103 protein-coding genes (2 of these 103 cut by a window edge) are annotated in these 115343 nt (G+C 40.0%); 57 read left to right on the top strand and 46 right to left on the bottom strand.

Features of this window, described 5'->3' with window-relative positions; all coding sequences use genetic code 11:
• Positions 1–701, bottom strand: partial view of a ribulokinase gene (locus LXL81_RS15745; RefSeq protein ID WP_234647756.1) — the start only. The gene continues 970 nt to the left of window position 1, outside the view; only the first 701 of its 1671 coding nucleotides appear in the window; it begins with the start codon at positions 699–701; the stop codon falls past the left edge of the window.
• A 207-nt stretch (positions 702–908) separates the two neighbouring features.
• Positions 909–1619 (bottom strand): NrtR DNA-binding winged helix domain-containing protein, encoded by a 711-nt coding sequence (locus LXL81_RS15750; protein ID WP_234647757.1) that lies wholly within the window; start codon positions 1617–1619, stop codon positions 909–911.
• Positions 1620–1825: 206 nt separating this feature from the next.
• On the opposite strand from LXL81_RS15750, the gene LXL81_RS15755 reads away from it, so the two are divergent.
• From LXL81_RS15755 to LXL81_RS15770, 4 genes are all read left to right on the top strand, one after another.
• Positions 1826–2431 carry an RNA polymerase sigma factor gene (locus tag LXL81_RS15755; RefSeq protein ID WP_234647758.1) on the top strand — a complete coding sequence of 202 codons (606 nt, stop codon included), beginning with the start codon at positions 1826–1828 and terminating at the stop codon, positions 2429–2431.
• A gap of 90 nt (positions 2432–2521) precedes the next feature.
• Positions 2522–4360, top strand: a complete 1839-nt coding sequence (locus LXL81_RS15760) for an alkaline phosphatase (protein ID WP_234647759.1) — start codon at positions 2522–2524, stop codon at positions 4358–4360.
• Between the two features lie 99 nt (positions 4361–4459).
• Positions 4460–4696, top strand: coding sequence for a hypothetical protein (locus tag LXL81_RS15765; RefSeq protein WP_234647760.1), 237 nt, complete (start codon positions 4460–4462; stop codon positions 4694–4696).
• Entirely contained in the window at positions 4693–5097 is a 405-nt protein-coding gene (locus LXL81_RS15770) for a type II toxin-antitoxin system VapC family toxin (protein ID WP_234647761.1), read from the top strand. Before LXL81_RS15765 ends, LXL81_RS15770 begins: the two co-directional genes overlap by 4 nt.
• A 61-nt stretch (positions 5098–5158) precedes the next feature.
• Here LXL81_RS15770 and LXL81_RS15775 read toward each other — a convergent pair whose 3' ends face one another.
• The gene (locus LXL81_RS15775; protein WP_234647762.1) at positions 5159–6439 is read right to left on the bottom strand and encodes an amidohydrolase family protein; all 1281 of its coding nucleotides are present in this window, start codon (positions 6437–6439) and stop codon (positions 5159–5161) included.
• A 198-nt stretch (positions 6440–6637) separates the two neighbouring features.
• Here LXL81_RS15775 and LXL81_RS15780 point away from each other — a divergent pair, with 198 nt between their 5' ends.
• The 9 genes from LXL81_RS15780 to LXL81_RS15820 all read left to right on the top strand — a co-directional run bounded on the left by LXL81_RS15780 (position 6638) and on the right by LXL81_RS15820 (position 22761).
• Entirely contained in the window at positions 6638–7657 is a 1020-nt protein-coding gene (locus LXL81_RS15780) for a FecR family protein (protein WP_234647763.1), read from the top strand.
• Positions 7658–7867: 210 nt separating this feature from the next.
• Entirely contained in the window at positions 7868–11308 is a 3441-nt protein-coding gene (locus LXL81_RS15785; RefSeq protein WP_234647764.1) for a SusC/RagA family TonB-linked outer membrane protein, read from the top strand.
• Positions 11309–11321: 13 nt separating this feature from the next.
• Positions 11322–12920, top strand: a complete 1599-nt coding sequence (locus LXL81_RS15790) for a RagB/SusD family nutrient uptake outer membrane protein (RefSeq protein ID WP_234647765.1) — start codon at positions 11322–11324, stop codon at positions 12918–12920.
• Between the two features lie 486 nt (positions 12921–13406).
• Complete coding sequence (locus tag LXL81_RS15795) at positions 13407–13979, top strand: RNA polymerase sigma-70 factor (RefSeq protein WP_234647766.1); 573 nt, start codon at positions 13407–13409, stop codon at positions 13977–13979.
• Between the two features lie 176 nt (positions 13980–14155).
• Entirely contained in the window at positions 14156–15337 is a 1182-nt protein-coding gene (locus LXL81_RS15800; RefSeq protein ID WP_234647767.1) for a FecR family protein, read from the top strand.
• Positions 15338–15521: 184 nt separating this feature from the next.
• Entirely contained in the window at positions 15522–19037 is a 3516-nt protein-coding gene (locus tag LXL81_RS15805) for a TonB-dependent receptor (RefSeq protein ID WP_234647768.1), read from the top strand.
• Positions 19038–19081: 44 nt separating this feature from the next.
• Positions 19082–20857 carry a RagB/SusD family nutrient uptake outer membrane protein gene (locus LXL81_RS15810; RefSeq protein ID WP_234647769.1) on the top strand — a complete coding sequence of 592 codons (1776 nt, stop codon included), beginning with the start codon at positions 19082–19084 and terminating at the stop codon, positions 20855–20857.
• Between the two features lie 208 nt (positions 20858–21065).
• Positions 21066–21908 carry an endonuclease/exonuclease/phosphatase family protein gene (locus LXL81_RS15815; protein WP_234647770.1) on the top strand — a complete coding sequence of 281 codons (843 nt, stop codon included), beginning with the start codon at positions 21066–21068 and terminating at the stop codon, positions 21906–21908.
• 85 nt (positions 21909–21993) lie between these two features.
• Positions 21994–22761 (top strand): SGNH/GDSL hydrolase family protein, encoded by a 768-nt coding sequence (locus LXL81_RS15820; protein WP_234647771.1) that lies wholly within the window; start codon positions 21994–21996, stop codon positions 22759–22761.
• Between the two features lie 65 nt (positions 22762–22826).
• Here LXL81_RS15820 and LXL81_RS15825 read toward each other — a convergent pair whose 3' ends face one another.
• Positions 22827–23813, bottom strand: a complete 987-nt coding sequence (locus LXL81_RS15825) for an acyl-ACP desaturase (RefSeq protein WP_234647772.1) — start codon at positions 23811–23813, stop codon at positions 22827–22829.
• A 139-nt stretch (positions 23814–23952) separates the two neighbouring features.
• On the opposite strand from LXL81_RS15825, the gene LXL81_RS15830 reads away from it, so the two are divergent.
• From LXL81_RS15830 to LXL81_RS15845, 4 genes are all read left to right on the top strand, one after another.
• Positions 23953–24684: a 1-acyl-sn-glycerol-3-phosphate acyltransferase gene (locus LXL81_RS15830; protein ID WP_234647773.1), complete on the top strand. Its 732-nt coding sequence runs from the start codon at positions 23953–23955 to the stop codon at positions 24682–24684.
• Positions 24685–24808: 124 nt separating this feature from the next.
• A complete protein-coding gene (locus LXL81_RS15835) occupies positions 24809–24982 on the top strand; it encodes a hypothetical protein (protein ID WP_234647774.1) in 174 nt (57 codons plus the stop codon).
• A 127-nt stretch (positions 24983–25109) separates the two neighbouring features.
• Positions 25110–25475: a DUF6169 family protein gene (locus LXL81_RS15840; RefSeq protein WP_234647775.1), complete on the top strand. Its 366-nt coding sequence runs from the start codon at positions 25110–25112 to the stop codon at positions 25473–25475.
• A gap of 353 nt (positions 25476–25828) precedes the next feature.
• Positions 25829–26239: a hypothetical protein gene (locus LXL81_RS15845; RefSeq protein ID WP_234647776.1), complete on the top strand. Its 411-nt coding sequence runs from the start codon at positions 25829–25831 to the stop codon at positions 26237–26239.
• Between the two features lie 78 nt (positions 26240–26317).
• Here the strand turns inward: LXL81_RS15845 and LXL81_RS15850 are convergent, their stop codons facing one another.
• Both LXL81_RS15850 and LXL81_RS15855 read right to left on the bottom strand, forming a co-directional pair.
• On the bottom strand, positions 26318–26758 hold the full coding sequence (locus tag LXL81_RS15850; protein WP_234647777.1) for a GNAT family N-acetyltransferase: 441 nt from the start codon (positions 26756–26758) through the stop codon (positions 26318–26320).
• A 1-nt stretch (position 26759) separates the two neighbouring features.
• Positions 26760–27422 (bottom strand): oxidoreductase, encoded by a 663-nt coding sequence (locus tag LXL81_RS15855; RefSeq protein WP_234647778.1) that lies wholly within the window; start codon positions 27420–27422, stop codon positions 26760–26762.
• 229 nt (positions 27423–27651) lie between these two features.
• Between LXL81_RS15855 and LXL81_RS15860 the strand changes: the two genes are divergently transcribed.
• Complete coding sequence (locus tag LXL81_RS15860) at positions 27652–27876, top strand: hypothetical protein (protein WP_234647779.1); 225 nt, start codon at positions 27652–27654, stop codon at positions 27874–27876.
• Positions 27877–28055: 179 nt separating this feature from the next.
• Here the strand turns inward: LXL81_RS15860 and LXL81_RS15865 are convergent, their stop codons facing one another.
• The 5 genes from LXL81_RS15865 to LXL81_RS15885 form a co-directional block, all read right to left on the bottom strand.
• Positions 28056–29747, bottom strand: coding sequence for a glycoside hydrolase family 9 protein (locus tag LXL81_RS15865; protein ID WP_234647780.1), 1692 nt, complete (start codon positions 29745–29747; stop codon positions 28056–28058).
• 221 nt (positions 29748–29968) lie between these two features.
• Positions 29969–30382: a Dabb family protein gene (locus LXL81_RS15870; protein ID WP_234647781.1), complete on the bottom strand. Its 414-nt coding sequence runs from the start codon at positions 30380–30382 to the stop codon at positions 29969–29971.
• A 27-nt stretch (positions 30383–30409) separates the two neighbouring features.
• Entirely contained in the window at positions 30410–30832 is a 423-nt protein-coding gene (locus tag LXL81_RS15875; RefSeq protein ID WP_234647782.1) for a PIN domain-containing protein, read from the bottom strand.
• Position 30833: 1 nt separating this feature from the next.
• Positions 30834–31082 (bottom strand): DUF6364 family protein, encoded by a 249-nt coding sequence (locus tag LXL81_RS15880; protein ID WP_234647783.1) that lies wholly within the window; start codon positions 31080–31082, stop codon positions 30834–30836.
• 79 nt (positions 31083–31161) lie between these two features.
• Entirely contained in the window at positions 31162–31707 is a 546-nt protein-coding gene (locus tag LXL81_RS15885; protein ID WP_234647784.1) for a DUF1697 domain-containing protein, read from the bottom strand.
• Between the two features lie 111 nt (positions 31708–31818).
• Between LXL81_RS15885 and LXL81_RS15890 the strand changes: the two genes are divergently transcribed.
• Positions 31819–32259: a cupin domain-containing protein gene (locus tag LXL81_RS15890; RefSeq protein WP_234647785.1), complete on the top strand. Its 441-nt coding sequence runs from the start codon at positions 31819–31821 to the stop codon at positions 32257–32259.
• A 17-nt stretch (positions 32260–32276) separates the two neighbouring features.
• Here LXL81_RS15890 and LXL81_RS15895 read toward each other — a convergent pair whose 3' ends face one another.
• Positions 32277–33104, bottom strand: coding sequence for a hypothetical protein (locus LXL81_RS15895; protein WP_234647786.1), 828 nt, complete (start codon positions 33102–33104; stop codon positions 32277–32279).
• 186 nt (positions 33105–33290) lie between these two features.
• Between LXL81_RS15895 and LXL81_RS15900 the strand changes: the two genes are divergently transcribed.
• Positions 33291–34433 (top strand): DEAD/DEAH box helicase, encoded by a 1143-nt coding sequence (locus LXL81_RS15900; protein WP_310589586.1) that lies wholly within the window; start codon positions 33291–33293, stop codon positions 34431–34433.
• A gap of 18 nt (positions 34434–34451) precedes the next feature.
• Positions 34452–34757, top strand: a complete 306-nt coding sequence (locus LXL81_RS15905; protein WP_234647787.1) for a rhodanese-like domain-containing protein — start codon at positions 34452–34454, stop codon at positions 34755–34757.
• A gap of 7 nt (positions 34758–34764) precedes the next feature.
• On the opposite strand, the gene dapF is transcribed toward LXL81_RS15905, so the two are convergent.
• On the bottom strand, positions 34765–35544 hold the full coding sequence (gene dapF, locus LXL81_RS15910) for a diaminopimelate epimerase (RefSeq protein WP_234647788.1): 780 nt from the start codon (positions 35542–35544) through the stop codon (positions 34765–34767).
• A gap of 176 nt (positions 35545–35720) precedes the next feature.
• Positions 35721–36086 carry a 50S ribosomal protein L19 gene (rplS, locus tag LXL81_RS15915; RefSeq protein ID WP_137340618.1) on the bottom strand — a complete coding sequence of 122 codons (366 nt, stop codon included), beginning with the start codon at positions 36084–36086 and terminating at the stop codon, positions 35721–35723.
• 244 nt (positions 36087–36330) lie between these two features.
• Between rplS and LXL81_RS15920 the strand changes: the two genes are divergently transcribed.
• The gene (locus LXL81_RS15920) at positions 36331–37812 is read left to right on the top strand and encodes an NAD(P)H-hydrate dehydratase (RefSeq protein WP_234647789.1); all 1482 of its coding nucleotides are present in this window, start codon (positions 36331–36333) and stop codon (positions 37810–37812) included.
• Between the two features lie 177 nt (positions 37813–37989).
• Here LXL81_RS15920 and feoB read toward each other — a convergent pair whose 3' ends face one another.
• Positions 37990–40122: a ferrous iron transport protein B gene (gene feoB, locus LXL81_RS15925; protein WP_234647790.1), complete on the bottom strand. Its 2133-nt coding sequence runs from the start codon at positions 40120–40122 to the stop codon at positions 37990–37992.
• Between the two features lie 29 nt (positions 40123–40151).
• Complete coding sequence (locus LXL81_RS15930) at positions 40152–40379, bottom strand: FeoA family protein (RefSeq protein ID WP_234647791.1); 228 nt, start codon at positions 40377–40379, stop codon at positions 40152–40154.
• Positions 40380–40623: 244 nt separating this feature from the next.
• On the opposite strand from LXL81_RS15930, the gene LXL81_RS15935 reads away from it, so the two are divergent.
• From LXL81_RS15935 to ccsA (LXL81_RS15955), 5 genes are all read left to right on the top strand, one after another.
• Complete coding sequence (locus LXL81_RS15935) at positions 40624–41286, top strand: heme exporter protein CcmB (protein WP_234647792.1); 663 nt, start codon at positions 40624–40626, stop codon at positions 41284–41286.
• A 63-nt stretch (positions 41287–41349) separates the two neighbouring features.
• Positions 41350–42033 carry a cytochrome c biogenesis protein CcsA gene (gene ccsA, locus LXL81_RS15940; RefSeq protein WP_234647793.1) on the top strand — a complete coding sequence of 228 codons (684 nt, stop codon included), beginning with the start codon at positions 41350–41352 and terminating at the stop codon, positions 42031–42033.
• A 77-nt stretch (positions 42034–42110) separates the two neighbouring features.
• Positions 42111–42341: a CcmD family protein gene (locus LXL81_RS15945; RefSeq protein ID WP_234647794.1), complete on the top strand. Its 231-nt coding sequence runs from the start codon at positions 42111–42113 to the stop codon at positions 42339–42341.
• 5 nt (positions 42342–42346) lie between these two features.
• A complete protein-coding gene (locus tag LXL81_RS15950) occupies positions 42347–42781 on the top strand; it encodes a cytochrome c maturation protein CcmE (RefSeq protein ID WP_137340625.1) in 435 nt (144 codons plus the stop codon).
• On the top strand, positions 42778–45372 hold the full coding sequence (ccsA, locus tag LXL81_RS15955) for a cytochrome c biogenesis protein CcsA (RefSeq protein ID WP_234647795.1): 2595 nt from the start codon (positions 42778–42780) through the stop codon (positions 45370–45372). The genes LXL81_RS15950 and ccsA (LXL81_RS15955) overlap by 4 nt, the downstream gene beginning before the upstream one ends.
• 69 nt (positions 45373–45441) lie before the next feature.
• Here the strand turns inward: ccsA (LXL81_RS15955) and LXL81_RS15960 are convergent, their stop codons facing one another.
• Positions 45442–45861, bottom strand: a complete 420-nt coding sequence (locus LXL81_RS15960; RefSeq protein WP_234647796.1) for a hypothetical protein — start codon at positions 45859–45861, stop codon at positions 45442–45444.
• Entirely contained in the window at positions 45862–48456 is a 2595-nt protein-coding gene (locus tag LXL81_RS15965) for a TonB-dependent receptor domain-containing protein (protein ID WP_234647797.1), read from the bottom strand.
• Between the two features lie 283 nt (positions 48457–48739).
• On the opposite strand from LXL81_RS15965, the gene LXL81_RS15970 reads away from it, so the two are divergent.
• Positions 48740–49045 carry a DUF3817 domain-containing protein gene (locus LXL81_RS15970; protein ID WP_234647798.1) on the top strand — a complete coding sequence of 102 codons (306 nt, stop codon included), beginning with the start codon at positions 48740–48742 and terminating at the stop codon, positions 49043–49045.
• Positions 49046–49100: 55 nt separating this feature from the next.
• Positions 49101–51275 (top strand): DUF5916 domain-containing protein, encoded by a 2175-nt coding sequence (locus LXL81_RS15975; RefSeq protein WP_234647799.1) that lies wholly within the window; start codon positions 49101–49103, stop codon positions 51273–51275.
• Positions 51276–51355: 80 nt separating this feature from the next.
• Here LXL81_RS15975 and LXL81_RS15980 read toward each other — a convergent pair whose 3' ends face one another.
• From LXL81_RS15980 to LXL81_RS15990, 3 genes are all read right to left on the bottom strand, one after another.
• A complete protein-coding gene (locus LXL81_RS15980) occupies positions 51356–52282 on the bottom strand; it encodes a hypothetical protein (RefSeq protein ID WP_234647800.1) in 927 nt (308 codons plus the stop codon).
• Between the two features lie 75 nt (positions 52283–52357).
• Positions 52358–53722 carry a leucine-rich repeat domain-containing protein gene (locus tag LXL81_RS15985; RefSeq protein ID WP_234647801.1) on the bottom strand — a complete coding sequence of 455 codons (1365 nt, stop codon included), beginning with the start codon at positions 53720–53722 and terminating at the stop codon, positions 52358–52360.
• Positions 53723–53887: 165 nt separating this feature from the next.
• Entirely contained in the window at positions 53888–54862 is a 975-nt protein-coding gene (locus LXL81_RS15990) for a polyprenyl synthetase family protein (protein WP_234647802.1), read from the bottom strand.
• A 314-nt stretch (positions 54863–55176) separates the two neighbouring features.
• On the opposite strand from LXL81_RS15990, the gene LXL81_RS15995 reads away from it, so the two are divergent.
• Together LXL81_RS15995 and LXL81_RS16000 are read left to right on the top strand one after the other, a co-directional pair.
• Positions 55177–56088, top strand: a complete 912-nt coding sequence (locus LXL81_RS15995) for a patatin-like phospholipase family protein (protein ID WP_234647803.1) — start codon at positions 55177–55179, stop codon at positions 56086–56088.
• Positions 56089–56120: 32 nt separating this feature from the next.
• On the top strand, positions 56121–57020 hold the full coding sequence (locus LXL81_RS16000) for a glycerophosphodiester phosphodiesterase family protein (RefSeq protein ID WP_234647804.1): 900 nt from the start codon (positions 56121–56123) through the stop codon (positions 57018–57020).
• Positions 57021–57194: 174 nt separating this feature from the next.
• Here the strand turns inward: LXL81_RS16000 and LXL81_RS16005 are convergent, their stop codons facing one another.
• Positions 57195–60578, bottom strand: coding sequence for a carboxypeptidase regulatory-like domain-containing protein (locus LXL81_RS16005; protein ID WP_234647805.1), 3384 nt, complete (start codon positions 60576–60578; stop codon positions 57195–57197).
• A gap of 745 nt (positions 60579–61323) precedes the next feature.
• On the opposite strand from LXL81_RS16005, the gene LXL81_RS16010 reads away from it, so the two are divergent.
• Positions 61324–62094: an alpha/beta fold hydrolase gene (locus LXL81_RS16010; protein ID WP_234647806.1), complete on the top strand. Its 771-nt coding sequence runs from the start codon at positions 61324–61326 to the stop codon at positions 62092–62094.
• Here the strand turns inward: LXL81_RS16010 and LXL81_RS16015 are convergent, their stop codons facing one another.
• From LXL81_RS16015 to LXL81_RS16030, 4 genes are read right to left on the bottom strand one after another with little or no spacing between them, the layout of a single operon-like run.
• Complete coding sequence (locus LXL81_RS16015; protein ID WP_234647807.1) at positions 62095–62532, bottom strand: hypothetical protein; 438 nt, start codon at positions 62530–62532, stop codon at positions 62095–62097.
• A 5-nt stretch (positions 62533–62537) separates the two neighbouring features.
• The gene (locus LXL81_RS16020; protein WP_234647808.1) at positions 62538–62963 is read right to left on the bottom strand and encodes a hypothetical protein; all 426 of its coding nucleotides are present in this window, start codon (positions 62961–62963) and stop codon (positions 62538–62540) included.
• A 4-nt stretch (positions 62964–62967) separates the two neighbouring features.
• Positions 62968–63396, bottom strand: a complete 429-nt coding sequence (locus LXL81_RS16025) for a hypothetical protein (protein ID WP_234647809.1) — start codon at positions 63394–63396, stop codon at positions 62968–62970.
• A 5-nt stretch (positions 63397–63401) separates the two neighbouring features.
• Positions 63402–63836, bottom strand: a complete 435-nt coding sequence (locus LXL81_RS16030) for a hypothetical protein (RefSeq protein ID WP_234647810.1) — start codon at positions 63834–63836, stop codon at positions 63402–63404.
• A gap of 66 nt (positions 63837–63902) precedes the next feature.
• Here LXL81_RS16030 and LXL81_RS16035 point away from each other — a divergent pair, with 66 nt between their 5' ends.
• The 7 genes from LXL81_RS16035 (at position 63903) to LXL81_RS16065 (ending at position 69591) form a co-directional block, all read left to right on the top strand.
• Positions 63903–64607 carry an SAM-dependent methyltransferase gene (locus tag LXL81_RS16035; RefSeq protein WP_234647811.1) on the top strand — a complete coding sequence of 235 codons (705 nt, stop codon included), beginning with the start codon at positions 63903–63905 and terminating at the stop codon, positions 64605–64607.
• 142 nt (positions 64608–64749) lie between these two features.
• Positions 64750–65472, top strand: a complete 723-nt coding sequence (locus tag LXL81_RS16040) for a hypothetical protein (protein ID WP_234647812.1) — start codon at positions 64750–64752, stop codon at positions 65470–65472.
• Positions 65473–65526: 54 nt separating this feature from the next.
• Complete coding sequence (locus LXL81_RS16045) at positions 65527–66225, top strand: hypothetical protein (protein ID WP_234647813.1); 699 nt, start codon at positions 65527–65529, stop codon at positions 66223–66225.
• A 30-nt stretch (positions 66226–66255) separates the two neighbouring features.
• On the top strand, positions 66256–66954 hold the full coding sequence (locus LXL81_RS16050; RefSeq protein WP_234647814.1) for a hypothetical protein: 699 nt from the start codon (positions 66256–66258) through the stop codon (positions 66952–66954).
• A gap of 70 nt (positions 66955–67024) precedes the next feature.
• Positions 67025–67663 carry an MBL fold metallo-hydrolase gene (locus LXL81_RS16055; RefSeq protein ID WP_234647815.1) on the top strand — a complete coding sequence of 213 codons (639 nt, stop codon included), beginning with the start codon at positions 67025–67027 and terminating at the stop codon, positions 67661–67663.
• A 94-nt stretch (positions 67664–67757) separates the two neighbouring features.
• Positions 67758–68459, top strand: a complete 702-nt coding sequence (gene pssA / locus LXL81_RS16060) for a CDP-diacylglycerol--serine O-phosphatidyltransferase (protein ID WP_234647816.1) — start codon at positions 67758–67760, stop codon at positions 68457–68459.
• Positions 68460–68589: 130 nt separating this feature from the next.
• On the top strand, positions 68590–69591 hold the full coding sequence (locus LXL81_RS16065; protein WP_234647817.1) for a 3-oxoacyl-ACP synthase III family protein: 1002 nt from the start codon (positions 68590–68592) through the stop codon (positions 69589–69591).
• 103 nt (positions 69592–69694) lie between these two features.
• Here LXL81_RS16065 and LXL81_RS16070 read toward each other — a convergent pair whose 3' ends face one another.
• Positions 69695–70054, bottom strand: a complete 360-nt coding sequence (locus LXL81_RS16070; protein WP_234647818.1) for a CoA-binding protein — start codon at positions 70052–70054, stop codon at positions 69695–69697.
• Positions 70055–70187: 133 nt separating this feature from the next.
• Between LXL81_RS16070 and LXL81_RS16075 the strand changes: the two genes are divergently transcribed.
• The gene (locus tag LXL81_RS16075; protein WP_234647819.1) at positions 70188–70766 is read left to right on the top strand and encodes an NUMOD4 domain-containing protein; all 579 of its coding nucleotides are present in this window, start codon (positions 70188–70190) and stop codon (positions 70764–70766) included.
• Between the two features lie 24 nt (positions 70767–70790).
• On the opposite strand, the gene LXL81_RS16080 is transcribed toward LXL81_RS16075, so the two are convergent.
• Positions 70791–71087 (bottom strand): iron-sulfur cluster biosynthesis family protein, encoded by a 297-nt coding sequence (locus tag LXL81_RS16080; protein WP_234647820.1) that lies wholly within the window; start codon positions 71085–71087, stop codon positions 70791–70793.
• A 248-nt stretch (positions 71088–71335) separates the two neighbouring features.
• On the opposite strand from LXL81_RS16080, the gene LXL81_RS16085 reads away from it, so the two are divergent.
• Both LXL81_RS16085 and LXL81_RS16090 read left to right on the top strand, forming a co-directional pair.
• Positions 71336–71854 carry a hypothetical protein gene (locus LXL81_RS16085; RefSeq protein WP_234647821.1) on the top strand — a complete coding sequence of 173 codons (519 nt, stop codon included), beginning with the start codon at positions 71336–71338 and terminating at the stop codon, positions 71852–71854.
• A 67-nt stretch (positions 71855–71921) separates the two neighbouring features.
• Entirely contained in the window at positions 71922–74330 is a 2409-nt protein-coding gene (locus LXL81_RS16090) for an endonuclease MutS2 (RefSeq protein ID WP_234647822.1), read from the top strand.
• Positions 74331–74556: 226 nt separating this feature from the next.
• Here LXL81_RS16090 and LXL81_RS16095 read toward each other — a convergent pair whose 3' ends face one another.
• Positions 74557–75801, bottom strand: a complete 1245-nt coding sequence (locus tag LXL81_RS16095; protein WP_234647823.1) for a sugar MFS transporter — start codon at positions 75799–75801, stop codon at positions 74557–74559.
• 258 nt (positions 75802–76059) lie between these two features.
• On the opposite strand from LXL81_RS16095, the gene LXL81_RS16100 reads away from it, so the two are divergent.
• The 5 genes from LXL81_RS16100 (at position 76060) to LXL81_RS16120 (ending at position 83849) form a co-directional block, all read left to right on the top strand.
• Positions 76060–77190, top strand: a complete 1131-nt coding sequence (locus LXL81_RS16100) for a Gfo/Idh/MocA family protein (protein ID WP_234647921.1) — start codon at positions 76060–76062, stop codon at positions 77188–77190.
• 108 nt (positions 77191–77298) lie between these two features.
• Positions 77299–78444, top strand: coding sequence for a Gfo/Idh/MocA family protein (locus LXL81_RS16105; protein WP_234647824.1), 1146 nt, complete (start codon positions 77299–77301; stop codon positions 78442–78444).
• 220 nt (positions 78445–78664) lie between these two features.
• Positions 78665–79033, top strand: a complete 369-nt coding sequence (locus LXL81_RS16110) for a four helix bundle protein (protein ID WP_234647825.1) — start codon at positions 78665–78667, stop codon at positions 79031–79033.
• 179 nt (positions 79034–79212) lie between these two features.
• A complete protein-coding gene (locus LXL81_RS16115) occupies positions 79213–80265 on the top strand; it encodes a sugar phosphate isomerase/epimerase (protein ID WP_194119460.1) in 1053 nt (350 codons plus the stop codon).
• Positions 80266–80456: 191 nt separating this feature from the next.
• Positions 80457–83849, top strand: a complete 3393-nt coding sequence (locus LXL81_RS16120) for a ThuA domain-containing protein (protein ID WP_409013915.1) — start codon at positions 80457–80459, stop codon at positions 83847–83849.
• 936 nt (positions 83850–84785) lie between these two features.
• Here the strand turns inward: LXL81_RS16120 and LXL81_RS16125 are convergent.
• The 3 genes from LXL81_RS16125 to LXL81_RS16135 all read right to left on the bottom strand — a co-directional run bounded on the left by LXL81_RS16125 (position 84786) and on the right by LXL81_RS16135 (position 87677).
• Positions 84786–85622, bottom strand: a complete 837-nt coding sequence (locus LXL81_RS16125; protein ID WP_409013910.1) for a TIGR02757 family protein — start codon at positions 85620–85622, stop codon at positions 84786–84788.
• 273 nt (positions 85623–85895) lie between these two features.
• Entirely contained in the window at positions 85896–86885 is a 990-nt protein-coding gene (locus LXL81_RS16130) for a LysM peptidoglycan-binding domain-containing protein (protein ID WP_234647827.1), read from the bottom strand.
• The gene (locus LXL81_RS16135; RefSeq protein ID WP_234647828.1) at positions 86886–87677 is read right to left on the bottom strand and encodes a DUF4905 domain-containing protein; all 792 of its coding nucleotides are present in this window, start codon (positions 87675–87677) and stop codon (positions 86886–86888) included. It abuts the gene before it with no gap.
• 57 nt (positions 87678–87734) lie between these two features.
• Between LXL81_RS16135 and kdsB the strand changes: the two genes are divergently transcribed.
• Together kdsB and LXL81_RS16145 are read left to right on the top strand one after the other, a co-directional pair.
• The gene (kdsB, locus tag LXL81_RS16140) at positions 87735–88475 is read left to right on the top strand and encodes a 3-deoxy-manno-octulosonate cytidylyltransferase (protein ID WP_234647829.1); all 741 of its coding nucleotides are present in this window, start codon (positions 87735–87737) and stop codon (positions 88473–88475) included.
• Positions 88476–88634: 159 nt separating this feature from the next.
• Positions 88635–90200: a response regulator gene (locus LXL81_RS16145; RefSeq protein ID WP_234647830.1), complete on the top strand. Its 1566-nt coding sequence runs from the start codon at positions 88635–88637 to the stop codon at positions 90198–90200.
• A gap of 80 nt (positions 90201–90280) precedes the next feature.
• Here LXL81_RS16145 and LXL81_RS16150 read toward each other — a convergent pair whose 3' ends face one another.
• Positions 90281–90958 carry a cell division ATP-binding protein FtsE gene (locus LXL81_RS16150; protein ID WP_234647831.1) on the bottom strand — a complete coding sequence of 226 codons (678 nt, stop codon included), beginning with the start codon at positions 90956–90958 and terminating at the stop codon, positions 90281–90283.
• An 82-nt stretch (positions 90959–91040) separates the two neighbouring features.
• Positions 91041–91697, bottom strand: coding sequence for a fructose-6-phosphate aldolase (gene fsa / locus LXL81_RS16155; RefSeq protein WP_234647832.1), 657 nt, complete (start codon positions 91695–91697; stop codon positions 91041–91043).
• A gap of 281 nt (positions 91698–91978) precedes the next feature.
• Between fsa and LXL81_RS16160 the strand changes: the two genes are divergently transcribed.
• On the top strand, positions 91979–92680 hold the full coding sequence (locus tag LXL81_RS16160) for a tetratricopeptide repeat protein (RefSeq protein WP_234647833.1): 702 nt from the start codon (positions 91979–91981) through the stop codon (positions 92678–92680).
• 81 nt (positions 92681–92761) lie between these two features.
• Complete coding sequence (locus tag LXL81_RS16165) at positions 92762–93109, top strand: transmembrane 220 family protein (protein ID WP_234647834.1); 348 nt, start codon at positions 92762–92764, stop codon at positions 93107–93109.
• Here LXL81_RS16165 and LXL81_RS16170 read toward each other — a convergent pair.
• The gene (locus tag LXL81_RS16170; RefSeq protein ID WP_234647835.1) at positions 93106–93873 is read right to left on the bottom strand and encodes a biotin--[acetyl-CoA-carboxylase] ligase; all 768 of its coding nucleotides are present in this window, start codon (positions 93871–93873) and stop codon (positions 93106–93108) included. The genes LXL81_RS16165 and LXL81_RS16170 overlap by 4 nt on opposite strands.
• Before the next feature lie 47 nt (positions 93874–93920).
• On the opposite strand from LXL81_RS16170, the gene rsfS reads away from it, so the two are divergent.
• The 3 genes from rsfS to LXL81_RS16185 all read left to right on the top strand — a co-directional run bounded on the left by rsfS (position 93921) and on the right by LXL81_RS16185 (position 97484).
• On the top strand, positions 93921–94304 hold the full coding sequence (gene rsfS, locus LXL81_RS16175; protein ID WP_234647836.1) for a ribosome silencing factor: 384 nt from the start codon (positions 93921–93923) through the stop codon (positions 94302–94304).
• Positions 94305–94376: 72 nt separating this feature from the next.
• A complete protein-coding gene (ftsH, locus tag LXL81_RS16180; RefSeq protein ID WP_234647837.1) occupies positions 94377–96434 on the top strand; it encodes an ATP-dependent zinc metalloprotease FtsH in 2058 nt (685 codons plus the stop codon).
• A 105-nt stretch (positions 96435–96539) separates the two neighbouring features.
• Positions 96540–97484, top strand: coding sequence for an aldose 1-epimerase (locus tag LXL81_RS16185; protein WP_234647838.1), 945 nt, complete (start codon positions 96540–96542; stop codon positions 97482–97484).
• Here LXL81_RS16185 and LXL81_RS16190 read toward each other — a convergent pair.
• The 6 genes from LXL81_RS16190 to LXL81_RS16215 all read right to left on the bottom strand — a co-directional run bounded on the left by LXL81_RS16190 (position 97465) and on the right by LXL81_RS16215 (position 102930).
• A complete protein-coding gene (locus LXL81_RS16190) occupies positions 97465–98577 on the bottom strand; it encodes a nucleotidyltransferase family protein (protein ID WP_234647839.1) in 1113 nt (370 codons plus the stop codon). The two genes, LXL81_RS16185 and LXL81_RS16190, sit on opposite strands and share 20 nt — an antisense overlap.
• The gene (locus LXL81_RS16195; RefSeq protein WP_234647840.1) at positions 98577–99491 is read right to left on the bottom strand and encodes a serine kinase; all 915 of its coding nucleotides are present in this window, start codon (positions 99489–99491) and stop codon (positions 98577–98579) included. Before LXL81_RS16195 ends, LXL81_RS16190 begins: the two co-directional genes overlap by 1 nt.
• A gap of 15 nt (positions 99492–99506) precedes the next feature.
• Positions 99507–99938, bottom strand: coding sequence for a lasso peptide biosynthesis B2 protein (locus LXL81_RS16200; protein WP_234647841.1), 432 nt, complete (start codon positions 99936–99938; stop codon positions 99507–99509).
• Positions 99939–99950: 12 nt separating this feature from the next.
• Positions 99951–100217, bottom strand: coding sequence for a PqqD family protein (locus LXL81_RS16205; protein WP_234647842.1), 267 nt, complete (start codon positions 100215–100217; stop codon positions 99951–99953).
• Positions 100218–100283: 66 nt separating this feature from the next.
• Entirely contained in the window at positions 100284–101822 is a 1539-nt protein-coding gene (locus LXL81_RS16210; RefSeq protein WP_234647843.1) for an aldehyde dehydrogenase family protein, read from the bottom strand.
• 55 nt (positions 101823–101877) lie between these two features.
• On the bottom strand, positions 101878–102930 hold the full coding sequence (locus tag LXL81_RS16215; protein ID WP_234647844.1) for a saccharopine dehydrogenase family protein: 1053 nt from the start codon (positions 102928–102930) through the stop codon (positions 101878–101880).
• A 166-nt stretch (positions 102931–103096) separates the two neighbouring features.
• On the opposite strand from LXL81_RS16215, the gene LXL81_RS16220 reads away from it, so the two are divergent.
• Together LXL81_RS16220 and LXL81_RS16225 are read left to right on the top strand one after the other, a co-directional pair.
• Positions 103097–104329 carry an NAD(P)/FAD-dependent oxidoreductase gene (locus LXL81_RS16220; RefSeq protein WP_234647845.1) on the top strand — a complete coding sequence of 411 codons (1233 nt, stop codon included), beginning with the start codon at positions 103097–103099 and terminating at the stop codon, positions 104327–104329.
• 48 nt (positions 104330–104377) lie between these two features.
• Positions 104378–105217 (top strand): polysaccharide deacetylase family protein, encoded by an 840-nt coding sequence (locus LXL81_RS16225; protein WP_234647846.1) that lies wholly within the window; start codon positions 104378–104380, stop codon positions 105215–105217.
• Here LXL81_RS16225 and uvrC read toward each other — a convergent pair whose 3' ends face one another.
• From uvrC to LXL81_RS29170, 5 genes are all read right to left on the bottom strand, one after another.
• Positions 105218–107029 (bottom strand): excinuclease ABC subunit UvrC, encoded by a 1812-nt coding sequence (uvrC, locus tag LXL81_RS16230; RefSeq protein WP_234647847.1) that lies wholly within the window; start codon positions 107027–107029, stop codon positions 105218–105220. It lies immediately after the preceding gene.
• A gap of 59 nt (positions 107030–107088) precedes the next feature.
• Positions 107089–108228: a glycerate kinase gene (locus LXL81_RS16235; protein WP_234647848.1), complete on the bottom strand. Its 1140-nt coding sequence runs from the start codon at positions 108226–108228 to the stop codon at positions 107089–107091.
• Between the two features lie 95 nt (positions 108229–108323).
• The gene (locus LXL81_RS16240; protein WP_234647849.1) at positions 108324–110600 is read right to left on the bottom strand and encodes a penicillin-binding protein 1A; all 2277 of its coding nucleotides are present in this window, start codon (positions 110598–110600) and stop codon (positions 108324–108326) included.
• Between the two features lie 27 nt (positions 110601–110627).
• Positions 110628–112925 (bottom strand): transglycosylase domain-containing protein, encoded by a 2298-nt coding sequence (locus LXL81_RS16245; RefSeq protein WP_234647850.1) that lies wholly within the window; start codon positions 112923–112925, stop codon positions 110628–110630.
• A gap of 73 nt (positions 112926–112998) precedes the next feature.
• Positions 112999–115221 carry a tetratricopeptide repeat protein gene (locus LXL81_RS29170; protein ID WP_234647851.1) on the bottom strand — a complete coding sequence of 741 codons (2223 nt, stop codon included), beginning with the start codon at positions 115219–115221 and terminating at the stop codon, positions 112999–113001.
• An 81-nt stretch (positions 115222–115302) separates the two neighbouring features.
• Here LXL81_RS29170 and LXL81_RS16255 point away from each other — a divergent pair, with 81 nt between their 5' ends.
• A protein-coding gene (locus LXL81_RS16255) for an AtpZ/AtpI family protein (protein WP_234647852.1) crosses the window boundary here: on the top strand, positions 115303–115343 show its 5' portion. Its footprint extends 280 nt past the window's final position; the window shows 41 of its 321 coding nt (coding positions 1–41); its start codon is at positions 115303–115305; the stop codon falls past the right edge of the window.

Below are 115343 nucleotides of genomic sequence, written 5' to 3' on the forward strand. Positions count from 1 at the left end.
ATTCCTGCTAAAAGCGGATCCAGCGCAACGAAAAACTCTTCCGACGGAAGTCCGTCAAATTCATTATGCCATAACGCTTTATGCCCTGCCGCACAGCGCGACCGGTGCATGGTTAACGGATCAGTATTCCCAGTTAGTTCCGCTGAAATCCAGTCGCAGTGCTCAACCCATGAAAATGCTGCATCACGTACCTTTTCATCGATCCTTAACGTTTTTAATATTTTTGACCAAAACCATTCGGATGAATAAATTCCTCCCACGTATTTGGTATAATCTGTATCCCAGTGATGCGCAAGATGATTAATTTCTTCTGCCTCAGCGTTCGCAGTATGATCTTTCCAAAGAATAAACATCCCATTCGGATTCTCAGCAAATTCAGGCAGAAGTGATAGCGGCGTACCATTTCTATCTACCGCCACAGGAGTGGATCCTGTTGTATCTATTGAAATTCCGGTCACGTTTTCACGAACCTCCGCACCGGCATTTTTTAATGCATCAGTTACGCAAGATTCCAGTCCTTCGAGATAATCCAGCGGATGCTGCCTGAATCGGGAAATGGCTGGATCGCAATATCTTCCTTCTTTCCATCTTTTGTATTCATGCACAGCCGTGCCCGCTGTTTCTCCGGTATGCGCATTTACAACCAACGCCCGAACCGAATCGGTACCATAATCAATACCTATAACGTACTTATTTTTCATATGCAAGACTGCTGAAATACTTTAAAGTTCAGGATAAATATATTTTCAAATAGGGATGATCTTGAAAGTTCTGCCTGCAAACAGTAGAATCGTTCAACAACTATGATTAATCGGTTTGTAAATGTAATATATTTTATTTATAGTGTATATGTGACACAATTAAAATTACATTTATTGCGTCTTTCAATTTCAAAATTCACCCTTCAATTAAATTTTAACAGGTTTCATTGAATCCGGCATGAAGTTCCAGAAAGCGTGAAATTTCTCTTTATAACGAATGGTATCAAGCTTATACAATGTCGCTTTTTTGGTGGTAGAATTACTGTTCTTACAACCAGTATCGATCAGCAAACCTGTTGAAAGCAGTTTTCTACTGAAATTCCGCCGGTCGAGCGGTGTGTTATAAATCGCTTCGTATAACTTTTGCAACTGTGGAATTGTAAAAAGCTCCGGTAATAGTTCAAACCCTATCGGATGCAGTGCCGCCTTATAACGCAGGTGCTCAATAGCCCGGCTGACCATATCATCATGGTCAAAAATCAATCCTGGAAGCTGATCAAGACTGATCCAGGAAGCATTGTGACTTTTTACAGCTTCGGAATCATGTTCTTCAATTTGTATCAAAGCAAAAAAAACGACCGATACGGTTCTTTCTGCCGGATCGCGCTTTACCTTCCCGAATGTTTCAAGCTGCTCAACATAAATGTTTTTTAATCCGGTGAGATCGTAAATAATTCTGCCCGCCCCTACTTCAAGATCTTCATCCTCTCTGAGAAAACCGCCCATGAGTGACCATTTCCCCATTTCCGGTTCCAGATTTCGCTTTACGAGGAGTAGTTTTATATCCTTTCCGTCAAAACCAAAAATGATACAATCAATAGCAAGCAGAATGCGCGAAGTGACGGGATACCTGTACATAAAAAATTAAACGTAATACTTCTGATAGATTGGGTGGGCAAAATACAACTTCTCACTTGGTTAGTACTAAATTGTGTAAAATTTTTAACTTTATTAACTTTTTGTTATCAAAAAACAAAAAATCAAAGTGATTACTTAACTTTCAAGTGAAGTGTTTGAGCAAATTTAGGCTGATTTTTGTTAAAAGTTTCTTACCTTAATTTACAATGATTAAGGCCTTGAAAATCATGAGCCAGTTGTACCTTACCTATTCTGATGAAAATATTCTCGAACTGATTGGTCAGGACGACGAACTTGCATTTGGTGAGCTCTACGAACGGTATTTCAAGGTTTTGTTCAATTATGTTTATTCCAAAGTTGGTGATCAGTTTTCAGCGCAGGAAATTGTTCAGGAATTGTTTGTAAATATCTGGCAGCAGCGTCAAAAAAATCAGATCCAGACTTGCCGTCCCTTTCTTTTTGCTGTCGCAAAGAAATCCATAATCAATTTTTACAGGAAGGAATTTACCAGAAAACATCATTACAACCAGTGGGAAATTCAGGCATCCACCATTTCCGAATTGACAGACCAGACCGTTCTTACGGCAGATCTTCAAAATAAATATGAACGTGCACTTGATATGTTACCTGCCAAATGCCGGGAAGTTTTCGTCAGAAGTCGCCAGGGACTGACCAATCGTGAAATTGCAGCTGAACTGATTATTTCTGAAAAAACTGTTGAACAGCATATTACAAAGGCTCTCCGCATTTTAAGACAACATTTGAAAGAACATCTTGCTTACCTGATAATTTTTTATCAATTATTTTTATAACCCGGCTAAGGGTAATTTCTCTCACACACGACTTTTATTCGAAACTAATATTTATCCAATTTTCGTTCAGACAGAACGTCTTTCCCTTTTATGAAGTTTATAATTCCAGCAATCCTTTCCGCTTTTCTTTTTGTTAATCAGGCTGATGCACAAAGTCCCGTACATTATACCACCGCACAAGCCCATTCACACAACGACTACGAGCAGAACATCCCCTTTTTCAGAGCTTATTATCAGCAATTTGGTTCAATTGAAGCAGATATTTTTCTAAAAAATGACAGCATTTTTGTGGCGCATGATCAAAAATATATTACTTCAAAAAATACGTTTGACGCTCTGTATTTAAAACCAATCCTTGATCAGATCGAGAAAAATAAAGGAAGTATTTATCCCGATAAAAGTCTTGGCCTGCAGTTACTGATCGATTTGAAGACGCCTGGCAAAGAAACCATTCCGGCCCTGATAAAAATACTCAAACCGCATACCAATATTTTTTATCCAAAAGGTCCCGTAAAACTTGTTTTAAGCGGTGATGTGCCACCTCCACAGGAATTTGATCAATACCCTGATTATCTGTTTTTTGACGGACGACCAGAAGTTCAGTATACCAAAGCACAACTGGAAAAAGTTGGGCTGATCAGTCAGGATTTTGCAAAATATACGCATTGGAACGGTAAAGGTGTTTTGGTAAAAAGTGAGAAAGACGCCATTCAGGCTGTTATAAAAAAGGTGCATGACCAGGGTAAAAAAGTGCGTCTATGGGCAACGCCGGACAATGTGAATGCCTGGAAAATGCTGATGAATCTGGGGCTGGATTATCTTAACACGGATAAGGTTGAAGAATTGGGTCCTTATTTGAGAAACCGTCCGGATGCAGAATTTACCGCTGACAAAATACAGCCGCTCTACAAACCGACTTATCGTAATAATGATAAGCAGTCAAAAGTCAAAAATGTAATTTTACTTATTGGTGATGGTATGGGGCTGACACAGATTTATTCCGGGGTAACAGCTAACCGCGGAGAACTCAATCTAACCAGATTTCTAAATATCGGTTTTTCCAAAACCAGTGCTGCTGATAGTTACATAACAGATTCTGCGGCTGGCGCAACAGCGATGGCCACCGGGAAAAAGACAAGAAACAGAGCGATTGGCGTTGACACAAATAACGTTGCGCTGCCAACTTTGCCCGACAGAATCAAACCACTTGGTATTAAAACCGGACTCATCTCAGCCGGAAATATTGTTGACGCTACACCAGCTGCCTTTTTCGCACACCGTTCCGACAGGAGTATGGAAGCGTTAATAGCCCATGATTATCTGAGATCACCTGTCGAGGTTCTGATTGGAGGCGGAGCACCACTTTTTGACAAAGAAAAGATTTCTGATTCACTTCGCATAAAGGGAATTCAGTATTCAAATAAATGGCAGGATTTGAATACCTTGAAAACTCCGTTTGTACTATTAGATGATTCCAAAACAGTATCCATTCTGAATGGTCGTGGTAATTTCCTTACCGAAGCTTTCACAAAAGCGCAGCAATCGCTGTCCAAAAACGAAAAAGGATTTTTCATGATGGCCGAAGGCGCACAGATTGACTACGGCGGACACGCCAATAAGGTCCCATACGTTGTGACGGAAATGCTTGATTTCGACCAGCTGATCGGAGAAGCCTTGCGTTTTGCCGATAGTAACGGTGAAACACTTGTGATCGTAACAGCGGATCATGAAACCGGCGGATTGACTTTACTGGACGGTGATTTGAAAAAAGGATATGTCGACGGCCATTTCAGCACCAATGATCATACCTCTGTCATGGTTCCCGTCTTTGCGTATGGTCCGCATTCTATGGATTTTAGAGGAGTATATGAAAACACAGAAATTTATGAGAAGATATTGAAGGTTTTTAATAGGTATGGGAAGAAGTAGTTATTTTATTTAAATTATTCAAATTCAGAATATTCCGCATTTAAAATTTTAAAGTTTTCAAAATACAGCTAACTTTAATAATTATCAAACCATAAGACCATGCAACACACATTTAGAGTAAATACGGAAAATTTGAATCAGGAATTTATCAAAAATATCCAATTGATCTTTGGTAAAAAAGAGATCTTAATCAATGTCACAGACCTGGAAAATGACAAAATAATTGATCAGAGGGAGATCTATAAAAAGTCACTTGAAATAAGGGAAAGATTCAAGAACATGAAGATAGACCCCAATCTGGATCTTTCCTCTATGGCAAATGATGTTAACCTGTGATTTATTTTGACGCTGATGTTCTGATTCACTTTCTTCTGCCCCAGGATGTAGTGAAACATAAACAGGCTAATCATCTATATCAATCGGCTACGGAAAAGAATCAATTTTTCATTTCTCTTTTATGTCTTCAGGAAATTGCTTTTGTTCTTCATAAATTAGGACAGAAATCGGAGGATATTGAAGCTATGCTTTACAATTTTTTATCTTCTCGGCCAGTATCATATGAAGTTTCCGATTTGCTCAGGGCGATTGAGTTGGGTAAACAAATTGGTTTCAATAATACCAACGATTGTATTCATCTTGCTATTGCAGAAGCCTATTGTAATGAAATTTACACTTTTAATAAATCTGATTTTAAGCGCCTCCAAAACCTGACGAAATTAAAAATCACCATACTATAAATTTAAAAAGAGACAACCAGCCAGTTGATAACTTGTCTGGTTGTCTCCGTTTAAATTCCTCTTACTTCAACTTATAAACCACCCCGTCCTTCATCACAAAAGTAACATTCATCATCACCGTCGGATCTGTTATCGGATCTGCATCAACGGCAATAATATCTGCCAGTTTTCCAACTTCAACAGAACCAATCTGATCTTTCATGCTTAATATTTCAGAATTGGTACGTGTTGCCGCAAGCAGCGCTTCTGCCATCGGCATTCCGGCTTCGGTCATGTAAACAAATTCTTTGGCATTTTTTCCGTGTACATATACACCAGCGTCCGTTCCGAATCCAATCTTCACACCAGCTTTGTATGCTTTTGCGAAGGATTCCTGGATCATTTTCCCGGTTTCCAAAGCTTTTGGAACAACAAGCGGATGATAGTATCCCGGAATTTTGGCAGAATCCGAAGCTGTTTTTCCGGCAATAATGGTCGGAACCAGATATGCCCCTTTTTCCTTAAAAAGTTTGATACACTCGTCATCCAGAAATGAACCGTGTTCGATTGTCGTAACACCAGCGCGCAGTGCACGTTTCATACCTTCCGCTCCGTGTGCATGCGCCGCCACTTTCAGTCCATAATCATTAGCTGTTTCAATAAGTGCCTTTAATTCGTCCGGTTGAAACTGGGGACCTTTTCCATTTTTGGCTATACTCAAAACACCGCCGGTCGCTGTGATTTTGATCCAGTCAACACCATCTTTGTAACGTTGACGAATGGCCTGACGCGCCTCATCGGGACTATTGATCACACCATCCAAAGCAGCTGGCGGGAGTTGCAGTTCCGGTTTGATACCGTTTGACGGATCTCCATGTCCACCCGTAGTTGCAATGGTTTTTCCTGATGTAAGAATCCTTGGACCAGCAACCACTCCTCTGTTAATTGCATTCCGCAAAGCGATATTGGCACCGCTTCCACCCAGATCCCGAACTGTTGTGAATCCCGCCATCAAGGTTGTAACACCATTTTTTTGTGCATCAAAAGCGACGTCCGCCATATTCTGCTGAATTCGTTTTTGAAACTGATCTTTGCTCGTTTCACCTTCCAGATGTACATGCATATCAATCAGTCCGGGTAGCACGGTTTTATTTTTCAGGTCAATCACTTTATCTGCTGAAAGTGCTGGCGAGTATCCGTTTTCAATGGAAACAATTTTATTTTTTTCAACAATCACAGTAACCGTGGGTCTGATCGCACCATTGGTACCATCAAACAAATTGCCGCAATAAATAACCGTTCGTTGCGCGAATACACTGCTTACAGAAAAAACGGTAAGAAAAGTTAGGTAGATAAATTTCATAATAAGATGTTTTTGAGAAGAAATAGGGCTTTCCGTTGACAGTAAGTCACTGAACGTAAGTATTATAAACATACCGATTGACAAGGTAGAATCAAAATTTAAATTGGCTGTAAACCTTTATAAAAAATATTTTCAGAGCGACTAAGGGTAAGCCTGTTTTCATACGACTTGGTTTTAAAATAATAACTAAAACCCTGTATGAATCAACCTGTCCCTTCTGCCTTCCTGTTGGAGAAATACCTTAATGATCAATGCACAGCTCAGGAAAAAGAACTGGTGGATAAATGGTATGCATCAATAAATGGCAAAACGGATTATCTGGATACCCTTTCTGATTCAGAACAGTCTCATTTACAGGAAGAAACATTCGAATATATACAAACGCAAATCCATAAAAGGGAAGTCAAAATAAAAACAATATCTCCAAATCTGATCTGGTTAAGCGGTATAGCAGCTTCACTGCTGATCGGAATAGGATTTTATTTTTTTAGCCAGCGCGCTGAAATTACGACTCAAATTGCCTCTACTGATACAAAAGAACAGAGCATCACAGACACAATTTATTTCCAAAATAATGAGCCGCGGATGGTCATGCATAAGCTCCCTGACGGAAGTTCGGTCTGGATGCATGCTGATGCCGCGATTTCCTACCCGAAGAATTTCCGGAAAGATAGAAGAAATGTGACGTTTAGCGGTGAAGGTTTTTTTGATATTGCTCACGATAAAACACGCCCTTTTCTGATTCAAAGTGGTGAGGTAAGAATAAGGGTATTAGGAACGCGATTCAATGTAAAGGCACGTGAAAATCAAAAAATGTTTGAGGTTTCAGTTGTTTCAGGAAGCGTGTCCGTCACAGCACCTGGTGAAAAACAGTCGCAGGAAATCGTACTGAAACCACAGCAAAAGGCATTTTTCGAGCCAAAAATGAAACGGCTTACATTTGTCGAGATACCGCTGATTCAAACTAAAAAAGAGATTTTCGAACCTGTGACCATTGTGTTTGAGGAAACACCGCTTGCTTCGGTCATTTCTCAGCTCGAACAACGTTTTGAAACACATATCCACCTGGTTAACCCGGCAATGCTCAGCTGCAAATTAACAGCAGATTTTGAGCAGCAGCCTTTGCCGGTTATTCTGGAAATGCTTTGTACCTCATTGGAAGCGAGTTATACCATGTCGGAAAACACCATATTGATTGATGGAAAATCTTGTAAATAAATTTCATAACGTGCTTACTTAACCCAAACCACCAAACCGATGAAAAAAGATTTTACTATTCCGCCCTGACCTTGCGAGCAAAAAAAGCCGGATGTGTACCACCACACCCGGCCCAGAATTGCTATTTCCCCAATGATTTCTCATTTCACGTACCACCGTGGGAAGGGAAATAAATGTCCAACAGTGCTTAACAATCAGACAATCAAAATTATGCAAAAATCAGTACGTAACAAGCCGATCAACTGGCAAAAACTTATGCGCATCGGATTGCTTCAATGGATCATGGTCGCTTTACTGGCAAGCTCTGGCTATGCAAAGGAAAGTTCGGCGCAGTCTATCCTGAGTAAGGATATGACGCTGCGGTTAGACAACGTTACGCTCAAAGAGGCGTTAGGACAAATTCAGAAAAAAACGGATGTAAAATTTGTATACAGCAGCCGGGTTTCTCTTCAAAGTAAAATTAAAATCGACGTTGAACATCAGAAACTTTCGAATGTTCTGGATCAATTGCTGATACCACGCGGGATCAGTTATAAAGTGATCAATGAACAAATTGTCCTGGCCAGTACCCAGCCAAACCAAATCCTGACGGTTCCTGATATCGATGTAAAAATGCGTCAGCTGGCTGCTCCTGCGGAAATTAATATTAAAGGAACCGTACTTTCCGCCGACAACAAAGAACCGCTTCCCGGAGTAAGCGTGGTGGTGAAAGGAACGCAGCGCGGTACTACGACCGATTCAAAAGGTGGTTTTGAAATTGATGTACCCAATACGGAGGCTTTGCTGATTTTCAGCTTTGTAGGCTATCAAAGTCAGGAAATTCTGGTTGGAAATAAATCTTCCGTCAACATTTCATTAGCCGTTGATACCAAGTCGCTGGAAGAGCTTGTGGTGATCGGGTATGGAACTGCAAAGAAAAGCGACTTATCGGCCGCTGTTGCCTCTGTACCGGATATGGCGCAGATCAAAAACCGGCCCGTATTGGATGTGGCTAACATGATCCAGGGAAAAGTACCTGGCGTTACGGCTGTAAGTAATGGAGGTCACCCTGATCAAACACCAAGTATTACGATTCGTGGAACGGGGTCACGTAGCGGTGAAAGTGTGCTTTATGTTGTAGACGGTGTACCAAATGCGCCATACAATCCCTCGGACATCGAATCAATCACTGTATTAAAAGATGCGGCTTCTGCGGCCATATATGGTGCGTTCTCGGGTTCTGCCGGTGTTATCCTGATCACGACAAGACAAGCTTCGGCAGGTAAACCCAGCATTGAATATTCAGGATTCCGTGGGATTAAACAAGCCTGGAAACTTCCAAATTCTTTAACAGCGGACAAGGAAGCTTACGTTTCAAATCTTGCTTTTACCAATGCAGGGCTGACGCCACTTGATGGATGGGATGCAACCAAAAACCCATATGCACAGGTTACCCGTACAAACTGGATCAACGAAATTTTCAGAACCGGAATCATTCAGCGACATAACATCAGCATCAATGCAGGTACTGATAAATTCTCTACACTTTTTCAGGGTCGTTATGAAAAAAATGAGGGTACGCTGTTAAACACTTACAGCCAGAACATTTCTCTTCGTTTCAACACGGTTTACAAATTCACCGATAATCTAAAATTCCGTCAGGAAGTATTTTGGAATAACAGCGATAGCCGCGGAACAGAAACCAGCAGCGGATACAGCGGAACAATACTTTCGGCTATGTATATGCCTCGCTCGGCTACGGTATATTATGATGACGGCAGCTTTGGCGGCGTTGGTCCGCGGGATTCCAAGTACCTTGGTATTCATGGTGATGCTATAAACCCGGTTGCAACTTTATTAAGAAATAAACCTTATAACAAAGGAAACGACCTTCAGTCTGTTTCCGAATTTTCATATGCCAACATTATTCCCGGGTTATCCTTTCTGACCAGATTTTCATACCGACAGCATGGCTCACTTTATAAAAATTTCACCCCAAAGAGAACAGAACCGGGTAAGCCAAATAACCAGAACACTTTGACTTATTCAACAGACAAATCGTATAACTGGATATGGGAAAATACGGCTAATTATGCCAGAGTTTTCGGCAAACATAACATGGGTGCGATGCTTTCTACTACCTCTCAGGAAAGCGGAGCAAAAGGCTTTGGTGCTACCGCCAGAGATCTTAGTGATGAAGAAAACTGGGCTCAGTTTTTCATCAACGCCAGTACTTTTACTTCGGACAGACCAACGGATTACGACTGGAAAGACCGCAATGTTTCTTATGTAGGAAGACTTTCTTACAGCTGGGCTGACCGCTATTTCCTTACAGGAAGTTACCGCTATGATATCGCCGGACGTTTGGCAGAGGGTTACCGAGGAAAAGGTTTTCCTGCCGCTACTGCCGCCTGGAAAATCAGTTCAGAACCTTTCTTCAATATTCCTGCGGTTGATCTGTTAAAAATCAGAGCAAGCTGGGGACGTATCGGAAATATCGGGTCTGTTGGCCGCTACTATGGTTACTCTACGCTGACTTCGGATAATACATACCAGATTGGAGATGGCGGAGTTTATTCCAGAGCTCTTTACGTATCAGCACTAAAAAATCCGAAACTTTCATGGGAAACATCACAGCAGACAGACATTGGTCTCGACATCTCTCTTTTGAAAGAAAAATTGACACTTTCTGCTGATTATTTTGATAAGCTGACTTACAACCTGATTAAACAACAGGATACCGACTGGACCAACACCTATGGATACGGTGCTCCATATATCAACCAGGGAAAGATCAGCAACAAAGGTTTTGAATTTGTCGCTTCCTGGAAGGACAAGGCGGGTGAACTGGGATATGAAATCAGCGGCAATATTGCAACGCTAAAAAACAGGGTAAAATATATTGATGATAACCCAAATTCAGTCTGGGTGCATTCTGATGCATGGCGGGGGACGATCACTCCATATCGCTCAACTGTGGGGCAGCCTTATTATTCATACTGGCTTGTTAAAACAGACGGCATATTTCAATCGGATGAAGCAGCAAACAGCTATACTTTAAACGGAACGAAGATTCAGCCAAACGCAAAAGCAGGTGATTTGAAATTTGTTGATTTGAACGGTGACGGAAAAATTGATGATAATGACAGATCTTACATGGGCAACGCATTTCCGAAAATTACATATGGCTTTACCACTAATTTAAACTGGAAATCTTTTGATCTGAGTATGTTCTGGCAAGGGGTTGGTGGTGTTAAAATATTCAATGCCTTCAAAGAATCAACCTTAAATGCATCGGAACAGGGTTATAACCGCTGGGACAAAATTCTTGATGCATGGTCGCCAACAAATACTGGTTCGACAATTCCCAAAATCAACGCCAGTGATGCCAACAAAAATTTCCAGACGGCTTCCGACTGGTATTTGGAAAGTGGGAACTATGTGCGTTTGAAAAGCTTAATTATCGGCTACACAGTTCCTAAATTTATTAAAGGCGCAAGTCTGAGAGTTTATTTAAGTGGAGATAATTTATTGACATTCACGAAATACTCCGGAATGGATCCGGAAGTAGGAAGCACGCTAGTGAATGGAACCTATACCGCACCAGGTATGGATGGCGGCCAATTCCCGGTTTCCCGTGTATATTCAGCAGGTTTGAAGCTTAAATTTTAAAAATACGGAAATCATGAAATTATATATAAAACATTCAATTTTATCAGGTATGGCACTCATGCTCAGCCTGACTGCATGTAATGAAAAGTGGGTGGATACCAAACCAAACGGAGAATCCACAACGGCTTATTTCTGGGACAGCGAGGATGATGTGATTAAAGGTGTAGCTGCCATGTATGTCGCCATGAAAGACGAAGCAACCTGGGGCCGTGATCTTTTTTGGGTTCAAAACGCAAGCGACGACTTAATCGTAGGAAGATCAAAAGCGGATGGTGAGAACATCAAAAACTTTATCCCGTCGGGTAATGAAGGTTATCTGACAGGTGGCTGGAATGATTTGTATTCAATGATGAACAGGGCAAATCAAACCATTCAGGGTGTGCAAAAAGCAACAAATGTGAGTGATGCAGTTAGAAACCGTTCTTTGGGTGAAGCTTATTTTGTCCGTGCTTTTTCTCATTTCTGGATTGCTTATTTGTGGGGGCATAAAGATCAGGGTGTTCCTTATGATGGCGTGGAAAATCCTGAATTCGGATCAAGAATCCCGCCACAGCTTCCTTCGGTAACTGATAATTATGCACAGATAATCAGCGATCTGCAAAAAGCTGCCGATTTACTTCCCTTGTTCCAGACTTATGGCGCGGCCGATCAGGGAAGAGCGCACAAGGCGGCTGCCTGGGGATATATGGTTAAAACGTATGCTTATTGGGCTCAATACGACAATACCAAATGGGCTGCCATTCCTGAAATTGCAGACAAAATCAAAAATGAAGGCGGACGTGCTTTATTGACAGGACAAGGCAGCAACCTTGCCAATTACAAAGCGGTTTTTAAAGCGGCAAACAACTGGAGTAGTGAATATATCTGGTCGGTAACTTCCGGTGTGCAGGGCGGTTCCGAATTTCCAGGGGTTATTCTGGAAAACAAAGGCTGGGGAATATACAATGGCTGGGGTTACTTCCAACCTACCGCAGAACTTTATGATGAATATGAAGCAAACGACCCGCGCCGTGAAGCAACCATTCTTAAATTTGGAGACAAGTTCACGTTCTTCGGTGTAGAGCGTGCATACTTTTCAACCAACAGTCTTTCTGGTTTTCAGATCAACAAATATATGGATCCGTATAGCAACGGTACCAACCAGGATCCCGGAACCAATACCCAAATCAATCAAAATGGCGACTACCCTACTACCACGCTGAATTTGCCTTTGATGCGTTATGCCGAAATTCTTCTTTTCAAAGCCGAAGCGCTTATCCAGCAAGGTAAAAACAGCGAAGCAGCAGCTCCTTTAAATGAAATTCGTGCCCGTGTAGGTTTGGCTCCTGTAACTGCGCCAACACTTGCCGACCTGAAACATGAACGCCGTGTGGAACTGGGTTGCGAATGGACGGATCGTTTGGCGGACCTGAAACGCTGGGGTGATTACGACAAAATCAACGCGCCGCTTCATGGCCGAATCCATACCAATAAAACTGATCCAGCTTCCACTTTTACAGTTCAGCAGGTATGGCCGGCGAGAAAATTTACCGCAGCTAAATTGGCTTGGCCGATTAGTCCTAATGAAATTGCGAGAAGTAATGGTGCTTACAAACAGACACCGGGCTGGTAAATAGTGACTGGCAAAGAGTAAAGATAAGGGCACCGGATCTATTTCCGTTGCCCTTATTTTTTTACCAAAACAGAATAAATTATAATTGCCAAGGTTGTCAAAAATTCATTTTAAAACTAATTATAGTCTAAATTGTAATTTAAAACGATTTAGCTTTCGAAAGCAAGGTATCACTAGATCAATCGCGTTTCTTAATAAATTCATAACATAGTAAACAACACAATAACGCCTGTGTAAGATACCTTTGATCTGTAATTTGACGTGGAGGTCGGGTTGAAACGAATTATCGTTTTACTTTTTCTCCATTTTTTCAAGTATTTGTTATGACACAAAATGATAAAGATTAAGATAAAAAACTCCCTCACCTATTTCTCACTAAAAAACAATTTTAGTTTTATTTAAAGAAAAATTAATACTTTTATCGGTTTTGTACTTCTGAATACTCTCAGAAATAAATTTGAGCCGATTACTTTTGTCTAACAGCATATGGAATTTTTATATACCAAACCTGACTCAGCACACGACAAAAGTGAAGATAAAATTGCTTTTGAAATGCTGTTTAATAGAAACTATTCCAATCTGGTTTATTTTTCATTCAACATAGTAAAAGATAAACGGGAAGCGGAAGACATTGCCCAGGATGCTTTCATTACCTATTGGAACCGGAAAGAGGAAGTTGCCGAAGATGAGGATTCAGTGAAAAGTTTCCTGTATACAACGGTTAAAAATGCGAGTCTGAATTTATTGAGGCATCAGAAGGTAATTGAAAAATTTGCGTTACAAATTCCTGAACTTGTTGAAGATAAAAACATAGTCAATTCGATTATACAAGCCGAAGTTTTTTCAAAAATTCATCAGGCAGTTGAATCCCTTCCAAAGGCATGCCGTCAGATTGTAAAAATGAGTTATCTGGACGACAAAAAGAATAATGAAATAGCAGAAGAACTTGGCATTTCTGTAAATACCGTAAAAACGCAAAAACAGCGGGCGATGCAGCTTCTTCGTCCACAATTTATAGCTGAAATATTCGGCGTCGTCTCCTTTATCTTTTTCTTTTAGAGAAAACACATTTTCGCTTCAACATTAAAAGTTTTTAAAATAGCAATAATTCAGTTGCTATCAGAGAGTTACGCTTAGTTAAATCTAAATTTTTCTTCAAATTAAAATATTTTTCAAAAACCTTTCACCCTAAAATTCATTCTGCGTGTCTTACTACCAAAGAACAAAAGCCAGGAATGAAAGCACCCTTTGAAATCGCAGAATTAATTTTCAAATATCTTAATGGAAACCTTTCCGGGGTAGAAAGCAAGGTCTTGCAGGATTGGCTGGACGAAGATATTGCGAATCAGATCTTGCTGAATGAATTGCAGAATAAAGAAAAAATGGAAGAAGGGTTGAAATTTTTCGAATCCATTGATCATCAGACAGCCTGGGAAAATATCAATCAACAAATAGACAATCCTGTTATTCATCACTCATTCTGGTCTTTAAACAATATCTTCAAATATGCCGCGGCGATATTGATTACCGGTATCATCGGTTATGGATTTATACATAAAAAAAACAATGCGAATACAACAATCACTAAAATCAAAAAACCTCAAATTCTAAAAAATGATGTGCTTCCGGGAGGAAATAAAGCTACGCTGACTTTGGGAGACGGTAGTGTGATTTCATTGGAAGATATGGCCAACGGAACCTTCAAAAATGAAAACGGGGTAAAGATCAGTAAAAAGGAAGGACAGCTTGTTTACGAAATTCTGCCATCTGAAAAGAATAAGACCATCACTTTCAACACAATTAACACACCGACGGGCGGCCAGTATGAAATATTACTTCCGGATGGCAGCAAGGTATGGCTCAACTCAAAATCGTCATTACACTTTCCGACCGCATTCACTGGTAAGGAGCGTAAAGTTGAACTGACCGGAGAAGGATATTTCGAAATCAGTAAAAATAAGGAAATGCCTTTTGTCGTAGAATCCGGAAAAACGCATGTTGAGGTATTAGGAACACACTTTAATGTAATGGCTTACGACAACGAAGCTGTTTCGAAAACCACCTTACTCGAAGGCTCTGTAAGGATAGGAATTGGTGAAAACAGAAAAATACTGAATCCCGGCCAGCAAGCCCTGGTCGGATCACAAATAAGTATACGCACCGCAGATGTTGAAGAAGCTGTTGCGTGGAAAGAAGGTTATTTCCAGTTTGATAACGAAGATCTGACGACGATCATGCGTCAGTTGCAAAGATGGTATGACGTGGATGTTGTGAACGAAAAGCAGATACCGGATAAACATTTTACGGCGATGATCTCACGAAATACCACTTTGTCAAAAGTGCTTAAAATGCTTGAAATGTCAGGGGAATTAAAATTTGAGATTGAAGACAAAAAAATAACAATCAGGGAAAAATAATCAGAAGAAATAGTAATACTGGAAAACCGATAGCCGGCCAGGGCTACCGGTACGAAGGATTATTAAACAAGTGTACAGTGCGAACCATAAACTTTCAAAATCCAAACATCGTAAAACTATGAAATTAAAGCTACTCTTCAAAAGTAGTAGACACATCAGCCTTATTCCATCCAAAATCCTGTTCATGATGAAATTAAGCGCTTTTCTACTAGCCGTTGCCTGCATGCAGGTGAGTGCGGCCGCCATTTCTCAAAAAATTTCCGTTTCGGTGGAGAATGCACCGTTGGAACATGTGATCAAAATCATCCAGAAACGCAGTGGTTATCAGTTCATTTTCAATAATGAATTGTTGAAAAAGGCCAGGCCTGTAACGATGAAAATTTCTGACGGCTCATTGGAACAGGTTCTGGAACAATGTTTCAATAATCAGCCGCTTACATATAGTTTGATGGAAAGAACTATCGTGGTAAAGCCAAAAACTCCTGAAGTAAAAACCCAGATAGTTCCTGTTCAGGCTCCATTGATTGATATCAGCGGGAAGGTTTCTGACGAAAAAGGAGGTGGATTACCCGGTGTCAGCATCATTGTAAAAGGTACGCAGCGCGGAACAACTACTGACGGCGACGGACAATTTAAACTGGATCTGACCGAGGCCGACAAAGATGGTGTTCTGATTTTCAGCTTCGTCGGCTATATCACAAAAGAGCTTCCGATAGGAACGCGCACCACTTTCAACATTTCGCTTGATACTGATACAAAAGCGTTGGAAGAACTGGTTGTGGTTGGTTATGGTACACAGAAGAAAATGAACCTTACCGGTGCGGTGGATCAGGTAACGAGCAAAGTATTGGAAAACCGTTCACTTCCCAATCTTGCGCAAGGTTTGCAAGGCGTTATTCCAAACTTAAACCTGACGATGGGTGACGGAAAGCCGACACAATCCCCGTCTTACAACATTCGTGGGGCAACTTCCATCGGCCAGGGTGGAAATGCGCTGGTTTTGATTGATGGTGTTGAAGGCGATCCAAGCCGTATTAACCCGAATGATGTTGCCAGTGTTTCTGTTTTAAAGGATGCGGCATCGGCTGCGATTTATGGAGCAAGAGGTGCTTTTGGTGTTGTTTTAATCACAACAAAATCGCCTCAGAAAGATAAGACGACGATAAGTTATTCTTTGAATCATTCAATCAAAAGTCCTATTGCAGTTCCGGATCTGGTAACAGACGGCTATACTTTTGCCAAAATGTTTAACGAAGGATGGAGTGCCTGGAATGATTATTCACAAACACCTCAAAACGTAAACAAAACGGTTAAATTCTCACCGGCATACCTGGCGGAATTTGAAAAAAGATCAAAAGATCCGAGCTTGCCAAAAACGGTTGTTGATCCGGTTACAGGCGAATATGTTTATTACGAAAATACAGATTGGTACAAAGAATTGTACAAAAAAACGACAAGTGCAACGGAACACAATTTATCAGTTTCAGGTGGAAGTGGTAAGGCAGATTTCCTGGTGACGGGTCGTTATTTTGGTCAGGATGGACTTTTCAAGTATAATTCTGATGATTATAAAATCATGAGTTTACGTGTTAAAGGTTCTGTTCAGCTTTACAAATGGCTTAATGTATCAAACAACGCCGATTTCTCTTCCATGAAATATCACAATCCGCTAAACGTGGGAGAAGGTGGTTCTATATGGAGAAATATTTCGGATGAAGGCCATACGATGGCGCCGATGTTCAACCCGGACGGAACGCTTACTTATTCGGCAGCTTACACGGTTGGTGATTTTTATTATGGCAAAAATGGTATCAATACAAACAAACGTGTATTCAGAAACACGACCAGTTTCGCTTCGCAGTTTTTCAATGATGTGTTGAGAATCAAAGGAAATTTCACTTATCAAAATACAGATAATAACGATTATCGTACACGCGTACCTGTTCCTTACAGCCGCAAACCGGGGGTTATTGAATATGTCGGAACGAATTATAACGACCTTCAAAACCTGCTTCGGAATACGCAATATACTGCGACCAACATCTATGGTGAATTTGAACCGAAAGTTGGTGCTAACCATTATTTTAAAGTTCTGGCAGGTTTCAACCAGGAACAATCACTTTACAAAGAACTTCAGGTGGTTCGTAACGGATTGATTTATGAAGGCGCGAGCGATATCAACCTTGCACTTGGACAATCAATTACGACGGGCGGTGGATATGACAAATGGGCAATTGCCGGTGGTTTTTACCGTATCAATTATTCATTTAAAGAAAGATATCTTCTGGAATTAAACGGTCGTTATGACGGATCTTCCAAATTCCCGTCCAGCCAGCGTTTTGCATTTTTCCCGTCTGTTTCAGCAGGATGGAGAATTTCTAATGAATCATTCTGGAAAGTATCGCCGAAAGTGATTTCTGAATTGAAGTTGAGAGGATCTTACGGTTCACTTGGAAACGGGAATATCAATTCTTACAGCTTTCAGGAAAAATTCACAATCCAGCAATCGGGTAGAATCCTGAATGGCGCTCGTCCGCAACAAACAGGTCAACCAACAGTTTTGCCAAATGGACTTACCTGGGAAACTTCAAGCACGGCAGATTTCGGTGTGGATGTATCCATGCTTGCCAATCGTCTGACATTGAATGCTGACGCTTATCAAAGAAAAACGACCGGCATGTTCACAACCGGTATGACTTTGCCAGCCGTTTTCGGTACGGATGTTCCAAAGGGAAACTATGCTGATTTAACAACAAAAGGATGGGAAGCAGCCATTACCTGGCGTGACCAGTTTACAGTTGGTTCCAAACCGCTGAATTATTCAGTTCGTCTGACGGTGTCAGATTATACGGCCAAAATAGACAAATACAATAATCCTGACAAAAGATTATCGGATTACTACGCAGGCCAGAAACTGGGTGAAATCTGGGGATTTGTGAACGACGGTTATTTCAAATCGGCTGATGACATTACCAATTCTCCAAAACAGATTCTTTACAAAGCCTCTACAACCGGGAAATTGTTACCAGGTGATATTAAATTCAAGGATTTAAATGGCGACGGCGTTATCGATGACGGTAACAAAACGGTTGGTCAGCCTGGCGACAAAAAGATAATCGGAAACTCTCTGCCTCGTTATACCTATGGTGTTACTTTGGGTGGCGACTGGAACAATTTCTTCATCTCTGCATTTTTCCAGGGTGTAGCCAAGCAAGACTGGTATCCTGGTTCGGAAGCGGCACTTTTCTGGGGACAGTATAATCGTCCATACAACAAGATCCCGAAATGGCAGCTTGGCAATATCTGGTCTGAGGATAATCCGGATGCTTATCTGCCACGTTACCGAGGATATACCGCGCAAAACAGCTCAGGTGAACTGGCTACGGCACAAACTAAATATTTGCAAAATGTAGCTTATATCCGTTTGAAAAATATTCAGATCGGCTACAACCTTCCGCATACTTTGACAAATAAACTGAAAATGGCGAGTGCCCGTGTTTACTTGTCGGGTGATAATATTTTCACTTATTCTCCTCTGTACAAAATCACAAAAGACATTGATGTGGAAAATATCGGAAGATCGGATGTTGCTTTAACTCCTTCTGACGATCCTTCGAATCCAAATAAAAACAACAGCGGTAACGGGAATAATTATCCGATACTGAAAGGCTTCACGATGGGATTGTCTGTTACTTTCTAAAATGTGAAATCTAAATTTTTAGAAGAATATTAAATCAAATACTCATGAAATTCAAATTTATAGGACTGTTATTTCTGGTTGGCCTCCTGGCTGGCGGATGTCAGGAACTGGATCAGGTTCCGCAGTCTACTGCTGATAATAATGCCGTTTTTAACAGCGAAAAAGGACTGGATCTTTACACCAATTCTTTTTATGATATCCTTCCAACAGGAAATGCTATCATCCGTTCCGATGAAATGAGCGATTTCGGAGCGCGTTCATCTGTCCCTGATTTTTTGCGTGACGGTGCTTACGGCCCACGCCAAAGTGACGGCTGGGACTGGAAACCCCTTCGGAATATTAATTATTTTATCGAAAACAATAACCGTCAGGCTGTTTCGGCTGATACCCGGAAACATTACACGGCCCTTGCCCGTTTTTTCAGAGCCATATTTTATTTTGAAAAAGTAAAACGTTTTGGAGATGTACCCTGGATCAACAAAGCGGCTACGGTTGACGATCCTTCTCTTTTCAACGGCCGTGATCCGCGCACCATGGTGATGGATTCCGTGTTGGCAGATTTAAATTACGCCTGCGAAAATATCCGCACAACAACTGATAACAGCAGAAGTCTGATCACCAAATCAGTTGCTTACGGATACAAATCAAGAATCTGTCTTTTTGAAGGTACATTCAGAAAATACCAGACAACTTACAACTTGCAGTCGACGGTAGAAAAATGGCTGAATGAATCTATTTCAGCATCTGAAAAAGTGATCAAGGAAGGTGGATTTTCATTAAATGAAACAGGCGGTAACGAAAAATCATATCGCCAGGTTTTCACCAACAATACTCCGGTAACGAATGAGGTGATGTTATCATATGTTTGTGATCCTGCGTTGAGTGTTTATAACGATGCAAACTGGTGGTGGACAAGTTCAACTTATGGAGCACGATTGAGCTTTACCCGCACGTTTGTGAATACCTATCTAAATATCGACGGAACACCTTTCACAAACAAAGCAGGACATGAAACGATGACTTTCCCACAGGAAGTTAAAGGCCGCGACAAAAGATTGCAGCAAACAATCCGTATGGGAAATTACAAACGTATCAATGGTGGAAAAGAAGAAGCCGCGCCTCCTGTTTTCTCTTATACTTACACAGGATATCAGCCAATCAAATGGACCCTGGACGATACTTACTATGATGGCGGAACAAGAAATATCAATTCAATTTCTACGATGCGTTATGCTGAAATTTTGCTGAATTATGCAGAAGCAAAAGCGGAATTAAACAAATTGACTGATACGGACTGGGCATTAACGGTAGGTGCGATTCGTAAGAGAGCAGGTATCACTGGCGGACTAACTGCTGTTCCGGCAATAGTTGATCCATACTTGCAGGCAAATTATTTCCCTGGTATTTCTGATGCTGCTATTCTGGAAATCCGTCGTGAAAGAGGAACGGAATTATGCCTTGAAGGTTTCCGTTTTTATGACATCGTTCGCTGGAAACGTGGTTCGTTGATGGAACAAAAATGGAACGGATTTTACGTTCCGGCTTTAAATACACCATTGGATCTTAATGAAGACGGTGTGCTTGATGTGGCTTTTGTAAAAGGAACGCCAGCTTCTCCGGTTGCTGGGGTAACTTATGTCAATGTGGCTGAAACGATCAGCGCGGGTGCAAATCCACAACGCCTTTCCAATGATACTTCAGGAGAAATTACCTGGCTGAATACAGTTCCACGCAAATGGGAAGAGAAACATTACCTATACCCTATCCCTGAAACAGACAGGTTGTTCAATCCTAAACTGGGACAAAATCCGGGATGGTAGTTGGCTGTCAGCTTTCGGCGGTCGGCCGTCAGACCCGGGATGGATATAGATTTTATCCTTTTCATAGTATTTCTGATATTCAGGATCTGAAAGCCGATTGCCGAAAGCCGAAGTAAATTCAATACATAGAGTAAGGAGCAGGTTGTTTTTCTCTTTACTCTATGTTTCTTTCAACAAAATTCTATTTTAAATCCTTAATTCTTGTCAAATGAAAAAATCACTTCTGGTATTGGCAGCTGTTTTGATGCTGTCGGCAGCAGGTTTTGCACAAAAAACTTCAACGATCAATATTGCTTCATACAACCTTCGTTATGACAATAAAGGCGATGGCATTAACGCCTGGCCAAACCGTAAGGAAATGGTAAAAGGTTTGATTCGCTTTCACGAATTTGATATTTTCGGAACCCAGGAAGTTTTGATCAACCAGTTGCATGACGTTGCAGAACTCACCGAATTTGCATTTTTGGGAAAAGGCCGTGATGATGGAAAAGAAGGCGGTGAACATTCTGCTATTTTTTACAAAAAAGACCGTTTCAAAGTTTTAAAAAATGGTGATTTCTGGTTGAGCGAAACACCGGACAAACCGGGAAAAGGCTGGGATGCTACCTGCTGTAACCGGATCTGTTCATGGGCAAAATTCCAGGACCTTAATACAAAAAAAGAATTTTATTTTTTCAACGTTCACTTTGATCATCAGGGCGTAGAAGCACGTCGCCAGTCAGGAATTCTGATGGTGAAAAAGATGAAGGAAATCGCCGGAAATTCACCAACGATCTTAACGGGTGATTTCAATTCAACACCTGAAACAGAGCAGATCAAAGAAATCCAGACCCTGTTAAGCGATTCGCATGAAATAACGGAACAACCTAAATACGGTCCGGAGGGCACTTTTAACAGTTTCAAATTTGACGCATCGATGCAAAATCGTATTGATTATATTTTTGTAAGCAAACCTATCAAAGTTTTAAAATACGGTGTTTTGACAGATGCAAAAGAGCAGCGTTATCCATCCGATCACCAGCCGGTGGTTATTAAGGCGGTGATTAATTAGTAGAATTCACGTTGCTGATCAGTAGATCAAAGAAGAAAATCCTTGTGATTATTGAAATAAATCTCAATCATCACAAGGATTTTTCATGTCATTACGAAGAGAATTTTTGAGACAGGCAGCCGTTGGAGGTGCTGCAACGATACTTTCGCCGGCATTTTCATCAGCAGAAGTTTTACCCGCAACGGATGCATCAGCAATTGGAAAAACCGGTTACACCTTTTTATTCCAGGGCGATTCTATTACTGACGGAAACCGGACAAGAAATACGGATTGGAATCACGTTATGGGCCACGGCTTTGCTTATCTAATTTCAAGCAGATTATGGTTTGATCATCCGGAAAAGGAATTTCATTTTTTCAACCGTGGAGTCAGTGGAAATAAAATCACTGACCTTGCGGCCCGATGGCAAACGGATACACTGGATTTAAAACCAAATCTTATTAATATCCTGGTTGGCGTGAATGATACGGAAGCAGCTGTCAAAGGAAAGAAAGAAAATACGCCATTATCATTCGAAACAGACTATCGTTCTGTTTTAGAAAAAACAAAACTGGCTTTACCAGATGTGCAGTTAGTTCTTGGCATTCCGTTTCTTTTTCCTGTCGGGAGAGTTAAAGACAAATGGGAAGAATATCAAAATGAATTAAGGCCAAGGCAGGAAATTGTTCGAAAACTGGCTAATGAATTTAATGCTATTGAAATCGATTTTCAGTCAGAATTTGATAAAGCGATAAAAAAGGCACCGGCTGATTACTGGATCTGGGACGGGATTCACCCCATGCCTGCCGGACACGAATTAATGGCTAGATTCTGGATTAAGGAAGTCCAGAAAAAGATAAAGTTCGTAAAATAGATATTAGAGAAACAAAAAGCCGGGCAAATGTCCGGCTTTCTGTTTCTCAATACTTTCTAAAATGCTTATCTGCTAATCCAGCTGAATTCATATTGCAATTCCGGAATTCTTGTCCGATCAGCAATACGGCGTAAACGAGTAGGCAAAGCCATCAAATAGTCCCGGGCTTTTTCGGCACCGGAATTCAGATCTCTTATTGTTTCGATCTCCCATTCTACCAGTAAAGATTCAAGGATTTCGATATAATCCATGGTCGTATAAACACCCAGACGCTGTGCCGCATCGGAGAAATGAGAGAAGGTATCTCCCATTTTTACGCCAGATTCGCGCAGGAAATGGGCAGGCATAACAATCTTTTTCCTCATCATATCTTCCAGAGCTAACATCAGCTCGGACGGATCAACCGCAAGAATACGGCTTACAAAAGTTTTATACGCTTTCGCATGACGCATTTCATCAGAAGCAATCACACCACAAATTTTTGAAAGGTGTGGATTACCAAATTGTTTTGAAAGTGTTGCAGTACGACGGTGTGAAACGTTCGTTGCAAGCTCCTGGAAAGAAGTGTAGATAAAGTTTCGATAAGGATCGCGGTCTGTTCCGATATCAAATCCATCGGCAATCAGATATTGGGTAGATACCTCCATAGCGCGCATATTAACGCGTCCGGACAGATACAAATACTTATTAAGAAGATCGCCATGACGGTTTTCCTCGGCAGTCCAGGCTCTCACCCATCTTGACCATCCGGAAGGATTATCGACCTGATCGACTCCGATCACATCCATTAACCAGGATTCGTATGTTGGAAGTGCTTCCTCTGTGATTGTATCACCAATCAATACTGCGATATAATCATATGGCAAATCCCGGCAGCTTTCCTGCAATAATTTAACTTCACTAAAAAAGTTCTCATTACTGGAATCCGGTAAAAAATCTGTCGGCTGCCAATTTTGATCGATTGGTTTCAAGTATTCTGCCATCAGGGCATCGAGGTCCTTTCCCACATGTTGCATGACCTCTAGTCGTGCTGCTGAAAGTTCGGTTTCCATTGTTGATTCAATTTAACTTACAATATAATTTCACAAAGTACGGGAATTTAATGAAAGTTATACATGACAAATCTCATTTACTGCTTTACAAATTTTCACAATCGGTGTACATTTGGAATATTTTAGTTTAAAAGTTGGAATGAAAAAAATTACAGACTACCTCCTAAGTACCATTTACCTTCTTCACTTCGGGCTTTCACTGCTGGTTTTTCATATTGCACAGGTCGTGGCACTCAACGTTTTCGGAAAAAAGGCGCACGAAAAAATAGTCGATTATCTTAATTTCTCATTAACCTATGGCCTGTATCTTACAGGGTCCACCGTCACCTACAAAAATCTTGCCTCAATTCCTGATGACCGCCCAATTATTTTTGTAGCGAACCATCAAAGCACATTTGATATACCTTCTATTATCTGGTTTTTACGAAAACGCCACCCGCTTTTTGTTTCAAAAATTGAACTGGCAAAAGGAGTTCCGAGTATTTCCTACAACCTACGAAAAAGTGGGGCAGCCCTTATAAACCGTAAAGACGGAAAGCAGGCAATTGCCGAAATTTCCAGATTGGGAAAACTTATTTATGATACGACAGGATCTGCCATTATTTTCCCGGAAGGAACCAGAACAGCCAGTGGGGTGATGAAACCGTTTGTTCCGGGCGGTGTTGCCATGTTGTTAAAACGTGCTCCAAATGCATTGGTTATTCCAATAGCAGTGAACGGGACCGGTCGGTTTAACCCGAAAGGCATTTTCCCTTTGACATCCTTTTCAAAACTTTCGTGGACCGCTTTGCCTGCGATTGAGCCGGCGGGAAGAAAAGCTGAGGAGATTTTGTTGGAGGCACGGGAGGCGATTCAACGGGAGTTAATTTAAAATTAATCCTTACCTGAAAATATAAGTTTGCTATCGTGACTCTTTGTCTCAAATTACATACTTTGTTATAAATCAAAAAGTTAATATCTTTGTGTACACACACTGCAACGCAAACTCTTAAATCATGACACATCCAGCAGAAAATAAAAGTAATGGAGATGTTAAAAAGCTTTCACCAAAAGAAGGTTTGATTAAAAGAATTTTGGATGACAAAAAAGTCATTAATAAATTCTTAAAGGGTGATGCTTCAATTAATGATTTAGATGCCAGAGGAATCAAATTCGTTAAACCCTTATAAGTACTCGCTTCACAAGCTTTCTTCCAGAACTTACACCTTCTTTTCCGAGTCAGGAAGTGAATTCTCCGCTTATTTTATTGACGGAAGTAATTACTTCCCCGACTATCCTTCTTTTAACCATTCTGTTTTGAGTTTTGGATTTAGCCTAGTCAAAGAATCAGAAAAAAAACAACAAAATGATAAGCGTATTCGAGATACAATTATCACAATTGTTGGAGATTACTTGATGTTGCATCCTGAAACGGCATTATTTATTGTTTGTGATACTTCCGATAACAGGCACGTATTTCGCAATAACCTTTTTTTAAAGTGGTTTGACCAATTCAATCCTATTTACAATTTAAATTTCTCAAAGTACGATTTGCGTATTTGTAACGAAGATGATGACTGTGCCTATTGCTCACTGATAATGAATAGAAATTGTATCGAATATCTAAATATTAAAAAAGCATTTCTTAACCTGGATAATGATTTGATAGCGAAAGGATACTAAATACATTTATTCTTATACAACCGTCAAAATTTATATCACCCTTACTGGGTTTAAATTGCTTCCTCACACTTTTGTAACAAAATAACGTCTCCCCTTCCGCTTTTTCATTCAGCATCAAAAATCTCTTTTCTAATTAAAATTACGGTTGAAATAATCTACAAATTCTTTTATCAAAAAATATTAATCCTTACCAAAAATATATTTTCTATACATTATCCTCATATTTAACCATTTACAAATCGCCAAATACTCCTAATAAATCTTTCTTTAATCGCTTAACAATCGTTAACAATGACACTTTAAACCTATGTCAATCCTTCGCCTCTAACCCATGAACTTTAAAAATTAGAACCATGAAAAAGATACTTTTTGTTGCAGCATTCATCGCATTTGGTTTAACTAACGCATCTGCTCAGTACAATGGTCATGACCGTGACCGTGACTACAATCGTGATAACGCTTACCAAAATAATCCTCGTGATAGCCGCGGTTATGTAATTAATGACTTGCAGAGAGATGCCCGTCGTCAAATTTCAATTGGTATAGAAAGAGGAACATTAAATCCACGCGAAGCATCTGCATTAATGCACGAATACGAACGCATCGAAGCACGTGAAAGAAAATTCAGTCACCGCGGGGGTCTTAATCCAAGAGAAGAAAGAAATCTGATTCAGGATCTGGAGAGATTAATGGCTCAAACCCGAAGCATGAGCAGCCGACGCAACAACGACAACTGGGCAAGAAACCCAAGAGGAAGATATTAAAAATCAGTTGAAGGTTTAGGTAGTTTTGAAAGGCATTTCCTGGTTTTAGGAAATGCCTTTTTTAACATGATTTTCAAATTAAAAATACCTTACCAATTTTACATGCGACTTTTTAAATCCTTCTTTCTGATAAAACCGATGGGCATTTTCCCTCATATTATTTGAAGTAACCTCAATTTGCTGAGCATTTTTACTCTTTGCAAAATCGATCAATTTTTCAACCAGTGCTTTTCCAATTTCTTTGGAGCGATGCTGAGGGGATACATACATTTCCTGAATTTCGGCAACCATACAAACATGATGTAACAAAAGCTGGGTATGGCAACTACCCATGCCTACGGGTTCTCCGTCCAGTTCTGCAATCAAGTATCGGATTCGCTCCTGCGAAAGATTTGTATGAAAAACGTTATTAAAAGATTCACGATCGAGCTCTTTGTCTTCCAAATCACAGATCATGTCGTAAACCGCTTCTTCATCTTTTACTGTGGCCGGCCGGATATTTAAATTTGAAATTACCATATTAAAAATGCTGCAACTCAGCAGAATTATGAATAAATACTCCCTTTTCAGGAAGCTGCGCCAGTTCTACTAATCCTCTTGCAACTTTTTCCGAATCAATTGCCGCATATTTTTTTAACGGTCCGATCATAACCGGATCCAGAATTTTCGCTAACACTTCGCCAATTTTCTCCGCAAAACGCGCTTCTCCTCCCCGATCCCCCAAAAGAAGTGACGGACGTAGAATATGCAGTGTATCATAATGCAGATCTGTGAGCTCTTTTTCAATTTCACCTTTTACCCGGTTATAAAAAATGAAAGATTTTGGATCAGCACCCATGGAGGAAACGATCAGATATTTTGAAGACCCATTGAGTTTTCCTAAACGACCAATTTGTAACGGATACTGAAAATCAACTTTTTTAAAGGCATCTTCTGAACCAGCTTTTTTAATTGTAGTTCCCAGGCAGCAAAAAATATCATCAGCTTTAACCAGCGATGCATCCGGCTTGTCAAAATCAAAGAAAATCTCGTTCAGCTTTTCGTGTTTTATACCACTGGCTCTTCTGGTCAGTATTTTTATCTGGCTATATAATGGTGAAGCAAGCAAATAATTCAAAACCTGCTTTCCTACAAGGCCGGTAGCCCCGATAACCAAAGCTGTTTTATATGTTGAATAAGGCATGATGTAAGTTTTGGAAATTGCAATTTAAACAGTATACTGTTATGGTGACAACTATCTTTTGCAAATTCTGCTTTCCTGCTTAAAATTTACAGCTTTACCTTACTAATCAACCTTAAAATGTAGAATTATATAATCAATAAAAGGTGTGAAATACAAAGCCTGGCAATAATCATCATTTAATAGTCAAGGAACAATTATTGAAATATGGCTTGAAAAAATATTAGTAACCATGGGCAAAGAACATAAAAATACGAATGTTGAAGGTGGATCACCGTCACACTCGGGACCAAAAAATCCTGAAAATGATTCTGTTTTGCAGGAAGATGATAGCAAAAAATCATCTCAGGAAATTAAAAATGATTCGATCAATGAATCTGAGCGCGAAAATATGACTGATCAGCAAGGGTACAATGAAACTGATCCGAATGTACCGGTGAAGTCTGCGAAAGAATAAATAATCGTATACAGCATAATTAACAGACATTATCACGGATTCTTTTGTAATGCTATCGTCAGCCGGCTTTCATCAATCAGATTAATGCAGAGAGTGGCATTCCGGACGACTGCCGACTGCTGATAGCCGAAAGCAAAATTGTCCTGCAATATAATTCGTGATAAGGTCTGATAATTTTATTATTTTCCAGACAATGCCTCAATTGCTGCCGCCAGATATACAAAAGGCGCATTCCAGTTTATAGCAATTTCATTTGAAGCATATGAGCAATCTGCATCTGCAAATGATTCATCTGCAAAATTATTTGGATAACCTGCACATTTATCTTGTTGACCAGGATTAGGGCCGCCGGATAATAGTCCGGGAACAGGTTCCACAATACCATCGGCTATGGAAGGCCGGTGATGCGGATGCATCACTTGTTTAGAACCAAAACCAGTCAGGAAAGAATAGCCAGTCGCATTTCTGCCTAGTATGTAATCCAGGTTACCCAAAGCGGCATGAAGATATTTCCTGTTTTTTGTTAATTTGTATGCCTGGATCAACGCAATTCCCTGATTGGATGCCACCGCGTTACTTCCCCAGGCAAAATCCTTTATATTTTTTCCCATGACAGTCTGATATGGCTGTTTTTCAAGATCCTTAATCAAATCATCAGAAAAATCGGTAACACTTTTTTTGATCGATCTTAAATATTGCTGATCAACCGGCCCCAGTTGTTTTTCATTTCGGATCATCGTATAATATGCCAGTGCTTTTACCTGGCTCCATGATGGAAGTGGCATTGGCTTATCTGTTTCAAAAGAAATATTTTTAAGATAATCTTCATCTTTTGTTAGGATATACATTTCGCTGGCGGCCCAGATCCATTCGTCTTTTCCATCTTTATCTTCATATCCGCCTGTGACAACATCGGGATCATAGGTTTTATTCATCTCGTTCTGATGATATCCCATGGCCGGATTTTTCCTGGCCCAGGCCCAACCTTTCAACGCAGCCGATTTGCAGGAATCAGAAAGTCCGGGCAACTCCTTTTCAAAGTTTTTTAACACTTTGGCAGACTGCGCCATAACGGCAACAAAATCCAGTGTAGCAATCGTGTTTTTCTGAACCACATACCTTGGATTTTTACAGGCATCCGGCATGATCATTCCGTCAAATTTTGGATTAGTGAGCTTGTGATAAACCCCTCCGTCGCCGGGATCCTGCATGGTCATCATCCAACGGAAATTCCATAAAACTTCATCCAGTAAGTCCGGGACAGTATTGTTACTTTCAGGAATATTGGTTTTCAGGTTTTTAAAATAAGCGGGAAAATCCTCATAAACAGACAGCAAAGTCGCCATTGTAATTCCCGAGTTGACAATATATTTATTATAATCTCCTGCATCATACCAGCCTCCTGGCGAACTTATTACCGACCCTTCCGGTCTACCTGCCGAAACAGCAGATGGATGAATTAATACTTTGTCATCGGGATGCCCCTCAGCGCGGGCCCATTTCCCGGCAAATTTTTCGGGTAATGCAACTGAGGCTCTTTGGTAATAAAAACCGCGGATCGCTGCAATCGCCACGTTTTTATGAATTTCAGTTTTTATTTCAAAAGGATAAGAAGTTCCGGCCTTGGGTACTTCCAGAATGTAATTTCCGGGTTTTTGAAAAGCAGAAAAATCCGCAATTCGTCCTGGTTTTCCTGAATATTGACTTTTACGGATTTCACCCAATTTTCCGGTAAAAACTACCTTTTTAGATTTACTGTCTTTCAGCACAAAATCTGTATTTTCTTCACCAACAACTACCGCTATTTTGGAAGCAGCAGGATAAAAACCAATTTGATTCAGGCGAATATTTTCAGAGGAAGATTGTCCCATTGAACAATTTGCCAGAAAAGTCAGGAGCAGGGAATAGCAATATATTTTTTTCAAAACGAAAGGACTGATTTATAGATTTGACAAAAGTTTACAGGTTATGAATCAAAGAAAAAAGGGCGAAATCCTTACTCATTTTGATTAGGAATCAAATATTTAAACAAAAAAAACAGATGACCGGAGTAGTCATCTGTGTAAAAATATCTTAGCAAAAGTCTGATTTTTCAGCTTACTTTCTTTGGCCCTACCGAGTCATAAATGACAACCTTCTCCCACAAGTGCGCGTAATTGTTACGGAACTCATCATGAATAGGATGTGTCTGGTATAATTCTTCTTCAATAATATTTTTGAAAAAACACATCCAGGAAAAAGTATAATCTTTAACAATTACTGAACGGTTTGTAGATGCCGGCTTACCAATATTGACATACTGGATCTGTGGTACTTTGGCAAGTTTTTTCAACCCTTCCAAAAGTTTGGCTTCATCCTGAGCGTTGTTAGGATCTTTCAGATAAAAAAGCACATGATGTATAAAAAGCTCACTAACTCTTTCCGGCTCAGCAGCAAGTGGTGAAATGGATACCAATGATGCTAATCCGGCGTTTTGTAAAAATTTGCGTCTTGATGAATCTTCCATGTTTTGGGTGTAAGTGGATAAATTAATTCAATTATTCTCTCTGATCTTTAAAAAACTATCAGGTGTCAGTACTGCCATTTTACTATTTTTGTAATCTTTAACATTTCTGGTGATCAGAACATTTATCTCGTTATGATCAGCAGCTGAAAAATTCTGTAAAGCATCTTCAAAATCAGAAAAGTCTGAATTCAATGCTTGTAATACTGTATTTTTCCCCATTGTAAGCACATCTGTAATTTGGAATAACAATTTAAGCTTATCTGTAACGTAGTTATGACTGGCCATTTTTATTAGCAAATAGTAGACATTGCTGTATATCAGTGGTGTCACAAATCCCTGAACTTCACCAGATTCCAGCAAAGAAAATATCTTCACGGCATTATCAGAAAACGGTTGGCGCTCAAAGAAGAAATCTAAAATAATATCCGTATCAATTATTACTTTCCTCACTTTACAAGTATTTTTCGGATAAACCTTTTATTAATTCTTCCTTGTAATCAAAATCTGCCGGTGCCTTAAATGATCCTTTTAAGGCCTTAACAATAGGAGTCAGTTCTGTTGGTTTTTCTTTTGAATCTGCAATTACAGCCTTTAAATAATTTTCAACAAGATCCGACAAACTCCTGCCTTCTTGTCTGGCATATTTTTTAGCTTGGTCAATAACCGAATCTTCGATAGTTAATGTCAATTTTGTGTTCATGCCTATGTTGTTTATCGTTTAGCAATTTAAAAAATCACACGTGTATAAACAAAAATAAAAACACGTATATTTTTTCAAATCATTTTGAGGTCATCGAGATTAACTCATTAACCGTTTTCCAATTCCTCGTCGTAGCAGTTACTTTCAATTTATTTTCAAAAAAATTATTGGTCAGTTTCGTTTTACCGTAACCGTTTGGACAAAACAGATAAATTACTTTTCCGTCCAAAATCCATTCATCAGGTAGAAACCGAGCTGTTTCTTTTAATTTTTCTATATGATCAATATTTGGTATGGCAGCAAGAAAAGTTACATGCAATTTGGTCACATCTTCATTTCTTCCTGTCAAAAAAGGATTATGCTGCCGGACATCTTTCAATTCTTTTTCTTCCAAAACAATAACAGGAACTGAGAAAGAGAAGGTTTTCTGAATAACATCATGAATTAAGTTTTCAAAATCCCGCTCCTCTCCCGGACTGGCGTCAAATACGATATTTCCGCTTTGAATATAGGTCCTGACGTTTTCAAATGGTAATGTTTCGAACATCGTTTTTAACTCCGCCATTTTGATCATATGATGACCGGAGACATTAATTCCTCTTAAAATCGCGATGTAGGTTTTCATTTTCTCTTAAAATATGTCTCATTCTTTTCTGAATTCAATTATCCAACAGAAAAGTATAATTTATTGAAAAGTTTCTTCTTCACATGCATTCAATTTAATCAAACCAATGATATGATTACGAAGAGAGATATTACCGTTGCAGCAATTACTATGGGTTTAACGATGTCATTTGTCATTGCCAATTCCAAAATGGCCAACCTTGATTCTTCCATTTTTGATTGGAACGATATCCCGGTCAAAGAAACCAAAACAGGTTCTGTCCGTACTTTTTTCCGTTCTTCAACTGCCACACTTGATGAACTTGAATGTCACGTAACGACATTAAATACCGGCGAATCTTCTCACCCGCCTCACAAACATCCGGAAGAGGAAGTGATCATCATCAAAGAAGGAACGCTGGAAGCTTTGGTCAATGGCAATATGAAACGTGTTGGCCCGGGTTCCGTAGTTTTCCAGGCTTCCAACCAAATGCATTCGATTAAAAATGTTGGCAGCACACCCGCAACTTATCACGTGTTCAGCTGGCATTCGCCGGGAACTATGAAAAAATAATGCTGCTGATGATTAGTTTAAAACCGGAATCCAAAATTAAACGCGAATTCACCAATTACACTCACGTCATTATTGGAATAGAAAAAACTGGATGATGAATTTTGACGATCAATATAGCGCATACCCAAACCACCGTTAATACCTAAGTTGATGCGCGATGTAATTTGAAAGTTCAAATAATTATTAACAACCAGCCCTAATCGAAAACGACTGCTTTCTACTGTATTATAATAGCCACCACCGTTTGGATAAGATACGTAGTTGCTATAAGTATCTTTGACAAAACCAGTCACAATGTTCGGACCAACGGCATAAGTAACTTTACGCTGACCAAAAGGATAAATTTTTACGCCTGGTGATATATAAAAATTGGTAAGATATTTCGCATTTGATCCGATAAGCGGATCGTAAATATTGTAGTCGTGAAAGATGAATGAAACCGGTAAAATAATTCCTATGTGCTGGCCATTTCCTACCAATCGCTCATAGCTGAATCCAAAGCCAGGTCCTGAATCCAATGCTTTGAATGGTGAAATTGTTAAAATATTTCTACCATATTCAATGTTGTCAACTCTTGGCCGAACAGATTGATCCTTTGCAACGGGACGGTCGCTTATTACAAAAGTTTCACCATTGCCAAATACAATGTGACTAAGTTCTCCTTTGCGGATTACAAATTTGGCACTATTGGGTTCCGGATTAATCTGGTACCGTACTTCCCTCACGCCCACTTCTGTCACTTTACCTTCAATAATAACTCCGTTTTTCTTGATCAGTTTATCCTGAGCCTGTAACGAAATGGTGAATACTGCCGCAAAAAGCAGCGTTAAAAAAGTACGTTTCATGATCATGGTTTTTTAAATGGCTAATGTATATGCAAAGTAATCATAAAACGGTTACATCGAAAACAAAACTTAATGAACCATAAAAAAGTGATTACTGTTATCAAGGGAACCCAAAAAGGTTTCGTAATACAATTCCGGCTCTGTTTATATTTAATCCTATACACATGGGCAGCTTAAAACAACCAAATGACATTTCAAGAATTAAACCTCATTGAGCCAATTACAAAGGCTCTGACAGAAGAAGGATACACAACTCCCACGCCAATCCAGGCAAAAGCGATTCCTCTTATTTTACAGCATAGAGACTTACTGGGTTGCGCGCAAACGGGCACAGGAAAAACCGCAGCTTTCGCGATTCCGATGCTTCAGATATTAGAAGAAAAAGCAAAAAGTAAAAACGAAAAAGGGCCGATCCGTGCACTTATTCTTACGCCAACACGCGAACTGGCGATCCAGATTGGTGAAAGTTTTACGGCGTATGGCCGTTTTACAAATATTACACATACCGTAATTTTTGGCGGAGTTGGCCAAAAGCCACAGACAGATGCGCTTAGAAGAGGTGTTGATATTTTGATTGCTACGCCAGGACGTTTACTGGATCTTATCAATCAGGGTTTTGTGCATTTGAAACAATTGGAAATCTTTGTTTTGGATGAAGCAGACCGTATGCTCGACATGGGTTTTGTGCATGATGTTAAAAAGATTTTGAAACTTCTGCCTGCTAAACGCCAGTCGCTGTTTTTCTCTGCCACCATGCCTCCGGTCATTATGACTTTGGCCGACACTATTCTTTCAAATCCTGCAAAAGTGGAGGTTACTCCGGTTTCTTCTACGGCAGATACAATAAAACAATCGGTTTATTTTGTTGATAAATCAGACAAAAACAATCTGCTTTTACATATCCTTAATGATGATACAATAGCAACTGCGCTTGTTTTCACAAGAACAAAACATGGGGCCGATAAAGTTGTGAAGGTATTGCGTAAAGCAGGCGTTACGTCAGAAGCAATTCACGGAAATAAATCACAAAATGCCCGTCAGAATGCTTTAAAGAATTTTAAAAGTCAGACAACACGTGTTTTAGTGGCAACGGATATCGCTGCGCGTGGTATTGATGTGGATGATCTGACACACGTGATTAATTACGAAATCCCGAATATTCCTGAAACTTATGTACACAGAATTGGCCGTACAGGTCGTGCTGGTGCAAAAGGTACAGCATTTTCATTCTGTGATCTGGATGAAAAAACGTATTTGAAAGATATTCATAAACTGATCAATAAAAATATCCCGGTTATCAAAGATCATCCTTATTCAAACGGAAGATAATTGTAGCCGGATTCTCTAATGTATAAAAATACATATACCGACATCAGTCTATCCGAAATGCACGAGCTTCGGAAACAACCTGATTGCGTGGTTGTTGATGTTCGTGAAAGTTGGGAATTTGAAGAATTTAATGAAGGAGGAATTAACATTCCTTTGGCAGAAATCCGCCAGCAGAGAAATCTGCTGTCGGATTTTCAATATATCGTTGTTTTATGTACAAATGGCGTAAGAAGTAAAGTAGCCGCTCTTGATTTTTGCCGCATTCCTGAATGGAACGATAAGAAGATTTTCCATTTACATGGAGGAATTCTGGAAGCAGAATGATAGTAACTTACATATTTACACTTCCTTTAAAAACCCTCACAGCAGGTCCTATCAGGTAGATATCATCAAATTTCGCTTCGTCTTTTTCCAGATAATCCACCTGTAAAGTTCCACCCAGAGTTTCCACCGTAACCGGACCATTCCAACCTTCACGTAAATGTGCGGATAAAACACAGGCTGTTACACCCGTTCCGCAAGAATAAGTTTCGTCTTCAACACCGCGTTCATATGTTCTTACACTTAGATGATTTTCGCCAAGTAATTGAACAAAATTAACATTCGTCCCTCCCTTAGGCCCAAATTCAGAACCATATCGAATATCTTTTCCAATGCTGACAACTTCGGTTTCCTGAATATCATCCACGTAAGTCACATAATGCGGTGAGCCGGTATTTAGAAAATCATACTTTTCGTGACGTTCCACACCATTTACCGAACCCATTTTCAAACGGATAATTTCTGCCGTGGCCACACCTTCATGCGGACCATCCACTGCGATAAAAGAAGTTTCCTGTTCAAACATTCCAAGATCATGCGCAAAACGAACAGCACACCGGCCGCCATTTCCACACATACTGCCTTCACGGCCATCTGCATTGAAATAAACCATACGGAAGTCGTATCCTTCCGCATTTTCAAGTAGTATCAATCCGTCAGATCCTATACCGAAACGACGATGACAAAGTTTTTCAATCAATTCCTGCGAAGAGGGAAAGAATCCTGTGCGATTATCAATCATCACAAAATCATTTCCGGTACCCTGATATTTAAAAAAAGGAATTTCCATATGGCTGTTAGCGATTAGCTTATAGCTGTTAGCTATATCGCATTTTGAATTTTCTAAACTAAAAAATTATTGTGATACGAAAGCCAATCGCTAAAAGCTGACTGCTCCCAAACAACAAAACCCTGCAAAGAAAAGATTCTCTTGCAGGGTTTTTAATTTCGTCCGAAGAAGATATCTTATGCCTTCGCTACTTTTAGCTCTTTAATACGAGCAGCTTTACCCTGACGACCGCGTAAGAAGAACAAACGCGCACGACGCACCTTACCACGACGAATCAATTCGATTTTCGCGATACTTGGTGAAAGGATTGGAAAAATACGTTCAACTGCAATTCCGTTAGAAATTTTACGTACAGTGAAAGTTTCTCCGCTTCCGCTCAAATTACGGCGTTGCATTACCGTACCTTGAAACTGCTGAATACGTTCTTTGTTACCTTCTCTGATCTTAACGTGTACGTTGATCGTGTCACCTGCTTTGAAAACAGGATACTCGGAGGTACGATTCTCGATCGTAGCTTCTACGAGTTTAATTAATTCGCTCATGACGATGCTTTATAATGAATTTGAAATTGCAACTTGCTTCCAGCGGATGGGGTGACGCCCCTTCATTCAAAACAGCTATTGCGAAAACGAGTGCAAAGCTAAGATTAATTCTTAATATTTGAAAGTGTTAACATATTTTTATGCAGTAGAATCCATATAAATTTGTTGGAATAATATTAGTAAACAGTGATCTATGCCATCAAGGACGATTATGGGCAGCGTTTATTACAAATATCTTTGACCTATGAAAATATTAAATGTAAATCAGATCCGTGAACTGGATGCTGCCACCATACAAAACGAGCCGATTTCATCTCTGGATTTAATGGAAAGAGCGTCTCAGGCTTTTGTAAAATGGTATGAAGACCGTTTTGATACAAAAAAATCAATTTCTGTTTTTTGTGGCAAAGGTAATAATGGTGGTGATGGGCTCGCTATTTCACGCATTTTATCAGGTAAAGGTTACCACGTCCGCTTTTTTGTGATTGAATATAGCAAGGATGCTTCGGAGGATTTTCTTAAAAATCTGGTTAAAATTGAAAATCTCGTTCAGGTCAAATCCATTTACGAAGTCAACGCCATGCCGGAATTTGTTGATGATCATATCATTATAGATGCACTTTTAGGTTCTGGATTATCCCGCCCGGTTGAAGGTTTATTGCAGGATGTTATCAACAAAATAAATGATGCTCCCGGCACAATCATCTCGGTTGATATTGCAAGTGGATTATATGTCGACAAATCCAATGAAAAAACGGACACTATTATTGAACCAGATTATACTGTAACTTTTCAACTACCAAAACTGGCTTTTATGATGCCGCAAAATGCAGCCTTCACCGGCGACTGGCATGTTGTGGATATTGGACTGGATAAAAAATATATCGAAGACGCTCCAACATCTTATCATTTTACAGACAAAAAAGATGCTGGGTCTCTGGTTAAATCCAGGGAGAAATTTTCTCACAAAGGAACCTTTGGCCATGCTTTAATTATGGCTGGAAGTTATGGTAAAGTTGGTGCAGCGACACTATCTTCCAGAGCTTGCGCGCATTCGGGAGCTGGATTGTTAACAGTACATGTTCCGGAATGCGGTTATGAAATCTTGCAAATCTCACTCCCGGAGGCGATGATCTCGGTTGATCAAAACCGGAAATACATTACTTCCGTACCAGAACTTGATTCATTTTCCGCTATTGGTATTGGGCCAGGAATTGGACAGGAACCGCTAACCGTAAGAATGCTGGATGAGCTTTTAGACAAAATAAAAGTACCTCTCATTATTGATGCAGATGCTTTAAACATTCTTTCCAAACATCCTGATTTGCTTGATAAACTTCCTGATAAAACGATTTTATCACCACATCCAAAAGAATTTCAACGGCTGGCAGGCGAATCTTCAAACGAGTTTGACAGGCTTGAACTTGCCAGGAATTTTGCTCAAAAGTATAATGTAATTATTTGTTTGAAAGGTGCTTACACGGCTGTTATTTTATCAAACGGTGATGTCCATTTCAATTCAACAGGAAACGCAGGCATGGCGACTGGTGGAAGTGGCGATGTTTTAACAGGAATACTGACTTCATTGTTGGCCCAAAAATATACACCTGAAAATGCTGCAATATTCGGGGTTTTTCAACACGGATTGGCAGGCGACAAAGCAGCTGACAAAAAGACTAAAACTGCTATGGTTGCTTCTGATATTATTGAGAATCTGGGTTGGTAGGTTTTTTTATAACCTAAAAATTTTCCGAAATTAGTGAAAATTCAATTGTTAATGATTGAAGTTTTTAAAACCCGTCCGACGGCAGAAAAAGCCGTCGGACGGGTTAGAGCCTCCCGTCGGATGGCTTTTTTCGCCATCCGACGGGTTTTAAAACTTTCTATTATCTAAAAAAAATACCTAACTCATAATCTGATAAACGGCAAAAGCCGAAACATAGGCCAACACCATCAGATAACCCAATTGAATAAGCGGCCATTTCCAGCCGTGCGTTTCACGGTAAACGACGGCGATGGTACTCATACACATCATCGCGAAAACGTAAAAAATAAGAAGTGAGTAACAAACCGCAGGTGTATACATTGGACCGCCCTGATCATTTTTTTCCTGAACAAGCCTTTCTTTCACCGTCAATACATCTTCCGAATCACCGCTTATGCTGTAAATCGTAGCCATAGTACCAACAAAAACTTCTCTTGCTGCGAAAGATGCTAAAAGCGCAATGCCTATTTTCCAGTCGTAACCCAAAGGACGGATGGCAGGCTCGATAAATCTTCCAAAATTCCCAGCGTAAGAACTTTCCAAACGGGCAGAAGCAATGGCGGCAGCAACTTCCTGTTCAGGTGCCTGAGGCATGGTGCTTATTACCTTTTGTTCAGCAACTGCCATATGATCGCCCGGGCCATAAGATGATAAAACCCAGAGAATGATTGAAATAGCAAGAATAACCTTTCCGGCTTCAAGCACAAAAGATTTCACACTATCATACATCATAAAACCAACATGACCCCATCGCGGCATTTTAAAAGTTGGCATCTCCAGCATAAAATACCCCGGTTCCGTTCTCTTAATAAACAACGACATCAGCCAGGCAGATGCCAATGCGCCGAACAATCCTAAAAAGTATAATCCAAACAAAACAAGTCCCTGCATATTGAAAATGCCCAGCACTTTTGTTGACGGAATAATAAGTGCAATAAGAATACTATATATTGGAAGTCTTGCCGAGCAACTCATAATCGGTGTTACCAGAATGGTCAGAAGTCGTTCATGACGGCTGCTGATACTCCTGGTTGTCATGATAGCGGGAACGGCACAGGCTACACCCGAAATAAGCGGAACCACACTTCTGCCATTTAATCCAAAACGACGCATGATTTTATCCATGATCACCATCACCCTGGCCATATAGCCGGATTCTTCCAATACAGAAACCAGCCCGAAAAGTATGGCAATTTGCGGAATGAAGATTATAACGCCTCCAATTCCAGCCATAACACCATCGGTCAGCAGATCATTGAGAACGCCTTTCGGCAGCATTTCCTTTGTCCAGGAAATAAGCAGAGCAGTATTTTCATCAAGCCAATCCATCGGATAAGACGCCCAGGCGAATATGGCCTGAAAAATAACCATCAGAATGACTGCAAAAGTGACGTAACCAAAAATCGGATGCAGCAGAACTTTATCCAGTTTTCTTGTCCAAAGCGGCTGTTCTGTCGCTCCTTCCGACTTCACGGATCTATCAACGATAGGTTTGATTGTTTCATAACGGGCTATGGTTTCATCAGCCAGGAATCCAACTTCATCAAAACCATATTTTTCAATCAGCGCATCCAGTTTTGCACGAACAGGTTGAGCCAGAAAAGAAAAATTATCATGCTGACAAACATATTGCAAAGCAACATAGTCATTATCAAGCTGATGCAATTCTTTCACTTCCTCAATCAGCGCAGGCTCATTTCCTTTTGGTGCATAAAAATATTTTAATACCGGCTTTTCAGTTCTTTCCACAACCTGGCGGACTGCCTCCTGCAAATTTGGAATCCCCTCTCCCGTTCTCGCATTTATTTTGACAACCGGTACTTTAAGCTGCATTGCGAGCTGAACGGCATTCACCGTTAATTTCATACTTGCGGCAACATCCAGCATATTCAGTGCAAGAATTGTCGGTATGCCCAGATCGTTTATTTCAGTAAAAAGCAGAAGATTTCTTTGAAGATTGGAAGCATCAGCAACCACGATAACGGCAGCCGGATAATCGGGATGTTTTGGATTGGCAAGAATATCCATTACAACGCCTTCATCTGCCGATTTGGGATAAACACTGTAAGTTCCTGGTAAATCCACAACAGTTACATCCAATTCCTGCTGTCCCTTGGATCCGGACAAACGAAAAGTCCCTGATTTTTTTTCAACTGTAACACCGGGAAAATTTCCGGTTTTTTGCCGTAAGCCGGTTAACGCATTAAATAATGTTGATTTTCCCGCATTCGGGTTTCCTACGAGGGCAATTTTTATATTTTCTTGTTTCAATTGAAAAGCAAAATAGAACGAAAAACGAATTACTCAATTTCGATGGTCGAAGCTTCGTTTAATCGTAACGATAAAGAATAACAGCCACCTACATTTATACAAATCGGATCACCCAACGGAGCAACCGAATCCAGACGCACCACACAACCAGGCACACATCCCATCTCCAGCAACTTCAAAGACATTACCCGGTCAGTAAATGATCTTATAACTGCCTTCTCTCCTTTTTCCAGCTGTGAAACCGTACGAACCGACATAAAGCTTATTTAGATTTAATACACGTAAGTGCAAATTAAGCATTCTCCGCCCGTAATTCAAATAGTTCGGCTTATCAATTATATAAACAATGCTATAAATCATACAAAAACATCCCATTATTATTATTACGCTCGGGTTTTGTGTCGTACTTTTGTAGCGCGAAAGACAAAGGTCCGGAGCAAGCCTGATAAAATACGATCACCGCGCCGGAAGCTGATAGCTGATTGCCGATAGCCAAAAGTATTGAACGAGATAAAAACCCTCATTTGGAAAGAAGTGACGCTGGAATGGCGACAAAAATATGCTTTGAGTGGTATGTTACTATACGTGGTATCCACCGTTTTTGTTTGTTATTTAAGTTTTAATCTTCGTCGTAATCAACTCACTCCTATTGTTTGGAACACACTTTTCTGGATTATCATACTTTTTACAGCAGTGAATGCAATAGCAAAAAGTTTTTCTCAGGAACGTTACGGACGGCTTTTGTACTACTACAATCTATGCAGCCCGCAGGCTATAATCGTATCTAAAATCATCTATAATTCATTGGTCATGCTTGTGCTGGCCGTTATAGGATTTGGGTTTTACGCGTTTGTGATGGGAAATCCGGTTGCAGATGTTGGGCTATATTTTATTTGCATTCTGTTAGCAGCTATTGGATTTGCATCTGTTCTTACGCTCGTTGCAGGAATTGCTTCAAAAGCGGAGAACAATGCCACATTGATGGCTGTATTAAGTTTTCCAATCATTTTGCCAATGCTTTTGATGACAATCAGGTTGGCAAAAAATGCAATGGATGGACTTGACAGAAGTATCAGCACGGATGAGATCATAACACTATTGGCCATTGATGCCATTGTAATAACACTCAGCTTTTTACTTTTTCCTTTTTTGTGGAGAAGTTAAAACTGAAATAACACGCTATATTTTCATAAATCAACAATTTAAAGTACCCAATTATTTAAAGCAATGAGAAAAATCTGGTGGAAGATCCTCTGTATAGTTATCATATTTTACGTGATTGTTATGGGATTTATGGGTCCCGTTCCACACCTTCCCATTCTTAACGAAACAATCCGCAATACCTATTTTCACGTTGCGTTATGGCTGGCGATGACCACACTGCTATTTGCTGCAATGATATTCTCCGTAAAATATCTTCGGGCGGGAAGAATCAACGATGATGATATTGCGAGTGAGCTTACAAAATCCGCTATTTTTTTTGGAATTCTTGGCTGTGTAACTGGTTCGGCATGGGCCAACTTTACCTGGGGAGATCCATGGCCAAATGACCCGAAATTAAATAGCGCCGCCGTATGCTTATTGATTTACTTTGCATATCTCTTATTAAGAAGTTCATTTGAGGATGATCAGCGACGTGCGCGAATTTCGGCAGTTTACAATATTTTCGCTTTTGCAGTCTTTATTCCAATTATATATATCCTGCCAAGACTGACAGATTCCTTACATCCTGGCAGTGGTGGGAACGCTACTTTTGGCTCATTTGACTTTGATAGTAACATTCGTAGAGTTTTCTATCCGGCAATCATAGGTTACATACTGCTTGGTATGTGGCTTGCTGAACTTCGTATCAGAATAAAAGTTATCAAGCGATTCAGAGAAGAAGAATTTATAGAAAGCGGACTGAAATAATTGTTTCAAGTCTAAATTTTAAAAATAGTAAACATTTCAAATCAAAAATTCGTTAAGAATTAAGTCCTATAAATACCATGAAAAGAGTTTCCCTAATCCTACTGTGTCTGATGGTCATGTCAGGAAATCTGTTCGCTCAGGCGGCGGCTGATCCAAATTATGTACCGATGGCCGACAAAATGCGAGAAGATGGAAAAATCTGGGTAGTAGTTGCCGTTGTAGCTCTTGTTTTTGCAGGAATTGCTATCAACATGCTTAGAATAGATTTTAAGCTTAAAAAAATTGAAAAAGAGTTAAATATCAAGTAATCAGTATGAAAAAGATCCAGATATTCGGTCTCATCATTATAGCGGTGGCTATTGGAATTATCGTTTCAACAGCTGGCGATGCGAGTACCTATGTTGATTTTGGGAAGGCAAAAGAAATGGCCGACAATGGTGATAATGAAAGTATTCACGTTGTTGGTAAGTTACAAAAAAACGCAGCCGGACAGATTCTTGATATGCAATATCATCCGGAAATTGATCCGAATTATTTTGAATTTACGTTGGTTGACAATAAAAATATGGTCCAGAAGGTCGTGTACAGAAGTACAAAACCACAGGACTTTGACAAATCTGAACAGGTTGTAGTTGTTGGAAAAATGCAGAACGGAACATTTGCAGCAGAAAAAATCCTGATGAAATGTCCTTCTAAATATGAAAACGGCAAAATGGAAACAACGGAGGCAACCGCATCAAAATCATGATTCATACTACCATTGGAGATGCAGGTCATCTGCTGACAATTATCGCATTTGCATCTGCCTTACTGGCAACCTTTGCTTATTTTAGAGCTGCCCTGGCCGGTACTCCAATTCATGAGGTGGCCAGCTGGAAGCAATATGCGAGGACCGTTTTTCTGGTCCATGTCGTTTCCGTTCTCGGAATTGTTTTCTCGTTATACTGGATCATTGGAAACCATTATTTCGAATATCATTACGCCTGGAAAAACTCCTCACTTTCGTTGCCAACAGGTTATACGATATCAAGTTTCTGGCAGGATCAGGAAGGAAGTTTTCTTCTCTGGATCTTCTGGAACGTGATTTTGGGTTCGGTTCTTATTTTCTCTAACAGATCATGGGAAGCGCCTGTAATGACGATTTTTGCACTGGTTCAGGCATTTTTGACTTCCATGATATTGGGCGTTGTTATTCCTGGTCTTGATCTGAAAATTGGCTCCACACCCTTCCTTTTGATGAAAGAAGTGATGCCAAATCTGCCGGTATATCAGATGGATCCAAATTTCATTGCCAAAGATGGTAACGGTTTAAATCCACTTTTGCAGAATTACTGGATGGTCATTCACCCGCCAACTTTGTTCCTTGGTTTTGCCACGACGTTGATTCCATTTTCTTTTGCAATCGCTGGTTTGTGGACAAAGAAAATCCATGAATGGGTGCGCCCTGCTTTGCCTTGGGCCTTATTTTCAGCGATGATCCTGGGTATCGGGATTTTGATGGGTGCTTATTGGGCTTATGAAACTTTGAACTTTGGTAGTTACTGGAACTGGGATCCGGTTGAAAATTCCTCCATCGTTCCCTGGCTGATCCTGATCGCTGCAATTCACACGATGATCATCGCCAGAAGAAATGCGACGGCATTAAAAACTTCATTTATATTAACAATTGCAACTTTTATTCTGATCCTTTATTCTACGTTCATGACGCGTAGCGGGGTTTTAGGAAATGCTTCGGTTCACTCATTTACGGATTTAGGATTATCAGGTCAGTTGCTGATTTACTTATTAACATTTGTTGTTGTAGCGGTGGGGCTGCTGATATATCGTTGGAAAATCCTTCCTTCGGATGAAGAAGAAGTTTCCACTTATTCACAGGAATTCTGGATTTTCATCGGTGCCACATTGCTTTGTTTGTCCGGTTTCCAGATTCTGGCGACCACTTCAATTCCAGTTTATAACAAAGTTGCCGAGGCTTTTGGCGGTGTTTTAAATATGGCACTTCCGGCGGATCAGGTTGGTCATTATAACAAATTCCAGCTTTGGTTTTTCTCTCTGATTATTATTCTGACTGGTATTGGACAGTTTTTCTGGTGGAAGCGTGTAGGCAAGGATAAGCTTCAGGCTTTGTATAATCCTTTAATTATTGCTTTACTGATCAGTGCAGCCGTCATCGTTTTTCAGGGTGTAAAGGAAATTCAGTACATCGTTCTTTTAACAACATCAATTTTCGCGATCGTTGCTAACGGAACTATATTATTTCAGATCATCAAGGGAAATTACAGTTTGTCGGGCGGTGCTGTTACTCATATTGGTGTTGCTTTGATGCTTCTTGGAATCCTGTTTTCATCTGCATATACCAAAGTGGTTTCCATTAACAATTCAGGTTTGATGATTTCGCGAAGTGCGGAATTTACCAATAATGACAATAAGGAAAACAAGGAGAACATTACCCTTTGGTTGAACAAACCAGAAAAAATGGGGGATTATATGTTGACCTGGCGGGACGTTCGTGTTGAACCACGACATATTCCGGGTTACATTCCTAAAAGCTGGGTGGACATGATCGAAAACGATTACCACGCAGTTGCTTTGAGAGATATTGTTGTTAACGACAAAAAATATAATTCAAAAGGCGACACCATAGAAATCTATCCTGAGAATTTCTATTATGAAATTGAATACCGTGAACCTTCCGGACGGGTATTTAACTTATTTCCGCGTGCTCAGATCAACCCAAGAATGGGATTGGTTTCGTCTCCGGATATCCAGCGGGAGCTTGATAAAGATTTGTACACCTATGTTTCCATGGTAACAAATCCGACAGCAGAACCTGTGTGGAGTCCTACTGAAAATTTCACAATCAGTATGCGTGATACGTTTTTTGTGAACGACTACGTAGCCGTTCTGGATAATGTTGTGCGTACCGAAGAAGTTGAAGGTATGAAATTGGGAGAAGGAGACGCGGCTGTGAAAGCAGTTATTCGCGTTCTGGATAAAGATAATGAATACGTTGTTACCCCATCTTTTGTTATCCGCGACCGCCTGGTGGCGCGCAAACCGGAAGTAAACAAAGATCTTGGTTTCCGGGTACAGTTTCAGGAAATTGATCCGTCTACGGGGAAATTTACTTTTGCTGTAAATACAACACAACGCGATTTTATTGTGATGAAGGCTACTGAAAAACCATTGATCAATATTCTTTGGCTTGGTACTTTTGTGTTGGTGATCGGTTTTATTATGGCAACAGTTCGACGTTTCCAGGATTTCATCAAAATGAGAGATAAAGAAAATATTACTGCCAATAAAAAACCAAGCAAGGTGAAAGCAGCAACTGTTTAACTTGATATTAATATAAAAAATCCGGTCGGGCATCCCAACCGGATTTTTTTATGTTGAATAATTTGAATTTCAATTCCTTTTCAAGCCTTTATCAGTCTTTTCATCATAAACTCTGTACTTCGATTTATAGAAAAGAACTTCGTCCTCGTATACCTTAAAACTTGTTTCGGGACATTCCTTTTTTGCTTCCTCAACCTGATGCGTGGCCAGCTTTTCATCCAGTTGCCAGAATAAATTTTGCAAAAAGGATTGATAATCCTGATCCAGTGTTTTTTGCAGACTCTTTAAAACAGTCACCGGCTTTTCCAATCCTGGTATCAATCTCACCTGGTCCAACTGATTTTCACTAAAACGAAAACGCTGGAATTCTTCTTTTCCATTTCTCAGCTTCTCCGCTTCGCGAAAAGTATCAGTCAGTAATTTACATGGCTGACCGTGTGAAATACTGCTTGTCAACAAACCCAGAATAAGCAAACGTACGTTTTTCATTTAGAAGTTATAAAAAACCTTGGCGAAGAAAAAAGCACCATTATTACCCATCTGAACAGAATCCCAGGCACCACCCGATTCCGTTTTATTCGGTTTTGACATCGTAGGATAAGTATTCAGGATGTTACTGCCGCCGATTGTAAAGGAAAGAAACTCATCAAACTTATAACCAACCGAAACATCCGTTTGTATAACTGATTTATACATATCAACGTAATCCGTTTCAGCATATACTTTTCCGGACTTATCGGTTTTTCCAAAATAATTATTGATCAGCTCCATCTTACCAAAATAAATGGCTCTTGCCATAAAAGTCAGATTATCAACCGTGTAATCCAGCGTGAAGTTGACTTTTAACGGGGGTGCCGCCGATAGTATAAAATATCGCTCTCTGCGGTTGAGATATGACAGCTGTTTTCCTTCCAGTTTTTCACTGGTTTTGATCGTATCAATGGCCATGGTATTGTAGTTGGCACCAACAGCAATATTTAATTTGCCAGTCCCAAGTTGTGCTCCGTATCTTACGGTCAAATCCACTCCGGCGGTTGAAGTATTTAATGAATTGGTGAAAAATCTTGCCTGATCAATGTTTAATTTTTTCAAACCTGCCCCCACTATCCTGTCATTTTGATTAATAGGCCCGGCCAGAATAATCCGGTTTCGTACCTGAATATAATATCCTTCAAGTGACACTGAAAAATATTTATTGGGCGAAAAGGTAATTCCGGCACTGGCATTTTGGGTAGTTTCCATTTTTAAATCAGGTACACCCAAAGTTTTAATCACCTCACTACCTGATCTGGCAATGATATTTTGTGTAGGCACTTCAAGAGGCCTTGTCGTAGGATTTACCGTTGCACTACTAAAATATTGCTGCGCAAGTGAAGGCGCCTTAAATCCTAAACCGTAACTACCGCGCAGTACAAGTTCATCTGTAATATCCAAATGAAATCCACCTTTACCACCAATTGCACTTCCCAAATCACTATAATAATCAAAACGGCCAGCAGCACTTAATGAAAGGCGTTTGGTCAATTTCCCTTCGATATCCACATATCCTGCCGCATTATTTCGTTTGTTACGCGTTTCATCGGATGGACTATACCCACGAAATCCGCGCGCTCCTGTTTGTTTTAAGGGATTGTAAGTCTGGTATGAAAAAACATCGCCGGAAAAAATCTTATACCAGTCCATTCTATATTCAACACCAAAAGCCAGATTTACGCCCATCAAAATATCATCATAATATTGCGACAAATTCACGTTTGATACATTCTGATTGGTTTTGAAACCGCCGGCATCCATAGAGGTTGGCGTGCCTTTTCCAAAAGATTCATTTAAGGAATTGTTTACCTTATAGTGAAATTTGTTAAAACCGTAGGTATTGCTGATATCGACGTCAAACCCGTTCCATTTGGTCCGGAGACCAACCGTAATCGCACGGTCATCAATGTTCCTGGACACTAACGGATCAAATCCATTTGGATAAATTTTGTATAAACTATCCTTATTAGACAGGGTCCGGGAGAAGCCAAAAGTTTCTGTCTGTCTGTAATTGTAACCTCCGAAACTATAAATTTCAATATTCTCCCTGATTGGTAAAGCCGCGTTAAAAGCGACAGAACCATTATAAACTCTCGGATCACCGAACTGTTTCCTCAGTATTGAATCCGTTTGCGTATTCGAACGGTTTGTATGATTTATAAAATTATAATCAGCCGTGGCGTTAATAAAACCTTTTCTCCCGATCACGGCACCATAATTCACATTGGCATTGTAATTTAAACCATCAACAAAACTCGAATCACGGTTATATTTCGCTTTTCTGATTCCAACATTCGCATTTGCTGAAAATCCGTTTGCTGTTTCCTTCAAAACAATATTAATAACACCTGCAACTGCGTCTGAACCGTATTGCGCCGCAGCTCCGTCTTTCAAAATTTCTATATGATCAATTGACGCTACGGGAATTGTATTTAAATCAGCACTCGAATTACCACGACCATATGAGCCGGACAAATTTATTAATGCAGATTGATGTCTTCTTTTTCCGTTTACCAATAAAAGCATCTGATCGGGCCCCATGCCATGAATGGATACCTGATCTATATTATCTGTCCCATCCGCACCAATTTGTCTGTTTGAATTCAAGGAAGTTGATACAAATTGTAAAAGTTGGGTCAAATCAAATTGTCCGTTCAGGGAAGCCACTTTTTTTACATCAATAATCTCAATCGGTGAAGTAAGATCGTTTGCAGCCGTTTTCAAATTTCTTGAACCTGCTATGAGAGCCGGCTTTGTTTTCTTAATACTTTTAAGAATAAAATTTTGCGTGCCTATGCCTTTAATATCTCTTTCAATCTTATCAAAACCTTCAAAATCCACGACGAGCGTCGCATTTCCATAATGCACATACATCAGATAAACACCCCGATCATTGGTAATTCCTTTTGCATTTGTCCCCATTTCCTTGATTGTGACCCCAGGAATTCCCTTACCGGCTTCGTCAGTGACCAATCCGGCAACCTTATATTTTTGGGCAAATGCCTGAGCCGCAACAAGAAGTAATAAAAAAGTAAAGTAAAATTTACTCACAATAAGTAATAATTAATCAAGTTGATGAAATGAAAATTCCTTTGGACAGCTACTTGAAAAAAGAGATGATCCTGATTGAATGGAAAATTTTTACAAGTTTAACCTTTGATTCAAAATTCTAAGAATAAAATATCAAATTAAAGCTAATTGACGCGCCTTTTTTAAACAAAACGTGATTTTATTCAAATTAGCATAAACCTTTTGCACTTTGAAAGCGGACAAAGAAACCTCTAACCGCTATCTTTACGATTTATAAATACTTTACTCACTTCCGCATCATTACATGTTAGCCAACTTACTCAAAACTGCCTTGGGCAGATTACGTTTTGTAGCGTTCCTGGAAGGTACTTCTCTACTCATTTTAATGGGCGTTGCCATGCCTCTGAAATATCTGGCCGGCTATCCGCAACCCGTTCGGATGGTAGGAATGGCACATGGCGTTCTTTTTATTTTGTACGTAGTTTTACTAATCCAAATTGTTTTTGAATACAACTGGGGATGGAAAAAATTTCTTCTTGCCTTTGTAGCTTCCGTTATTCCTTTTGGAACATTCTACGCCGACCATAAAATTTTCAGACATCCGAATTAATTATTGTCCACGTAAATTCTTTTATTATTTCATATTCCTACCCATAACTAAAAAAGTGCATCCTAAAACCTTAATCAAGCTATGGCTTTTCATTGCCTTTGCCGGTAATTGTCTGGCCCAAAAACCAAATGAAAAATACCAATATCACATCCATCCGGCATCTGCACCGATTAAAGTAGATGGCATTGCAGACGATCAGGTCTGGGAATCAGCTGAAACTGCAACCGACTTTTTTATGATCACACCCATGGATACCAGCTTTTCCAGGGCGAGAACAGAAGTAAAAATGACTTATGACAATGATCATATGTACATTTTGGTTATCAATCATAAAACAGTCAAAGGCTCCATCATTGTCGAATCTTTGAAACGGGATTTTGCTTTTGGTAAAAATGACAATTTTCTGCTGTTCATGGATACCTTCGATGACCGGACTAATGGTTTTTCCTTTGGTGCAAATGCTGCAGGTGCACCCTGGGACGGACAAATGGGAGACGGCGGAACGGTTGATCTGAGCTGGGATAACCGGTGGGTCAGTCATGTAAAAAATGATGACGACAAGTGGGTTTGGGAAGCCGCCATTCCATTTAAAAGTATTCGTTACAAATCCGGAATTACGCGTTGGGGTATTAATTTCAGCCGGCAGGATTTAACAATTTCTGAGAAATCGGCCTGGGCTCCCGTACCCAGACAATTTCCATCCGCATCTCTGGCCTATACAGGAGTACTTGTATGGGATCAGCCACCTCCGAATCCGGGCGCAAATATTTCGATTATTCCATTCTCTGCTACACGTTTGACAAGGGATTTTCAAAACGATAATCCCAATAAATACAAAACCAGTATCGGTGGTGATGTTAAAATTGGCCTAACACCTTCACTGAATCTGGATTTGACAGTTAATCCGGATTTTTCGCAGGTTGATGTCGATGTGCAGCAAACCAATTTAAATCGTTTTGAATTATTTTTCCCTGAGAGACGGCAGTTTTTTCTTGAAAATGCTGATTTGTTCGCAAACTTCGGGTACGCTACCATTCGGCCTTTTTTCTCGCGCCGCATCGGTTTAGGCGTTCCAATCCAGTTTGGGGCCAGGATGAGCGGGAAAATAAATAAGAAATGGCGCGTTGGTGTTCTGGATGTGCAAACCGGTTCTCAGGATACCATTCCGAGAAATAATTATGCTGTGGTTGCATTGCAAAGGCAGGTTTTTGCAAGATCCAATGTGCGGTTTATTTACATTAACCGAGATGCTGTCAATTATTCCCAAGAAAAAAATGCGAATACGAATCGGTACAACAGAAATGTAGGCGCTGAGTATAACCTTGCCAGTGTGAATAATTTGTGGACCGGAAAGGTGATGTTTTTAAAATCATTCACACCTGGAAAATCCGGAGATGATTTTGTTCATGCAGCAGATCTAAAATTCAGTAAAGCCAACTTTTTCTGGCAGTGGCAGCATGAATATGTTGGAAAGAATTATAACGCCGAAGTTGGTTATGTTCCTAACGCAATCCGGAATGGTTATTACAAAATCAGCCCGACGATCGGATACTTATTCTTTATTAAAAATCCGAAAATCATCAGTCATGGCCCAAAGGTGGTTACCAATATTTATTGGGACAAACAAATGTCGCTAAGCGATAAGGAACTGACCTTTTCTTATAACCTCAATTTTATAACAAGGGCTACTATGTCGGCCTATGTGACCAACAATTACACGCGGCTTCTGAGACCATATGATCCAACAAATTTAGGTAAAGAACAACTCGCAACAGGCACTGAGCATAAATGGACATCGGCAGGTTTTGAGATTATCTCCGGCCCTCAGAGTCACTTTACTTATACTTTTGCAGGAATTTTCGGAGGGTATTACGACAACGGTCACCGGACCAATTTACGTACAGAACTTGGATACAGAATCCAACCTTATGTAGCCATTACGATGGCAGGAAATTATAATGACATTCATTTGCCGGCACCATGGAACAGGACTCAATTGTGGCTCGTCGGACCGAGAGTTGACGTCACTTTCCGGAATAATTTATTTTTTACGACTTTTATGCAATACAATAATCAGGCTGATAACATTAACCTGAATGCAAGGTTGCAATGGCGTTACAAACCTGCTTCGGATCTGTATATCGTTTATACCGATAATTATCTACCTGAAAATTTTATGGTGAAAAACCGGGCGATCGTTTTGAAATTTACTTACTGGTGGAATTTGTAAGGAAACTTGTCAAAAGAATAAAGTCTGAAAAGTATCGGAAAACTACTTTTTCAGACTTTATTCTTTAACCAATCCTGATTTTATTTTAATTTATTTTGAACGTTCCTTACAAAACCTTCCGAAACATTTGCCAAGTTTGATATCTCCAAAAAAGAAAACTTACCTGATTCCAGCATCCTGGTTACTACTTCAATACTTTTTTTCTCTTCGCCTTTTTCAAGCCCTTGCCCAAGACCTTGTTCAAAGCCCTCTTCCCTCGTAAGCATTTTTATTGTTTCTATAATTCCCATAGCTTTTTCATTTCCGGTTAATTTACTTACCTCATTATCAAAGTTAATGTTAAATTCAGGATTTTCAATGTGTATAAATGTCTTCAAAAAATAGAGAAACCTCCTTATCTTTTCGATGCTATATTTCCCACTTTGGACAAGGGCACGTGCGATGGTAAGCCTCTGAGCGGCTAGTTCTGATTCCGGAATTTTGTCTGAAAGCAATACTTTTTGAGCAGCCAGGACAATTAAGGCGAACGGATTGTCCATAGCCAGTAATTGTTCTTCCGAATGCTCCATGATGTGATAATTGTTGTACTTATACTCAATCTCAGTCCCCAAAAACTTATAATGAAAAGTATTGATTGGTAAACTTTTCACTGCACCGGTAAACACTGCAAGTGCAGTAACAGGCACATCATAACGGTCAAATATTCGGTAGAAATATTGAAACATACGTTTTGAAAATTGCTGATCATTTTGCGCCTGTATTTCAATGTGAATCAGCATCCATTCTTCTGAGCCATCCGTTCCGTATATTTTAATCAGCATATCAACAAAACGACTTCCACCCTGCTTTTCCAGATCAGGAAAAAGTTCGAGAAGCTCTTTGTCCATGAATTCGAAACCCCTTTCGATATCGAAAAGCGAATCTGCATCTTTGAAAAAGAAACGAAGTAAATCGGAGAATGCCTCTTCGAAGGCACTTTTTAACAGAATATCATTTTTACGTCTCAAAATTGAAATCAGGATTTTGATTTTGAGACGTAAAATTTTAGGAGACGTTACATGTATAAAATAATTCCAGTAAATTCAATAAAAAACCTCCACACTATTTCCTTTCAAAGCTTTCAGCTCGCTGGCATATTTTTTCTCAACCTCTTTGTTGATAAACGGATTTCCACGTAAGTACACTTTATCAAGTTTTTTAAATTTCACCAGTGTCGAGGGGAATTCGGGAAGATTGTTGCCTGAAATGTCAAGTTCGTGCAAACTATCCAAAGCCATGATTTCATTCGGAAAATTATAAAACCAGTTATATCCCAGATCCAAAACATTCAATTTTTTCATTTCCGCCAAACTTGCAGGCAGCTTGCTAAGCTTATTATGATGAGCATAAAGCGTATGAACATTCGTCAGTCTGCCCAGATGCTCCGGAAGCGCTTTAAGCTGATTATGACTGACAGCCAACTGTGTCAGATTTTTCAATCCGGTTATAGATGCGGGCAAACTTTCAAGTTGATTGTAATACAAATCGAGTACTTCAAGGCCTTTCATTTTCTTTATTCCTTTTGGTAAGATGGTAATTTCAGATTTGTAAAAATTAAGATCTCTAACTTTTTTCAGTTTCCGAAAACTACGGTCAGACAAATTGCTAAGTTTATTTCCACCTAAACCAAACGATGATAAGTTTTTGCAGGCCCTGGCAGCAGCTGGAATATTGGTAAATTTATTTTCTTTGAGATTCAGTAATTCCAGCGACTTATTTTTAGTCAATACAAGATTTTTATTTGTTAGCTTGTTGCCATCCAGATGCAATTGTTTCAAACGTGGCAACCGCTTGAATTCAATTTTCACTTTGGTCAACTCGTTTCCGCTCAGATATATTTCTTCCGTATTAGGAAAACGATAAATAACATCTGGTAAAGATTTTAATTCCAGCTGATTAAAAAATATTTTCTTAATTTTCAGGGAATCTTTAAAGGCGATAGCTTCTTCAATATTGACCACCGAACTATCCGTTTGCCTAACCTGCCTTTTTATAACTTGTTTGCCTAAACGCAGTAAGATGGTTAATCTGAATGGCTTCTGCGGTTTTTCTGTCAATTTCCAGTTCGTAACATTTTCAGAAAAAGATTTCTTAAATACCTGATTCAGCGAATCGCGGTCATAATTTGTAGGCTCAATGTTAAAAATGAGATAATCCACACTTCCCTTTTGATTCACTAACACCTGCGCAAAGACAGATATTCCCGGATTCAGATCGCTTGCAACTACTGCATTTAATGATTTTTCCACAAGGCTCATTGTTTCCATAGATTCATGTTCTTCATAATCTTCGGGCAGCATATGCACAGGAAAATTGGCCTTTTTAGCATCCTCGTGCGTCCAGATATGTACCTGGGCAAGGGATGCCTGCGCAATCAGCATTAAAATAAATGAAAGTATGATTTTCATAGCAGCTATAATTAAATTGAATATACAATGATAACTAAAAACAATTTAACATAACTAATTAATTAGTCGAAAAGATTTTGTTAGTAAAAAACCCTGTAAATAAGCTTGACGCTTTCTTCACAGGGTTTTCAATTTATTGATTTGACGGATAATTCAGCTTGAAAATCACTTACTTCTTTCAATAGTATATTGTACCAGATTTTCCAGAGCGGTGCGATGCGCCGAGTCCGGAAATTCGTTTAGCAAAGCCTGTGCTTCACTCACGTAACGCCGCATGATTTCTTCAGCATATTTAAGGCCACCAGAGTCTTTCACAAAAGAAATAACTTCCAGCACTTTATCCGGCTTATGACTTTCATTACGAATGATATTGATCATTTTACGTTTTTCCAGCCACGGCGCCTTATTAAGTGCATAAATAAGCGGAAGTGTCATTTTCTTTTCCTTGATATCGATCCCAAGCGGTTTACCGATTTCATCTTCACCATAATCAAAAAGATCATCTTTAATCTGAAATGCAATTCCTACCTTTTCGCCAAAAGCGTGCATCCGTTTGATCACCTCCGCACCCGCACCAACAGAACAGGCTCCAACTGCACAGCAGGACGCGATCAATGAGGCCGTTTTCTGTCTTATAATTTCGTAATAAACCGCTTCGTTGATATCAAGCCTACGTGCTTTTTCGATTTGGAGTAATTCGCCTTCGCTGATTTCACGCATTGCCGTTGATACAATTTTCAGCAGTTCAAACTCATTATGCTCAACAGAAAGCAGAAGACCGCGTGAAAGCAAATAGTCACCAACGAGAACGGCAATTTTATTTTTCCATAAAGCATTAACGGAGAAGAAACCACGACGATAATTTGAATCGTCCACCACATCATCATGAACCAGTGTGGCAGTATGTAAAAGCTCGATGAATGAAGCACCCCGGTAAGTTGATTCTGTAATCGGGCCGCAAACGCCGGCAGACAGAAATACAAACATTGGCCTGAGCTGTTTCCCTTTACGGCGTACGATGTAATTCATGATCTGGTCGAGCAGCATTACATCACTTTTCATAAACTGGCGAAACTTGTGCTCAAAAGCCTTCATTTCATCCGCAATAGGAGCTTGAATATCCTTTATTGAAAGGGTCATATTAATTACAGGAAGTCTTAATCTACCTCCAAATATTGAAAGGCTATACAGCGCAGTTTAGTTCAAAAATCACTGCATTCTCTGCTGCTGTACTTTAATCCTCAAATTTGGAATAAAATCTTCTCTTTATACCTATTTTAGAATGAAAATGTTTAAAATTGAAAATATGAAAATGGAAAATCAGCGAATTGAGTAGAACCACGCAGAAAAACCGTTATGTAACCCGGGAAGTGTGACTTTGAATTAAAAGTAATAAACTAAACTAAAATCAAAATAGCTGAAGGCCGCTTGCCGACAGCCGAAAGCAATAAAATATGAAGGCACTCGTGCTTGGAGGTGGATCAATGAAAGGAGCTTTTCAGGTTGGCGCCATTCAGTCTGTACTTGAAAAGGGTTTTGAGCCCGATATGGTTTATGGAATTTCTGTTGGTGCGCTGAACACGACTTTTTTAGCCAATGAAACAGGCCGCCAGCATATGGAAGAAAACGGCAAGCTAAACTGGCCGCTTGCGGGCAGAAAACTACTTGAATTCTGGATTAAGAATATAAGGCAGCCACAGGATATTTCAACGCTTCGTTCGCGCGTTATGTTAGGTATGAACACGCTCATGAGCCGCTTTGATGGTTTGGTTGATCCTACGCCTCTGCATTTGCTGATCAGGAAAAATGTTAAGGACAAATATTTAAAAAATAGCCCTGCGCGGATAAAAGTGGGTGCCGTGAACGTGCAAAGCGGCGAAATTAAATATGTGACACCACAGGAACCGCATTTCCTTGACTACGTACGCGCCAGCTCATCTATTCCGATGCTTATGCCAGCCATCGCAATCGGAAATCAAATGTATCTGGACGGCGGTTTAAGGGAAGTAGCGCCCATACGGCAGGCCATAGCAGACGGTGCCACGGAAATTGTTGTGATCGCCTGCCATTCCCCGCATTTGTATCAGCCGGAAGGAATGAATGCAAGAAACCTGATCATGCTTGTGGAAAGAGTACGTGATATCACCGTGAATGAATATGCGAACAGCAACATCATCTGGGCGGAATCATATGTTGACAGGTCCATTTTACGTGGTGTTCCTATGAAACTGACGGTCATTCGCCCAACTTCTCCACTGGTTCTGGACATGCAGCATTTTACCTCCGATGATATTTCAAGACTGATTATTGAAGGTTATAGAATTGGTATTGAAACGCTTAACAAAGTGGAAGAGATAAAACAATAAAGGAAATCTGATTACAAAAAAAAACTCAGCTAATGTTAGCAAAACGTTTGAAAGACCCCTACCCAATCCTCTTGCTGTTACTTTTAACATCTTGTGTCCCTTCGCGTCAATTTGCATCGGTTACTTATAATTGCAATTTCAGCAAGACAGGAAGTTTAAGTGCGCATCTAAAACCGTCCAACCGGTTTGTGCCGATGATCATGGCGCATCAGGGAGGAACGGAAGACGGATATCCCGGAAATTGCATGGCAACTTTTGAAAACACTTATCAGAATGTTCCGTGTGTGATGCTGGAATTTGATATCCGGATGACAGCCGACAGTATGCTGGTTTTGTCGCACGACAATGAGTTGGAAAAGCGCACCAACGGAACTGGTTTGCTCAATCAGCAGCAATGGAAAGATGTGAAACAACTGCGTTTGAAGGATGACAAAGGATTACTGACCAAAAATAAAATTCCTTCATTCAAAGAAGTACTGGATTGGAGTCAGGACAAAAACCTGATTTTGATCGTTGATAAAAAACCGGAAACGGATATTGTGAAAACGATCCGTATGCTGAAAGAAAATAATGCCTTGCAAAAATCCGTTGTGATCTGTTATTCTCTCGAAGAAGCAAAAACGGTTTACGCACTGGAACCCACGCTGATGATCGCGGTTGGATTTAATAGCTGGGAACATATTTCCAACGTAGAAAAATCAGGATTGCCGTTAGAAAACCTGGTTGCGCTTACCCCAAAAGAACTTCAGGCCGAATCATTTTATATGAAAGTGCATTCGATGAAGATTATTACTTCACTTGGTACTAATGGAAATATTGATACCCTGAACACAGAAATTTCCGCACCTATGTATAATAAAATATGGGAAAGCGGTGCTGATATTATCTGTACCGATCAGCCGATATTTGTGCATTCTTTGTTTCAGAAGTGAGGCTATCAGCAGTCGGCTATCGGCTCTCAAATAATATTGAATCCGGGCCATCTGGGCCGTAGCAAAACCACCTAAAAATAAAACTTTTAATAACGTTCATAACAAGAAAACGGCTCAGTCAAAAATTTGACTGAGCCGTTTTCTTGTTATTCTTATCTGACAAATCAGACCATATTAGTTAAAGATATAGCGAATACCAATCTGAGCCTGCCAAACACTGTTAACAGATAAGTTCGGAGTAAAAGAATCTTTAAGTAATACATTTTGTCCGCCGATAACCTGTGTAGCCAATCTGTAAACAGGCTTTCCGTCAGCACCAACAGATGCCAATGCAAGCGGATTGAATGTAGTTGCCTGGTTGCCTAATCCCCATTTGTCATGAATAAGGTTTCCTACGTTAAGAATATCTCCACGAAACTGGATAACATTTCTTTTTTGTTTTTTACCAACCGCAATGTAGAATTCCTGAACCACTGTGAAGTCAAAACGTGATAACCATGGGAAAGCACCACCATTACGTTCTGCATATTTTCCACGGCGACTTTTCAGATAGTCGTTTCCATTGATGTATGCGTCAAATGCAGCCTGCTGTTGTTCAGGAGAATAAACCGTAGTTACAACGTTAGGAGCAGTACCATTTGTAACCGTAAGCGAAGAAAACGATAACTCAGAAGCAGATTTAGGAACGTAGATCAAATCATTTGAAGTCTGACCGTCACCATTCAAATCCTGGTTAAGTGTGTAAGAAATCTTAGCACCACTTGTAGAAACCGCTGCCAATGTAAACATCGTTGATCCACCGAAAGTACCACCGTAATTGATTTTGTAGTTTATCACACCCACAATACGGTGACGCAAATCGTTATCCGAGTAAGTCAATGGCAAGTAGTTCTGACCTGTTGTGGTTGGAACGTTCGCCTGTACTGTACTTCCTACAAATGCGATATCTTTCGCTTGTCCGTAAGTATAAGAAACAAAGCCACCGAAACCTCTTGTAGTTGGCTTTTCCAATTTCACAGTTGCGATGTAAGAATTTCCTTTTTTAGTGTTTTTAAGTACAAAAACGTTTGACACAGCCGGGTTAATAAATCTTGCAACTGCAACTGTATTGGCAGCACCCGAACCTGAACTTGTTACGCCTGATGCCGGAAAGCGAGGACGGTTATCGTCTCCTGCGAAGGTACGGTCCGGCGCTTTCAGGTTAGCGTCAATGTAACGAAGACCATTAATTGTTTTGTTGTAAATGAATTCAACAGTTCCAATTAATCCCAAAGGTAGTCTTTGATCAACAGCAATATTAGATTTCCAGATCTGAGGATATTTCAAATTCTGATCTGATGCGTTAATTGCGTAAGGAGGCAGTTTCGTTATATCAGTGCCTGTTGTCGGTACATAACGGCTCGGATCCGTAGTAAACGCATAAGCCGTTGTATTGGTTATGTTAATTACTCCCGTATTTACACCATTATTACCCAACTGGTTTGAGATTAAAACTTCTGGAATACGAGATACAAACACACCTGTTCCTCCACGAAGCTGCGTAGTTTTGTCGCCTTTCACATCCCAGTTAAATCCGATACGTGGTGAGATCAACAAACGAGTTTTTGGAAAGGTACCAGTAGTTACTTTATAATCAGCGCCATTTTCATCCTTAAACGTCATACCCGCAACAACCGTGTTATTAAAATCTTTCGCGGTAGAATTATCGTAAGCAAACACGTCTCCACGGATACCTGCTGTAATTTTAAGGTTTGGAGTAGCCTGATATTCATCTTGTACATAAGCACTATACAAATTTCTTTTCAAAGTTTGCAAAGGCTCACCACCACCTGGAATTAAAGAATAACGCAGGTTATAACGGTTTACTGCAACAGGAGAAATGTTAGACGTAGGATTGGCAATAGAAGCCAAAGCAGCCGTTTTAAAATCAGCAATCGAGTTGTAAACATAAACTCCGTTTGATGACGGGAAGAAAACGTTGTTTGAAGTAAAATGTTCAAAAACTACACCTGCTGTGAAAGTATGCTTACCTGCATAATAACTGAAATTGTTCGTGATGTTGAATGTCGAATAATTCAGTTTGTTGTTCGGTGTGAAAGGATCAAATCCAATCGTAGTGTAAGTACTACCGTCTTTCAGAATGTCAATGGTTGGGAAAACAGCAGTTTTGTACGTTCTGTCTTCGATCTGTTTGTTGTAAGTAACAACAAGATCATTAGCAAATTTACCTCCAAAGTTCGAAGTCAACTCAGCTGCAACCGAACGTGTGTTATCTGCGATCAGGTAACCTGTATTTTGAGACGACATAGCAAGCGAACTATTGGTACGGTTACCATTTCCTGCTGTGTTGCTACTGTTACTTGCACTGATAAGCTGATCTGATTCTGAATCATGGTGTGAGTAACGTACCGACAATTTATGTTTATCGTTGATGTTATAATCAAGACGGATAAGTCCTTTTGTACTTTTGATTTTGTTGTTAAATCCGTCAAGCGCGCCCATGTCGTAGTTGAAGTTTTGTTTCATAAATGAACTCAAATCTTCCAGATCCGAAGCCAGAACACGTGAAACGTTAGTTCCGGATTGTCCGCGGTTCAATGACCATGTCAATGCAGGCGTGCTGCTTGTAAATCTTTCTGCATTAATGAAGAAAAACAGTTTATTCTTGATCAACGGACCGCCCAAACGGAAACCCCATGTTTTTTCGCTAAGATTTGGTTTGGGTGTGATAGGTTGATCACCATTACCTTTTTTAGCAACCATGTCGCTTCCACGGAAAAGGTGGTAAGCAGAACCAGATAATTCGTTTGTTCCAGAACGTGTAACCGCGTTAATACCAGCACCTGTAAAACCTGACTGACGCACGTCAAACGGCGCAACATTTACCTGAACCTGATCAAGCGCGTCCAAAGAAACAGCACTTGTACCTGTACGACCACCCGCCTGCGCAGAAGAACCTAAACCAAAACCATTGTTGAATACAGATCCGTCAATTGTAATGTTGTTGAAACGTGCATCCTGACCGGCAAATGATTGTCCGTTACCATAAGGATTGTATTTCGTGATATCACTGATCGAACGACCGATTGTCGGCGTAGAGTTGATAGCGTTACGGTCAAATGATGTAGATGCACCATTACGATCGGAGCTGAAAACATCACTACGCGAAGTAGAAATAACAACTTCCTGCAAAGCAGTACCTTCTTCGGCCAGTTTAAAGCTGACATCGGCACTTGTTCCCAGGTCAGCAGAAATGTTTTCTGTTACCTGGTCTTTGAAGCCTACGAAAGAAACAGTAACTGTGTAAGGACCTCCAACACGCACACCCGGAAGTGTGTAAAAACCTTTTTCATTTGTAATAGTACCATAACGGCTTCCCGATGGCGTGTGCACCGCTACAACAGTGGCACCCGGGAGTTCAGATCCTTTACCATCTGTTACTCTACCGGTAATGGTCGACGACGTAACCTGAGCCTGGACTACTCCGCTCAGAAACGACAAGGCAAATGCGAACAGCGCGCAAAACGCTGATCTGAAAAGTAAACTTTTCCAGTTCATAAATTTTTGGGGATTTGAGTAATTGAGTTAGTAGGGTCATTCAAGTTGCTGAATGAATTTTCGTGTAAAATAATAGTTTTTTTTACTCTTAAGCAATTACGTGCTTCCTACTAAAATACTATACTTAACTTCGCAACTAGCTGATTTATTGGAATAATGCAGAATATAAAATCAATAATTCAATATTTTTTATCCAATGTTTTATTAATGTTAAATCTGTTATCAAGTATGGATTTTATCAAAAAACTTGGCTACAAAACCGAAATTTTCTTTGGCTCCCAAATTACTATTATTCAACATTTGACTAAAATTTTGAAATTATTTCAACAAAGAGCAGGTATCAACGAGAAAACCATTATCAAAACTTGGCTTTTGTTTAATTAAAAAATTTAAGAATGGTCAATCACGTCTGTTACTGCAACTACGAAATCTACAATTCTAATTGCTAATTTTACATATTTACTCACTCTGAATTGAAATCATTTCGTAAGGCCTTAAATTTGATTTAAAACTTTGATAATAAGTATTTTATCTATTATTAATTAAAAACTAACCTATTTCAATGTTAAGAATTTGTTAAGTTTCCGACTGATTTAACTTTTCATCTCAGAAAAATCGTGGTCATATTTACATTAATTTTCTTAAAAAATATTTAACAGGGGAAATAAGTATCTGTTGGGTACTTTTGTAAGCGCTTTTTCTATTTCTCCACCGGTTTGGCAAAACATTTTATTTTTCCTTCAAAATGCAACTTAATTTTAAAAAAATAGGCGAAACAGGCCCCGCCCTGATCATACTTCACGGCGTTTTCGGATTCCTTGACAACTGGCTAACGATCGGTAAAACCATTTCCGACCAAGGTTTCATAGTATACCTGGTAGATCAAAGACATCACGGACGGTCGCCACACGAAGGCTCACTTGATTTCCCGACACTTGCAGAAGATCTTAAAGAATTTCTGGAACAGCAGAATCTTGTTTCACCTATCCTGCTTGGGCATTCCATGGGTGGCAAAACGGTGATGGAATATGCAGTGCGCTATCCTGACACTTTTGAAAAACTTGTCGTTGTTGACATTGGACCAAAACAATATCCCATGCACCATACCAAAATTTTGCAGGGACTAAATGCTTTGCCGGTCGAAGATATTGAGAACCGTCAGCAGGCGGATGATTTTTTAAGCCAATATGAACCGATTTTGGCAGTAAGACAATTCCTCTTGAAAAATCTGTATAGAAAAGAAGATGGCGGTTTTGACTGGCGTTTTAATTTGCCGGTGCTGACAACGGATATGGCAAAAGTAGGTGCGCCAATAACAACTGAAAAACCGGTTGAAACCTCTACCCTGTTTATGCGTGGTGAAAAATCAAATTATATTCTGGATGAAGACTGGAACGATATCCTGAAAATATTCCCGAATGCAAAACTGGAAACCATAGCTGATGCAGGTCACTGGGTGCAGGCGGAGCAGCCGAAAGTTTTTGTGGGGCATTTGCTGGCGTTTTTGAAATCCTGATTATTCGGCTCTGACATATTTGGATCTTGCTGAGGAACAACGGGCAATCATCATCTGATTCCCGTTTGGTTCAATATTATAAGTAGAACAAAAAGCAACGCCACAGTTAAAGGTTGAGCAGTTGGCAGAATAAGAAACAGATGTTCTCGGCTTAACTTCAAATCGCCTATTATTGATAATGTAGATATAAGGTGAACAGCAACCTGTCTTTCCATTTTCATCAATTAAGATACCATCAAAACGAAAATTCAGATAAACGGTTTCATAGCCAGCAAATGGCACCCAAACCTTTTCTCCGTTGACAATTTGTTCTACTTCTACAAGATACCATTTCCCAACCAGCGGTTTCATAATTTCGTCTGGTTGGGTATTGATCTTATCTTTCTTACAGTTACATAAAAAAAGGAATAACAGCGGGATGTAGAAAAATCTTTTCATCTATTTCAGCTTTTTATGTATTTAAACCTTGGGCCGGAACAATTGGTTATAATCATCTGATCCCCGGAACAGTCGATATCCATAACCGCACAATATTCGCAATTTGCAGCAGAACAATGGTTGTAATTCACCTCTGTTTTAGGTCTTATTCTAAAAAAGGCATCATTAATTGACAATTCCTTTGGACCACAACAATTCGCAATCCCGTTTTTGTCAAACATCACACCATCAGAGCGAAAAACAAGATATTGGGAGGTTATTGAATCAACGGGCTGCCAGTTTTTTTTGCCTTTCACCTCTTGCTCTATTTCGGCTAAGCGCCATTGGCCAACAATGGGCTTAATAATTTCGTCCGGTTGTGCATCAACATTATCTTTCTTACAGTTAAACAAAAAAATGAATAACAGCGGGATATAGAAAAGTTTTTTCATAACATCAGTTCATAATATATTTTACTCTTCCACCGATACAATAGGTAATGATCATTTCATTCCCAGACTGGATAATATCCAATACCGGACAGGCAACACAGTTCACAGCGGCGCAATTTGCATTATAAGATATTTCTGATTGAGGCTGTATTTTAATGGATCTGCCATTTATATTTAATTCATTCGGTCCGCAGCAGCTTGCTTTACCGTCACCATCCAGGATCACGCCATCAGAACGAAAAATGAGGTAAACCGGCGTAAGTGTATTAACTGCCTGCCAAACTTTTTTACCGTTAACAGTAACTTCCGTTTCGGTCATAAGCCACTTGCCATTCAGGGATGACACAAGACTTTGTGGCGAAGCGTCCTGGTCATCATTCTTACAACTAAAAAGAAAGATGAGCAATAAGGGAATATATAGTAATCTTTTCATAACCATTAATTTTTGACATATTTCACACGAATCCCTGTGCAACCAGTCATTATCATTTCTTTTCCAAAATATTCAATATCCAATCTTTGACAACCAAAACAGTTGACCAACTCACATGCCTCATCATAATAACTTGCCCATACCTGTGGGTCTATTTTGTATAAGTTACCGTTAATATTGTATTCTCTGGCAGCACAGCATCCAGCTTTTCCATTTTTATCAAGCAGGACGGCTTCCGGACTAAAATTGAGATATTGGAGATTTTTAGAAGTATCTGCCTGCCAGACTTTTTTATTATTGATAGTCATCTCCGTTTCCGTCATCTGCCAGCTACCCGCAAGTGAGTATGCAAGTTCTTGTGCTGCAACGCCATCATTTTCCTTACTTTTGCACCCAAGTAAGAAAATCAGTAAAAATGGAATGTATAATATGCGTTTCATAAAATATCTTTTCATAATAGATTCATTTCCAATCCCAAAGGTTGGAAGTGAGTAAAAATTAAATACATGAATCAATCCCCAATAAATCTGTACCTAATACCAACAGTTCTCGCAGAAGGAACAAATGATCAGGTACTTAGCCCTCAGATTAAAGATGTTATTGCTAACGTAGATGTCTTTTTTGTTGAAAATGTAAGAACGGCCAGACGTTTTATCAGCAGCCTGAAACTTGGCAAAGTCATAGATAACATTACCTTTTTTGAATTAAATAAAGACACGCCTCGGTCGGTAACGATGGCTCAGGTAAAAGGCCTGACACAAAATGCCGGCATATTATCCGAAGCAGGTTGCCCCGGCGTGGCAGATCCTGGCGCGGTCGCTGTTGACTTTGCGCATCAGATCGGAATTAAAGTGATACCACTTGTCGGTCCTTCTTCTATTTTATTGGCTTTGATGGCATCGGGATTTAGTGGACAATCTTTCACTTTTCATGGTTATCTGCCAATTGATAAAATGGAAAGAAGAAAAGCAATTCAGCAACTGGAAAGGGATGTGAAACAGAAAGATCAGACACAGATTTTTATGGAAACGCCATTCCGGAACAGTTCATTTCTGGAAGCGATCCTGGAAGCTGCGCAGCCTGAAACGTTACTTTGCGTTGCTGCCAATATCACCTCATCAGAAGAATTTATTGAGACACATCCTGTAAAATACTGGAAGAAAAATTTTCCGGACGTGCAAAAGCAGCCGACTATATTTTTGATCGGATAATTTTCGTTCTCAATCCGGTAATAGTCAGCAACAAGTCATTTTTCTACGCTAATCTGCTTTTACTTTTCCAACCAACCGGAGCAATCCAGACTCTTGGGTAGTAGTTGTTGATTAGTTTTAATATACCAAAATGATTGTAGTGATGAAAAAATGGATGTTTTTGGGAAGTTTTGCCCTAATGTTGGGTTTGGCCGGATGTAATGATTCTGATAATGGGAGCAATCTGGTTCTGGAAAAAGTGGTTACCTCAGATTTTGAGTTGAATACGGATGACTGGACAGCAGCCCTTTCCGAATACAGCACGGAAACGGATACTTCATCCGTAGAATTCCGGTCTGGCAGAACTACTTTACCAACTCCGCTTGATACAAAAACATATGGCTACATGCTGCAAAGTCATAATCGAAGTGACGATATGTTTATGTATTTGAAGAAAAAAATTACCGGGTTAAGAGCAAATTCTGCTTATAACGTGACTTTTGAAATTGACCTGGCAACCGATAATTCTTCTGGCGGATTTGGCACAGGAGGCTCTCCGGGAAGTTCGGTGTATCTTAAAGCAGGTGCGTCTGCCGTAGAACCTGTGACGAATCTGGTGAGTGGTTTTTACACTTTCAATCTTGACAAAGGAATTCAGTCTGAAAGTGGAAAAGATCTGATTAATATTGGTAATGCTGCCAATGGTTTGGAAACTGATACTTACGCAATCGTTAAGCGTGACAATCTGACAAAACCTGTAACTGTAACCGCCGATGCCAACGGAGCGATCTGGGTTTGTGTGGGAACAGATTCGGGTTTTGAAGGATTGACAAGACTTTATTATGACAAAATAAAAGTTTCTGTTACCGAAGTTTTACCTGATTAATTAACCATCTGCATATTTTCGACTAGTTTTGTCTACCCAAAGCGATTAACATTGATGAAGAAATATTTGACGTGGGCAAAACTAGTCCTTTTATTAACTCTGTACGGATGCAGTGCTGAAAAGCGGAATGACGTAAATCCGGTCAGGACAATGATTTCAGAATTTGAAACGGGAACAGAAAACTGGATCGGTGATTATGCCTTATATAACCGAAAAGATACCACCGAAATCGCTTTCCTGATGGAAAAAGATTCGTTGCCTGCTGCCATCGATTCCCTGAAATTCAGTGTAAGAATGGAGGCGACCAATCTGGGTGACAGTATCTTTCTGTTCATGAAAAAGAAAATTGTCGGACTTAATCCGGAAAAAACCTACCATGTATCCTTTGATATAAACATAGGGACAAACTACCCTGATCTGCCTAATGCTACCGGTACAAAAATCAGTCTTAAAGCCGGTGCTTCTTCCACTGAGCCAGTAAAAATCCTGAATGCAGGTTATTACAACGTATCAATAAAAAAAGGACTCTGGAATGTAGACGGATCAGAAATGGTCATATTGGGCAATGTTACGAATGGCATAGGAAGGGCTACTTACCAACTTGTGAACCGGAATAGTGCTGATAAAACCATTACTGTAAAACCTGATGCAAACGGAACGATATGGGTTTGTGTCGGGGAAGATACGCGTTATAATGAAGGAAAAACGGTTCTTTATTTTGACAGCATTAAAGTGGAGTTGACCGAGCAGTAAATTTTAATTAGCCTGATAGCATTGAAGCGCATGAAGAAGTTGATGATTTTTGGAAGTTTGATCTTGTCCGTATTTTTAGTTGCCTGCAAAGGCGGAAATGATACCCTGCCCATCAAATTTTTCGAAAGTACGTTTCAGCAAAATACCGAAGACTGGACGGGTGATGTTGCATTTTTTAAAAACGGCCAGCAGGATACAATTGCATTTTCGATCAAACAAGGAAAAATCCCCGGCTCTTCTGACAGTTCGTCGAGGGGATTAAGCGTTTCCGGTAAAAATATTGGCGATAGTCTTTTTTTATTTATTAAAAAGAAAATAACTGGTTTGAATCCTGCGCTAACCTATAAGGTAGCTTATGAAATCAATATCGGTACAAATTATCCCGACACCGTAGGTTCAGCGGGCCGCCTCATTTATATTAAAGCAGGCGCTTCCCCAAATGAACCCGTAAAGGAGCTGGCCAATAATTATTACAGTACTGAACTAAAACTGGGTAATCTATCCAAAAGCGGAACTGAAATGATGTATCTCGGCACGGCAGGAAATGGTCTGGATTCCGTTGCTTACCGCAGTATAGTCCGCACAAATGCGAATCTTGCCGTTGAGGTCAAGCCGAACGAAGCAGGAGAAATATGGCTTTGCGTGGGTGCAGAAACCAGTTACAAGGGTTTAATACAACTTTATTATGACCGGATATACACGGCAGTAGGCGAAAAGCCGGTTGAATAAATTCCGTTTGCGATCTGTTTTGTAACTTCGCAATTATCCTTTACGGATACTAAACCTTATGATCGTAAAAATGATACAAATAAAATCTTTCGTCTTCAACCCGTTTTCGGAGAACACTTACATATTATATGACGAGACTGGCGAGGCTGTCATTGTAGATCCCGGTTGTTATGACAAAGCAGAATTCCAGGAACTCTACGATTATATTGAAACCAATGCGCTAAAACCGGTTCGCATAATCAATACACATGCACACATTGACCATGTTTTGGGAGTAGCCGCGGTAAAAGCAAAATACAAGATCCCTTTTTCCCTGCATCGTATCGACGAGCCTTTGCTGAAGGCGGTGAAAACGTATGCCTCCAATTACGGTTTCAATCAATTTGATGAACCGGAAATTGATTCTTATTTTGATGAAGGCGATGTAGTAACATTTGGGAACTCCTCGCTGAGAATTCTTTTTGTTCCGGGACATGCGCCCGGCCATGTTGCTTTTGTCAATGATGAACAGCAATTCGTGATTGGCGGAGATGTGTTGTTTCGTCAGAGTATTGGCCGGACCGATCTTCCCGGTGGCAGTTTGGAAATATTAATTGACAGTATCCGCACAAAACTTTTTACGCTTGCAGATGGTTACACTGTCTATGCGGGACATATGCAGCCGACAACGATCGGTTTTGAAAAGAAAAATAACCCCTTTTTGAATTAGAATGATATTATAAATTCAAACCGATACAGATTACTTCTGATTTTATAATTTCCTTTGTTATCCCGCACCTCTAACTTTGTATTGAAAAACAAAAATGTTTAACCGGCATATTCCAAACGTTCTGACCTGCCTGAATCTGCTTTGCGGCTGTATTGGTGTGACTGAGGCGTTTCATAACAATATCGTTATTTCCTGTTGGCTTATCGGTATCGCGTTGATCTTTGATTTTTTCGACGGTTTTGCTGCAAGGTTATTAAAAGTAAGTTCTCCAATCGGAAGAGACCTGGATTCGCTAGCCGATATGGTTACGTTTGGATTGCTTCCTTCCATCATCATTTATCAGTTGCTGATGCAAAGTATTCCTGATCTTGTAGGAATCTGGAAGGCATATCCTGCATTTTTAATCGCTATATTTTCTGCGATCCGTTTGGCAAAATTCAATAATGACCCAAGACAAAGTGATTCGTTCATTGGCGTTCCCACACCTGCTGCTGCATTGTTGATTGCCTCCCTGCCACTTATAATTTTTAATGACGATTCCTGGAAACCGTTAATTGTTAACACAACCAATTTACTGATCCTTACTGTCGTTATCTGTTTTCTTCTTGTTTCTGAAATTAAATTACTGGCACTTAAATTCAGATCTTTTGGCTGGAAAGGCAATGAGGCCCGGTACTTACTGATGCTTTTGACCGTCGTTTTGCTATTGCTGTTTAAAATCCTGGCGGTTCCGGTTATTTTTGTTGTATATCTGGCACTTTCCTTAACGGCTAATATGGTTGAAAAAAAGTCATAAATAGGTAACAATTACTTTTTGTTGCAAATTTGCAAATTCGGAAGAATGAAATTTCAGGTTTTAATTTATTCAGGAAAAACCTGCGGATCAATTTTTTCAAATTGCTTAAAATACCAAATCAAACTCTTTCATGACATTTTCGCGTATCACCGGCCTTGGCTATTACGTTCCTGACAACATTATCACCAACAATGACCTTACCCAATGGATGGAAACGTCCGATGAATGGATTCAGGAAAGGACCGGAATAAAGGAACGTCGTTATTTTGAATACGGAAAAGATACCAATTACAGCATGGCCGCCTCTGCTTCGCGTCAAGCACTTGAACGTGCCGGCCTGACGCCTGATGCTGTGGATGTTATTGTATATGCCACAATCACACCTGATTACTTTTTTCCCGGTTCTGCGTTTTTAATGCAGCGCGAATTGGGAATGGACGGAAAGCCGGTTATTGATATCCGTCAGCAATGCTCCGGATTTGTCTATGCACTTTCCATAGCAGATCAGTTTATAAAATCCGGTATGTATAAAACTGCGCTTGTCGTGGGCTCTGAGATTCAGTCATCCTGGATTGACAAAAGTACGGCCGGGAGAAATACTGCGGTGATATTTGGAGATGGTGCGGGTGCGGCAGTTTTGCAGGCTACGGAAGATGTGAATCATCGAATTTTGTCTACGCATTTACATGCAGACGGTAGATTTGCAGAAGATCTTTATGTGAAGGAACCCGGCAGCAGCAGACCAGGCAGAACAGCAACAGCAGAAATGATTGAAGAAGGTGGTTTTAATGTATTCATGAATGGAAACACAGTTTTCAAACATGCCATTGTCCGTTTTGGAGAAGTAATCAATGAGGCACTGGATGCCAATGGCTTTACTTCCGGCGATGTAAATGTGCTGGTACCACATCAGGCCAACATCAGAATCAGTGATTATGTACGTCAGCAAATGGGTCTATCCGAAGAGCAGGTGATCAATAATATTCAGCGTTTTGGAAATACCACTGCCGCGTCCATACCTATTGCAATGGCAGAAGCCTGGGAACAAGGAAGAATTAAGGAAGGAGATCTGGTATGTCTGGCCGCTTTTGGAAGCGGATTTACATGGGCTTCCGCATTGATCCGGTGGTAAAATAACGCATGTTTTTATTGAAACTAATAAATAGAAATTAAATTTGTCAGCATAAAAAAAGACAGAAAATCTGTCTTTTTTCAATACTCCCTCTCTATAATTTTTAATACTGACCAGTTGACAGCATTACTAAAGTGCATGCTTCCACTGGTACGATATTTATATTAACTAAAATGTTTTCAAATTCAGGATTTTCAGTACCGGGGTTAAAAATTACACGTTTCGGGTTTAATGAAATTATATAATCGTAGTAAGAAGGCTGAATAGTTGGGTTGATATATAATGTAACCGTGTCAATATCTTCAAAGATAACCGGTTCGGTAATTATCTCCTGATCAGCAACAACTCCTTTCCTTCTTCCAAGAAGTATAACCGGATGGCCGAGCGCATTAAGCTTTCTGGCAGCAAGGAATGAATATCTGGAAGGATTTGCGGAAGCACCAATGATAAGCGTACGTTTCATTTCTTTCAATTGAAAAAATTGTTAAACACTTTCAGTAGAAACATTCATTCCTGGCATTAAGTTTTCTTTATGCGGGTCAACAATTGCTAACAGAAAATAAAAATATTATAATTTAAAAATCGAAGGTCAAACAATGAATGAGCCAACGCCAACTATAAGCCGGAGTTTTTGGAACGAGAAATGGGCTAAAATCAAATTCGAAGAAGTTGAGAATGCCCCGCATTATGAAGTTTCCAACTATGGAAGATTGAAGAGTTTTCAAAATAATCCAAAGGACGGAGCGATCATTAAAGGATCTGTGATACAGGGTTATCGCTCTTTAAATATCCGTGTTACAGGGGGAAAAACCATCAATCGTTATGTACATAAGCTTGTCGCTGAGAACTTTGTAGAAAAAGCAAGTGATGATCACGGCTTTGTTATCCATACTGATTACGAGAAGCAGAATAATTATTTTGAAAATCTGAGATGGGTTACCAAAACGGAAATGATTGATCACAACCGTGAAAATCCGGCTTTTATCAACCGTGTTATTCCCCGTCGTACCAAAAATTATAAACTAACTGAGAGCAAAGTAAGAATTATCAAAAAGCTTCTTAAGAACGATAATAACCGTTTAAAAATGATCGCCAAGCAGTTTGGAATAACGCATACGCAATTAAACAGAATACGTTCCGGGGAAAACTGGAAACATGTTACGATTGAAGATTAGGACAAATTTGAAAAAGTGGGGATTTTATTTCTTATCAAGGGTCGAAACCGTATAACCGCTCCCGTTCATTCCTTCTTCATAATCTACCAAAACACCAAGAACATACATTAAATGCCGCTTGTCAATGATTACCTTAACACCGTCAATTTTGTAGATCTGGTCAAATCCCGAAGCAGTATCAAATCCCAATAAAAATGTTCCGCTGCATCCGCCACCACGCAACCCTACTCTTAAACCGTAGGTATCTGGTATTTTATTAGCTTCCAGCGTGGTGACAATTTCAAGCCTGGCCTTGTCTGTAATTTGAATTGGGTTTTCCATGACACTCAATAATAATTACCTTTCAAAAATAATTGCCCGATAAACAATTCAGATCTTAAAAGGATCGAAATAAACCTTGGCAAACCTATGTATCATCCCGGAAACTTGCCCGCACATACATAGGTTTGCTACAAGTTAACAGCAATTATGTTTTTTGAATTCGTATTTAATTCACTTTCTGCCTTCTAATTTTCAGTTATCTTGTAATTTCGCACATTGATGCGTTACAAAATACTATAAATAAAGCTATGGAGTATTACTCACTTATTACCGTTCTTATACTTGGTGCCATTGTAACTTATGGTATGTATCTGACCATTACCACAGTTGCTGAAAAAGTTTTTGACAAACAAAAAAATGATATCCGCAGCAAAAATATTGAAATTACATTACCACTTCGTTTGCAGGCTTACGAACGGATGTGTTTGTTTTTAGAACGAATTACGCCAAATAATTTGTTATTAAGACTGGTAGCCTCCGCCGGAAACGCACTGGAATTACAGCAAATACTTTTATACGAAATCCGTGAGGAATATAACCACAACCTGGCTCAGCAAATTTACATAAGCATTGATGCCTGGGGACAAGTTTCCAACGCAATGAATGAGATTGTTTCCGTAATTAACCAGGCTGCTGTTGAAGTCGATGCGGAAGCACCCGCTTCGGAGCTTGCTAAAAAGATCTTTGCGCAGGTTATCCAACAGGAAATTCAGCCTACCACACATGCCTTGAAGTTTGTGAAAGAGGAAATCCAGAGGTTATTTTAAAATGATTGTCTGCTTGATTTGAAACGTTAAATTTCAATCAGACTATTTCAAAATCAGAAATATTAGAATGTTATACCCCAATACGATTGAACAAAAATTAGGTTTTGACAAACTGCGCGAACTATTAAAAGAAGCGTGTATAAGTCCATTGGGGCGTGGTTTTGTTGAAAAAATCCGTTTTTCCGACAATTTTGGTATGGTTGAAAAACTCGTAAGCCAAACTGCCGAAATGAAACGTGTTATGGAAATCGGAGAAGATTTCCCTTCTCAAAATTATATTGACGCCACACCATATCTGAAACGTGCAAGCATTGAAGGTATGCTGCTAACCCTGGAAGAATTTTCAGATTTAAAAGCATCACTTCAAACCATCCGTCTTTGCCTGCGTTTTTTTGCCAATCAGGAACCTGAGTCATTTCCGCTTTTGAGTGAATATGCCAAAACTGTTCGTGTTGATAAAGCGATTACAGATTCAATCGATAAGATCATTGATGACCGCGGACAAATTCGTGATACTGCTTCGCCGGAACTGGCAAGAATCAGAAAAAAACTGATCTCCGAACAGGCCGGAATTCGTAAAAAACTGGATACCATGCTCCGCACTGCCAAAAGCAGTGGCTGGATCAGTGAAGATGTTTCGCTGACGGTAAGAAATGGCAGGATGGTAATTCCTCTTGCGGCTGAGCATAAGCGTAAGTTAAAAGGATTTATTCATGATGAATCCTCAACCGGTCAAACCGTTTTCATAGAACCAACGGATGTTTTTGAATCCAATAATGAAATCAGAGAACTGGAATATGAAGAGCGCCGGGAAATAAACCGCATACTAATGCATTTGACGGATCAGTTACGGCCATTTGTTCCTGATCTTCAAAAGGCATATTCTTTTTTAGGTTTAATGGATTTCCTGCGGGCAAAGGCAAAAATTGCTATTCAAATGAATGCAACAAATCCAACTTTTGTAAACAAACAGTTCGTTGATTGGAAAGATGCCAGACATCCGCTTTTGCATTTATCATTCCAAAAACAAGTAAAAAAAGTTGTCCCACTGAATATTCAGTTGCAGGACAAACAGAGAATTCTGATTGTTTCAGGACCCAATGCCGGGGGGAAATCTGTTTCCTTAAAAACGGTTGGATTGATCCAGTATATGCATCAATGCGGACTTCTGGTACCGATGGCGGACGGATCTTCCATGGGGTTTTTCCAGAATATTTTTATTGATATTGGTGATGAACAGTCGCTGGAAAATGATCTGAGTACTTACAGCTCACATCTTACCAACATGCGACATTTTCTTACTCTGGCCAATAAAAGAACTCTTTTCCTGATTGATGAATTTGGAACCGGAACGGAACCTGGACTCGGTGGAGCCATCGCAGAAGCAATCCTGGAAGACCTGACCAAATCCGGTGCTTATGGCGTGATCAATACCCATTATACTAATTTAAAAGTCCTGGCCGATAAAACAGAAGGTCTGGTTAATGGTGCCATGAGATTTGATGGAGAACATCTGGAACCGATTTATCAACTTGAAATCGGAAGACCCGGAAGCTCTTTTGCCTTTGAAATCGCGTCAAAAATCGGTTTGCCGAATACGGTTATCAACCGGGCCAAAGAAAAACTGGGAACACAGCAGGTCAATTTTGAAAAATTACTGAAAGAACTGGATATTGAACGCAAGGTTTTTGCGGAAAAAAATATTGAACTCGGTATCAAAGAAAGAAAAGCTGCTCAGCAACTTTCTGAATATACCAGATTAAAATCCGATCTGGAAAATAACGAGAAAAAGCTGGTCAATGATGCAAAACAAAGAGCGAAAAACTTATTGTCGGACGCAAATCAGCTTATTGAAAATACAATCCGGGAAATAAAAGAAAATAAAGCAGAAAAGGAGAAGACAAAAACGGTACGTACAAACCTTGAAGATTTTGGTAAAAAGAACCTGAAACTGGAAGAAGTCGAAGAGCTTCCGTCGGAAGATAATGTTTTTGAACCGGAAGACGGAGCGATTGCTGTTGGTAGTTACGTCCGGATTTTAGGACAAACCGCAATTGGTGAAGTTCTTGCGCTAAAAGGAAAAGATGTAGAAATCCGGATTGGAGATCTAAAATCGAATATCAAACTAAACCGTCTTGAAAAAGTTTCTAATAAAACATACAAGGCGGCAACAGGTGAGAAGAAATTGAAAACATCTTCAAAAGGCGTTGATTTGAACGAACGGATGATGAATTTTAGTTTTAATCTGGACATTCGTGGAAAACGCGGCGAAGAAGCTTTGGGCGTTTTGGATTCGTTTATGGATAATGCCATAATGCTCGGCTACGATGAGCTGCGTGTTGTGCACGGTAAAGGTGACGGAATCTTGCGAACGCTTGTGCGGAATCATTTGCGTGGCTATTCACACGTTTCTGGTATGCAGGATGAACATGCAGATCGTGGCGGAGCAGGTGTGACAATTGTGAAATTGAAATAGTTTATTTCCCGGATTTTGCGACGTGCAGCGTAGGGGTCACGCCTTGTGCTGACCCGGAACTGCTAACCAAACCCTATTCGAGAAAATAAGAAAATCAAAAAAGTCAGCCCACGGGCTGACTTTTTTGATAATAGGAAATCTGGTTAATTCCGAAATCTGGATAATGGATAGTCCTATCCTCCGGGAATAGGGCGACCACGAGGGTCGCCCCTACCTTCGCACCAAATTACAATTGCGGCGATTTTAATATTTCTGTTTGATCCACATATACCGGTCTTTTATTACCAATCCAGAAATAAAGAATAATAAACATAACCAAAGCCACAAGCGGGAACATAATCATATTTTGCAAAGTTGCCTGTCCGGCAGCCAGTTCAGCCGCATCGCCAGTCACACCGGCAGCAGCCTGAACCGCTTTTTCATTATCAAGCCATTTTCCAATAACAGGCTGGAAAATAGAAGTCGAGAACATTCCCATACCACCAACGATAGAAAGACCAAATGCACCTGTTTGAGGCATGTATTCAGCCACAAAGCCAAGCATCGTCGGCCAGAAATAACATACACCTACTGCAAATAACATAGCAGCAAAGTAAACTAATCCACCTGTTGCGATACTCATCAGATAAATACCGATTGCAGCCATAACCGTAGAACTTAATAGAATTGTTAACGGATTAAGACGATGAACAATCGGACCGGCGAAGAAACGGCCAACCGCCATTAAACCCGTCACGCAAACCAGAATAATCATCGGGCTCGCACCAACTTTTCCAAGAATTGGACCAACCCATTGTTCCGGACCAAATTCGGAGATAGCAGTAAATGCCATCGCAACCATGATAAAGATATATAGCGGAGAAAGCATTGCTTTAAAATTACCCGCAGTATTTGCTTCAACTTTACTGACAGGGAATGTTTGTCCCCAGAAAAGTACTGCGTAGATAACGGCTGGAATGGTAATCACCCACATTTGCGCCTGCCAGTTGAAGCCGCCGTCGGTCATAAACTTAGAAATAAGACTTCCTACCACAATTCCACCTGGAAACCACATGTGAAAGCGGTTCATCATTTTATTCAAAGTACTACCTGAATAAGTGTCGGCGATCATCGGGTTACAGGCTGCTTCCGTACATCCATTACCAAATCCGATGAAAAAAGTAGAAATCAGCAAACCCCAGAAACCTTGTGCATAAATGGTCAGGATTATCCCCAGTGCGTGACTGATAAAAGTTACAACAATTATTCTTTTAGGGCCAACAACATTGTACAAAGCGCCAAACACGATCATGGCGATTGGAAAACCAAAAAACGCCATAGAATTGATGTATCCCAACTGCTCGCCGGACAAACTAAATTTTTCCCCTAGTTCGGTAAGTATACCTGCGCGGATACTGAATGAAAATGCAGTTGTAATAAGTGCAAAACAGCTTGCATTGAAAAGCCGAGAGCTATTTACTGGTTGAGCCATGCGTAGAAAAAATTAAATAAGTTAAAGGTTAAAATATATGAGAGTGACTAATTACGAACATTATGACAAGGAAATTGTATAAAAATTTCACAAAAAAAACAAATACTCATCAATTATACTACTCTATCTTTACGGACAGACATATTTTTTATATGTTAAATATATCTTTGTAAGAAGTAAGAGTAATAGATACTACTCTTTATAAGTATAAAATCTTTTTGAAACTTTAAACCCAGAGGAATGTCACGAAAGATAAGGATGGGTATGGTGGGAGGAACACTTGATGCTTTTATCGGAGGAGTTCACCGCCGTGCGGCCATCATGGATGGAGAAATAGAACTGGTTTGCGGCGCTTTCAGCTCGTCTCCCGAAAAATCAAAAGAGACTGGTAAAGCCCTTTATTTGCCCGAAGACCGCGTTTATGCAAATTTTGAGGAAATGATCCTTAAAGAAAAGCAGCTTCCGGAAGGAGAACGGATGGACTTCATTTCTGTTGTTACTCCCAATCACGTACATGCAGCGCCTACTAAACTTGCTCTTGAAAACGGCTTTCACGTTGTATGCGATAAGCCAATTACACTTAATGTAAAAGAAGCAGAAGAAATTGTGGAACTGGTAGAAAAAACCGGACTGATTTTCTGTCTGACACATAATTATACCGGTTATCCGATGGTTAAAGAAGCAAAAGAAATGATTGCTTCGGGTGCGATTGGGAAAATACGGAAAGTAATTGTGGAATATCCGCAGGGCTGGCTTTCAACGATGGTTGAGGTAACCGGCAACAAACAAGCTGCCTGGCGTACTGATCCTAGTAAATCCGGGGCAGGCGGAAGCCTTGGCGATATTGGAACTCATGCCGAAAACCTTGCAGAATATATCACCGGATTAAAAATCACGCAGCTTTGCGCAGACTTAACCATTTTTGTTGAAGGTCGCCAGCTTGATGATGATGCTAATATTTTATTACGTTTCAACAATGGAGCGAAAGGTATTTTACAGGACAGCCAGATTGCAAACGGAGAAGAAAACGATTTGAACATTCGTATTTACGGAGAAACCGGCGGATTGCAGTGGAGACAAATGGAGCCTAATACACTTATCCATAAAACCCAGCAAGGGATGAGACATATCCGTACTGGTGTTGGTAATTTATCAAAAGCGGCGCAGGTTCATACAAGAATTCCGGCAGGCCATCCGGAAGGATACTTTGAAGCATTTGCTAATCTATACCGGAACTTCGCAATCCACGTCCGTGCACATCAGGAAGGAAGAAAAGCAGATCCTGTCTATGATTTCCCTACTGCACAAGATGGTTTACGCGGAATGAGGTTTGTCGAAACCGTGCTGGCGTCTGATAAGTCTGACACAAAATGGACAACTTTTGAGTAGATAATAAACGGATTCGTATTTGAAGATCGGAAACCGTTCCGGTCTTCTTTTCTGATACGCTTATCCACGTTTAGATATAATTTTCACCTTTCACTTTTTACCAGGTTTATGAATAAAATAAAAGTTGGTGTAGTTGGAACCGGTTTTATTGGTCCTGCCCATATCGAAGCATTAAGACGCTTGCCAAATGTAGAAGTAGCAGCACTTTGCGAAGTAACCGCAGAAATTGCACAACAAAAAGCTGACGGATTAGGCATTCCACGCGCTTACACTTTCGATGAATTGTTGAAGCAGGACGATATTACCGTTATCCATATCTGTACACCAAACTTCCTTCACTATTCGCAGTCGAAAGCCGCTTTGCTGGCCGGAAAACATGTTATTTGTGAAAAACCACTTGCCAAAGATTTAGTTGAAGCAGAAGAACTGGTTGAACTTGCAGCGAAAACCGGTCTGGTAAATGCTGTACATTTCAATTTGCGTTATTATCCATTGGCCCGTCAGATGAAGTCTATGCGTGAGCGTGGCGAATTGGGGGAGATTTATTCTTTCATCGGTTCATATCTTCAAGACTGGCTGTTTTATGAAACTGATTATAACTGGCGTCTTGAACCGGACAAATCCGGTGATTCCCGCGCGATTGCCGATATCGGCTCTCACTTGATGGATATACTTGAATATATCACAGGTTTGAAAACGGTTGAAGTTCTTGCAGATTTCAACACAATTCACAAGACGCGTAAAAAACCGTTGAAACCGGTAGAAACATATTCAGGAAAAATGCTTCAGCCGGAAGATTACGCTGATGTACCTATCACGACAGAAGATCATGCGAATGTGCTTCTTCGTTTTGATAACGGAAGCAAAGGTGTAATTACTGTTTCCCAGGTTTCAGCTGGTCGTAAAAACCGTATGACGCTGGAAATTTCAGGTTCGAAGAAAACTTTCAACTGGACTTCCGAAGCACCAAATGAAATGTGGATTGGTAACCGTGACAAGAGTAATGAAATTTTAATGCGTGATCCATCGCTCGTAAATGACGATGTTCGCTCACTAATCACTTTCCCAGGCGGACACAACGAAGGTTTTCCGGATACATCAAAACAAATGTTCAAGGAAGTTTACGCAGCCATCGCAGAAGGCAAACAGCCAGAAAACCCAACTTTCCCAACTTTTGCTGATGGATACCGTGAACTTTTGATCTGTGAAAGAATTTTGGAGAGCAATAAGAAGCAGGCTTGGGTAACGGTTTAATTTTGAATGAGTGAATAAAGGAATGAGAGAGTGAGTGAATGATAGAATGAGTGAATATTTGGCTCATTAGGATTTCTTGATATGAATATAATTTAGGCAAGGAATAACAATACTATACAATGGGGAAAGCAATTCAAGCAACTAAGTTTGTTCCACCCCATTCTATCATTCTATCATTCACTCATTTTCCAATTCACTCACTTTATCATTCTAAATTGAAATGACACACACTAAAGAAGAATTTATTGATGCTTTAAAAGACAGAACTAAACAATTTGTTTTACGAAGTATTAAATTATTTAAAGCTTTGCCTTCCTCGGAAGAAGCCCGAATTATTGGAAAACAATTTCTAAGATCAGCATCTTCGGTAGGAGCAAATTATCGGGCGGTTTGTAGAGCCAGAAGTAACAGAGAGTTTTTCGCCAAACTAAGTATAACAGTCGAAGAAGCGGATGAATCTTTATTTTGGCTGGAAATAATTTCAGAATCCGGTATCTTGCCAATGGAAAAAATTAACAGTTTAATGAATGAAGCAGAAGAAATAGTAAAAATTCTATCCAAAGCCAGAAGCAATTCTAGACATAATTAAAACGATAGAATGAGTGAGTGATAGAATCAGTGAATATTTGGCTCATTCAGTTTTCTCTAAAATGAATAATTTGGTCAGGATAATTTTAAAATTTATCCCAATCCAATACCAGTTCAAGCCTTCAAGTTTGTTCTGCCCATTCTATCATTCAATCATTCTATCATTCAAAATTAAAACTCATGAAAACTATAAAAGGACCTGGAATCTTTCTTGCTCAATTTTTGGGTGACGAAGCTCCATTTAATACCCTCGATGGTATCACAACATATATGGCTGATCTTGGCTATAAAGGTGTTCAGCTACCGATCTGGGATCCGAGAGTTATTGATATCAAACTTGCTGCTGAATCTCAGACTTATGCAGATGAGTTGAAAGGAAAACTGAAAGACAAAGGTTTGGAAATTACGGAACTGGCTTCACATATTATCGGTCAGCTGGTTGCTTCGCATCCGGTTTATGATGAAATGTATGACGGTTTTGCAGCTCCGGAAGTTCGGAATAACCCAAAAGCAAGAGCAGAATGGGCCACACAGCAATTGAAATATACGGCGGTTGCCAGTAAAAATCTTGGACTGAAAGCCAGTGCAACTTTCTCTGGTGCTCTGGCATGGCCATTTTTATATCCATGGCCACAACGTCCGGCAGGTTTGGTTGAAACTGCTTTTAAAGAATTAGCTGCCCGCTGGAAACCAATACTGGATGTTTATGACGAAAACGGAGTTGACGTTTGCTACGAACTCCACCCTGGCGAAGATCTTTTTGACGGTTCAACTTTTGAAATGTTCGTTGATTATCTTGACGGACACACAAGAGCGAATATCAACTATGACCCAAGCCATTTTGTTCTGCAACAACTGGATTATTTACAATTCATTGATTTGTACCATGACCGTATCAAAGCATTTCACGTAAAAGATGCCGAGTTTAATCCAACCGGAAAACAAGGTGTTTACAGTGGATTTGCAGGATGGGCCGACCGCGCAGGACGTTTCCGTTCGTTGGGTGATGGTCAGGTTGATTTCAAAGGTATTTTCTCAAAACTTTCACAGTATGATTATGATAGCTGGGCTGTTCTTGAATGGGAATGCTGCATAAAATCACCGGTACAAGGTGCTGCCGAAGGTGCTCCATTTATTGCAAATCAGATTATTGAAGTTACAACCAAAGCTTTTGACGATTTTGCAGGTACCGGTGCTGATGAAGCATTCAACCGCAGAGCGTTAGGACTGTAATTAAATAATTGTCGATATAACAAGTAAAATAAAAACCTATCGTTCTTATGACTGATAGGTTTTTTTATGTTTTTAGTTGTAAATTTTCGCGAATAAAATAGCAGAGAATATAATTTCAGAAGTAATAAACCATGACCTTTTAACAAAATCAATTTACCATTAGAATGAAGGATCAAGTCCGCAAAAAAAAGATGAATTATCTGAACGCATTTTGCCTCGCACTTTGCGTTTGTTTTTCCATCAGCGTTACTGCACAATCTGTTAATACCGGAAAACGCGTTTTAGTGTTTTCAAAAACTGCCGGTTTCCGGCATGGATCCATCGGCGCCGGGAAAGCTGCTATAACCAAATTAGGTACAGAGCACGGTTTTGGCGTTGATACAACAGAAAATGCAGCACTTTTTACCGAAAAAAATCTTCGTAAATATAGTGCCGTCATTTTCCTCAATACAACAGGAAATGTGCTGAACGACAATCAGCAGGAAGCTTTTGAACATTATATTCAGGCAGGCGGCGGATATCTTGGTATTCATGCAGCCTCGGATACTGAGTATGACTGGCAATGGTATAACAAACTGGTTGGTGCCTATTTCGCAAGTCACCCTGGAAACCCGAATGTTCAGAACGGAGAAGCTTATGTTGTAAACCGCGAGCATCCATCGATGGAGGGCTTTCCGGACCGCTGGAAAATTAAAGATGAATTTTATGACTTCAAGACTTTCAATCCGCAGGTAACTATTCTTGTTAAGATTGATGAAAAATCTTACAAAGATGGCAAAATGGGTAAAGACCACCCGATGTCCTGGTATCATGAATTTGATGGCGGAAAAGCTTTTTACACTAATTTCGGTCACGAAGACGCCACTTTTGAAAATCCTGTATTTTTAAAACATTTAATGGGTGGATTGAATTACGTGATGTCGCCAAAACTTGATTATTCAAAATCGCGTCCGGAAGAAAACCGTTTCACAAAAAAAGTATTGGCAACAAAACTTGATGAACCCACAGAACTGGTAGTTCTGGACGATCAGCGTGTTTTGTTTGCTGAAAGAAAAGGTAAATTGAAATTATACAGCCCAAAAACCGGAAAGGTAAAAGTAGTAGCGGAAGTTCCGGTTTATACCAAACAGGAATATGGTTTGATGGGATTGAATATCGATCCAAATTTTAAGACCAATAAACTGGTTTACCTATATTATTCTCCGCCTTCTACCGAAGCAGATACAGCGCAGCATTTGTCACGTTTTAAGTATGACGATGTAAAGGATACTTTATTATTATCGACCGAGGAAAACCTTTTGACAGTACCTGTTAAAAGAACAGATTGCTGCCACACAGGTGGATCCATCGCATGGGATGCCAAAGGAAATTTATATCTGTCGACCGGAGATGATGTGAATCCATTTCAGTCTGACGGATATGGGCCAATTGACGGCCGCCCCGGCCGTGAAGGTTGGGATGGACGCCATTCTTCTTCTAACACGAATTCCCTACGCGGAAAAATCCTTCGCATAAAACCTCGCTACGGCGATCGTCGCGCCAATATGCCGGGCGGTACTAATCTTTATGACATTCCCGAAGGTAATTTATTTCCGGTTGGCACAGACAACGGTGACGACCGCCGAACGCGCCCCGAAATTTATGTAATGGGAACCCGTAATCCATACCGTATTTCGGTGGATCAGCATACAGGTTATGTATACTGGGGAGATGTCGGACCTGATGCCTCTGACGACAATCCAAAACGTGGACCTCGTGGATATGACGAAGTAAACCAGGCGAGGAAAGCCGGATATTTTGGTTACCCTATGTTCATTGCTGATAACAAACCTTACGTTAGTTTTAATTTTGCAGACAGTACTTCCGGAAAACCTTTTGATCCGGCAGCACCTGTTAACGATTCTCCGCACAATACGGGTATCAAAAAGTTACCACCCGCTCAACCAGCATTTATCTGGTATCCTTATGCCGATTCGCCTGAATTTGGCCCAATTGTGGGAAAAGGTGGAAGAAATGCTATGGCTGGACCTGTTTATTATGCCAATGATTTTAAAGCAGGAAAAGATAAATTCCCGGATTATTACAATGGAAAGTTCTTCTCTTACGACTGGATCCGTGATTATATCAATGTTGTAACGATGAACGAAAAAGGCGATCTGGTAAACATCGAACGCTTTATGCCAAATGGAAAATTCAGTCATCCGATGGATATGCAATTCGCCAATGATGGTTCATTATACACATTGGAATACGGTCCAAACTGGTTTGCCCAAAATGATGAGGCCAGCCTTTCCCATATCACTTTTAATGCCGGAAACCGCGTTCCTGTGGCTGCTGCAAAAGCTACGAATACAACAGGAGCTATTCCTTTGAAAGTGGCGTTTTCGTCAAAAGGCTCGCAAGATTATGATGGCGATGCCATTAAATATGAGTGGTCATTTGGAAAAGGTTTAGGAAAAAGCACAATGCCAAATCCTACCTTTACTTATACCAAACCGGGTGAATACGTTGCGGTTTTGAAAGTAACTGACAGCGCCGGAAATAGTAATACATCAGAAGTGACAATCAAGGCAGGAAATGCAATTCCTCAGGTTGAAGTAGCGATTAAAGGCAACAAAACATTTTATTGGAATGACAAACCGGTAAGTTATGAAGTCAACGTTTCGGATAAAGAGGATGGCAGTCTGGTGAAGAAAACCATTCCCGAAGATGAAGTTATGCTGACGATTAATTATCTGGAAGGTTATGACAAAACGGTTTTGGCACAAGGTCATCAGGCGAATACAGGATTTGCTGCAGGAAAACGACTGATTGAATTAAGCGATTGTAAGGCCTGTCACTCTGTCGACAAAAAATCAATTGGACCCGCTTACATTGAGGTTGCCAAAAGATATGAAAATCAGCGTAACTCACTGAAAACACTTACTAATAAAGTTATCAAAGGTGGTGGCGGTGTTTGGGGAGAGCAGGCTATGGCGGCGCATCCTCAACACAAACCGGAAGAAGTTGAGGAAATGGTGAAATACATTCTTTCGCTTAATAAAAAGGAAGTGGTTGAGAAAAAACCATTGAAAAGCACGTATGTAACGGAAGCAAAGAAAAAAGATGGTTCGTATATTTTCACCGCAAGTTATACTGACAAAGGAAATGGAACGATGGGACCTTTGACTGGTTCAAAAACCATTGCACTACGCCCCGCCAAATTGCAGGCGAATACATTGGATGAAGGAAAGGGATATGCAAAATATAAATTACCATCCGGTCCGGAGGTTGTTTTAGGTTCTGCAAATGGAAGTTATATTGCTTTTGATGATATTGACCTGACAGATATTTCGACGCTGACAGTTGCTGTTATCAGTAGCGACAAAACCGCGGGCGGAATTCTGGAAGCACACTTGGATACGCCAACCGGGCCTAAAATTGGTGAAGCAAATGTTTCATCTTCTGAAACGCTGAATATTCCTGTAAAAGCACCCGTAGATAATAAAAAACACAAAGTGGTATTCGTTTTCAAAAATCCGTCTGCTAACGGCAAACCGCTTTTTGCGATTGATACGATTGATTTTAAAGAAAATGCGATGTAGATTTTTGTGTTAGATATAATTTGAAGAGAAGAATCCCCGCTGGTATTACCAGTCGGGATTCTTCATTTTATAACAGTTTTGGAATTAATAGTTGGTCTTCCATATTCTCAGTTCATGGCATCTTTCATGTCACCCTTTCAGGGTTAACCCACCTCATTTAGTCATCATTGCTATAATAATATCATCCCTTCGGGATTGCGGTTTTAGAAAGTTTTCGGGTTAAAATGAATTTAGTAAAACCAGGAAATAGTGACTTTCAAAACAAAATTTAAATAAAAAATTACCGCTAACATTCTGATATTCAGTCAAAAAAAATCCCGAAGGGATGACATTATTGTAGAAAAGGCTATTTATGCCGGGAGAGAAAAACCCTGAAAGGGTGGCATAAAAAACTACAAAAACTTCCTGAAACTCTATTCACTTCAACACCAATTTGAGCAGAACAAAATCCCGAAGGGATGACATTATTATAGAAGAGGAAATTTGAGCCGGGAAATTAAACCCTGAAAGGGTGGCATAAAAAACTCCAAAAACTTCCTGAAACTCTATTCACTTCAACCCCAATTTGAGCAGAACAAAATCCCGAAGGGATGACATTATTATAGAAGAGGAAATTTGAGCCGGGAAATTAAACCCTGAAAGGGTGACATAAAAAACTACAAAACTTCCTGAAACTCTATTCACTTCAAACCCAATTGAGCTAAACTAAATCCCGAAGGGATGACATTATTATAGAAGAGGAAATTTGAGCCGGGAAATTAAACCCTGAAAGGGTGGCATAAAAAACTACAAAAACTTCCTGAAACTCTATTCACTTCAAACCCAATTGAGCTAAACAAAATCCCGAAGGGATGACATTATTATAGAAAGGCTACTATGCCAGGAAATAAAAACCCTGAAAGGGTGGCATAGGAAACATCAAAACAATCAACATACTCAAACTAAAAATTCCTCTTTCGCAAACCCCTCAATTCCCAAACCAAACAACGCGAAATCATATAAAACCGGATCATTCGGATTCAACATCCGTAGCGCAGCCGTCAATTCTACTGCTGTCCGCCAATCGGTAACGGGTCTTTGAATCAATCCTAATTTCCTGGCTATCCGATCCACATGCACGTCACATGGACAAACAAGCTGTGATGGTTTAATTTGATCCCAAATCCCGAAATCGACACCTTTATCATCTTTCCTCACCATCCACCTCAAAAACATATTCAATCGCTTACAAGAAGATTTTCGGACCGGAGTAGCAATGTGTTTGCGGGTTCTCAAAGGAAAATTTTCCGAGTCACTGAAAAGATCATGAAACCCGATTAATCCATTTTCAATAGTAACATCTGTTTTGCCCATATGATTACTGAAAGCATTTTCCAGCGAATCATATTGATTGTAATAATTTTGGAAAAAGTGGAGAAAGTAGAGGGTATCCGTAGCATTGAAAGTACGGTGTTTGAAATCCAGGAATTTTTTCAGATCACTGTCCTGATGATTTTTGATAAAGTCGTAAGGAGCATTATCCATTAAAGCGGATAATTCCAGACATTTATTGATAATCGTTTTCCGTTGTCCCCAGGCGAGCACTGCGGCCCAGAAACCCATAATTTCAATATCCTGCTTTTTGGAAAAACGATGTGGAATGCTGATCGGATCAAAAGGAATAAAGCCCGGCTGGTTGTATTGTTCAGCTTTGGATTCCAGTAAATCAGTAATCGATTGGGAAATAGGAATGAATTCAATCTCAATTTCCAGCATGACCTCTGCCCAACACATACGCCAAAACTCGTGATATGCCGGAAAAGAACATCACAATACATGAGAATACAAATGTAAAAACAGCTATAAAGGGATACATAATCGTAAACATAACACTCCAGATTTTATAACCTGTCGTGTTTTTTGCAGCTGCTCTTTCTTCTTCCCTTTTAGATCGGAACTGAGGTGAATGCTTCATTATTAATATTCAATATTGTGTATGCCAGGCCAGATATTGATCGACACTAATACTTAAACTAAACCCTGTTCAATTTAATTTCAAAACAGGATTTAATTATTATCCAGATAACTAATTACCGCTCTGAATCGCTTGCTGTTAGGTGAAACTTTTTCAAAGGCACGGGAAGAAAGTTTTATCACAATATCATCATTCACACTGGTATCAGGGATTCTTCCTATAACTCTCACAATAATCTTTTCCTGATTATATTCATTCAAAACTTCCACCAACGCTCCGATTGGCGCAGTGCGGTGCAAGGCTAAAAACTTGCTTGTGCTCTCATCGGTTTCAATGACTTCGGCCAAACCTGACTCAGATTTACGCTTACCTGTAACTACTTTTGGCGGCGCAACCTCTTCAACCGGTTTCATAATCTTTTCTGCAACAGCAGCCTTCGCTCTTACTGAATCTTTCACCACATTTGTAACTACCTTTTTCGGTTCAGGTTCTGGCGCTGGTTGTTTACTTTTTTCTGCCGCCTTTTCAGTGACAATTAATTCCTGTCCGTCCGTTAAATTATCATCTTTAAGATTATTCCACTTACGGATATCTGCCATCAAAACACCATATTTCACCGCCACACGGTAGAGCGTTTGTCCGGCTTCTACTTTATGAATTCCATTGGGTGCAACAGAAACTTTCGAATCTGCCGTTGGTGTTGGTGCCGTAGTAGTTGCAGGAGGCGGAGGCAATGGAGCCGAATCTTTTACAGGAGCTTTTGCAGCTTCCTTTTTAGGCTCATCCTTTTTTACCTCTTCTTTTTTCTTTGCTTTCGGTGTGTAAGGAACGCGAAGTGTTTGTCCAAACTGAACATTATCGCTGATTCCGGGATTAGCATCCCGAAGTGACTGAATTGTAGTACCATACTGCCTTACGACAGCAAACATTGTTTGTCCTTGATTAACTTTATGCAAAACATAAATCTTACCGCCAACTTTTTCATACCCGATAGAATCTACCACACTCACTCCATTCGCACGGGCATTTGCCGCTCCTTTTAAAAAACCTGCCAAAATGGCGAGGTAAACAATGTATTTCATTCAGTATGAAAATGTTAAACTCGAAAATTCGTTATTATTTTTTAGATATACCAACACTTTGTTTTTCAGCATCATAGTCGACTGGCCTACTCCATCCCGGCCTTCCGAAAGTTTTTCCTTAAAAACGATTTCTTTTTGATCTGTAACGATAAGAAGATATTGTGCTACCTTTTCCTGCTCGTAAATATAATAAGAAAAGATCATATAGGGTCTTTCATCCAAATAATCAATACAAATGGGTTTTGAAATCCCGGTTATATCTGTTAAAAAAGACGCAAGCCTGTCAAAATAGACATTTCTTTCCTTGTAACGAACGGGCTGTTTTAAAATTATTTCAGCTGCGGGCAGATTAATTTCTTCCGTAACCGGACTAAGCTCCTGTGTATTTATATTAAAAAATGATTTTTGAAACTGCTCTCCTTTAAAAATCGCAACCTCAATCAAATCACGGTCTAACGTCCGGACTAATACGTAGTTAGGGAGTGCCCATAGCAAATTTCCGGTGTCTATGGATATTGCCAAAAGGTCCGTTGGCTGGGGTAAGTCCGGATATCTGTAATTATGCAGAAAAATATGATCATCAGAAAATGCTGTTAAGGATGTCCACCAATCTGCTCCTTCCGGCGTAACTTGCCAGCGCAATGCGGGGACAGACAAATCAACAACGGCAAACGATACGTTCTTTTCTGAACTTTCCCGTAATTCGACAGCCCATTCATTTCTGTCAGGATCCGGATGCGGAAGTATTCGCCAGATATTTTGTGAAAACGTATGTGAAAACAGTTTTTGCAAAATTTTAGCTTTATTTTGAAAAAAAATTGGAAATAACATCATTCAAACTCTAAATACGTGCAGATACTAGGAATAATACCGGCACGCTATGCTTCAACCCGTTTTCCAGCCAAAGCACTTGTAGATATCGGCGGAAAATCCATGATCCAGCGTGTATATGAACAATCCTCCAAAGCTACGCATCTCAGTCAGATTATTGTAGCAACGGATGATGAAAGAATACTTGACCACGTAAATCAATTTGGAGGCAAGGCTGTAATGACCTCAGAAAATCATCAGAGCGGTACCGACCGTTGTTTTGAAGCCTTGAAAAAAACGGAGGGAAATTATGATTATGTAATTAATATCCAGGGCGACGAACCATTCATCAGCCCTGAACCGATCAACAGTCTGGCGAAAGTACTTGACGGCAGCATTGAACTGGCCACGCTGGTCAAAATTATAGACAGCCAGGATATTCTTTGCAACGTTAACGTTCCGAAAGCCGTATTGAACAAACGGCAGGAAGTTCTCTATTTCAGCAGGCAGACAATTCCATATCTGCGTGGCGTAGAGCCTGAAAACTGGCTGGATCTGCATACCTTTTACAAACATATAGGGATTTACGCGTACCGGGTTGATGTGCTTGAAGAAATTACAAAACTGGAAGTTTCTTCACTCGAAAAAGCCGAATCACTGGAACAATTACGCTGGCTGGAAAACGGATATTCGATAAAAGCTGTGATTACTACGGACGATTCTCATGGCGTAGACACACCGGATGATCTTGATCGTGTTACGCGGAAATTTTTATCCTGAAAATTACCATTATAAAGTGGTAAATTACAAAGTCTTATCTAACTCATGAAAGATAAGAAAACCCTTAAATTTTGTTAAAAACACAATTTTTTAATACCACAGCCTTTAATGGCACGTTGTTTTTCTTTGTTTTAAACAGTACTAATTGAAATAATACCTATGCAAAATAACATTCTTTGGGCTGATGATGAAATAGATCTTCTTAAACCTCATATCATGTTTTTGACCAATAAGGGTTATAATGTAACACCGGTAAACAGTGGAGCAGATGCCTTGGACCGCATTGAAAATGAGCGATTTGATATTGTCTTTTTAGATGAAATGATGCCGGGGATGACCGGTCTTGAAACCCTTGCACAAATTAAACAATTGCAGCCGACACTTCCGGTTGTTATGATCACCAAAAGTGAGGAAGAGCATATTATGGAAGATGCCATTGGTTCTAAAATCGATGATTATCTTATAAAGCCGCTTAACCCAAACCAGATTTTACTTTCTGTTAAAAAAATACTTGATAATAAAAGACTTGTTACTGAAAAAACTACGCTGAGTTACCAGCAGGAATTCAGAAATCTGGCCATGCAGTATCAGGACAGAATTGGTCATGAAGAGTGGGCTGATATCTATAAAAAACTTATTTACTGGGAACTGGAGCTTGAAAATTCTGATGATCAGGGAATGTCGGAAGTTTTCAGTATGCAAAAAAGTGACGCCAATGCAAACTTCTGTAAATTTATTGAGCAGGAATATGAAGGCTGGCTTAACGACCCCAAAGCTGATCGTCCGGTACTTTCGCATCAGTTGATGAAGCAGAAGGTATTTCCTTATCTTAAAAAATCTACTGAACCGGTCTTTTTTTTATTGATTGACAATTTCCGTTATGACCAATGGAAAGTTATTCAGCCGATCATTCAGGAATATTTTAATATCGAAGAAGAAAGCTCTTATTATTCTATTCTTCCAACGACGACCGGTTATGCCCGTAATGCGATATTCTCTGGTATGATGCCGAGTGAAATGGAGCGCAAACATCCGCAGTGGTGGGTAAGTGATGAAAATACACCGGATGGTGAAGAAGGTTTAAACAATCATGAATTTGATTTCCTGCAAAAACAACTGGAAACAAATCATTTCAACATCAAATCGTCCTACAATAAAATCCTGAACACAAACCAGGGAAAATCACTGATCGACAATTTCAACAATCTGTTAAACAACCAGTTAAATGTTGTTGTTTATAATTTTGTAGATATGTTATCTCACGCCCGTACGGACGTGCAGATGATAAAAGAATTGGCACCGGACGAATCTGCTTACCGATCTATTACAAAATCATGGCTGCTTCATTCTCCGCTTTTAGAATTTATTAAAAAGGTGGCAGAGAAAAAGTGCCGTTTGATTCTTACAACCGATCATGGTATGATCCGTGTTCAAAAACCGGTTAAAATTATTGGATACCGCGAAACGAATACGAATTTGCGTTACAAACATGGAAAAAATCTTGGTTTTGATGACAACCATTTGATGGTTTGCCGTAAACCAGAAAGAATATTTTTGCCAAAACCGCACGTTTCGACTTCATACGTGTTTACAAAAGAAGATTATTTCTTTGCTTATCCGAACAATTACAATCAGTACGTAAACCTTTACCGGGATACTTTCCAGCATGGTGGCGTTTCGTTAGAAGAGGTTATCATTCCATTTATTGATTTGACAGCGAAATAATTTTAATTAATAGCGATATAAAAAATGAGGGCTGAGAAATTAAATTTCTCAGCCCTCATTTTTTATATAGTCTTTATAGTTTATCCTTCTGTCACACTCCCATTTTCGCACTTAATTGTACGCGCAGGGAATTTTTTCAAAAATTCATAATTATGAGTTGCCATTAAAATAGCAGTTCCTGCATTGTTGATGGTCTTAAAAACCTGCATGATCTGGTCCCCTACCTCCGGATCCAGATTTCCTGTCGGTTCATCGGCAATCAGAATTCTTGGTTCGTTCAGCATAGCGCGGGCAATTACCACACGCTGCTGTTCGCCTCCTGAAAGCTGATGCGGCATTTTCTTTTGAGAAGTACCTAATCCAACCTGCATCAAAACTTCTGCAATACGTTTGGAAATTTTCGATTGCTGATCCCATCCCGTAGCCCGAAGCACAAACGACAAATTGTCTTCCACAGAACGATCAGAAAGTAGTTGAAAATCCTGAAACACGATCCCGATTTTGCGTCTTAAAAATGGAATGTCCGCTCTCTTGATGTTGTGAAGTTCATAACCAACAACTTTGGCAGAGCCTGTGTGAAGCCACAAGTCGCCGTAAAGTGTTTTCATTAGTGAGCTTTTTCCGCTTCCGGTACGGCCGATCAGATACACAAATTCTCCATTTTTAATCTCAAAATGGACGTCATTCAAAACCGGCCGGTCGCCCTGATAAATATCAGCCCGTTCCAGTATTACAATAGGTTCTGCGTTTTCAGTCATAATGGATTAAAGGAAACAGTCGTATGTGGGAAAGGTCAGGTACCTAGAAATCTAAATACCTGACCTTTTAAATATTTTCTTATTAAGCGTTTCCTTTGTTATAATCAGAAAGGAATTTTTCAAGTCCAATATCTGTAAGCGGATGTTTCATCAATGCTTCCATCGCGCTCAAAGGGCCTGTCATTACATCTGCTCCAACTTCTGCGCACTGGATAATGTGCATCGGATGACGAACGGATGCTGCCAAAACCTGAGTTTCATAACCATAGTTACGATAAATTGTCAGGATCTGCTCGATTAAACCGATTCCATCCGTTGAGATATCATCCAAACGACCGATAAACGGAGATACATAAGTTGCACCAGCTTTTGCAGCGATCAACGCCTGTCCTGCCGAGAAAATTAGTGTACAGTTGGTACGGATACCTTTGCTTGAAAAATATTTTAAAGCCTTAACACCTTCTTTGATCATTGGAATTTTAACAACAATCTTATCATCAATCTCAATTAATTCTTCACCTTCACGAATCATGCCCTCGAAATCAACAGAAATAACCTCTGCACTTACATCTCCGTCAACAATATCACAGATCGCCTTGTAATGCCTCATGATATTATCCTTACCTGTAATTCCTTCTTTTGCCATAAGCGATGGGTTTGTTGTAACGCCATCAAGTACGCCCAGGGCATGTGCTTCTTTAATTTCTTTAAGATTGGCAGTGTCAATAAAAAATTTCATATCAAAAATTGAATAGTTTAATTGTCCTACAAAAGTAGGAAACCATTACTAAAAGCAAAAAAAAGTTGTGGAATCGAGGCGAAAGGGCATAAAAAAAGGCAAACCGAGAATCTCACCGCATCAACCACCTACCCTTGCTTCCGTCAGGACCTGGGGGATTCGGAAGGAGCTGGTAGTTCCGATTTGCCGTTGCAAAGATAAAGACATTTTATTGACAAAAAGAAAACATTCATTTAACGTTTCGTCTTACTTTTGTGCGAACCAACTATAAATGAGTGATTATGTACCGAATATTTTTTTTATTTTTTTTAGTTTTCCTTAATTCCTGCTCCAATTCTTCCGATGCTTTCCTGCAAAAAGGCAAGGATTTAATGAAAGAAGGCAAAAACAAAGAAGCCATTGAATACCTGAATAAAGCCATTGAAAAAAATACTTCCAACGCCGAAGCTTTAAATACCCGAGGCGTGGCTTATTATGAAATGAAAGAATATCCAAGCGCGCTGATGGATTTTAATCAGGCTATAAAAATACAACCAAACTCTTATCGCCCATATTTTAATCGTGCGCTTTTGTACACAAAGGATAATCATCTTGATTCAGCACTGACCGACTATAACAAGGCCGCAGCACTTGCGCCGGATACTTCGGATGTTTTTTTGAACAGAGGCCAGCTATATGTAATTCTTGACAAAATGGAACCTGCCATTCATGATTTTGAAAAAGCAACGGAGCTCAACAGTGAAAATAAGATGGCATGGTACAATCTGGGGAATATCTATTATCGCCGGAATGACTTCAAAAAGGCTACACTTGCTTTCCGTCAGACTGTAAAACTTGATTCACAATACGGAAAAGCCTTTTATGGTCTTGGTCTGGCAGAATGGTATGACGGTGAAAAAGATCTTGGATGCAGCAGCCTGAAACAGGCACAGAATTTGGGATATGAAGATGCAACCGCTGCGATAAGTCAGTTTTGTAAATGATAAAAATCCTGCTGCCGAAAAAGTAATAAAATCGTTATTTTATCTTTACCATATACCGACAAACCCACTAATTTATAGATTATGAAATTTTTCAAAATGATATTTGGAGTGCTGTTTATGCTTTTCGCATATTTCCAGTTTAATGATCCTGATGCTACAATCTGGATTTTTACATACAGCGCCGCAGCTCTGGCTTGTTACATGAGCTTCAACAATCTCTGGCCATCATGGGTTTTTTATGGTCTTGCAGCCGGATATCTGGTGGCGTCAATTTTACAATGGCCACCACATTTCGAAGGAATATTCTGGGGTGAAGCGAAAATGAGAAGCATCAACATTGAAGAAGCACGCGAATCGCTTGGTTTATTGATATGCTGTTTTGCTATGTTTGTGCTCGGAAAATGGGGTATTCCAAAAGTTGAAGACTAATCCCAGATCCATTCAACTTCTTTGAGATCCAGTTCTTTTATGTCGGACTGATTTTCAAATTTAACACATAGTTTTCCAGTATTTGTTATGCCTGTTACGGTACCTGGTACAATTTCGCTCTGGTAACGAAATAGGCATAACTCTTTATATCCAAATAAATTAGCCAGATACAACTGGCGGATTTCCTCATTATTTTTTGTTGATTTTAGTTTTAAATACCATGCATCCAGATGATGAATTAATTGGTAAAACTCATCAGTCAATAAGAAATCTTTTCCGCTTTCCCTGGCAAGCGACGTTGCCCTGGGATTTGAGAAATCTATCTGATTAACATTTATACCCATACCTACCACAGAGCTTGCCAATCGGGAACCCTGAATGCTATTTTCTATCAGTGTTCCACAGATCTTTCTGCTCCCAATATAAATATCATTCGGCCATTTTATTTTAACTTTATCAGAATAATTGCTCAGGTACGAAGAAATGCCCAGAGCCATCGCCTGACTTATCAGGAATTGATCCTGTATTGATAAGAAAGAAGGGGTGAGAATGACAGACATTGTCAGGTTCATCCGGGGCTGAGTTACCCAGGTAGTCCCTCTCTGCCCACGGCCTTTCGTCTGGTCGTCAGTAATGACAACAGCTCCCTCCATACTTACACCGCTGCGCACTAATTCAGCCGCTATGTCGTTTGTTGAATGACAACTTGGCAGATAAATAACTTTTTTACCAATAATTAAGGTATCGTATATAGAGTTGTACAATTTTTTTACTTTACTTTAGGGTTTATAGAAATGGGAATCAACTACGCATGAAACAACGCAAAAATAAAGAACTATCATCAAAAGATTTGTCCGAGCTTATAGCTAAAGGAATGTCAGAAAAGAAAGGTGAGGATATTACAATCCTTGATCTTAGAAAAGTAAAGAATTCAATAACAGATTTTTTTGTAATTTGCTCGGGTAATTCCGATACTCAAATAGATGCTTTGGCCAATTCGGTGGAAGACGAAGTTTACAAAATATCAAAAACCGACCCCTGGCAAAAAGAAGGAAAAGCCAATGGAGAGTGGATATTAATTGACTATGTGGATGTAGTGGCTCACATTTTTAATAAAGAACGTCGTAAACACTATGATTTGGAAGAGCTTTGGGGTGATGCAGTTGTGACGCACTTTGAAGATTCCGTCATGTAAATGTCGTATCAGGTGAACATTCATCGGATGCGAAATGTTGTTTATTAAATTTCCTCTTAATTATTATAAAGAATGTCTGATAACGATAACAAAAGAGGTCCACTAAATCCTAAAAGTCCGCAAAAAGGGTATCAGGGATGGATCATAGCTGCTTTGATTGCTACTATCTTGGGGATAACTTACCTTAACAGAACATCAACTATTCGTGAAACGACTCAGAAACGTTTTGAGAAAATGGTTGCTGATAAGGAAGTTCAACGCGTCACGATAGTTAATGATAAGTCAGTTGAAGTAACATTGAAGCCTGAAGCGCTGAAGCTTGATAAATATAAAGTGCTTACTACTGAAAATGGTGGTAATTATTTCGGAGGAGAACCAGTTTCTCATTATCAGTTTCAGGTAACTTCCGCGGAAACTTTTAAAAAGGATCTTGATAAAATTCAGGAAAAAGTACCTGATGATGATAAAATCGAGCTCGTTGTAGATACACGTAATGACTGGACCAGTTTTCTCGGAACCTGGGGCTTTTTCATTATCATGATTTTGGTGATGTATTTCATCCTTGGCAGAATGTCAGGTGGTGTTGGCCCGGGAGGACAGATATTTAATATCGGCCGTTCTCGTGCAACACTTTTTGACGCTGAAAACAAAGTTAAGATCACTTTTAACGATGTTGCCGGTCTGGATGAAGCAAAAGAAGAGATTAAGGAAATTGTTGAATACCTTCAGTTCCCTGACAAATTCAAAAAACTGGGTGCTAAAATCCCAAAAGGTGCGCTTCTTGTAGGCCCTCCGGGTACTGGTAAAACTTTGCTTGCGAAAGCAGTTGCCGGTGAAGCAGGTGTACCGTTCTTCTCTTTGTCAGGTTCTGACTTTGTTGAAATGTTTGTAGGTGTGGGTGCGGCCCGTGTGCGTGACCTTTTCAAACAAGCAAAAGAAAAAGCACCATGTATCATCTTTATTGATGAGATTGATGCGGTTGGTCGTTCTCGTGGACGTGGTGCTATGCCAGGTTCAAATGACGAACGTGAAAACACTTTGAACTCACTGCTGGTTGAAATGGATGGTTTTGCTACCGATTCAGGAATTATTATCGTAGCTGCAACAAACCGTCCGGACGTTTTGGATCCGGCTTTGCTTCGTCCGGGACGTTTTGACAGACAAATTTCAATTGATAAGCCAGATGTTATAGGTAGAGAAGCGATTTTCAAAGTGCATTTGAAACCTTTGAAACTTTCGCTTGATGTAGACATCCAGAAATTATCTTCTCAGACTCCTGGTTTTGCCGGTGCTGAAATAGCTAACGTCTGTAATGAAGCTGCACTTATTGCTGCGCGTCGTGACAGAGAAGAAGTTACAATGCAGGATTTCCAGGATGCAATGGACCGTGTAATCGGTGGTTTGGAAAAGAAAAACAAATTGATTTCTCCTGAAGAAAAACAAATTGTTGCTTACCATGAAGCTGGTCATGCAGTGGCAGGCTGGTTCCTGGAACATGCCGATCCGTTGGTTAAGGTATCAATTGTACCTCGTGGTGTTGCAGCTTTGGGTTATGCACAATATTTGCCGAGAGAACAGTATTTGTATCGTACAGAGCAGCTGTTTGATGAAATGTGTATGACTTTGGGTGGACGTGCTGCGGAAGATGTTATTTTTGGTAAGATTTCTACCGGTGCACTAAGTGATCTAGAACGTGTAACGAAAGTTGCATATAGCATGGTGACAATGTATGGTATGAATGATCGTATTGGAAATGTTTCTTACTACGATTCCAAACAAAGTGACTACGCCTTCACAAAACCATATTCCGAATCTACTTCGCAAGCAATTGATGAAGAAGTTCGCAAATTGATCGAACAGGCTTACCAGTTTGTTAAAAATATGCTGAGCGATAAGCGTGACGCTCTGGAAGTGATAGCCAAGGAATTGCTGGAAAAAGAAATCTTGTTCCAGAGTGATCTTGAAAAACTGATTGGTAAACGTCCTTATGAAAAGGAAACCAGCTATCAGGCTTATATCAACCGCCGTTCAAATGAAGAAGCTGCGATTCACGAAGAAGCTGTGAAACATACGCTTGAAAATGATAAAGGCGAAATGGTTGCAGAAGATAAAGATTCTTCGGCCGTGTAGACGTCGAATAGATAAAAGAGTAAAAACCGGGCAGCAAAACTGTCCGGTTTTTTATTTTTAAAGTAAATTTGCCAATCAAAATTAATCCTAAAACTAATACCCGTTATGGCATTCGAAATATTTAAAGAGCAATATGGTGAGCTGACTGAATACGTAATCCAGGAAACTGCTACAAATAACCGTTGTGTGATTGTCCCAGAACTTGGTGGAATCGCCCGGCAATTATCATTGAGAAAAGGAACAACACTATTCTCATTGCTAAAATCACCTGGAACGCCTGGTGAACTTCTGGAAGACACAAAAAGTGCAGGAGAATTGCTGTTCCCCTTTGCCAGCCGTATTCCTGACGGGAAATACCATTTCCTTGGCAAAGATTACCAGCTTGCACAAAATGATGATACCAATGCCATTCACGGGCTGGTTCGCAAACATGCATTCAAACTGGAAGAACAGGTTACCGAAGCTGATCATGCTTACATCAAATTGTCTTATACTTTGAGAGAAAAGGAAGGTTATCCTTTCTCGGTAGATTTTTCAGTAAAATATACACTTAATGCTTCGGGCGTATTTTCACTTACCTACGAAGCTAAAAACGTTGGTAATGAACCTTGTCCGGTAATGTTTGGCTGGCACCCCTATTTTGTGTTAGGCCATGAGGATGTAGATGCATGGAAAATTAATATTCCGTCTGACACGATCGTGGTTTTCGACAACCGCATGAGCCCGATTGGTACTGCGCCATTTCTGATTGAGGTGGGTGCTATGCCATTATTTAAAAAAGCGCTGGATAATGCTTTCATAATCAATAATACAGGCGACAAGACAGTAACCGAATTAATCTCTGAAAGACAGAATGTGACTTTGCAGATTGAACAGGAAGTGGGTGAAGGTAAATTTAATTATCTCGTTGTATACACACCACCTGCAAGGGATTGTGTGGCCATTGAGCCGTTAACTGCCAACGTTAATGCCTTCAACAACGGTGAAGGGTTAAATATTCTGACAGCAGGAAATTCAATTTCAGGAACGATTAATCTGAAATTGGTTTAGGATTATCATTGGAGTACCACTTTATTTTATCAATTAAAAGTTGCCACTCAAATAGATAAGTAAGGTGCTGAAAAAGCACCTTACTTTTATGTTTCAGACCATCATGGACTGATAGTCCTTGGATAAAATAGGGCCAGGTAGAATTAGCTGACTCTTTTGGCATTTTCTGCCAAATATCAATATAAGGAACGGGATTGATAAACTTTGTAATTACTGGCCAATCTACCTCCCAGGATAGTCCAAGGGATTTAAGCAAACCCAAGCTGATTGTAAAAAGGTTGTGAATACCTTTATCTCTTGCAATATCTTCTATAAAAATCCAATCTGTCCTGGAACCATGTTTTATCATGTAAGCTGCCAGGTCAGCAATATATTTCAGTTTGCACCACCTCTCCTTGCCCCCATGATGCACAAGCAATAATAAAAACTGATACTCATTTTGAAAACCATTTAGTGCGACTTGATGCAAGTTGTATACTTGCTTATACATTATCCACTCATCTGAAGGGAAACTAAAACAAAGACGTGGATATGCTACTTGCCAGTGGACTTCAACAGTACTTAAAACTTCACTGGAACTATTTTCAAGTGGTATGTGATAATCAGTTCTGAAAAAGCCTTTACTTCTCTTTGGATACTTTAATAAATATTGGCGATAAGAATCCGGCAAATAACCTGCTCCTTCTAAAATACCAAGAGCCTCAACGATATATCTGGATTCAATTAGAATATCAATATCGCCGAATTCACGTTTTCCAACATCTCCATACAACCAATCGGCCCAAAGGCTTCCCTTATAGGCAAAACATTCGATGTTGTAACCTGCAAGTAAATCTGACACGCGGCCAAGCTCTTTTACAGACATTAAATTGCCAATTGCCATATTCTGGCATTCTAAGGAAAGATTTGTCTGAAAGTCAAATTCAAGATTATTTTTTTTTAGGAAATCGAGAAATTGTGGACGGACTCCATGATACCTCATCAAACGGCGTAAATAATCCGTACTATACCTGTCACTAAAATCCTGAGATTTTACTTGAAAGGAAGCAGATAATAACGTTTGTAATTCAGGAGATATTGATATGGCTGACATCAGACAGGACTGTTATTTAAGAATATACTTTCCTGCACCCACTTCTCTAATAACTCAAATCCATCGGAACGCCTTTTACGCCATATTTTGGCAAATCTGGCACAATTAAAACTTTGAAGAAAATGCTGTTTTACTGCTTCACCTGACATTAAGCTGAAAGGCAAAGGGAAATTCTTTAACATTTCAGTTGGAATTGAAAAAGCACTTAATTCTTCCAAAGCAGCACGATTTTTTGCTTTGTGTATAAAAAATATGTTCCCCAGTTGAACAGGTTCTAAATCAAAAGCACCAGCAGGTTTATATGAAAACTTGTTAACACCTTCACTGACAGGCTGCAAATTTGATCTTTCGTAATTTAGTCCGTTGACCGTATTATCCCAAATTTTAATCTGTGGATAAGCCGGAATAATGTATGCCTTTCCACTCTCATCAAATGAAATTGCCGTTAAATCATCACTTAATAAAGGACATCCGGCTTTGACAAATGCTGCCGCCGTCGTTGACTTTCCTGCACCGGGACTTCCCATAAAACACCACGCTTCGTCTCCAACTTTAACAGAACTGGCGTGGAGTAAAAAATATCCTCTTTGAAACAAAATTAACCCAAGCGCTTCACTAACCGTAAAAAGACTGATCAGATTATTATCTTCTGTTAAGGGGGAAACCACTAATTGATTTCCTTCAACAGCTTCGAAAGTCGCTACGCCTTCCCAATGAAGAATAAGGTTCTCTTTATTTTTTCCGAAAAGTGCACGAATTCCTCTGCGGTAAATAGCGGTTTTTTTAAATTTTGGATTGATAACAGTACCAATTTTAATATGCAGATCCCAGGAAGTTGTCGGGAGCGCACTGCTTAATTCAGGTAGTTCAATTTCAGAGAAGATGGTTAATCCGTACGCTTTATAAAAATACATGTGTGTGATTGTAGATTATTCCCAAACCCATAAACGTTGATAGGAAACCGAGTCTGACCAGTCCCCAATAATAATTTCTCCTTCTTTCTCAACCCAGGCATGCGCTTCAAAAGCTTTTGCCGGGTTAATTTCAACACCAATTTCCAAACTTAGTGCAGGAACATGGCGTAGTAAATATTTGGTTGCCAACGCTCTTGGCAAACAGAGCAGTTCAATTGGTAAAACGTTAGCGGCAGTATTAACAGCCCAAACGTTTTCTTCAATTTCCTCTGCGGTCATTTCATTATATCTTTCAGATCTGGAAAACCTGTAAAAAAGCCGACGAAAAGTGGAAAATGACAATACTGTCAAACCCGCTTTAAGAAACAAAAGAACCATCCCGGCCCGCAAGATTTTTAGTTTTGCGCTACCTGAAATACTTCCCCATTTTTTAAGATAATTTGACATTGCAGACTTTATCTATTCAGTTTCTTCGACCAGTTTCTCTGAAATAAGATCTTTCAAAAGTAATTCAATATCGTCCTGACAAGTTTTTTTGTCAATATCATATTCATTTGTCACGGCTTCACAAAGTGCTTCCAGCGTTTTTGGTTCGCCTTCCAGATTATTCCAAACCAACGCTCCTACTTCATCCAGACCGTAGTATGCTCCTTTGTTATGATTAAGAATCACGATTTCACCACCAACCTGTGATGCAATTTGTTGGGATGTTAGTTTATATTTCATAATAATAGTGTATTGTTGGCAATGAAAATGAGGTATGCCATTAGTTTACAAAGTTAGAAATAATAATTATTCGATCTCAAATTTTATTCCCTGAGCCAAAGGAAGGGTCGTACTGTAATTAATTGTAGTTGTTTGCCGCCTCATATATGCCTTCCATGCATCAGATCCCGATTCGCGACCGCCGCCCGTTTCTTTTTCACCTCCGAAAGCACCACCGATTTCTGCTCCGGATGTTCCAATATTGACATTGGCAATACCGCAATCTGAACCGGCCTGAGATAAAAACAGCTCTGCCTCACGAATATTCAGAGTAAAAATAGACGAAGAAAGTCCCTGCGGTACGGCATTCTGCAATTCAATGGCTTCATCCAGACTATCGTACTTTATTAGATACAAAATTGGTGCAAAAGTCTCGCTTTGAACGATAGAAAAATCGTTTTCCACCTCTGCCACACACGGCATCACATAACATCCGGAAACATATTTCTCTCCTTTAAGTACTTTTGGATCGATAATAAAATGTCCGCCTTCTTTTCTGATTTTCTCAATTGCAGCCTCATAGTTTTCCACCGCAATTTTATCAATCAATGGCCCGACATGATTATTTTCGTCCAATGGATTCCCAATCCTTAACTGCGCATAAGCCTTAATCAGCCGGTTTTTTATCTCTTCATAAATATCCGAATGAACAATTAATCTCCTCGTAGATGTACAACGCTGCCCGGCTGTACCCACAGCACCGAAAACAATTCCCGGAATGGCAACGTTCAGATCAGCGGAAGGAGTGACAATGATCGCATTATTTCCACCAAGTTCCAATAAACTTTTACCTAACCTTCTTGCTACTGCTTCTCCAACTGCCTTTCCCATTCGGGTACTGCCCGTAGCAGAAACCAATGCAATTCTGTTATCATCTGCCAGATATTCTCCGACAGCTCTTCCTCCTGTTACGATACAGGAAATCCCTTCGGGAAGATGATTATTTTTTAAAACGATCTGAATAATATTCTGGCAGGCAATCGCCGTCAGCGGCGTTTTTTCGGAAGGTTTCCAAATACAAACATCTCCGCAAATCCAGGCAAGCATGGCGTTCCATGACCAGACTGCAACGGGAAAATTAAACGCGGAAATTATGCCGACAATTCCCAATGGCTGCCATTGTTCATACATCCTGTGCTGCACCCTTTCGCTATGCATACTCAAACCGTATAACTGGCGGGAAAGTCCAACAGCGAAATCACAGATATCAATCATTTCCTGCACTTCACCCAGGCCTTCCTGCAAGCTTTTGCCCATTTCATAACTAACCAGCGTACCTAATTCCTGTTTATTATCCCGTAACTGCTCACCAATCTGGCGGACAATTTCTCCGCGTTTTGGTGCAGGTACCATTCGCCAGATTTTAAAAGCCTGACCCGCAGATTCAACTACCTCTTCAAAATCCTCCGGACTGGCTGAATGTACTTTGGCTATAACTTTTCCATCTACCGGAGAATATGATTCCAGCAATTCTCCGCTTCCGTTCCAGGATTTCAGACCTGTACTGACTCCCGGATTAGCCGGATTTATGTTCAGTTTGACTAAAATTTCTTGTATATCAATCATATCCTTTATTCATTTTGTGTAAAATGAACCTGAGCTTATTGCTAAAATGGGTTCGCTAATTAAACAGCTTTCCATTTGTAGTCTTCAAAAATTTATCTAACAAAATATCTTCCTGTCTGATAAAACCGCTATTTGGTAAACTGCCATCCGCAACCATTTCTACGACTGAGGCAATGGAAGCTGCCGTTGTCCAGGAAATAGCGCGCCAATGCCGGCCATCTATTTTAATTGGATGATAGGCCTGATAAAATTCTTCTCTTTCCAAAAACTCTCCTTTCCAGCCTTCAACAACCGCATATACATATACTACGTCCTGCTGAACAGGAGGTTTTGCTTCGGTTAGTATTTGTTCAACCAGTTCACGCTTGTCTTTAAGAATCAATTCATAGAGCAAAAACCGCATCAGACTGCAATGACCGGGGTAACGTATTGTTTTGTAATTTAAAGTATCCAGTTTTCCTTCAAAAGTTTCGCACATTGTCCCCAAACCGCCCGATGTACTGAATGCCTCAAATTCCTGTCCTTCAATATTGATCATTTCGATACCTTCCAGCGACGGTACCATTTTTCTGACACCATTATGAATAACTTCTGCATCGTTTATATATTCGTTCACCACACCAGCCGGCGACCAGGTAAAAGAATAACCCATCAAGCCATTTGGATATCGGGGCAAAGCACCGACGCGCAATTCAATATCGCGAATTTTGGTAAAACGTTTGGCAAGATCCATACCTACAATGCCTATAAAACCCGGGGCTAATCCACATTGCGGCACCATTACACCTTTACTATCCTTCGCCAATTCTCGTATGGCAGAAGTAGTATAAACATCCTCTGTCAAATCAAAATAATGAATTCCTCTCTGATAAGCCATGATGGCTATCGGCAAATTTAAATTGTAGGGCATACAGGACACCACAGCATCGGCTCCTGTCAGTATTTCATCGAGAAATGTATCTTCAGAAATATCTCCTGATTTGAATAAAAAAGGAATTTCAACCGGTGGTTTTGTTTTATCGATTCCAGTAACCTGAAATCGCTTGCTAAGGAGCGTGGCAACCAGCGAACCAACCTTTCCTAATCCTATGACAACAATGTTTTGCATAATGATTTAAGATGAAGTGTGAATCTTTTTCTGAAATCTAAATAGCCAATAGTTCCTGATACTGACTGTATTCTTTTCAAAAATAATTTAATGAAAGATAGGGAAAGAAATTGCAGTTTTATAAAAGTTAGTAGTCATTTTTGTAAGTTTTACATCAATTCGTATTATGCAGATTGTGATTATCGGAGGTGGTGCATCGGGATTTATGGCAGCGATAACAGCCGCTGAAACTTATCCGGATGCGCACATTATAATTTTGGAAAAAAATAAAACGGTTTTAAATAAAGTCCGGGTGTCAGGTGGCGGAAGATGCAACGTCACGCATAAACCTTCTGACCTTCGTTTTTTTATTAAAAATTATCCAAGAGGAGAAAAATTTCTCCGAAAAATTTTCTCCCGTTTTGATGCGCAGGATACCGTTAACTGGTTTGAAAACCACGGAGTCAGATTAAAAACTGAGCCTGATGGCAGAATGTTTCCAGTCACAGATTCGTCTCAAACCATCATTGACTGTCTCCTCAGAGCTGCAAAAGTTTTAAATATTGATATAAAAACAAGTAGCGGCGTTAAGTCATTTGCCTGGACTGACATGGAAAATATTCCTAAGTTTTCTATTCAAATGGATTCAGAAGAATTCATAACGGCTGACAAAATTTTGATTGCTTCCGGCGGACATCCAAAATCCAGCGGGTTTAACTGGATCAGCGAACATGAGCATACCATCGTTGAGCCTTTTCCATCATTGTTTACTTTCAATGTACCAAACGGATATTTACTTCCACTTTCCGGCGTGGCAGTTCAGGATGCTTATGTAAAAATTATTGGTACAAAACATGAATGGCGAGGACCTGTCTTGCTGACGCACTGGGGCTTCAGCGGGCCGGCGATTCTTAAATTATCAGCATGGGGAGCTCGTGACCTGGCTGCCATGAATTATCATTTTACTTTTAAAATCAACTGGTTGCCTGAAATGAATGAGCAGCAGGTCAGGGAATTTTTGATCGCTGAAAAAACCAATACACCCAAACAGCAAATCTCATCACATGCCCGTTTTGGACTGCCTGTCAGATTATGGAAAGCATTTACGGAAAAGGCTGAAATCATAGAAAATTTACGATGGTCGGACGCGACGAATAAGGTTCTAAACCGGATGGCAGAACTTTTGACAAACAGTCAGTTTGATGTTAAAGGAAAAAGTACTTATAAAGAAGAATTTGTAACCTGCGGTGGTATTGCACTTTCTGATATTAACCAGGAAACGCTGGAAAGTAAGAAGGTCTCAGGCTTATTTTTCGCCGGTGAAGTCCTGGATGTTGACGGAATCACTGGTGGTTTTAATTTCCAAAATGCCTGGACAACCGGTTTTGTCGTTGGAAAAGAAATAGGACGGATTTCTTAACTTTAAATACTAAATTGTCAATTTAAACCCTCAACAATACATCGCTAAATGAAATCTTTTGTTATCCTGACGCTATTTATTTTTAGTGCAAATCTTGTTCCGGCACAACCGGCTGATCTAAAAAATGATATATTCCTACGAAAGCTTTATACAGATCAGCCTTACAATAACCAAAAAGAACTGGTTCTTAAAGAATTTGCACATGTCGTTCCGGGAAGCTGGGGAGAATTTGTGAAAGGTGTGGATGAAGATATGGTGACCAATCAAAAGCTTTTAGCACTTACATTCGATGCCTGCGGCGGACCAAAAGGAAGTGGTTATGACGCGGAACTGATTAATTATCTGCGAAAAGAAAAAATCCCGGCTACCCTGTTTGTGACCGGAAAATGGATTGATGCCAACTACAATACTTTTCTTGAACTAAGTAGAGACACACTTTTTGAAATAGAAAATCACGGGCTCAATCATCAGCCCTGCTCGGTGGATGGAGAAAGTGAGTATGGAATAAAAGGTACACCTGATGTTCCGGATGCCTTTGATGAAATTGAGGCGAATGAAAGAAAAATTCAGTTTATTACCGGAAGAAGACCGAAATTTTATCGTTCTGCCACCGCTTATACCGACGAAGCTTGTGCCAAAATCGCGAGGCAACTTGGTGTAACTGTGATCAGTTTTGATGTACTTTCAGGTGATGCTGTTCCGTTTACAAAGATTCCGGTGATAGAAAAAAGTGTATTGACCAATGTAAAACCCGGTGCTTTGATCATCATGCATTTCAATCATCCTGAATGGAATACATTTGAATCACTGGAAAAAATAATTCCAGTTCTGAAAAAGCAGGGTTACTCTTTTTCAAAACTGGAAAAGTATCCCTTGAGAGGAAAATAATTACTGATGCGCCATGGCATCAAAGTACGCCCTCACTTTTGTCGCACGGTCCAATCCGATAAGGCCTGTTAATGTTTCAACAGAACTTTCGCGGATCGCCCGGATCGAGCCAAAATGTTTTAACAACTTAGTTGCCGTTACTTTTCCAACACCAACAACACCGTCGAGTTCACTGACCAAACTGCCTTTGCTACGCTTATCTCTGTGAAACGTAATGGCAAATCTGTGCGCCTCATCCCGTATTTGCTGGATAAGTTTTAAAGATTCGGATCTTTTGTCAATATATAACGGCAGCGAATCTTCGGGAAAATATATTTCTTCCAGTCGTTTCGCGATTCCTACAATGGGAACCTGGCCGTAAATCCCTAAACTTTTAAGCGCATCACAAGCAGAGCTTAACTGGCCTTTTCCACCATCTACAATAATCAGATCCGGAAGCGGCTCATTTTCGGCAATTAATCGTAAATATCTGCGGCCAACAATTTCATTCATGGAAGCAAAATCGTTTGGCCCGACTACTGTTTTTATATTAAAATGGCGATAATCCTTTTTGGAAGCTTTTCCTTCTTTGAAACAAACCATTGAAGCTACCGGATTAGTACCCTGAATGTTAGAGTTATCGAAACATTCTATATGCCGGGGTAATGTTTTTAATTGAAGATCTGCTTTCAGTTTTATCAAAACACGATCCTTTTTAGAAGAACTTGCTGAATTTTCAACTTCCCTGCGTTCCGCTTTTTCGCGGCGGAAATACATCACATTTTTCATGGACATATCCAGCAGCTTTTTCTTATCACCGATTTGCGGGATCACGAGTTCAAGTTTTAATTCCAGATCCGGTTTGATGTTGGAAATCAGTTCTTTTGCAGCAGTTCCATACTTTTCACGCATTTCAACGATCATCATAGCCAGCAGATCTTCGTCCGTTTCGTCAAGTTTTTTCTTGACCTCAAAAGTCTGCGTGGCAATCATGTAGCCTTCTGTAATTTTCATAAAGTTCAGATAAGCGGATTCCTCATCTGATACAATTGTCAGTACATCCACATTACCAATTTTAGGATTGATAACCGTTGCCTTACTTTGAAAATTAGACAAATGTTCAATCTTGGTTTTCCAGGAATGCGCCTGTTCAAAGGCCATTTGCTCCGCCGCAGCCAGCATTTTCTCTTTGAAATATTGCTGCGGCAAAGTCAGGTTACCTTTAAGCATATGATGGATTTGCTCAATCTCAACATTATAGTCGGCTTCTGGTTGTAATGCTTCGCAAGGACCTTTGCAGTTGCCTATATGATATTCCAGACAAACCTTAAACTTTCCTGCTTCAACATTTTCTTTGGACAGATGCAAATGGCAGGAACGTATGGTGTAAAGTGCCTTAAACATATCCAGCAAAGTATGCATGGATCGTAAATTGGCAAACGGACCATAAAATGTGCCCCGTTTTCTATCCAGTTCGCGGGTTACATATACACGTGGAAAACGCTCATCGGTAATACAGATGAACGGATATGTTTTATCGTCTTTTAAAAGTATATTAAACTTGGGCTGAAATTGCTTTATCAGCTGGTTTTCAAGCAATAGTGCATCCCATTCCGTATGTACAATGGTATATTCAATCCGGCGAATCTGGCTTACCAGCCGCTTTGTTTTTCTGTCGTGCTGATTTGATTTTAAGAAATAACTTGAAACTCTGTTTCTCAGACTTTTTGCTTTTCCAACATAAATTACTTCCCCGGTATCGTCAAAATAACGGTAAACACCAGGTTCAAAAGGAATCTTAGACAGCTCCTCTTTGTAATTAAATTCAGGCATGTATTATGGACTTTTAAGCGAATTCGAAGATTATTAATATTCGGAGCAGAATATACTTATCATTTCCGGCTCTTATTAAAAAACAACCGTACCAAATGAAAAGTTGCGTCACACACCAGTGAAAAAGCTTCCTTCTCGGCCTGCTGCAAATCCATCGGTCGATTTAAAACTGAAACCGCGTAAGTTATTCCTGCATTCTGAGCCTCTTCCGGTGTGATCATGAGCGTCCCGCAGACTACGGCAAGTGGCACATTATTTTTTTGACAAAGATCTGCCAAGCCTTTCACAACTTTTCCCTGTAAAGTTTGATCATCAACTTTTCCTTCACCTGTAATAACTAAATCAGCTTTTTGAATATGTTCGGCGATATTGGTCTGCTCCATCACAATGCTGACACCTTCACGAAGTTTTGCGTTGAGAAACCATAACGCACCCGCACCCAAACCGCCAGCTGCACCAGCACCCGGATTGCCACTGATATTTTTACCAAAAGTTTTGGTTGCTATGTCAGAAATGTTTTTCAGACCCATATCCAGCTTGGCGACCATTACCTGATCTGCTCCCTTTTGCGGACCGTAAATATATGCTGCTCCAAATTCTCCATAAAGAGGATTGGTAACATCACAGGCAACTATAAATTCAACCGGTTTGATAAGAGGATTAACGTTTTCTGTTTTGATGTTTTTTATTGAAGACAGATTTTCTCCATTGGGATTTACATTTTGCTCATTTTCATCCAGAAATTCAAACCCCAACGCAGCCGCCATTCCTATACCCGCATCCGTAGTTGCACTTCCGCCAATACCCAGAATTATCTTTTTCACTCCGGAATTTACTGCATGTAAAATCAATTCTCCTGTCCCAAAGGTGTTTGTCAGAAAAGGATTTCTTTCTTCAGGTTTTAACAGATTTAAACCCGAGGCAGCGGCCATTTCAATGAATGCGGTATTGCCATCACCTGACAAACCGTATTCCGCTTCTATATATCGTCCCAAAGGATCGTGCACAACAGCACTTACAAATTTCCCGTTTGATCCTTCCGTCAAAATCCGGGTTGTACCCTCACCCCCATCAGCAAGTGGTGTAGAAACAATCTTTGCATCCGGAAATGCCAGGCGTATTCCTTCTGTCACAGATTGGCAAACCTCCGTTGCTTCAAGAGAACCGCGAAATTTGTCAGGCGCAACAAGAATGTACACGGTGTTAATATTGAATGGGTGAATGATAGAATGAGTGAATGTCCGATACAGTCACTTTTGATTTAAAGGATTTTACGGCTTCGGGTTACTGGTTTTTAAAATGAGGTTCCTTCGTCATCTATTTTTGATGGCGGAATGTATGTGTCTGTACTGTCAGATGCTACATTACCACAATCCAGTACAAAATTTTCAGGTTTGACAAACGGGCCTTTCCGATATTGTATCAGCGTTTGATCGTCGTAAACCTTTTTCATATATAAACCCCAGGCCGGCATAGCTGCGCGTCCGCCTTGTCCTAATTCTATTGTCCTGAAATGTATTTGCATATCTTCTCCCCCAACCCAAATACCGGATACCAGATTTTGTGTCATTCCCATAAACCAGCTATCCGAATGGTTGTTGGTTGTTCCTGTTTTTGCAGCTATTTCGTTTCCGCTTGTTACGCCATAGGAATGCAACCGACCGGCAGTTCCACCCTTATCTTCCACAGCTCCACGCATCAGATACAACATTTCATAGGCAATAGAAGCCTGCAATTCCTGATTTTGTTTCTGATGGAATTCCTGCAAAACATTTCCATTACGATCCTCAATCCTTAAAATTGTCATGGCTTCTGAACGATATCCGCCGTTTGCAAATGAGCAATAGGCATTCACCATTTCAAAAACCGAAACAGAACTTACACCCAACGCAAGTGCAGGATATGGATCCAGTTTGCTGGTTATACCTAGTTTATGAGCGTATTCAACCACCGTTTCCGGCTTTTCCATTTGTATGATGGCAGCACTGACAGAATTGACTGATTGGCCCAAAGCCTGTCTGAGCGTCAGCGGCTGATTGGTATATTTGCCATTAGAATTTTGTGGATTATATTCATTTTCCGGAACCGGCGCATCTACAATTTTGTCACACGGTGTCAGGAAATTTTTGTCCAGGGCAGCCACATATACAAAAGGCTTGAAGGTAGAACCCGGCTGTCGTGTGCCCTGTTTTACGTGATCGTATTTGAAATATTTGAAATTAACACCACCCACCCAGGCCTTGATCTCACCGCTTCTCGGATCCATCGACATCATTCCGGCATGTAAGAATCTTTTGTAATAACGAATTGAATCCATTGGACTCATTGTCACTTCCTTTTCTCCATCGTAAGAAAAAACCCTCATTTTATATGGCCTTTGCATCACTTTCCATGCTTCATCCTCACCCACTTCGGCCTTCAAAACTTTAAAATAGGGTAATGCGCGAACTGCCTTTTCAATAAACCCTGGAATTTCTTTTCCATTTTCATCTGCCCATGGATTTCTGCCTTTCCAATGTGCATCGAAAAGCTTCTGCTGCGTTTTCATATGCTCATTCAGCGCTTCTTCCTGATATTGCTGCAAACGTGAATCAATGGTTGTATAAATGCGTAAACCGCTGGTGTACAAGTCATAATCTGTCCCGTTGTCGTCATTGTATTGTTTTACCCAGGCACGCATATAACCCCGCATGGATTCCCTGAAATAAGGAGCCGGGCCGGTATTATGTCCGTCAACAGTAAATCTTAATGCAAGCGGTTTTTCTTTCAGGCTTTCAAATTCTTCTTCCGGTAAGTAGTCATATTTTGCCATTTGTGCCAAAACCGTATTTCGACGATTTGTAGCATTAGTCGGAAATCTCAATGGGTTATATAAAGTCGGATTTTGGAGCATACCTATAAGCAACGCCGCTTCACTTACTTCGAGGTCAGCCGGTTCTTTGTCAAAATAGGTTTTTGAAGCCACTTTAATCCCGTAAGTATTATTACCAAATGAAACCGTATTCAGATACATCATCATGATTTCCCGTTTGGTATACTTCCTTTCCAGGGTTATTGACAAAATCCATTCTTTGGTTTTGGCAATAACAGTACGGATAAAAGGAATTTTACCAAGTAACCCTTCAAATTTTTCTGAACGTGTTTGAAAAAGGTTTTTGGCAACCTGCTGCGTTAATGTACTGCCTCCGCCGGAGCTGGCATTTCCTAGGAGAACACCTTTTGCTACACGCAGCATACTTCTCGGATCGATACCGGAATGATTAAGAAAACGGGCATCTTCCGTTGCTACCAGTGCATCCGTGACATTTTTTGAAACCTGTTCGAATTCTACGGGTGTACGGTTTTCAAAAAAATATTTTCCCAATGATTTACCATCCTGGGAAATTAACTCGGAAGCAAGCTCACTTTTAGGATTTTCAAGCGTAACAAGATCCGGCATTCCACCGAAAAGCCAGAAAAAGTTAAAACTAACTGCTACAATGTAAAGTATAAAAAGCCCCAGGCCCAATGCTGTAAACAACCAGACGCGAATAATATTGCGACGGTATTTCCCTGGCTGCAACTCAATCATATAATAAAATTTCCTAGGTGATTATATTTAAAACAATGTGCCTTCGTCGTCTGAGCGGGAAGGAGGGATATAGGTATCCGTGCTGTCAGAAGCAACATTTCCACAATTTAGAACAAAATTTTCCGGTTTGTTGAAAGCGCCTTTTTTATATTGAACAAGCGTTGGATCGTCATATACTTTTTTCATATATAAACCCCATGCCGGCATAGCCACGTGACCGCCTTGTCCGAGCTGCATTGTTCTGAAATGTATTGACATATCTTCACCGCCCACCCAGATTCCTGAAACCAGGTGCTGCGTCATACCCATAAACCAACCGTCAGAATAATTTTGTGATGTTCCGGTTTTTGCAGCAATTTCATTTCCTTCGGTCACTCCATAAGTTCTTAAACGACTGGCAGTTCCACCCGGATCTTCCACCGCACCACGCATCAGATACAACATACTATATGCCATATTTTCGCTTAATTCCTGATTTTGCTTCTGATAAAATTGTTGTAAAACATTACCATTTCTGTCTTCAATCCTCAAAATCGACATTGCCTCCGTTCTGTGTCCGCCGTTGGCAAATGCACAATACGCATTTACCATTTCAAAAACGGTCACAGAGCTGATACCCAGACAAAGCGAAGGTTTTGGATTTAATTTGCTCGTAATACCCAGTTTGTGTGCATATTCTACAACAGTATTGGGCTTCACCATTTTGATAATATTGGCACTTACCGAGTTCACGGATTTCCCGAGTGCCTGCCTCAAAGACAAAGGACGATAGGAAAATTTGTTACCAGAATTATGCGGCGTCCATCCACCGGGAACCCCATCCGAAAGACCAAAATGAACGGGAGCATCCATAATCCGATCACAAGGTGTCAGAAAGTTTTTATCCAAAGCAGATACATAAACAAAAGGCTTGAACGTAGAACCAGGCTGACGCGCTCCCTGTTTCACGTGGTCATATTTGAAATACTTAAAATTAACACCACCCACCCAGGCTTTTATTTGCCCGTTACGCGGATCCATCGACATCATCCCGGCATGTAAAAAACGCTTATAATACCGCAATGAATCAATCGGACTCATGGTCATTTCTTTTTCACCATCATAAGAAAAAACTTTCATCTTATATGGACGGCGCATCACTTTCCAGGCTTCCTTTTCACCTACTTCTTTTTTCAAAACATTGAAATATGGTAATGACCGAACTGCCTTTTCAATAAATCCCGGTATCTCTTTGCCATCCGGAGTTGCCCACGGATTTCTGTCCGCCCAGTGTGCATCAAAAAGTTTTTGCTGCGTCCGCATATGTTCGTTCAGCGCATCTTCCTGGTATTTCTGCATCCTGGAATCAATGGTGGTGTAAATGCGAAGTCCGCTGGTATACAAATCCAGGTCCGTTCCGTTTTCTTCATTGAATTGCTTTACCCAGGCTTTCATATAACCACGCATGGATTCGCGGAAATAGGGAGCTAAACCGGTATTATGCCCGTCCACAGTGAATTTCATCCCCAGCGACTTTTCTTTCAGATTCTCAAATTTTTCCTGCGGCAGATAATTGTATTTTACCATTTGCGCCAGAACAGTATTTCTACGGTTCAAGGCATTGGTAGGAAATCTCAGCGGATTGTATAATGTAGGATTTTGAAGCATACCAACTAAAAGTGCAGCTTCGCGTACATCAAGATCCCAGGCGTCTTTGTCAAAATAAGTTTTGGCAGCAACTTTGATCCCGTATGTGTTATTGCCAAAAGATACCGTATTCAGATACATCATCATGATTTCTCTTTTGGTATATTTTCTTTCCAAAACCACAGAAAGAATCCATTCTTTTGTCTTGGCTATAACCGTACGGATCAAAGGAATTTTCCCTAAAACACCTTCATATTTTTCAGAACGGGTCTGGAAAAGGTTTTTTGCAACCTGTTGCGTAAGCGTACTACCACCACCTGAACTTGAATTACCGGAAACAACACCTTTAAATACGCGGGCCAGACTTCTTGGATCTATACCCGAGTGATTTACAAAACGTGCATCTTCCGTGGCAACCAGCGCTTCGATAAGATTTGGTGAAATCTGGTCAAATTCGATGGGTGTACGGTTTTCAAAAAAGTATTTCCCAAGAGATTTTCCATCCTCGGAGATCAGTTCGGAAGCAAGTTCACTTTTAGGATTTTCAAGTGTTTTTAGGTCAGGCATTCCACCGAATAGCCATAACAGGTTTACACTGACGGAGAAAATGTAAAATAAAAAAAGACCCAGGCCAAGTGCAGCATATTTCCAAAGGCGGACAATGCTGCGACGGTATTTCCCTGGCTGCAATTCAATCATATGTGGGGATAATTAATTTGTGAATCGTATTAAAACGGATCAATCAAGTCAACAAAGATACAATTTCCGTGAATTATCTCTTCCCAACTGAAATTTCGCGTGATTCCTGCATTTCTTTAAGTCGTGGTAAATAAATGCTGCCGGGATATAAACGGACAAATTCATTGATAGCTTGCAGATAGGCCTCCCGTCCTCTGACTTTTCCTACTAAAAATACTCTTAGCAGTGCAAATTTGTCTTCCAGCATACTTCCTTTATAAGCCGGCAAATCTGCTTCAATATCTTCCAGTGCTTTGGTGAAATTTCCATCTGCATAAAGCTGATAAGCGCTCTCATAAGCTTTCACAGGATTATTTCTGTTTTTATCATCTCCGATTCCGTTCCCAACCGACTTATTGATTAACCGTGCATAGGTTGAATTCGGGAATTCCGAAGTCAGCTTATCTTTCCAGGTAACACGATTCTGATCATTTTCAGCAAGGGTCAGATACATCAGATAATAGATTTCCTCCCTGTATTGTGTTTTGGGATATTCTGTCAAAACTCTGTTAAAAGTTGCCACCGCCCTATCCGATTCTTTCAAATCGAACCGATAAATCTTACCAAGATTGTATAAAGCATCTTCCTTTCTTCTCTGTGAAACGGTAAAACTCGAATCTGTCAGAGGAATATTCTTTTTCAGATTTTCATGTCTGGCCAGCCACAAGGCAGAGCCCTTCACCATGGTAGGTTCAGCCGCAACAGCCGGAAGCCCGTTACCATTTGACGTGCTGTCAGCTGGATTATTTCCCCGGGAAGCCACCGACGTTATTTGCTTCGTACTTCTCCGCCAGTCATCTTCAAGCACCCGGTTACCCCATTGCCTCCTGAAATCAATTTTTCCCTGATTAATAAGTGCCGGATCATATAGTTCCCAACGGCGGTCTGTGCTGCTGCTAATGGATGGGCCCGGATTTAGATTGATCTGGTTATTCGCCGCAAGCTGTGCTTCTTTCAAACGTTTTTCATCTTCAATCCTTGCTTTTTCCTGCTCTTCAATAATGTTATCTATTTTGTCATCCAGTGCCTTCGGATTCATTTTTGAAAGAATCTGCAAACTATCTTCCATCTTCACAATGGTCAGCTGGGTAACAAAATTGTCCAGTGCCAGTTTACGGTCAGAAACAACACGATATTCCTGTGCATCTTTTGGCAGGATAATCAAGGCACTGTCATAATAAGCTTTTGACAATTCGTATCTTTCAAGGGCGTCATAATGAATCCTGGCAAGCTGTAAATAGGTATATGCCTTTTGGACATTATTTTTGCCCGATGCCAGCGAGGCCGATTTTTGCAAATATTGGACAGCTTCGGGCAATTGCTTCCTATGTTCAGCCAGGAGCCCCATTGTAAAATATATCCGGTCGCGAAGATCATTGTTTTTTCTGTCACGCAACATCCGGTCAAAACCGACGGAAGAAACATCCGTTTTTGGATCAATAATAACCTGGTTTTGCAATGAATTCATGGAGGAGTAAAAACCGAGATCATAGTCCGGACGGTTTTTGGTTACACTTTTATAATGTTTGTTGGCCAGAGCAAATTGTCCGAGACGGTCATACATCTGTCCGGCAGCAAAGTGTAATCTTGCTGTTTCTATGGACTTGCTCAATAGCGGAAACGTTTCTTCCAAAATTGCAACTGAGGTAAGATACTCGCCGTTCTGCTGGTGCAAATATGCCTTCGTCAGATAAAAATCTTTTGTCGCATCTTTGGATAACGGCTGCTGGCTAAGATATTCCGCTACACCCAGTGCATTGGAGTAATCTTTCCGGCTAATATAGGCACGCATCAAAACGATCAGTGCATTATTTTTGTCATTTTCATCTTTACCATTGGCATAAACGTAACGTAATGCTTCAAGGCCATCGGCCCATTGACCAAGATACAAACGGGACTTTCCAAGAATAATGTAACTGTTGTCAACCCACTTACTGTTCTGATGCTTCTCTGCTACAATAGATGTTTTCTTGACCGCATCCAACAGCTGAGGTTTTACAGGAATTGCCAGAATGGAGTCCAGAGGCAACAGAATAGGTATCAGCTGATTATAATCATCCTTAAAAGCGGCACGCATAGCAAATTCCGCTTCCAGCATATCCTGCTCAGCAATAAAATAAGCGTTGTAATGAGAAGAGACGTTATGAAAATTGACTGCCGCAGGTCGGGAGCTGTATTGAGAACACCCGATCAGTATGCATACAAACACGAGACAAAAAGCTGATGTCTGGATAAAACGGGATAGTGTATGAGTCACAAATAAAGACTTTAGGGATGATATTTTATCTTTTCCTGGCAAAGGTAAAACGGTATTTTGCTTAATAACGTATCGAAGATAATGCCATTTACAAAATTTGAAGCAACTTTACCTATAAATTC

The organism is Dyadobacter sp. CY356 (assembly GCF_021440195.1).
Taxonomy (GTDB): domain Bacteria; phylum Bacteroidota; class Bacteroidia; order Cytophagales; family Spirosomataceae; genus Dyadobacter.

Bases quoted from the DNA above. Each gene is read 5' to 3' on its own strand.
- fsa (WP_234647832.1), bottom strand. From the start codon at position 91,697: ATGAAATTTTTTATTGACACTGCCAATCTTAAAGAAATTAAAGAAGCA.
- LXL81_RS15945 (WP_234647794.1), top strand. From the start codon at position 42,111: ATGAAAAGAGTTTCCCTAATCCTACTGTGTCTGATGGTCATGTCAGGA.
- LXL81_RS16160 (WP_234647833.1), top strand. From the start codon at position 91,979: ATGTACCGAATATTTTTTTTATTTTTTTTAGTTTTCCTTAATTCCTGC.
- LXL81_RS16010 (WP_234647806.1), top strand. From the start codon at position 61,324: ATGCAACTTAATTTTAAAAAAATAGGCGAAACAGGCCCCGCCCTGATC.
- LXL81_RS16130 (WP_234647827.1), bottom strand. From the start codon at position 86,885: ATGAAATACATTGTTTACCTCGCCATTTTGGCAGGTTTTTTAAAAGGA.
- LXL81_RS15890 (WP_234647785.1), top strand. From the start codon at position 31,819: ATGATTACGAAGAGAGATATTACCGTTGCAGCAATTACTATGGGTTTA.
- uvrC (WP_234647847.1), bottom strand. From the start codon at position 107,029: ATGCCTGAATTTAATTACAAAGAGGAGCTGTCTAAGATTCCTTTTGAA.
- LXL81_RS15970 (WP_234647798.1), top strand. From the start codon at position 48,740: ATGTTAGCCAACTTACTCAAAACTGCCTTGGGCAGATTACGTTTTGTA.
- LXL81_RS16030 (WP_234647810.1), bottom strand. From the start codon at position 63,836: ATGAAACGCATATTATACATTCCATTTTTACTGATTTTCTTACTTGGG.
- LXL81_RS16210 (WP_234647843.1), bottom strand. From the start codon at position 101,822: ATGATTGATATACAAGAAATTTTAGTCAAACTGAACATAAATCCGGCT.
- LXL81_RS15775 (WP_234647762.1), bottom strand. From the start codon at position 6,439: ATGAAATTTATCTACCTAACTTTTCTTACCGTTTTTTCTGTAAGCAGT.
- LXL81_RS15760 (WP_234647759.1), top strand. From the start codon at position 2,522: ATGAAGTTTATAATTCCAGCAATCCTTTCCGCTTTTCTTTTTGTTAAT.
- LXL81_RS16000 (WP_234647804.1), top strand. From the start codon at position 56,121: ATGTTAGCAAAACGTTTGAAAGACCCCTACCCAATCCTCTTGCTGTTA.
- LXL81_RS15865 (WP_234647780.1), bottom strand. From the start codon at position 29,747: ATGGGACAATCTTCCTCTGAAAATATTCGCCTGAATCAAATTGGTTTT.
- LXL81_RS15780 (WP_234647763.1), top strand. From the start codon at position 6,638: ATGAATCAACCTGTCCCTTCTGCCTTCCTGTTGGAGAAATACCTTAAT.
- dapF (WP_234647788.1), bottom strand. From the start codon at position 35,544: ATGGAAATTCCTTTTTTTAAATATCAGGGTACCGGAAATGATTTTGTG.
- LXL81_RS15800 (WP_234647767.1), top strand. From the start codon at position 14,156: ATGAAAGCACCCTTTGAAATCGCAGAATTAATTTTCAAATATCTTAAT.
- LXL81_RS15870 (WP_234647781.1), bottom strand. From the start codon at position 30,382: ATGGAAGATTCATCAAGACGCAAATTTTTACAAAACGCCGGATTAGCA.
- LXL81_RS16220 (WP_234647845.1), top strand. From the start codon at position 103,097: ATGCAGATTGTGATTATCGGAGGTGGTGCATCGGGATTTATGGCAGCG.
- LXL81_RS15810 (WP_234647769.1), top strand. From the start codon at position 19,082: ATGAAATTCAAATTTATAGGACTGTTATTTCTGGTTGGCCTCCTGGCT.
- LXL81_RS16240 (WP_234647849.1), bottom strand. From the start codon at position 110,600: ATGATTGAGTTGCAGCCAGGGAAATACCGTCGCAATATTATTCGCGTC.
- LXL81_RS15805 (WP_234647768.1), top strand. From the start codon at position 15,522: ATGATGAAATTAAGCGCTTTTCTACTAGCCGTTGCCTGCATGCAGGTG.
- LXL81_RS16245 (WP_234647850.1), bottom strand. From the start codon at position 112,925: ATGATTGAATTGCAGCCAGGGAAATACCGTCGCAGCATTGTCCGCCTT.
- LXL81_RS16020 (WP_234647808.1), bottom strand. From the start codon at position 62,963: ATGAAAAAACTTTTCTATATCCCGCTGTTATTCATTTTTTTGTTTAAC.
- ccsA (WP_234647793.1), top strand. From the start codon at position 41,350: ATGAGAAAAATCTGGTGGAAGATCCTCTGTATAGTTATCATATTTTAC.
- LXL81_RS16125 (WP_409013910.1), bottom strand. From the start codon at position 85,622: ATGTGTTGGGCAGAGGTCATGCTGGAAATTGAGATTGAATTCATTCCT.
- LXL81_RS15785 (WP_234647764.1), top strand. From the start codon at position 7,868: ATGCAAAAATCAGTACGTAACAAGCCGATCAACTGGCAAAAACTTATG.
- LXL81_RS16035 (WP_234647811.1), top strand. From the start codon at position 63,903: ATGAATCAATCCCCAATAAATCTGTACCTAATACCAACAGTTCTCGCA.
- LXL81_RS16015 (WP_234647807.1), bottom strand. From the start codon at position 62,532: ATGAAAAGATTTTTCTACATCCCGCTGTTATTCCTTTTTTTATGTAAC.
- LXL81_RS16145 (WP_234647830.1), top strand. From the start codon at position 88,635: ATGCAAAATAACATTCTTTGGGCTGATGATGAAATAGATCTTCTTAAA.
- LXL81_RS15895 (WP_234647786.1), bottom strand. From the start codon at position 33,104: ATGAAACGTACTTTTTTAACGCTGCTTTTTGCGGCAGTATTCACCATT.
- ccsA (WP_234647795.1), top strand. From the start codon at position 42,778: ATGATTCATACTACCATTGGAGATGCAGGTCATCTGCTGACAATTATC.
- ftsH (WP_234647837.1), top strand. From the start codon at position 94,377: ATGTCTGATAACGATAACAAAAGAGGTCCACTAAATCCTAAAAGTCCG.
- LXL81_RS16150 (WP_234647831.1), bottom strand. From the start codon at position 90,958: ATGACTGAAAACGCAGAACCTATTGTAATACTGGAACGGGCTGATATT.
- LXL81_RS15880 (WP_234647783.1), bottom strand. From the start codon at position 31,082: ATGAACACAAAATTGACATTAACTATCGAAGATTCGGTTATTGACCAA.
- LXL81_RS15850 (WP_234647777.1), bottom strand. From the start codon at position 26,758: ATGGTAATTTCAAATTTAAATATCCGGCCGGCCACAGTAAAAGATGAA.
- LXL81_RS15835 (WP_234647774.1), top strand. From the start codon at position 24,809: ATGACACATCCAGCAGAAAATAAAAGTAATGGAGATGTTAAAAAGCTT.
- LXL81_RS15795 (WP_234647766.1), top strand. From the start codon at position 13,407: ATGGAATTTTTATATACCAAACCTGACTCAGCACACGACAAAAGTGAA.
- LXL81_RS15905 (WP_234647787.1), top strand. From the start codon at position 34,452: ATGTATAAAAATACATATACCGACATCAGTCTATCCGAAATGCACGAG.
- LXL81_RS16050 (WP_234647814.1), top strand. From the start codon at position 66,256: ATGAAGAAGTTGATGATTTTTGGAAGTTTGATCTTGTCCGTATTTTTA.
- LXL81_RS15885 (WP_234647784.1), bottom strand. From the start codon at position 31,707: ATGAAAACCTACATCGCGATTTTAAGAGGAATTAATGTCTCCGGTCAT.
- LXL81_RS16225 (WP_234647846.1), top strand. From the start codon at position 104,378: ATGAAATCTTTTGTTATCCTGACGCTATTTATTTTTAGTGCAAATCTT.
- LXL81_RS15860 (WP_234647779.1), top strand. From the start codon at position 27,652: ATGGGCAAAGAACATAAAAATACGAATGTTGAAGGTGGATCACCGTCA.
- LXL81_RS16205 (WP_234647842.1), bottom strand. From the start codon at position 100,217: ATGAAATATAAACTAACATCCCAACAAATTGCATCACAGGTTGGTGGT.
- LXL81_RS16100 (WP_234647921.1), top strand. From the start codon at position 76,060: ATGGGTATGGTGGGAGGAACACTTGATGCTTTTATCGGAGGAGTTCAC.
- LXL81_RS15920 (WP_234647789.1), top strand. From the start codon at position 36,331: ATGAAAATATTAAATGTAAATCAGATCCGTGAACTGGATGCTGCCACC.
- LXL81_RS16055 (WP_234647815.1), top strand. From the start codon at position 67,025: ATGATACAAATAAAATCTTTCGTCTTCAACCCGTTTTCGGAGAACACT.
- LXL81_RS16115 (WP_194119460.1), top strand. From the start codon at position 79,213: ATGAAAACTATAAAAGGACCTGGAATCTTTCTTGCTCAATTTTTGGGT.
- LXL81_RS16040 (WP_234647812.1), top strand. From the start codon at position 64,750: ATGAAAAAATGGATGTTTTTGGGAAGTTTTGCCCTAATGTTGGGTTTG.
- LXL81_RS16045 (WP_234647813.1), top strand. From the start codon at position 65,527: ATGAAGAAATATTTGACGTGGGCAAAACTAGTCCTTTTATTAACTCTG.
- LXL81_RS16165 (WP_234647834.1), top strand. From the start codon at position 92,762: ATGAAATTTTTCAAAATGATATTTGGAGTGCTGTTTATGCTTTTCGCA.
- LXL81_RS16195 (WP_234647840.1), bottom strand. From the start codon at position 99,491: ATGTATTTTTATAAAGCGTACGGATTAACCATCTTCTCTGAAATTGAA.
- LXL81_RS16005 (WP_234647805.1), bottom strand. From the start codon at position 60,578: ATGAACTGGAAAAGTTTACTTTTCAGATCAGCGTTTTGCGCGCTGTTC.
- rsfS (WP_234647836.1), top strand. From the start codon at position 93,921: ATGAAACAACGCAAAAATAAAGAACTATCATCAAAAGATTTGTCCGAG.
- LXL81_RS16190 (WP_234647839.1), bottom strand. From the start codon at position 98,577: ATGTCAGCCATATCAATATCTCCTGAATTACAAACGTTATTATCTGCT.
- LXL81_RS16105 (WP_234647824.1), top strand. From the start codon at position 77,299: ATGAATAAAATAAAAGTTGGTGTAGTTGGAACCGGTTTTATTGGTCCT.
- LXL81_RS16070 (WP_234647818.1), bottom strand. From the start codon at position 70,054: ATGAAACGTACGCTTATCATTGGTGCTTCCGCAAATCCTTCCAGATAT.
- LXL81_RS15900 (WP_310589586.1), top strand. From the start codon at position 33,291: ATGACATTTCAAGAATTAAACCTCATTGAGCCAATTACAAAGGCTCTG.
- LXL81_RS15985 (WP_234647801.1), bottom strand. From the start codon at position 53,722: ATGAAAATCATACTTTCATTTATTTTAATGCTGATTGCGCAGGCATCC.
- LXL81_RS16090 (WP_234647822.1), top strand. From the start codon at position 71,922: ATGTTATACCCCAATACGATTGAACAAAAATTAGGTTTTGACAAACTG.
- LXL81_RS16075 (WP_234647819.1), top strand. From the start codon at position 70,188: ATGAATGAGCCAACGCCAACTATAAGCCGGAGTTTTTGGAACGAGAAA.
- LXL81_RS16085 (WP_234647821.1), top strand. From the start codon at position 71,336: ATGGAGTATTACTCACTTATTACCGTTCTTATACTTGGTGCCATTGTA.
- pssA (WP_234647816.1), top strand. From the start codon at position 67,758: ATGTTTAACCGGCATATTCCAAACGTTCTGACCTGCCTGAATCTGCTT.
- LXL81_RS15755 (WP_234647758.1), top strand. From the start codon at position 1,826: ATGATTAAGGCCTTGAAAATCATGAGCCAGTTGTACCTTACCTATTCT.
- rplS (WP_137340618.1), bottom strand. From the start codon at position 36,086: ATGAGCGAATTAATTAAACTCGTAGAAGCTACGATCGAGAATCGTACC.
- LXL81_RS15825 (WP_234647772.1), bottom strand. From the start codon at position 23,813: ATGGAAACCGAACTTTCAGCAGCACGACTAGAGGTCATGCAACATGTG.
- LXL81_RS15765 (WP_234647760.1), top strand. From the start codon at position 4,460: ATGCAACACACATTTAGAGTAAATACGGAAAATTTGAATCAGGAATTT.
- LXL81_RS16110 (WP_234647825.1), top strand. From the start codon at position 78,665: ATGACACACACTAAAGAAGAATTTATTGATGCTTTAAAAGACAGAACT.
- LXL81_RS15930 (WP_234647791.1), bottom strand. From the start codon at position 40,379: ATGTCGGTTCGTACGGTTTCACAGCTGGAAAAAGGAGAGAAGGCAGTT.
- LXL81_RS15995 (WP_234647803.1), top strand. From the start codon at position 55,177: ATGAAGGCACTCGTGCTTGGAGGTGGATCAATGAAAGGAGCTTTTCAG.
- LXL81_RS15750 (WP_234647757.1), bottom strand. From the start codon at position 1,619: ATGTACAGGTATCCCGTCACTTCGCGCATTCTGCTTGCTATTGATTGT.
- LXL81_RS16095 (WP_234647823.1), bottom strand. From the start codon at position 75,801: ATGGCTCAACCAGTAAATAGCTCTCGGCTTTTCAATGCAAGCTGTTTT.
- LXL81_RS16200 (WP_234647841.1), bottom strand. From the start codon at position 99,938: ATGTCAAATTATCTTAAAAAATGGGGAAGTATTTCAGGTAGCGCAAAA.
- LXL81_RS15960 (WP_234647796.1), bottom strand. From the start codon at position 45,861: ATGAAAAACGTACGTTTGCTTATTCTGGGTTTGTTGACAAGCAGTATT.
- LXL81_RS15815 (WP_234647770.1), top strand. From the start codon at position 21,066: ATGAAAAAATCACTTCTGGTATTGGCAGCTGTTTTGATGCTGTCGGCA.
- LXL81_RS15950 (WP_137340625.1), top strand. From the start codon at position 42,347: ATGAAAAAGATCCAGATATTCGGTCTCATCATTATAGCGGTGGCTATT.
- LXL81_RS16215 (WP_234647844.1), bottom strand. From the start codon at position 102,930: ATGCAAAACATTGTTGTCATAGGATTAGGAAAGGTTGGTTCGCTGGTT.
- LXL81_RS16025 (WP_234647809.1), bottom strand. From the start codon at position 63,396: ATGAAAAGATTACTATATATTCCCTTATTGCTCATCTTTCTTTTTAGT.
- LXL81_RS15855 (WP_234647778.1), bottom strand. From the start codon at position 27,422: ATGCCTTATTCAACATATAAAACAGCTTTGGTTATCGGGGCTACCGGC.
- LXL81_RS15820 (WP_234647771.1), top strand. From the start codon at position 21,994: ATGTCATTACGAAGAGAATTTTTGAGACAGGCAGCCGTTGGAGGTGCT.
- LXL81_RS16065 (WP_234647817.1), top strand. From the start codon at position 68,590: ATGACATTTTCGCGTATCACCGGCCTTGGCTATTACGTTCCTGACAAC.
- LXL81_RS15790 (WP_234647765.1), top strand. From the start codon at position 11,322: ATGAAATTATATATAAAACATTCAATTTTATCAGGTATGGCACTCATG.
- LXL81_RS15845 (WP_234647776.1), top strand. From the start codon at position 25,829: ATGAAAAAGATACTTTTTGTTGCAGCATTCATCGCATTTGGTTTAACT.
- LXL81_RS15990 (WP_234647802.1), bottom strand. From the start codon at position 54,862: ATGACCCTTTCAATAAAGGATATTCAAGCTCCTATTGCGGATGAAATG.
- LXL81_RS15830 (WP_234647773.1), top strand. From the start codon at position 23,953: ATGAAAAAAATTACAGACTACCTCCTAAGTACCATTTACCTTCTTCAC.
- LXL81_RS16185 (WP_234647838.1), top strand. From the start codon at position 96,540: ATGGCATTCGAAATATTTAAAGAGCAATATGGTGAGCTGACTGAATAC.
- LXL81_RS16120 (WP_409013915.1), top strand. From the start codon at position 80,457: ATGAATTATCTGAACGCATTTTGCCTCGCACTTTGCGTTTGTTTTTCC.
- LXL81_RS16080 (WP_234647820.1), bottom strand. From the start codon at position 71,087: ATGGAAAACCCAATTCAAATTACAGACAAGGCCAGGCTTGAAATTGTC.